This window comes from Pseudomonas sp. RL_5y_Pfl2_73, from assembly GCF_963970515.1.
Lineage (GTDB): Bacteria > Pseudomonadota > Gammaproteobacteria > Pseudomonadales > Pseudomonadaceae > Aquipseudomonas.
Genome location: NZ_CAXAPD010000011.1, coordinates 1 through 115,343, shown reverse-complemented (window position 1 = coordinate 115,343; position 115,343 = coordinate 1). Strand labels below are relative to the sequence as shown.

General features: G+C 59.5%; 105 protein-coding genes and 1 pseudogene (1 of these 106 running past the window's edge). 38 read left to right on the top strand and 68 right to left on the bottom strand.

Annotated features, from left to right (window positions below):
* The 27 genes from AACY42_RS13195 to rpmH form a co-directional block, all read right to left on the bottom strand.
* Positions 1–463, bottom strand: partial view of an HpcH/HpaI aldolase/citrate lyase family protein gene (locus AACY42_RS13195; RefSeq protein ID WP_339479849.1) — the start only. Its footprint begins 485 nt before the window's first position; 463 of the gene's 948 nt are visible here — the first part of the coding sequence; the start codon lies at positions 461–463; the stop codon falls past the left edge of the window.
* Complete coding sequence (locus AACY42_RS13190) at positions 463–1,554, bottom strand: cysteine protease StiP domain-containing protein (RefSeq protein ID WP_339479848.1); 1,092 nt, start codon at positions 1,552–1,554, stop codon at positions 463–465. The genes AACY42_RS13195 and AACY42_RS13190 overlap by 1 nt, the downstream gene beginning before the upstream one ends.
* Positions 1,547–2,305, bottom strand: a complete 759-nt coding sequence (locus tag AACY42_RS13185; protein ID WP_339479846.1) for a trehalose phosphatase — start codon at positions 2,303–2,305, stop codon at positions 1,547–1,549. The genes AACY42_RS13190 and AACY42_RS13185 overlap by 8 nt, the downstream gene beginning before the upstream one ends.
* A complete protein-coding gene (locus tag AACY42_RS13180) occupies positions 2,295–3,431 on the bottom strand; it encodes a phosphoribosyltransferase domain-containing protein (RefSeq protein ID WP_339479844.1) in 1,137 nt (378 codons plus the stop codon). The genes AACY42_RS13185 and AACY42_RS13180 overlap by 11 nt, the downstream gene beginning before the upstream one ends.
* 70 nt (positions 3,432–3,501) lie before the next feature.
* Positions 3,502–4,638, bottom strand: a complete 1,137-nt coding sequence (locus tag AACY42_RS13175; RefSeq protein ID WP_339479843.1) for a trypsin-like peptidase domain-containing protein — start codon at positions 4,636–4,638, stop codon at positions 3,502–3,504.
* Positions 4,639–4,706: 68 nt separating this feature from the next.
* Positions 4,707–5,705 carry an ATP-grasp domain-containing protein gene (locus AACY42_RS13170; RefSeq protein WP_339479841.1) on the bottom strand — a complete coding sequence of 333 codons (999 nt, stop codon included), beginning with the start codon at positions 5,703–5,705 and terminating at the stop codon, positions 4,707–4,709.
* 882 nt (positions 5,706–6,587) lie between these two features.
* Entirely contained in the window at positions 6,588–8,420 is a 1,833-nt protein-coding gene (gene glmS, locus AACY42_RS13165; protein ID WP_339479839.1) for a glutamine--fructose-6-phosphate transaminase (isomerizing), read from the bottom strand.
* Position 8,421: 1 nt separating this feature from the next.
* Complete coding sequence (locus AACY42_RS13160; RefSeq protein WP_339479838.1) at positions 8,422–9,198, bottom strand: DeoR/GlpR family DNA-binding transcription regulator; 777 nt, start codon at positions 9,196–9,198, stop codon at positions 8,422–8,424.
* A 206-nt stretch (positions 9,199–9,404) separates the two neighbouring features.
* Entirely contained in the window at positions 9,405–10,772 is a 1,368-nt protein-coding gene (gene glmU, locus AACY42_RS13155) for a bifunctional UDP-N-acetylglucosamine diphosphorylase/glucosamine-1-phosphate N-acetyltransferase GlmU (protein WP_339479836.1), read from the bottom strand.
* 115 nt (positions 10,773–10,887) lie between these two features.
* Positions 10,888–11,313, bottom strand: a complete 426-nt coding sequence (locus tag AACY42_RS13150) for a F0F1 ATP synthase subunit epsilon (protein WP_003207087.1) — start codon at positions 11,311–11,313, stop codon at positions 10,888–10,890.
* Between the two features lie 45 nt (positions 11,314–11,358).
* A complete protein-coding gene (atpD, locus tag AACY42_RS13145; protein ID WP_339479834.1) occupies positions 11,359–12,735 on the bottom strand; it encodes a F0F1 ATP synthase subunit beta in 1,377 nt (458 codons plus the stop codon).
* Positions 12,736–12,762: 27 nt separating this feature from the next.
* Complete coding sequence (atpG, locus tag AACY42_RS13140) at positions 12,763–13,623, bottom strand: F0F1 ATP synthase subunit gamma (protein WP_003207090.1); 861 nt, start codon at positions 13,621–13,623, stop codon at positions 12,763–12,765.
* A 50-nt stretch (positions 13,624–13,673) separates the two neighbouring features.
* Positions 13,674–15,218, bottom strand: a complete 1,545-nt coding sequence (atpA, locus tag AACY42_RS13135) for a F0F1 ATP synthase subunit alpha (RefSeq protein WP_339479832.1) — start codon at positions 15,216–15,218, stop codon at positions 13,674–13,676.
* Positions 15,219–15,239: 21 nt separating this feature from the next.
* Positions 15,240–15,776: a F0F1 ATP synthase subunit delta gene (locus tag AACY42_RS13130; protein WP_339479830.1), complete on the bottom strand. Its 537-nt coding sequence runs from the start codon at positions 15,774–15,776 to the stop codon at positions 15,240–15,242.
* A gap of 12 nt (positions 15,777–15,788) precedes the next feature.
* Positions 15,789–16,259, bottom strand: a complete 471-nt coding sequence (locus tag AACY42_RS13125; RefSeq protein ID WP_003187193.1) for a F0F1 ATP synthase subunit B — start codon at positions 16,257–16,259, stop codon at positions 15,789–15,791.
* A 58-nt stretch (positions 16,260–16,317) separates the two neighbouring features.
* The gene (atpE, locus tag AACY42_RS13120; RefSeq protein ID WP_003097235.1) at positions 16,318–16,575 is read right to left on the bottom strand and encodes a F0F1 ATP synthase subunit C; all 258 of its coding nucleotides are present in this window, start codon (positions 16,573–16,575) and stop codon (positions 16,318–16,320) included.
* Positions 16,576–16,706: 131 nt separating this feature from the next.
* A complete protein-coding gene (gene atpB, locus AACY42_RS13115; RefSeq protein ID WP_339479828.1) occupies positions 16,707–17,576 on the bottom strand; it encodes a F0F1 ATP synthase subunit A in 870 nt (289 codons plus the stop codon).
* 16 nt (positions 17,577–17,592) lie between these two features.
* A complete protein-coding gene (locus AACY42_RS13110) occupies positions 17,593–18,000 on the bottom strand; it encodes a F0F1 ATP synthase subunit I (protein ID WP_339479827.1) in 408 nt (135 codons plus the stop codon).
* Between the two features lie 148 nt (positions 18,001–18,148).
* Positions 18,149–19,021 carry a ParB/RepB/Spo0J family partition protein gene (locus AACY42_RS13105; RefSeq protein WP_003207098.1) on the bottom strand — a complete coding sequence of 291 codons (873 nt, stop codon included), beginning with the start codon at positions 19,019–19,021 and terminating at the stop codon, positions 18,149–18,151.
* 9 nt (positions 19,022–19,030) lie between these two features.
* Positions 19,031–19,828 carry a ParA family protein gene (locus tag AACY42_RS13100; protein WP_339479826.1) on the bottom strand — a complete coding sequence of 266 codons (798 nt, stop codon included), beginning with the start codon at positions 19,826–19,828 and terminating at the stop codon, positions 19,031–19,033.
* Positions 19,829–19,846: 18 nt separating this feature from the next.
* Positions 19,847–20,482, bottom strand: coding sequence for a 16S rRNA (guanine(527)-N(7))-methyltransferase RsmG (gene rsmG / locus AACY42_RS13095; protein WP_339479944.1), 636 nt, complete (start codon positions 20,480–20,482; stop codon positions 19,847–19,849).
* 5 nt (positions 20,483–20,487) lie between these two features.
* Complete coding sequence (mnmG, locus tag AACY42_RS13090) at positions 20,488–22,386, bottom strand: tRNA uridine-5-carboxymethylaminomethyl(34) synthesis enzyme MnmG (protein WP_339479825.1); 1,899 nt, start codon at positions 22,384–22,386, stop codon at positions 20,488–20,490.
* 565 nt (positions 22,387–22,951) lie between these two features.
* On the bottom strand, positions 22,952–24,322 hold the full coding sequence (gene mnmE, locus AACY42_RS13085) for a tRNA uridine-5-carboxymethylaminomethyl(34) synthesis GTPase MnmE (RefSeq protein ID WP_339479824.1): 1,371 nt from the start codon (positions 24,320–24,322) through the stop codon (positions 22,952–22,954).
* Between the two features lie 79 nt (positions 24,323–24,401).
* Positions 24,402–26,084 (bottom strand): membrane protein insertase YidC, encoded by a 1,683-nt coding sequence (gene yidC, locus AACY42_RS13080; RefSeq protein ID WP_339479823.1) that lies wholly within the window; start codon positions 26,082–26,084, stop codon positions 24,402–24,404.
* 2 nt (positions 26,085–26,086) lie between these two features.
* Positions 26,087–26,332 (bottom strand): membrane protein insertion efficiency factor YidD, encoded by a 246-nt coding sequence (yidD, locus tag AACY42_RS13075; RefSeq protein ID WP_010465488.1) that lies wholly within the window; start codon positions 26,330–26,332, stop codon positions 26,087–26,089.
* Positions 26,325–26,726 carry a ribonuclease P protein component gene (gene rnpA / locus AACY42_RS13070; protein WP_197685723.1) on the bottom strand — a complete coding sequence of 134 codons (402 nt, stop codon included), beginning with the start codon at positions 26,724–26,726 and terminating at the stop codon, positions 26,325–26,327. The genes yidD and rnpA overlap by 8 nt, the downstream gene beginning before the upstream one ends.
* A gap of 16 nt (positions 26,727–26,742) precedes the next feature.
* Positions 26,743–26,877 (bottom strand): 50S ribosomal protein L34, encoded by a 135-nt coding sequence (gene rpmH, locus AACY42_RS13065; RefSeq protein WP_003213577.1) that lies wholly within the window; start codon positions 26,875–26,877, stop codon positions 26,743–26,745.
* A 566-nt stretch (positions 26,878–27,443) separates the two neighbouring features.
* Between rpmH and dnaA the strand changes: the two genes are divergently transcribed.
* The 5 genes from dnaA to gabP all read left to right on the top strand — a co-directional run bounded on the left by dnaA (position 27,444) and on the right by gabP (position 35,500).
* Positions 27,444–28,970, top strand: a complete 1,527-nt coding sequence (dnaA, locus tag AACY42_RS13060) for a chromosomal replication initiator protein DnaA (protein WP_339479822.1) — start codon at positions 27,444–27,446, stop codon at positions 28,968–28,970.
* Positions 28,971–29,009: 39 nt separating this feature from the next.
* Positions 29,010–30,113, top strand: coding sequence for a DNA polymerase III subunit beta (gene dnaN, locus AACY42_RS13055; RefSeq protein WP_339479821.1), 1,104 nt, complete (start codon positions 29,010–29,012; stop codon positions 30,111–30,113).
* A 165-nt stretch (positions 30,114–30,278) separates the two neighbouring features.
* The gene (gene recF / locus AACY42_RS13050; RefSeq protein ID WP_003196148.1) at positions 30,279–31,382 is read left to right on the top strand and encodes a DNA replication/repair protein RecF; all 1,104 of its coding nucleotides are present in this window, start codon (positions 30,279–30,281) and stop codon (positions 31,380–31,382) included.
* A 5-nt stretch (positions 31,383–31,387) separates the two neighbouring features.
* On the top strand, positions 31,388–33,805 hold the full coding sequence (gene gyrB / locus AACY42_RS13045) for a DNA topoisomerase (ATP-hydrolyzing) subunit B (RefSeq protein WP_339479820.1): 2,418 nt from the start codon (positions 31,388–31,390) through the stop codon (positions 33,803–33,805).
* A gap of 300 nt (positions 33,806–34,105) precedes the next feature.
* The gene (gene gabP, locus AACY42_RS13040; RefSeq protein ID WP_339479819.1) at positions 34,106–35,500 is read left to right on the top strand and encodes a GABA permease; all 1,395 of its coding nucleotides are present in this window, start codon (positions 34,106–34,108) and stop codon (positions 35,498–35,500) included.
* A 62-nt stretch (positions 35,501–35,562) separates the two neighbouring features.
* Here gabP and AACY42_RS13035 read toward each other — a convergent pair whose 3' ends face one another.
* Positions 35,563–36,297: a response regulator transcription factor gene (locus AACY42_RS13035; RefSeq protein ID WP_339479818.1), complete on the bottom strand. Its 735-nt coding sequence runs from the start codon at positions 36,295–36,297 to the stop codon at positions 35,563–35,565.
* Between the two features lie 222 nt (positions 36,298–36,519).
* On the opposite strand from AACY42_RS13035, the gene AACY42_RS13030 reads away from it, so the two are divergent.
* A complete protein-coding gene (locus AACY42_RS13030) occupies positions 36,520–38,037 on the top strand; it encodes a sensor histidine kinase (protein ID WP_339479817.1) in 1,518 nt (505 codons plus the stop codon).
* 205 nt (positions 38,038–38,242) lie between these two features.
* On the top strand, positions 38,243–38,563 hold the full coding sequence (locus AACY42_RS28635; protein ID WP_445261539.1) for a phytanoyl-CoA dioxygenase family protein: 321 nt from the start codon (positions 38,243–38,245) through the stop codon (positions 38,561–38,563).
* A gap of 508 nt (positions 38,564–39,071) precedes the next feature.
* Here AACY42_RS28635 and AACY42_RS13025 read toward each other — a convergent pair.
* From AACY42_RS13025 to glyQ, 4 genes are all read right to left on the bottom strand, one after another.
* Positions 39,072–39,842, bottom strand: a complete 771-nt coding sequence (locus tag AACY42_RS13025; RefSeq protein ID WP_339479816.1) for a lysophospholipid acyltransferase family protein — start codon at positions 39,840–39,842, stop codon at positions 39,072–39,074.
* Between the two features lie 80 nt (positions 39,843–39,922).
* Positions 39,923–40,462 (bottom strand): D-glycero-beta-D-manno-heptose 1,7-bisphosphate 7-phosphatase, encoded by a 540-nt coding sequence (gene gmhB, locus AACY42_RS13020; RefSeq protein ID WP_339479942.1) that lies wholly within the window; start codon positions 40,460–40,462, stop codon positions 39,923–39,925.
* Positions 40,463–40,466: 4 nt separating this feature from the next.
* Positions 40,467–42,518 carry a glycine--tRNA ligase subunit beta gene (glyS, locus tag AACY42_RS13015; RefSeq protein ID WP_339479815.1) on the bottom strand — a complete coding sequence of 684 codons (2,052 nt, stop codon included), beginning with the start codon at positions 42,516–42,518 and terminating at the stop codon, positions 40,467–40,469.
* Positions 42,515–43,468, bottom strand: coding sequence for a glycine--tRNA ligase subunit alpha (gene glyQ, locus AACY42_RS13010; RefSeq protein WP_003177094.1), 954 nt, complete (start codon positions 43,466–43,468; stop codon positions 42,515–42,517). The genes glyS and glyQ overlap by 4 nt, the downstream gene beginning before the upstream one ends.
* Before the next feature lie 81 nt (positions 43,469–43,549).
* On the opposite strand from glyQ, the gene AACY42_RS13005 reads away from it, so the two are divergent.
* The 4 genes from AACY42_RS13005 (at position 43,550) to AACY42_RS12990 (ending at position 46,770) form a co-directional block, all read left to right on the top strand.
* On the top strand, positions 43,550–44,107 hold the full coding sequence (locus AACY42_RS13005; protein ID WP_339479814.1) for a DNA-3-methyladenine glycosylase I: 558 nt from the start codon (positions 43,550–43,552) through the stop codon (positions 44,105–44,107).
* Positions 44,108–44,150: 43 nt separating this feature from the next.
* Complete coding sequence (locus tag AACY42_RS13000; protein WP_339479813.1) at positions 44,151–45,038, top strand: lysophospholipid acyltransferase; 888 nt, start codon at positions 44,151–44,153, stop codon at positions 45,036–45,038.
* A 278-nt stretch (positions 45,039–45,316) separates the two neighbouring features.
* Entirely contained in the window at positions 45,317–46,372 is a 1,056-nt protein-coding gene (locus AACY42_RS12995; protein WP_339479812.1) for an NAD(P)/FAD-dependent oxidoreductase, read from the top strand.
* 44 nt (positions 46,373–46,416) lie between these two features.
* Positions 46,417–46,770 carry a VOC family protein gene (locus AACY42_RS12990; protein ID WP_339479810.1) on the top strand — a complete coding sequence of 118 codons (354 nt, stop codon included), beginning with the start codon at positions 46,417–46,419 and terminating at the stop codon, positions 46,768–46,770.
* Positions 46,771–47,233: 463 nt separating this feature from the next.
* On the opposite strand, the gene AACY42_RS12985 is transcribed toward AACY42_RS12990, so the two are convergent.
* Positions 47,234–48,358 (bottom strand): GGDEF domain-containing protein, encoded by a 1,125-nt coding sequence (locus tag AACY42_RS12985; RefSeq protein WP_339479940.1) that lies wholly within the window; start codon positions 48,356–48,358, stop codon positions 47,234–47,236.
* 349 nt (positions 48,359–48,707) lie between these two features.
* Positions 48,708–49,082 (bottom strand): lysozyme inhibitor LprI family protein, encoded by a 375-nt coding sequence (locus AACY42_RS12980; RefSeq protein WP_339479809.1) that lies wholly within the window; start codon positions 49,080–49,082, stop codon positions 48,708–48,710.
* A 1,513-nt stretch (positions 49,083–50,595) separates the two neighbouring features.
* Here AACY42_RS12980 and AACY42_RS12975 point away from each other — a divergent pair.
* Complete coding sequence (locus tag AACY42_RS12975; protein WP_339479807.1) at positions 50,596–50,955, top strand: DUF6124 family protein; 360 nt, start codon at positions 50,596–50,598, stop codon at positions 50,953–50,955.
* Positions 50,956–51,057: 102 nt separating this feature from the next.
* Here the strand turns inward: AACY42_RS12975 and AACY42_RS12970 are convergent, their stop codons facing one another.
* The 3 genes from AACY42_RS12970 to AACY42_RS12960 form a co-directional block, all read right to left on the bottom strand.
* Positions 51,058–51,831, bottom strand: coding sequence for a MetQ/NlpA family ABC transporter substrate-binding protein (locus AACY42_RS12970; protein WP_339479806.1), 774 nt, complete (start codon positions 51,829–51,831; stop codon positions 51,058–51,060).
* A 91-nt stretch (positions 51,832–51,922) separates the two neighbouring features.
* Positions 51,923–52,597: a methionine ABC transporter permease gene (locus AACY42_RS12965; protein ID WP_014335809.1), complete on the bottom strand. Its 675-nt coding sequence runs from the start codon at positions 52,595–52,597 to the stop codon at positions 51,923–51,925.
* Positions 52,597–53,604, bottom strand: coding sequence for a methionine ABC transporter ATP-binding protein (locus AACY42_RS12960; protein WP_339479805.1), 1,008 nt, complete (start codon positions 53,602–53,604; stop codon positions 52,597–52,599). Before AACY42_RS12960 ends, AACY42_RS12965 begins: the two co-directional genes overlap by 1 nt.
* Positions 53,605–53,825: 221 nt before the next feature.
* Here AACY42_RS12960 and katE point away from each other — a divergent pair, with 221 nt between their 5' ends.
* A complete protein-coding gene (gene katE, locus AACY42_RS12955) occupies positions 53,826–56,006 on the top strand; it encodes a catalase HPII (protein ID WP_339479939.1) in 2,181 nt (726 codons plus the stop codon).
* Positions 56,007–56,111: 105 nt separating this feature from the next.
* Here the strand turns inward: katE and AACY42_RS12950 are convergent, their stop codons facing one another.
* Genes AACY42_RS12950 through zur form a run of 4 tightly spaced genes read right to left on the bottom strand, consistent with a single transcriptional unit; the run spans position 56,112 to position 58,908 of the window.
* Entirely contained in the window at positions 56,112–56,825 is a 714-nt protein-coding gene (locus AACY42_RS12950) for a PA5502 family lipoprotein (protein ID WP_339479803.1), read from the bottom strand.
* 37 nt (positions 56,826–56,862) lie between these two features.
* Positions 56,863–57,651 (bottom strand): zinc ABC transporter permease subunit ZnuB, encoded by a 789-nt coding sequence (znuB, locus tag AACY42_RS12945; protein WP_339479802.1) that lies wholly within the window; start codon positions 57,649–57,651, stop codon positions 56,863–56,865.
* Entirely contained in the window at positions 57,644–58,426 is a 783-nt protein-coding gene (znuC, locus tag AACY42_RS12940; protein WP_018602784.1) for a zinc ABC transporter ATP-binding protein ZnuC, read from the bottom strand. Before znuC ends, znuB begins: the two co-directional genes overlap by 8 nt.
* Entirely contained in the window at positions 58,426–58,908 is a 483-nt protein-coding gene (gene zur, locus AACY42_RS12935; RefSeq protein ID WP_109752856.1) for a zinc uptake transcriptional repressor Zur, read from the bottom strand. The genes znuC and zur overlap by 1 nt, the downstream gene beginning before the upstream one ends.
* Before the next feature lie 66 nt (positions 58,909–58,974).
* On the opposite strand from zur, the gene znuA reads away from it, so the two are divergent.
* On the top strand, positions 58,975–59,904 hold the full coding sequence (gene znuA, locus AACY42_RS12930) for a zinc ABC transporter substrate-binding protein ZnuA (RefSeq protein ID WP_339479797.1): 930 nt from the start codon (positions 58,975–58,977) through the stop codon (positions 59,902–59,904).
* 149 nt (positions 59,905–60,053) lie between these two features.
* Here the strand turns inward: znuA and AACY42_RS12925 are convergent, their stop codons facing one another.
* Together AACY42_RS12925 and AACY42_RS12920 are read right to left on the bottom strand one after the other, a co-directional pair.
* On the bottom strand, positions 60,054–61,004 hold the full coding sequence (locus AACY42_RS12925; protein WP_339479795.1) for a homoserine kinase: 951 nt from the start codon (positions 61,002–61,004) through the stop codon (positions 60,054–60,056).
* A 59-nt stretch (positions 61,005–61,063) separates the two neighbouring features.
* Positions 61,064–61,351 (bottom strand): DUF2782 domain-containing protein, encoded by a 288-nt coding sequence (locus AACY42_RS12920; RefSeq protein ID WP_307573019.1) that lies wholly within the window; start codon positions 61,349–61,351, stop codon positions 61,064–61,066.
* Positions 61,352–61,425: 74 nt separating this feature from the next.
* Here AACY42_RS12920 and polA point away from each other — a divergent pair, with 74 nt between their 5' ends.
* Positions 61,426–64,194, top strand: coding sequence for a DNA polymerase I (polA, locus tag AACY42_RS12915; RefSeq protein WP_339479792.1), 2,769 nt, complete (start codon positions 61,426–61,428; stop codon positions 64,192–64,194).
* A gap of 417 nt (positions 64,195–64,611) precedes the next feature.
* On the opposite strand, the gene yihA is transcribed toward polA, so the two are convergent.
* A complete protein-coding gene (gene yihA / locus AACY42_RS12910) occupies positions 64,612–65,253 on the bottom strand; it encodes a ribosome biogenesis GTP-binding protein YihA/YsxC (protein ID WP_339479791.1) in 642 nt (213 codons plus the stop codon).
* Positions 65,254–65,444: 191 nt separating this feature from the next.
* On the opposite strand from yihA, the gene AACY42_RS12905 reads away from it, so the two are divergent.
* The 7 genes from AACY42_RS12905 to AACY42_RS12875 all read left to right on the top strand — a co-directional run bounded on the left by AACY42_RS12905 (position 65,445) and on the right by AACY42_RS12875 (position 72,793).
* Entirely contained in the window at positions 65,445–65,735 is a 291-nt protein-coding gene (locus AACY42_RS12905; RefSeq protein WP_057449291.1) for a c-type cytochrome, read from the top strand.
* A 46-nt stretch (positions 65,736–65,781) separates the two neighbouring features.
* Positions 65,782–66,393 carry a c-type cytochrome gene (locus AACY42_RS12900; RefSeq protein WP_339479788.1) on the top strand — a complete coding sequence of 204 codons (612 nt, stop codon included), beginning with the start codon at positions 65,782–65,784 and terminating at the stop codon, positions 66,391–66,393.
* Positions 66,394–66,591: 198 nt separating this feature from the next.
* Entirely contained in the window at positions 66,592–67,233 is a 642-nt protein-coding gene (locus AACY42_RS12895) for a thiol:disulfide interchange protein DsbA/DsbL (protein ID WP_339479786.1), read from the top strand.
* A gap of 15 nt (positions 67,234–67,248) precedes the next feature.
* Positions 67,249–68,127 carry an endonuclease/exonuclease/phosphatase family protein gene (locus AACY42_RS12890; protein ID WP_339479784.1) on the top strand — a complete coding sequence of 293 codons (879 nt, stop codon included), beginning with the start codon at positions 67,249–67,251 and terminating at the stop codon, positions 68,125–68,127.
* Complete coding sequence (locus AACY42_RS12885) at positions 68,124–70,220, top strand: GGDEF domain-containing protein (RefSeq protein WP_339479783.1); 2,097 nt, start codon at positions 68,124–68,126, stop codon at positions 70,218–70,220. Before AACY42_RS12890 ends, AACY42_RS12885 begins: the two co-directional genes overlap by 4 nt.
* 104 nt (positions 70,221–70,324) lie before the next feature.
* Positions 70,325–71,104, top strand: a complete 780-nt coding sequence (locus tag AACY42_RS12880) for an N-acetylmuramoyl-L-alanine amidase (RefSeq protein WP_339479782.1) — start codon at positions 70,325–70,327, stop codon at positions 71,102–71,104.
* 75 nt (positions 71,105–71,179) lie between these two features.
* The gene (locus AACY42_RS12875) at positions 71,180–72,793 is read left to right on the top strand and encodes an EAL domain-containing protein (RefSeq protein ID WP_339479938.1); all 1,614 of its coding nucleotides are present in this window, start codon (positions 71,180–71,182) and stop codon (positions 72,791–72,793) included.
* A 19-nt stretch (positions 72,794–72,812) separates the two neighbouring features.
* Here AACY42_RS12875 and AACY42_RS12870 read toward each other — a convergent pair whose 3' ends face one another.
* Both AACY42_RS12870 and algB read right to left on the bottom strand, forming a co-directional pair.
* On the bottom strand, positions 72,813–74,603 hold the full coding sequence (locus AACY42_RS12870) for an ATP-binding protein (protein WP_339479780.1): 1,791 nt from the start codon (positions 74,601–74,603) through the stop codon (positions 72,813–72,815).
* Between the two features lie 10 nt (positions 74,604–74,613).
* Entirely contained in the window at positions 74,614–75,960 is a 1,347-nt protein-coding gene (gene algB / locus AACY42_RS12865; RefSeq protein WP_339479778.1) for a sigma-54-dependent response regulator transcription factor AlgB, read from the bottom strand.
* A 438-nt stretch (positions 75,961–76,398) separates the two neighbouring features.
* On the opposite strand from algB, the gene AACY42_RS12860 reads away from it, so the two are divergent.
* From AACY42_RS12860 to AACY42_RS12840, 5 genes are all read left to right on the top strand, one after another.
* Entirely contained in the window at positions 76,399–76,719 is a 321-nt protein-coding gene (locus AACY42_RS12860; RefSeq protein ID WP_339479777.1) for a hypothetical protein, read from the top strand.
* A gap of 79 nt (positions 76,720–76,798) precedes the next feature.
* Entirely contained in the window at positions 76,799–76,963 is a 165-nt protein-coding gene (locus tag AACY42_RS12855) for a DUF1328 domain-containing protein (protein ID WP_003177151.1), read from the top strand.
* 2 nt (positions 76,964–76,965) lie between these two features.
* A complete protein-coding gene (locus AACY42_RS12850) occupies positions 76,966–77,406 on the top strand; it encodes an inhibitor of vertebrate lysozyme family protein (RefSeq protein ID WP_339479775.1) in 441 nt (146 codons plus the stop codon).
* 704 nt (positions 77,407–78,110) lie between these two features.
* Entirely contained in the window at positions 78,111–79,442 is a 1,332-nt protein-coding gene (gene gltP, locus AACY42_RS12845) for a glutamate/aspartate:proton symporter GltP (RefSeq protein ID WP_339479774.1), read from the top strand.
* 190 nt (positions 79,443–79,632) lie between these two features.
* Positions 79,633–80,862, top strand: a complete 1,230-nt coding sequence (locus tag AACY42_RS12840; protein ID WP_339479772.1) for a nucleoside recognition domain-containing protein — start codon at positions 79,633–79,635, stop codon at positions 80,860–80,862.
* 31 nt (positions 80,863–80,893) lie between these two features.
* Here AACY42_RS12840 and AACY42_RS12835 read toward each other — a convergent pair whose 3' ends face one another.
* The 10 genes and pseudogenes from AACY42_RS12835 to AACY42_RS12790 all read right to left on the bottom strand — a co-directional run bounded on the left by AACY42_RS12835 (position 80,894) and on the right by AACY42_RS12790 (position 91,125).
* Complete coding sequence (locus AACY42_RS12835; protein WP_339479770.1) at positions 80,894–81,529, bottom strand: ABC-type transport auxiliary lipoprotein family protein; 636 nt, start codon at positions 81,527–81,529, stop codon at positions 80,894–80,896.
* A complete protein-coding gene (locus AACY42_RS12830) occupies positions 81,526–82,464 on the bottom strand; it encodes an MlaD family protein (RefSeq protein ID WP_339479768.1) in 939 nt (312 codons plus the stop codon). Before AACY42_RS12830 ends, AACY42_RS12835 begins: the two co-directional genes overlap by 4 nt.
* A 1-nt stretch (position 82,465) precedes the next feature.
* A complete protein-coding gene (locus AACY42_RS12825; protein WP_339479766.1) occupies positions 82,466–83,269 on the bottom strand; it encodes an ABC transporter ATP-binding protein in 804 nt (267 codons plus the stop codon).
* Entirely contained in the window at positions 83,266–84,414 is a 1,149-nt protein-coding gene (locus AACY42_RS12820) for an ABC transporter permease (RefSeq protein WP_339479765.1), read from the bottom strand. Before AACY42_RS12820 ends, AACY42_RS12825 begins: the two co-directional genes overlap by 4 nt.
* 52 nt (positions 84,415–84,466) lie before the next feature.
* Positions 84,467–85,492: a DUF5924 family protein gene (locus AACY42_RS12815; protein ID WP_339479764.1), complete on the bottom strand. Its 1,026-nt coding sequence runs from the start codon at positions 85,490–85,492 to the stop codon at positions 84,467–84,469.
* 203 nt (positions 85,493–85,695) lie between these two features.
* Entirely contained in the window at positions 85,696–87,078 is a 1,383-nt protein-coding gene (locus tag AACY42_RS12810; RefSeq protein ID WP_339479763.1) for a M16 family metallopeptidase, read from the bottom strand.
* A 185-nt stretch (positions 87,079–87,263) separates the two neighbouring features.
* A complete protein-coding gene (locus tag AACY42_RS12805) occupies positions 87,264–88,922 on the bottom strand; it encodes a Na/Pi cotransporter family protein (RefSeq protein ID WP_339479762.1) in 1,659 nt (552 codons plus the stop codon).
* 343 nt (positions 88,923–89,265) lie between these two features.
* A complete protein-coding gene (locus AACY42_RS12800) occupies positions 89,266–90,033 on the bottom strand; it encodes a TerC family protein (protein WP_122567730.1) in 768 nt (255 codons plus the stop codon).
* A 61-nt stretch (positions 90,034–90,094) separates the two neighbouring features.
* Positions 90,095–90,670, bottom strand: a pseudogene (locus tag AACY42_RS12795) (citrate:proton symporter); the annotation flags it as partial.
* Between the two features lie 128 nt (positions 90,671–90,798).
* Positions 90,799–91,125 carry a DOPA 4,5-dioxygenase family protein gene (locus AACY42_RS12790; RefSeq protein ID WP_339479760.1) on the bottom strand — a complete coding sequence of 109 codons (327 nt, stop codon included), beginning with the start codon at positions 91,123–91,125 and terminating at the stop codon, positions 90,799–90,801.
* 85 nt (positions 91,126–91,210) lie between these two features.
* On the opposite strand from AACY42_RS12790, the gene AACY42_RS12785 reads away from it, so the two are divergent.
* A complete protein-coding gene (locus tag AACY42_RS12785) occupies positions 91,211–91,870 on the top strand; it encodes an NAD(P)-dependent oxidoreductase (RefSeq protein ID WP_339479758.1) in 660 nt (219 codons plus the stop codon).
* Positions 91,871–91,893: 23 nt separating this feature from the next.
* Here AACY42_RS12785 and AACY42_RS12780 read toward each other — a convergent pair whose 3' ends face one another.
* The gene (locus AACY42_RS12780) at positions 91,894–92,844 is read right to left on the bottom strand and encodes a choline sulfate utilization transcriptional regulator (RefSeq protein ID WP_339479757.1); all 951 of its coding nucleotides are present in this window, start codon (positions 92,842–92,844) and stop codon (positions 91,894–91,896) included.
* 114 nt (positions 92,845–92,958) lie between these two features.
* On the opposite strand from AACY42_RS12780, the gene betC reads away from it, so the two are divergent.
* The 3 genes from betC to AACY42_RS12765 all read left to right on the top strand — a co-directional run bounded on the left by betC (position 92,959) and on the right by AACY42_RS12765 (position 97,207).
* A complete protein-coding gene (gene betC / locus AACY42_RS12775) occupies positions 92,959–94,473 on the top strand; it encodes a choline-sulfatase (protein WP_339479756.1) in 1,515 nt (504 codons plus the stop codon).
* Between the two features lie 16 nt (positions 94,474–94,489).
* Positions 94,490–95,410, top strand: a complete 921-nt coding sequence (gene choX, locus AACY42_RS12770) for a choline ABC transporter substrate-binding protein (RefSeq protein WP_339479754.1) — start codon at positions 94,490–94,492, stop codon at positions 95,408–95,410.
* A gap of 228 nt (positions 95,411–95,638) precedes the next feature.
* On the top strand, positions 95,639–97,207 hold the full coding sequence (locus tag AACY42_RS12765; RefSeq protein WP_339479752.1) for a SulP family inorganic anion transporter: 1,569 nt from the start codon (positions 95,639–95,641) through the stop codon (positions 97,205–97,207).
* Between the two features lie 113 nt (positions 97,208–97,320).
* Here AACY42_RS12765 and aroE read toward each other — a convergent pair whose 3' ends face one another.
* Together aroE and hemF are read right to left on the bottom strand one after the other, a co-directional pair.
* Complete coding sequence (gene aroE / locus AACY42_RS12760; RefSeq protein ID WP_339479750.1) at positions 97,321–98,142, bottom strand: shikimate dehydrogenase; 822 nt, start codon at positions 98,140–98,142, stop codon at positions 97,321–97,323.
* A gap of 13 nt (positions 98,143–98,155) precedes the next feature.
* On the bottom strand, positions 98,156–99,070 hold the full coding sequence (gene hemF, locus AACY42_RS12755; RefSeq protein WP_339479749.1) for an oxygen-dependent coproporphyrinogen oxidase: 915 nt from the start codon (positions 99,068–99,070) through the stop codon (positions 98,156–98,158).
* Positions 99,071–99,233: 163 nt separating this feature from the next.
* Between hemF and AACY42_RS12750 the strand changes: the two genes are divergently transcribed.
* Entirely contained in the window at positions 99,234–100,211 is a 978-nt protein-coding gene (locus tag AACY42_RS12750; protein ID WP_339479748.1) for an NADPH:quinone reductase, read from the top strand.
* A gap of 113 nt (positions 100,212–100,324) precedes the next feature.
* Here AACY42_RS12750 and AACY42_RS12745 read toward each other — a convergent pair whose 3' ends face one another.
* A complete protein-coding gene (locus AACY42_RS12745) occupies positions 100,325–101,239 on the bottom strand; it encodes a LysR family transcriptional regulator (protein WP_339479746.1) in 915 nt (304 codons plus the stop codon).
* A 108-nt stretch (positions 101,240–101,347) separates the two neighbouring features.
* Between AACY42_RS12745 and AACY42_RS12740 the strand changes: the two genes are divergently transcribed.
* Entirely contained in the window at positions 101,348–102,112 is a 765-nt protein-coding gene (locus tag AACY42_RS12740) for a sulfite exporter TauE/SafE family protein (protein WP_339479744.1), read from the top strand.
* 192 nt (positions 102,113–102,304) lie between these two features.
* Here AACY42_RS12740 and AACY42_RS12735 read toward each other — a convergent pair whose 3' ends face one another.
* The 3 genes from AACY42_RS12735 to AACY42_RS12725 all read right to left on the bottom strand — a co-directional run bounded on the left by AACY42_RS12735 (position 102,305) and on the right by AACY42_RS12725 (position 105,124).
* Positions 102,305–102,862: an L-threonylcarbamoyladenylate synthase gene (locus AACY42_RS12735; protein ID WP_339479742.1), complete on the bottom strand. Its 558-nt coding sequence runs from the start codon at positions 102,860–102,862 to the stop codon at positions 102,305–102,307.
* Between the two features lie 60 nt (positions 102,863–102,922).
* Positions 102,923–104,017 carry a DNA-processing protein DprA gene (dprA, locus tag AACY42_RS12730; protein ID WP_339479741.1) on the bottom strand — a complete coding sequence of 365 codons (1,095 nt, stop codon included), beginning with the start codon at positions 104,015–104,017 and terminating at the stop codon, positions 102,923–102,925.
* Positions 104,018–104,098: 81 nt separating this feature from the next.
* Positions 104,099–105,124: a LysM peptidoglycan-binding domain-containing protein gene (locus tag AACY42_RS12725; RefSeq protein ID WP_339479739.1), complete on the bottom strand. Its 1,026-nt coding sequence runs from the start codon at positions 105,122–105,124 to the stop codon at positions 104,099–104,101.
* Between the two features lie 169 nt (positions 105,125–105,293).
* On the opposite strand from AACY42_RS12725, the gene def reads away from it, so the two are divergent.
* From def to AACY42_RS12700, 5 genes are all read left to right on the top strand, one after another.
* Positions 105,294–105,800 (top strand): peptide deformylase, encoded by a 507-nt coding sequence (gene def / locus AACY42_RS12720; RefSeq protein ID WP_030138961.1) that lies wholly within the window; start codon positions 105,294–105,296, stop codon positions 105,798–105,800.
* A 71-nt stretch (positions 105,801–105,871) separates the two neighbouring features.
* A complete protein-coding gene (gene fmt / locus AACY42_RS12715) occupies positions 105,872–106,831 on the top strand; it encodes a methionyl-tRNA formyltransferase (RefSeq protein ID WP_339479737.1) in 960 nt (319 codons plus the stop codon).
* Positions 106,828–108,138, top strand: coding sequence for a 16S rRNA (cytosine(967)-C(5))-methyltransferase RsmB (gene rsmB, locus AACY42_RS12710; RefSeq protein WP_339479735.1), 1,311 nt, complete (start codon positions 106,828–106,830; stop codon positions 108,136–108,138). The genes fmt and rsmB overlap by 4 nt, the downstream gene beginning before the upstream one ends.
* A 24-nt stretch (positions 108,139–108,162) precedes the next feature.
* Positions 108,163–109,536, top strand: coding sequence for a Trk system potassium transporter TrkA (gene trkA / locus AACY42_RS12705; protein ID WP_339479734.1), 1,374 nt, complete (start codon positions 108,163–108,165; stop codon positions 109,534–109,536).
* Positions 109,537–109,714: 178 nt separating this feature from the next.
* Positions 109,715–110,020 (top strand): tetratricopeptide repeat protein, encoded by a 306-nt coding sequence (locus AACY42_RS12700; protein ID WP_339479733.1) that lies wholly within the window; start codon positions 109,715–109,717, stop codon positions 110,018–110,020.
* Positions 110,021–110,032: 12 nt separating this feature from the next.
* Here AACY42_RS12700 and AACY42_RS12695 read toward each other — a convergent pair whose 3' ends face one another.
* The 5 genes from AACY42_RS12695 to AACY42_RS12675 form a co-directional block, all read right to left on the bottom strand.
* Positions 110,033–110,266, bottom strand: coding sequence for a hypothetical protein (locus tag AACY42_RS12695; RefSeq protein WP_339479732.1), 234 nt, complete (start codon positions 110,264–110,266; stop codon positions 110,033–110,035).
* Positions 110,267–110,532: 266 nt separating this feature from the next.
* Positions 110,533–110,763, bottom strand: a complete 231-nt coding sequence (locus tag AACY42_RS12690) for a hypothetical protein (protein ID WP_339479730.1) — start codon at positions 110,761–110,763, stop codon at positions 110,533–110,535.
* A gap of 466 nt (positions 110,764–111,229) precedes the next feature.
* On the bottom strand, positions 111,230–112,402 hold the full coding sequence (locus AACY42_RS12685) for a hypothetical protein (protein ID WP_339479729.1): 1,173 nt from the start codon (positions 112,400–112,402) through the stop codon (positions 111,230–111,232).
* 268 nt (positions 112,403–112,670) lie between these two features.
* On the bottom strand, positions 112,671–113,579 hold the full coding sequence (locus tag AACY42_RS12680; protein ID WP_339479727.1) for a DMT family transporter: 909 nt from the start codon (positions 113,577–113,579) through the stop codon (positions 112,671–112,673).
* 3 nt (positions 113,580–113,582) lie between these two features.
* Positions 113,583–114,557 carry an aKG-HExxH-type peptide beta-hydroxylase gene (locus AACY42_RS12675; RefSeq protein ID WP_339479726.1) on the bottom strand — a complete coding sequence of 325 codons (975 nt, stop codon included), beginning with the start codon at positions 114,555–114,557 and terminating at the stop codon, positions 113,583–113,585.
* Between the last annotated feature and the right edge of the window lie 786 nt (positions 114,558–115,343).

The window sequence follows — 115,343 nt, the reverse complement described above, 5'->3', positions numbered from 1 at the left end:
TGTCACCCAGTTCACGCTTGAGTGCATCACCCAACTCGACCATCGCGTTCGGGCTGTAGACCTCTTTCGTTTCGAGGGTGGGCATGAGTGCGAGGCCGGGATGAGTGACGGCCTGTTGCCATTTAATCAAGTTGACCAGCGTCAGCTTGGGCACCACAAATCCATCGATCCAACAGATCTCCGGCCAGTCATTCAGCACTGCCGCCATCGAAGAGTCTCGCGGTCGAACAAACACCAGCGGTCCATTGGCCGGGCGACCGTTTTCGCGACCAATACTGTGCAGGACATTACGCAGGTCTTTCAAGGCGTCAGCGATATCGCACTGGGCGACCGCGTCTTCCAGGCAAATCACCACGGAACGAAGTTCGGGGTACTTGCGGCCCATTATCACTTCGGTGATGTCTGCGCGTGTCGCCGGCATGTACAGCGTTGCGCCCAGTGCGAAAGGTGAGATGAGCTTCATCAACTCACGCTCTTGATAATGGTCACTGCGCGGTAGGGGCCCAGAGCATCACCGGCCTCCTCCACATCGACATGGGCCCGTTCGGTGAGGTGCATCAGCAACTGAACATCAATGTCAGCCCGATCACGTACCAGCACCTTGAACGGCACCCGACGCAGGACAGCTCGCGTGGCTTCAGCGATGCCCGGTTTGACGCGGTTCATGTTGGTGATCTGGAAACGCGATGCCAACTGGTCGACGGTGCCCTGCGCAAGTTGTTGCAGGGCGCTGGCTTGGGTCGAGGTCCATGGCTGGGCCGCGTCCACGTCGATGTCCTGGCGAATGGCTTCGATTCGATCAATGAAGTCGCGGGTAACGTCATGCGCCTCCAGGTGGCTATACATCACACAGCCGTGCAGCCCGCCGTTGGCAGGCCAGATACTGCGCGAGATCAACCCGGATACCGTCGCACCGAGGATGCCGGATGGAATGATCCAGTCATCCGACGACGCCGCCAACCAGGCGCGGCCGCAGGGATCAGCCAGCACCACCAGGCGCGGTGTCTCGGGGAAGCGTGAATCGCCAGCCAGACTGCGCTTGATCTCACCGGAAATGGCGCCTTTGCCTGTCCAGCCATCGACAAACACCACGTTCTCAGCACCATGACGGGCGATAATCGCCTCGAGGGCAACGGTGTCGATGCCCCGGTCACGGACGATACTGATCCCGTAGTGGCTGGTGTCTCGGCCTTTGTCGAGTAACGCCCGACGCAGCAGCACGCCCAACGGCAGGCCGGCCCGCACAAACGAGACGAGGGCAATGGTCGGGCCAGGGTAGAGATGATCAAGGGCCAGGGCGAGGGACTGCACGTCGGCGGCCATACGGCCCGCGTTCTGTGTCATTGCATGCTCATAAAGCGCCATATGCGTGGCTGAGGGCGCCGACTCGGTGCTGATCATTTCAGAATAATGCTTTTCTCTGGACTGGATCAGGCGCTCCTTCTCCAGCACATCCGTCGCGCTCATTTGCATGGGTTGCAAGAGAAAATGCACATCATCCGCTAGGTAACTGCCGCTGCCGACAGTGTCCAATGCCGTGAGCGCGTTATTCATGGATAACCCCCTGCACCGCACTCGCCAATTGACTGCGCGCCGGCGTGGACCAGAAATGACAGAGGTCCATGAAACCCAGGTCGGTAATGCTATCGCCGAAACCGAGCACAGGCCGCCCACCATTTAGCTGCCTATCAAGGGCGAGGTAATGCTCAACGGCTACACGCTTGGATAGCCCCTTGGGCAACAGCGCCAGGTTGTTGCCATTGGTATGCACGTGCATATCCTCAAGCAACCCGCGCGCTTTGATTTGCATCAAAATCGCTGCAAGGTCCGAGTCTCGGCCAGTGTTTTGCTTGATGACGACGTAGTGCTGCTGTTTGGCTTCCTCCACCACCCAGCCGCGCAGGGAAATGCCCCGCTCTTCGCCAAGTTGCAGGGCGGCGGCGCAGAGTTGCGGCAGCCGCAGCTGATAGTCCCGCAGCGTCTCAATCATAATGGCGTGCCAGTCGCTGTTGACACTGCGATCCGGATTGAGGATCACGGCACCGTGAGAGCAGATCGCCCCGCCGGGGAAGTCGAGTCGAACGCGACTGAACGCTTCAGCGCAGCGGGCAGTCACCGGCACCACATCGGTGCTCATCAAGAGCCATTCGACGAATTGCTTTTGCACCGTTGACATATAGCCACTCACGTTGCCTGACACGTCAAAGGATGCAGGGAAGCGCTCGGCTTCCTCCGGCATTTTGCGCGCCGTCTGGAACAACGTGTCATCCAGGTCCACCAAGGCCAGTGGGCGATTAACGCGCATCGACGATGACCTCCGCGCTCAACGCCTCGATCAGCGACGAAGGCACTGCCATCGCATCGGTTTCCGTGCAGATCAGCACACGGTCAAACTGGCCTGGTGCAACGTTATAGAGGAAGTTCACGATTCCAAGCCCATAGTTATCGGAAAATGACATGGCATGGTGAATCGAGTGCCCCAGAGCGATGGGCGAGCGCGTAGTCGAGCTGAAATGCACATCAGCGCCACCGCGCTCCAGGCGCTCGGCCAGCAGGAACGGCTTCCACACAAACTCACCCGTGCCTACCACCAACACCCGCTGTCCCGGCTCAATCACAATATCCGGGGCCAGGGTGTCTGCTACTGCACGGGTGCCGAGGCGACCCCAATCGTTCAGCGGATCAATTGGCCAATCGCCCGCCGCAACGGTGCCCAACTCAGGCATTTCGGGCAGCGGGGCTTGCAGATCCTCGATGAACTGATAGTCACCACGAATCAGGGAAACCTGAGCGGTTGAGTTGCCGATGCTGTTGGTCACAGCATCACCCGACCAATCCGTCAGCACGCACGTGACAACGCGCTCGATCTGCGACAGGCCGCTGTTGATCAATGCAGTGTGCAGATTGATAAACGTCTTGCCGGTTGAGGCCTCGTCATCCACCAGCACCAGAGAACGGGCGTTCAGCAGTGCGTCTCGCAGCTCAGGATCGACGGGCATATGAATCAGATGTGCGCTGGCGTGGCTGTGCTCTTCTTCAAAACGAGCGAAAATATCGCGGCCTACGGGGTGGCGCGTACTCACGATGTACAGCGTATCGGGGCGGGTGGTACTGAATGCGCGGTGTACGCCAGCGCCTAGACCAACGGCAGTTTCAGCCATGCCAATGACCAGCACGGGGCCAGGCAGGTCAGCAGGAATTTGCGCAGCCAGGCACTCATAGCTCGCTTGCATCACCGATGGCTTGACCGGGATATGCTTGCCTAATACCCGAGAGACAAATAGAAATGCGCGCTTGGGATTACGACGCTCGGCAAATCCAAACAGGGTTTCCGGAGAAATAGTGGATGCGGCAATGTTAACTTCGAGTAGCCCGCGCATCAGTAGCGCGCTCATCCTCGTCGGTCCGTGGTTCACTAAGTTAAGTTCCATAATTGTTTCCTGTGGCCGGTAGTAGTGAACCTAACGTACGCACCTAAAAATCCACTGCAAAAACGCTGATTCAATTTCGAGCTTCAATCTTCCATAGCGAGGGTTGTACGCGTCGGGCAATTTCCGAGGCGCTTATAGACGCCTTGAGCGGATCAAGCACTACCGACACATTGCACGCATCGAGAAAAGAAACAAGGAGATTGAGTTTCACCGCGAAGTTCATATTCTGAGCGTCGGGAACGGATGAAGTGACCATCCCCATTACACCCCCAGCAGCGTCGAACAGCGGGCTACCACTTGAGCCTGGCTGAATTGGCGCCGTGAACTGCAGCAGGCTCGAGTCATTGCGCAGGCCAAACAACGCGGAGACACCCCCTTGCGTAACATGCGCGCCCCCTCCTGCAACACCTGACATCGGGTAGCCTACGGCGACCACCGGATCACCCAGTGAACACCCTGAGGCACCGGAAAACCGTACCGGAGAAAGCGTTCCATGCTCAACGCGCAAGAGCGCAATGTCGTTGCGTGTATCGACCATCACCGGCTCCACCCGATGATGACCATTAAATGAGTTGATCCTTACCTCAGACATCCCCTCAATTACATGGGCGCAGGTCACTACCATCGATGGCGACACGGCGAACCCGGTACCGGTAGCACTGGAGGCCGATCCGTTACGGCCAGATTCGGGATCAGACCTACGGCTTTCGGGGTTGGCGTCGTCGATATCGAGGCCGATACGGCGGCCCAGTGCCGACAGTCCATAAGCTGACCCTTCGGCCAGCGCCCTGAATTTCCACTGCCCAGCTCTTAAGTAAAACTCCCCGATAATCATCGCGGTTTCACCTTGGCCACTGATGTCCAGGTGATACTTGATTGTGCCGTCAATAGTTAAACGCAACGCTCGTAAGGCACTGATTGGCCCAAGGTTCGAATAGATATAAACGACAACCAACACCCGGTCGCTTCCAGTCGGAAGTCTTGTGAAGTCAATGGAACAGGCAATTTGCTCAGGTTCCCCGCTCCACTCCATCCAATCTGTCTGGGGCGCATGGAAAAGGGCCGGTGTGCCTTTAGGGCTACGTTTTTCATCAACCGGAAGAAGAGCAATGGCCGCCGTCGATCCGAAGGCTGTCAGCTGATCGGATTCTAAGGTCCAGGCGGCTTTGCTTCCTGATAAAGCGGTGTTAGCGCCTGGCGCGAGCATGCACTCCCTCCCTGAGTAAAATCGTATTGACTGTACAAAAGTGTAACAACTTGAGAGGCAATTTAATATCAACCAGAGATAGTCACAGCGACGGTGATCGGTTTGACCCGCACACCGTCAATCCAGTCGCTGATAGGTACAGGGAAGCCCAGTCGACGGGTCGCAAAGATACCGGCGAGGTTGATGCCGGTTGCACGGGTGTAACCGATCCCTCCGGAGTAGCGCGCATTGATTTCAAGAAGATGAGGCTGGCCTGCGGCATCGTCGCGGGTTTGAACATTGACGATACCGTCACAGCCAAAATGCTCTGCGGCGCGCAAAGCTAAACGGGTAGCCGGGGTGTCACGTTCGAAAAACTGATGCACACCCTCCTTGCGACGACCGACAAATTCGATGACTTTTCCACCCTCGCACACCATATCTACAGAGCACTCGCTACCCATCATGTAGGGCATGACCAGCATCGGGGGTTGCTCTACAGCCTGCTTGTAAAGGCTCAGGTACGCATTGAAACTGACCTCGCGAGCGTCAGGATTAGCGAAGCAGCGGAAAGGATCGCAGTGTTCATTGAAGCGCCAGAATCCCTGCCCATAAATCCCGACCACCGGCTTGATGCACACCGCACCTTGGGCCGACAGTAGCTGATAGGCAGACACCAGCTCATCGGCATTGTTGACCGTGATAGCAGGTACACAGGCAAGGCCCGCGCGCTCGGCTTCGGCAGTAAACAGGCTTTTGTTATCGACGAGCTCAAACGTTCTAGGTGAGGTACCTCCGGTGACCAGTGCCAGCCCAGCATTTTCGAACTCATGTCGATGTGCCTCATAGGCTCCGCCCACGCGACCCGCTACGACGACTTTGACTGCATTGGCGCGGGCCGTTTTGATCACCCACAGAAGGCGCTCGTCACGATCCAAAGGCTCAACGAAGCTGTGGTCAGCCAGACGGGTGATTTCAGGGCGATCAGCGCGGTGGGAGGCAAAGATTTTAATGCCCACGGGTAAAGCTTCGCGGGCGCCCAGGATGATCTCACGCTGAGAAGCTTGCCCTTCAAGAAACCAGATCATCAGAATCCCTTGGTCAATTGTGTTGGAGAAGACTGGTCTGACATGAAGCACTGCCGATGAGCCGAGCACCAAACGGCACCGGATGGCATTCAAGGCGCAACTATTATGCCCAAGGTATCATCATGCGTTGCTATTAAATCTCTCGCACTGAAGATAAAAAAAATGTATCCAACTGTAACAAATTATCAGCACACGCTGAATAATAGACAGCAACACTTTTTAACCAAGCCCCCCTTGAACTCGAACTACCATGAGTTCCTCGCTGACAAAAACCTCAATCGACCAAACACCTTACACCTCCATGAGCAGATACATATGTAAATAAAGTCATGTGCTGTTGATGCTGCCCCCGGATTGACCTAATTGCCGACGCAAGACTGTCCCATCTCTAAAACTACAACAATCGAGCACAAACAATGATTCACGAGGAGTCAGACTGGGTCAGTAAAATCTCGGCAACTGGGTCAACTCGGCATCGGCGCCAACAGTTAGTGTCCTTGAACACACCAACAAGTGCATAACTGGTGTGTTCATGAAGTAAACGATTGAAGCCGTAGCATCCTGGCCAATTCAGAACTGACGCAATGATTTTTATCGTCAGCTTATCGATTTTGTACGGTAGGAGTTTTTTTAGCTTCGAGAAATCCGGATTTCCCAAATTGAGGTAAAGGATTCGCTGCATATACGAATGTAGCGATTCATCGCGCCGGATTCTCGGAGTCATATGCAGATCGGAGCGAGGCTGCTTCGTGCAGGCAATAGGGATTTTGGGCACGTCCGTAACAGGCGCTGATCAGAACAATCAGCAACCTGCGACAGATTTAATTCACCAGCGACAGTTTTAATTCTCTAAAACCACAATCCGTTACCCGCGCAGCATCCTTACTCAACCGTGACCGATTTCGCCAGGTTACGCGGCTGGTCCACATCGGTACCCTTGAGCACGGCGACGTAGTACGACAACAACTGCAATGGGATGGTGTAGAGAATCGGCGACAGGATGTCGTGGATGTGCGGCATGTGCACCACGTGGGTGCCTTCGCCGTTGGTCATGCCAGCCTTTTCGTCGGCAAAGACAATCAACTGGCCGCCACGGGCGCGCACTTCCTGCAGGTTGGACTTGAGCTTTTCCAGCAGCTCGTTGTTCGGCGCCACGGTGACCACCGGCATATCGTTATCCACAAGCGCCAGCGGGCCGTGCTTGAGTTCTCCGGCCGGGTAGGCCTCGGCGTGGATGTAGGAGATCTCTTTGAGCTTCAAGGCCCCTTCCATCGCCACCGGGAACTGCGCGCCACGGCCCAGGAACAGGGTGTGGTTTTTCTCAGCGAACAGCTCGGCGATTTTTTCCACAATAGCGTCCATGGCCAAGGCTTCGCCCAGCCGGGCGGGCAGGCGACGCAGTTCTTCCACCAGCTTGGCCTCGACGCCTTCACCCAGGGTGCCGCGGACCTGGCCCAGGGACAGCGTCAGCAACAGCAGACCCACCAGTTGCGTGGTGAACGCCTTGGTCGATGCCACGCCGATCTCACGACCGGCCTGGGTCAGCAGGGTCAGGTCAGACTCACGCACCAACGAGCTTATGCCCACGTTGCAGATCGCCAGGCTGGCGAGGAAACCCAGTTCCTTGGCATTGCGCAGGGCGGCCAGGGTGTCGGCGGTTTCGCCGGACTGGGAGATGGTGACGAACAGTGAATCGGGTTGCACCACGACTTTGCGATAGCGGAACTCGCTGGCCACTTCGACCTGGCAAGGAATACCGGCCAGCTCTTCCAGCCAGTAACGGGCGACCATACCGGCGTGATAGCTGGTGCCGCAGGCCACGATCTGCACGTTACGGACCTTGGCGAACAACTCGGCCGCTTGTGGACCGAACGCCTGGACCAACACTTGGCTCTGGCTCATGCGGCCTTCCAGGGTGCGTTGCACCACAGTCGGTTGTTCGTGGATTTCCTTGAGCATGTAGTGGCGGAACTCGCCCTTGTCGGCGACTTCAGCACCGTCGCGGTACTGGACGGTCTCACGTTCCACGCCTTTGCCGTCGAGGTCCCAGATCTGCACGCTGTCGCGGCGAATTTCGGCGATATCGCCTTCTTCCAGGTACATGAAGCGGTCGGTGACCTGGCGCAGCGCCAACTGATCAGACGCCAGGAAGTTTTCCCCCAGGCCCAGGCCGACGACCAATGGGCTGCCGCTGCGGGCCGCCACCAGTCGATCAGGTTGTTTCGAGCTGATGACCGCCAGGCCATAGGCACCGTGCAACTCCTTGACCGTGGCCTTGAGCGCGACGGTCAGGTCCATCAGGTCCTTGAGCTTGTGATTGAGCAAATGGGCGATGACTTCGGTGTCGGTGTCCGAGGTGAACACATAACCAAGCGCCTGGAGCTGTTCACGCAGGGCTTCGTGGTTTTCGATGATGCCGTTGTGCACCACCGCCAGATCGCCGGAGAAATGCGGGTGAGCATTACGCTCGCACGGCGCGCCATGGGTGGCCCAACGGGTGTGAGCGATGCCCAGGCGACCGAGCAGCGGTTCGGCTTGCAGCGCATTCTCCAACTCGCTGACCTTGCCCGGGCGACGCATGCGCTCAAGCTTCTGGTCGTTGGTGAACACCGCCACACCGGCGCTGTCGTAGCCGCGGTATTCCAGGCGCTTGAGGCCTTCAAGCAAGATTGCTGTGATGTTGCGTTCAGCAACGGCGCCGACAATTCCACACATGCTATTTCTCCTGGCTGACAGGCGCACAGATCACGGTGATGCCGCGGGCCTGAATCTGATCGCGGGCCTCTACGGGCAGGCGATCATCGGTAATGAGGGTATGGATGCTGCTCCACGGCAGCTCCAGGTTGGGGATCTTGCGGCCGATCTTGTCGGCCTCCACCATCACGATCACTTCGCGGGCAACCTCAGCCATCACACGGCTCAAGCCCAGTAATTCATTGAAGGTGGTGGTACCTCGAACCAGATCGATGCCGTCGGCGCCGATGAACAACTGGTCGAAGTCATAGGAACGCAGGACCTGCTCGGCCACCTGGCCCTGGAACGACTCGGAGTGCGGGTCCCAGGTGCCACCGGTCATCAACAGCACCGGCTCGTGCTCCAGTTCGCTCAAAGCATTGGCGACGTGCAGGGAGTTGGTCATCACCACCAGGCCCGGTTGTTGGCCGAGTTGCGGGATCATGGCGGCGGTGGTGCTACCACTGTCGATGATGATGCGCGCGTGCTCGCGGATCCGCTTCACGGCGGCCCGGGCAATGGCCAGTTTGTACTTGGAGACGCTTTGCCCGTTATCGGCCACCAACTCCTGCGGCATCGGCACCGCACCACCGTAGCGACGCAGCAGCAAACCATTGGTTTCCAGGGCCGCGAGGTCCTTGCGAATCGTAACTTCCGAGGTTTCGAAGCACTTGGCCAACTCATCCACACTGACCTCACCCTGCTCCTGGAGCAAGGCTAGGATGTTGTGACGGCGTTGTGGTGTGTTGCGTTTCGACATGGCGATATAAGTTTCGATTCGAAAGATAACGTAAGCAATCAAAACCTATTGAAGGGATGTCGTCAAGACGCCGGGAGAAAAATTCAGAAATCTGCTCACAAATGTGTGCGGGCTTGCTCGCGAATGGGCCAGATCAGGCAATACGGCTTTGCCTGACAGACCGCTTTCGCGAGCAAGCCCGCTCCCACAAGGGTCTGTGGATAACTTTACGGCTTCTTGATTTTTTCCGGTCGCTTCCAGCCGTCGATATTGCGCTGACGGGCGCGTCCGACTGCCAATTGGCCGTTATCCACATTCTGGGTGAGGGTCGAACCGGCCGCCGTGGTCGCGCCGCTGGAGATATCCACAGGTGCTACCAAGGAGTTGTTCGAGCCGATGAACACATCTTCACCCAACACGGTTTTCCACTTGTTGGCGCCATCGTAGTTACAGGTAATGGTCCCGGCACCGATGTTGGTGCGGGCGCCGACTTCAGCGTCACCGAGGTAGGTCAGGTGCCCAGCCTTGGCGCCTTCGCCCAGATGAGCGTTTTTCAGTTCAACGAAGTTACCCACATGGGCACGGGCTTCCAGCACCGAACCTGGGCGCAGGCGGGCAAACGGGCCGGCGTCGCTGCCTTCCCCCATGATCGCGCCGTCGAGATGGCTGTTGGCTTTGATCACCACGCCTTTGCGCAGGGTGCTGTCCTTGATCACGCAGTTCGGGCCGATGACCACGTCGTCTTCGATGACAACCTTGCCTTCGAGGATGACGTTGATGTCGATGACCACGTCGCGACCCACGCTGACTTCACCGCGCACGTCGAAACGGGCTGGATCGCGCAGGGTCACGCCTTGCGCCATCAGGCGGCGGGCGGCGCGCAATTGATAGTGGCGCTCCAGCTCGGCCAGTTGCCGGCGATCGTTGGCGCCCTGCACTTCCATGGCGTCCAGCGGCTGCTCGGTGGCGACCACCAGCCCGTCGCTGACCGCCATGGCAATCACGTCGGTCAGGTAGTACTCGCCCTGGGCGTTGTTGTTCGACAGACGACTCATCCAGTCACCCAGACGCTCGGCCGGTACGGCCAGAATCCCGGTATTGCCTTCAGTGATCGCGCGCTGGGCTTCGTTGGCGTCCTTCTGCTCGACGATGGCGGTTACTTGGCCGTCCACGTTACGCACGATGCGGCCATAACCGGTGGGGTCGTCCAGCTCGACGGTCAACAGGCCCAACTGTTGTGGCGCGACATGCTTGAGCAGGCGTTGCAAGGTGTCGACTTCGATCAGCGGCACATCGCCGTAGAGAATCAGCACCGTATCAGCCGTGATGAACGGCACGGCCTGGGCGACCGCATGACCGGTGCCCAGTTGTTTGTCCTGCAGGACGAAATTCAGGTCATCCGCCGCCAGGCGTTCGCGTACCGCATCGGCGCCGTGGCCGATCACCACGTGAATGCGCTGTGGATCAAGTTGCCGGGCGCTGTGGATAACATGGCCAAGCATGGAATTGCCGGCTACCGGGTGCAAGACCTTGGGCAGCGCCGAACGCATGCGGGTGCCTTGACCGGCCGCGAGGATAACGATTTCGAGAGACATGACTGGCTACCAATCCTGGGTGGTCAGCGGTTGCGACCAGATGATGAGTGTCGGGAAAAGAAAAAAGGGTAGCCGAGGCTACCCTTTTTAATCAATCGCACAGGAAGCAGACGGCCTAGCCGCCGAACTTCTTGCGGATCTGCTGGACGGTGCGCAGCTGAGCTGCGGCCTCGGCCAGACGTGCAGCAGCAGAACCGTAATCGAACTCCGCGCCTCGCTCGTGCAGGGCCTTCTCGGCAGCCTTGACGGCTTCCTGAGCGGAGGCTTCGTCCAGGTCGGCAGCACGTTGCACAGTGTCGGCAAGGACCTTGACCATGTTCGGCTGAACCTCGAGGAAACCACCGGAGATGTAATACACCTCGGCTTCCCCGCCCTGCTTGATCAAGCGGATCGGACCCGGTTTCAGATTAGTGATCAGCGGTGCGTGACCCAGAGCGATACCAAGATCACCCAGCTCACCATGCGCAATCACCATCTCGACCAGACCGGAGAAGATTTCCCCTTCCGCACTGACGATATCGCAATGGACTGTCATAGCCATCTGATTGCCTCAACCTAAATTAGCGCCCGTTGCCGGGCGCCGGGATTACAGTTTCTTGGCTTTCTCGATCGCTTCTTCGATGCCGCCGACCATGTAGAACGCTTGTTCTGGCAGGTGGTCGTAGTCACCGTTGAGGATGCCTTTGAAGCCAGCAATGGTGTCTTTCAGGGAAACGTATTTACCCGAGGCACCGGTGAAGACTTCAGCCACGAAGAACGGCTGCGACAAGAAGCGTTGGATCTTACGAGCGCGGGATACCAACTGCTTGTCGGTTTCCGACAGCTCGTCCATACCCAGGATCGCAATGATGTCCTTCAGCTCTTTGTAGCGCTGCAGTACGTACTGGACGCCGCGAGCGGTGTCGTAGTGCTCCTGGCCGATCACGTTCGGATCCAGCTGGCGCGAAGTCGAGTCCAGTGGGTCAACCGCTGGGTAGATACCCAGGGAAGCGATGTCACGGGACAGAACGACGGTGGCGTCCAAGTGGGCGAAGGTGGTCGCTGGCGACGGGTCGGTCAAGTCATCCGCAGGTACGTATACCGCTTGGATCGAAGTGATCGAACCTTCCTTGGTCGAAGTGATACGTTCTTGCAGAACGCCCATCTCTTCAGCCAGGGTCGGCTGGTAACCTACTGCCGAAGGCATACGGCCCAGCAGTGCGGATACTTCAGTACCGGCCAGGGTGTAACGGTAGATGTTGTCGACGAACAGCAGAACGTCGTTACCTTCGTCACGGAACTTCTCGGCCATGGTCAGGCCGGTCAGGGCTACGCGCAGACGGTTTCCCGGCGGCTCGTTCATCTGGCCATAGACCAGTGCCACTTTGTCCAGAACGTTGGAGTCCTTCATCTCGTGGTAGAAGTCGTTACCCTCACGAGTACGCTCACCCACACCGGCGAACACGGAATAACCGCTGTGCTCGATGGCGATGTTACGGATCAGTTCCATCATGTTTACGGTCTTGCCTACACCGGCACCACCGAACAGACCCACTTTACCGCCCTTGGCGAACGGGCAAACCAGGTCGATAACCTTGATACCGGTTTCCAGCAGGTCGTTGCCGCCCGCTTGTTCAGCGAAGGATGGCGCAGGACGGTGAATGCCCCAGCGCTCTTCGGTGTCGATCGGACCAGCTTCGTCGATCGGGTTACCCAGTACGTCCATGATCCGGCCCAGGGTCGCTTTACCGACCGGTACGGAGATGGCAGCGCCAGAGTCGATAACGTCCAGACCGCGCTTCAAGCCTTCGGTGGAACCCATCGCAATGGTACGAACGATGCCGTCGCCCAGCTGCTGCTGAACTTCCAGGGTAGTTTCCGCGCCTTGTACTTTCAGCGCGTTGTAGATGCTCGGTACGCTGTCGCGTGGAAATTCCACGTCGATAACGGCGCCGATGATTTGAACGATACGTCCGCTACTCATAGCTGGATCCTCTGAATATTTGAACCGTTAAACCGCGGCAGCGCCGCCGACGATTTCCGAGATCTCTTGGGTGATCGCAGCCTGACGCGCCTTGTTGTAGATCAGCTGCAAATCGCTGATCAAATCACCGGCGTTGTCGGTAGCGTTCTTCATCGCGATCATCCGCGCTGCTTGTTCAGCTGCGTTGTTCTCGACCACCGCCTGGTAGACCTGCGACTCCACGTAGCGGACCATCAAGCCGTCAAGCAGCTCCTTGGCATCCGGTTCGTAGAGATAGTCCCAGTGGTGCTTGAGTTCCTGTTCCGGGGTCGCCACCAGTGGAATCAATTGCTCCACGGTTGGCTGCTGCGTCATGGTGTTGATGAACTTGTTGGATACCACGGACAGGCGGTCAATCCGGCCTTCCAGGTAAGCATCCAGCATCACCTTGACGCTGCCGATCAGGTCATTGATCGACGGCTCTTCACCCAGGTGGCTGATAGCGGCGACGACGTTGCCGCCGAAGTTGCGGAAGAAAGCCGCACCCTTGCTACCAATCACGCACAGATCGATCTCGACGCCTTGTTCGCGGTTTACAGCCATGTCCTTGACCAGGGCCTTGAACAGGTTGGTGTTCAAGCCACCACACAGACCACGGTCACTGCTCACCACAACGTAACCGACGCGCTTGATAGCACGGTCGATCATGAACGGGTGGCGATATTCCGGGTTGGCGTTGGCCAGATGACCAATCACCTGGCGGATGCGCTCCGCATAAGGGCGGCTAGCAGCCATGCGCATTTGTGCCTTGCGCATTTTGCTGACCGCCACTTTTTCCATGGCGCTGGTAATTTTTTGCGTGCTTTTGATGCTCGCAATCTTACTGCGAATCTCTTTTGCGCCTGCCATGTAACACCTATCAGGTTAGCAAGCGGGAGCCTTGCGACTCCCGCTGCGGCTTACCAGGTTTGGGTGGCCTTGAACTTCTCGATACCGGCTTTCATGCCAGCGTCGATTTCGTCATTGAAGTCACCCTTCACGTTGATCTTGGCCAACAAGTCGGCGTGATCGCGGTTGAAGTAAGCAATCAGCGCTTGTTCAAAGCTGCCGACCTTGGCGATTTCAACGTCAGTCAGGAACCCACGCTCAGCGGCATACAGCGACAGCGCCATGTCAGCGATCGACATTGGTGCGTATTGCTTCTGCTTCATCAGCTCGGTAACGCGCTGACCATGCTCAAGTTGCTTACGGGTCGCTTCGTCCAGGTCAGAAGCGAACTGGGCGAATGCCGCCAGTTCACGATACTGGGCCAGGGCGGTACGGATACCACCGGACAGCTTCTTGATGATCTTGGTCTGAGCGGCACCACCCACACGGGATACCGAAACACCGGCGTTCACAGCAGGACGGATCCCGGAGTTGAACATGGCCGATTCCAGAAAGATCTGACCGTCGGTGATGGAAATCACGTTGGTCGGAACGAACGCGGAAACGTCGCCAGCCTGGGTTTCGATGATCGGCAGTGCGGTCAGGGAGCCGGTCTTGCCGGTCACTGCGCCGTTGGTGAACTTCTCTACGTATTCTTCCGAAACGCGGGATGCGCGCTCCAGCAGACGGGAGTGGAGATAGAACACGTCGCCTGGGTAAGCTTCACGGCCTGGTGGACGGCGCAGCAGCAGGGAGATCTGGCGGTAAGCCACTGCCTGCTTGGACAGATCGTCATAAACGATCAGCGCGTCTTCACCGCGGTCGCGGAAGTATTCGCCCATGGTGCAACCGGAGTACGGTGCCAGGAACTGCAGCGCAGGAGATTCCGAAGCACTGGCCGCCACGATGATCGTGTTGGCCAGGGCGCCGTTTTCTTCCAGCTTGCGAACCACGTTGGCGATGGTCGATTGCTTCTGACCGATGGCTACGTAGACGCAGAAAATGCCACTGTTCTTCTGGTTGATGATCGCGTCGATCGCCAGAGCGGTCTTACCGATCTGACGGTCACCGATGATCAGCTCACGCTGGCCACGGCCGACAGGGATCATGGCATCGACAGCCTTGTAGCCAGTCTGTACAGGCTGGTCTACCGACTTACGCCAGATCACGCCCGGAGCAACTTTCTCGACCGCGTCGGTCTCGGTGTTGCCCAGTGGACCTTTGCCGTCAACAGGGTTACCCAGTGCATCGACGACGCGACCCAGCAGTTCCTTACCAACCGGAACTTCGAGGATACGGCCAGTGCACTTGGCGCTCATGCCTTCAGCCAGAGACTGGTAAGCACCCAAGACAACGGCACCTACGGAGTCTTGCTCCAGGTTGAGGGCCATACCGTAGACGCCGCCCGGAAACTCGATCATCTCGCCGTACATGACGTCGGCCAGACCGTGAATCCGCACGATGCCGTCAGATACGCTGACGACAGTGCCTTCGTTACGGGCTTGGGAGGTCACATCGAGCTTGTCGATGCGGCCCTTGATAATTTCACTTATTTCGGAAGGATTGAGTTGCTGCATTGCTCTGCTGCCCCTTCAAACTCAAGATTTCAATGCTTCGGCAAGTTTCGCGATTTTGCCGCGAATCGAGCCATCGATAACCAGGTCGCCGGCGCGGATTACAACGCCCCCTATCAGGGACTTGTCTTCCTCGACTTGCAGGCGCACTTCCCGGTTGAGTCGTGCACTGAGAACCTTGGCGAGTTTGTCTTGCTGTTCTTGGTTCAATGCGAAAGCACTGGTCACGTCCACGTCTACCGACTTCTCTTGCTCGGCCTTGTACAGGTCGAAAAGAGTGGCGATCTCCGGCAGTAGCAGGAGACGGTCGTTTTCGGCAACGACGTGAATGAAGTTCTGTGCCTTGGTATCGAACTTGTCGCCGCACACGTCAATGAACGTGGCGGCCTTTTCTGCGCTCGTCAGTCGCGGGGCCTTGAGCACGCGCTGCATGGTGTCGTCTTGCGACACCGCTGCAGCCAGGCCGAGCATGGCTGACCAATTGGCCAGTTGCTGGTGGGCCTGAGCGTGCTCGAAGGCCGCCTTAGCGTAAGGTCGGGCCAACGTGGTCAGTTCTGCCATGATCGCCCTCGCTTAGATTTCAGCAGCCAGTTGGTTAACCAGCTCTGCGTGCGCGTTTTGATCGATTGTGGCACCCAGGATCTTCGAAGCACCGCCAACGGCCAGGGCACCCACTTGGGCACGCAGCGCGTCTTTGACACTGTTGAGTTCCTGTTCGATCTCGGCTTGAGCCTGAGCCTTCACACGGTCAGCTTCGACGCGAGCCTGTTCACGGGCTTCGTCGACAATCTGGGTACCGCGTTTCTTGGCTTGCTCGATGATTTCAGCTGCCTGAGCTTTCGCTTCGCGCAGTTGCTGACCCACTTTCTCATGGGCCAACTCCAGGTCGCGAGCCGCTCGGCTGGCAGCGTCCAGACCATCAGCGATCTTCTTTTGACGTTCGTGCAATGCCGCAATGACCGGAGGCCATACGAACTTCATGCAGAACAGTACAAAAATCAGGAACGCAACGGACTGGCCAATCAGGGTCGCATTAATGTTCACGCCAACACCTCGCAGTTACGTTGTCCATCACACCAATCTACTCGAGACATCCGAGTAATTAGCCAGCGATTTGACCAACGAACGGGTTCGCAAAGGTGAAGAACAGCGCGATACCAACACCGATCATGGTCACGGCGTCGAGCAGACCGGCCACGATGAACATTTTGACTTGCAGCATTGGAACCATTTCTGGCTGACGCGCTGCGCCTTCCAGGAACTTGCCGCCCAACAGGCCGAAACCAATTGCGGTACCCAGTGCGCCCAGGCCGATCAACAGTGCAACAGCGATAGCGGTTAGACCAACTACAGTTTCCATCTTTCCTCCCGACTTTTACGTCGTATGGTTTAGGTTTTTTAGATTAAAGCGGTAAAACAAATCGTTTCTCAGCCCGGTTCGGGCTCCTTCCCGTTTGACCGGGAAGGACATCAGACTAGTCGAGACTGGTCTTAATGGTTTTCTTCGTGCGCCATCGACAGGTAGACGATGGTCAGCATCATGAAGATGAACGCCTGCAGGGTGATGATCAGGATGTGGAACACAGCCCACGCCCATTGCAGGACTACACCCAGGCCGCTGAGCCACAGCAGGCCGCTGCCGAACATCACAGCGATCAGGATGAACACCAGTTCGCCGGCATACATGTTGCCGAACAGACGCAGTGCCAGAGAAATCGGTTTGGCGATCAGGGTCACGAATTCCAGCAGGAAGTTCACCGGGATCAGCAGGGCTTGAACGAGGATGTTCTTGCTGCCGAATGGGTGCAGGGTCAGTTCGCCGATGAAGCCGCCGAAGCCCTTGACCTTGATGCTATAGAAAATGATCAGTGCGAAGACCGAGAACGCCATGCCCAGGGTCGCGTTCGGGTCGGTGGTCGACACGGCGCGGAATGGGATGTGTTGGTCACCGGAGATCAGGATGGCCAGTTGAGGAATCCAGTCGACCGGTACCAGGTCGACGGCGTTCATCAGGAACACCCAGACGAAGATGGTCAGCGCCAGCGGTGCGATCACCGGGCTACGGCCATGGAAGCTGTCTTTCACGCTGCCATCGACGAATTCGACCAGTACTTCAACGAAGTTCTGCAGTGCACCAGGCTGACCGGAAGTCGCCTTCTTTGCCGCCATGCGGAAAAGAAGAACGAAGATCAGACCCAATGCGACCGACCAGCCGAGGGTATCGACGTGGAAAGCCCAGAAGCCCATTTCTTTGGCCTCTGCTGCGGAGTGGGCAAAGCCCCAGCCGCCGTTGGGTAGCTGACCGAAGGTCAGGTTCTGCAAGTGGTGCTGGATATAGCCCGAAGCGGTTGTCTCTGCCATGGTTGCCTCAAACGCCCTAAGGTCTCGAAAGTCTTGTTCTCATTAGCAGGGGAGCGAACCAGCTAACCAGTTGGGTCAGCACGAAGACGCTGAATACAGCCAGCGGCGCCAGTGGCTTCACACCTGCGAACGTCAATGCAAACAGCACTGCCGTCAAAATCAGTTTCCCCGCCTCGCCGGCGTAAAAAGACCGGACGATAGCCTGGGCTGCTCGGGCGCCGGAAAACCGAAAGGCCCTGTGAGCAAAGTAAACATTGGGAAGCAAGGCTATCAGGCCTCCGCAAAGCCCTGAGTATCCGGCGACGACTCCTTTCCATTGCCAGAGCGCCAGCGTGGCGATCAGTACGACGGTGAATTGAGCCATCAAAACCGGGAAAACTGCCAGACGATGGAACGGCAAGCGGTTTGGCGTGCGGGTTTCCATCGCTTTTGCTCTCCAATAGTCGGCCGCCATCATTCAATAACTTGGCATAATTTGTGCCGACAAAATGCGCGCAGAGTATAGGGGCGGTTCTGCCCCTATTCAACTGCCAGGTAGTGATTTCCGACTGCCCGCTACAAGAGCAATTGTTTCAGCGAATGTGCGCAAGGACACCTTGCAGCTCATCGAGGGAGTTGTAGCCAATCACCAATTGCCCCTTGCCCTTCTTTCCGTGGCGGATCTGCACCGCAGAGCCCAGGCGCTCGGCCAGGCGCTGTTCAAGACGAGCGATATCAGGATCGGTTTTGGGTGCTTCGACAGGCGCCGGTTTGCCGCTCAACCACTGGCGAACCAGTGCTTCGGTTTGGCGCACCGTCAGCCCGCGTGCGACAACATGTCGCGCCCCTTCAACCTGTTGATTTTCCGGCAAACCGAGCAAAGCCCGGGCATGACCCATTTCCAGGTCGCCATGGGACAGCATGGTCTTGATGACTTCCGGCAACGCAATCAGGCGCAGCAGGTTGGCCACGGTCACTCGGGACTTGCCCACCGCCTCGGCAACTTGTTGCTGGGTCAGCTGGAATTCCTGCTGCAAGCGCTGCAGGGCCACGGCTTCCTCGATCGGGTTGAGGTCTTCACGCTGGATGTTCTCGATCAGCGCCATGGCAATGGCCGTTTCATCCGGCACATCGCGGACCATTGCCGGGATGGTTTCCTGGCCGGCCTGCTGGCTGGCGCGCCAGCGACGTTCGCCGGCAATGATCTCGAAGCGGCCATTGGCGATCGGTCGGACCACGATCGGCTGCATCACGCCCTGGCTCTTGATCGACTGGGCCAATTCTTCCAGCGCCTGCGGATCCATGTCCCGGCGCGGCTGATATTTGCCGCGCTGGATCAGATCCAGCGGCAAATGCTGCAACTCACGCTGATCGACCTGGACGGCCTGTTCTTCCAGCGAGCTGACAGTGGGCCCGCTGAGCAGTGCATCCAGTCCACGTCCGAGACCTCGTTTCTTGACGGCCATGGGGTTTCCTTAAGTTGGCTGGGCTGCAGCGGTGCGTGGATTGCGGCGCTGACGGCGAACCATCTCGCCCGCCAGGGCCAGGTAAGCCAGCGCACCACGGGATTGTTTGTCGTAGGCCAGGGCCGGCATGCCGTAGCTCGGCGCTTCGGCCAAACGGATGTTACGCGGGATGACCGTGTCGTAGAGCTGCGCGCCGAAGTGTTCCTTGAGCTGGGCCGAAACATCGTTCATCAGGCTCAGGCGCGGGTCGTACATGGTCCGCAGCAGGCCTTCGACCTTAAGGTCCGGGTTCAGCAGTTCGGCGATGCGCTTGATGTTATCCACAAGGTCGCTCAACCCTTCCAATGCAAAGTATTCGCACTGCATGGGGATAATGACCCCATCGGCCGCCACCAGGGCGTTGAGGGTCAGCATCGACAGCGACGGTGGGCAGTCGATCAGGATGTAATCGTAGTTTTCCCGGATCGGCGCCAAGGCGCTACGCAGACGGCTTTCCTTCATCTGCATTTCCAGCAGCACCACTTCGGCCGCCGTCAGGTCACGGTTAGCCGGCAGCAGTTGATAACCGCCGTGTTCGGAGAAGTGCATGGCCTGGCCCAGATCGCATTCGCCGATCAGGACGTCGTAGATGGAGTTTTCCAGACCATGCTTATCCACACCGCTACCCATGGTGGCGTTGCCCTGTGGATCGAGATCGATCAACAGCACCCGGCGCTTGGTCGCGACCAGGGATGCTGCGAGGTTGATACAGGTGGTGGTCTTGCCCACACCACCCTTCTGGTTCGCTATCGCGAATACCTTAGCCATTCTTGCTTGTGTTCCCAATCATGCCGTGCGGCGCAGTATCAGCAGATGGCGTTGGCCTTGGCAACCGGGTACGGCCAAGGCGTGTTCGCTATCGAGGTGGAAGTCTGCCGGCAATGCTACCAGCTCATCGGCCGGATGAACGCCCTTCATTGCCAGCCAGCGCGTATCGGCGTCGCCCAGGTGGCGAGTCCAGTTGCTGAAGTTCTCCATGCTGCTGAATGCCCGGGAGATGACTCCGCTAAACGGCTCGGCAGGTTGGAACGCTTCGACGCGGCTGTGGATAACTTGCAGGTTATCCAATTTGAGTTCGAGTTTGACCTGGGTCAGGAAGCGGGTTTTCTTGCCGTTACTGTCCAGGCAGGTCACTTGCGAGTCGGGAAACAGGATCGCCAGCGGGATTCCCGGCATACCGCCGCCACTGCCGACATCCAGCCAGCGACCGTTTTCGATGAAGGACATGACGCTGAGGCTGTCGAGCAAGTGGCGCGAGACCATTTCGTCCGGATCGCGCACGGCGGTCAGGTTGTAGGCCTTGTTCCATTTGATCAACAACGCCAGATAACCCAGCAATTGCGCGTGCTGGGCTTCGGTCAGGTTGACGCCGAGCTGACGGGCACCTGTGGATAACTCTTCAGCGTGTTGCGAGGTGACCATCGAACTCAAGCGCTTTGCTCCAACTGGCGGCCGGCGCCGCGTTTTTTCAAATGAATCATCAACAGCGAAATCGCCGCCGGCGTAACGCCGGGAATGCGCGAAGCCTGGCCCAGGGTTTCTGGACGAGTCACACCGAGCTTGCTCTGGATTTCTTTCGACAACCCGGAAATGCCGGTGTAATCGATATCCACAGGCAGCTTGGTGTCTTCACTCGCGCGCAGACGGGCGATTTCGTCCTGTTGGCGGTCGATGTAACCGGCGTATTTGGTCTTGATCTCGACCTGTTCGGCCACTTGTGGATCTTCCGCGCCCTGGCCAGTCACTTCCACCAGCCCGGCATAATCGATTTCCGGACGGCTCAAGAGGTTCAGCAGGTTGTATTCGTGAGTCAGCGGCGTGCCGAATTTCGCCGCAATGGCATCGCCCTGCTCGGTACCGGGACGAACCCAGGTGCTTTTCAGGCGCTGCTCTTCCAGTTCGATACTCTCGCGTTTCTTGCAGAACGCAGCCCAGCGCACGTCATCCACCAACCCCAGTTCGCGCCCTTTCTCGGTCAAGCGCAGGTCGGCGTTGTCTTCACGCAGGATCAGGCGGTATTCGGCGCGAGATGTGAACATCCGATACGGTTCCTGGGTACCCAGAGTAATCAGGTCATCCACCAGCACACCGATGTACGCCTCATCGCGACGCGGGCACCAGCTGTCTTTGCCTTGGGCACGCAGTGCGGCGTTGGCACCGGCCAATAGCCCTTGGGCACCGGCCTCTTCGTAACCGGTGGTGCCGTTGATTTGCCCGGCGAAGAACAGACCGCCGATAGCTTTGGTTTCCAGGCTGTACTTCAGGTCGCGCGGGTCGAAATAGTCGTATTCGATGGCGTAGCCGGGGCGAACGATGTGGGCGTTTTCCATGCCGCGAATCGACTGCACGATCTGCAGTTGCACGTCGAACGGCAGACTTGTGGATATCCCGTTCGGATACAACTCATGGGTGGTCAAACCTTCGGGTTCGATGAACACCTGATGGCTTTCCTTGTCGGCAAAGCGATGGATCTTGTCTTCAATCGACGGGCAATAGCGCGGGCCGACACCTTCGATTTCACCGGCAGCGGAATACATCGGCGAACGATCGAGGTTCGCCGCGATGATTTCGTGGGTGCGGGCGTTGGTGTGGGTGATCCAGCAACTGACTTGCCGAGGATGCTGTTCCTTGTTGCCCATGAACGACATCACCGGGATCGGCGTATCGCCAGGCTGCTCGGTCATCACCGAGAAATCCACGGACTTGCCGTCGATGCGAGGTGGCGTACCGGTTTTCAGGCGCCCGACACGCAATGGCAACTCACGCAGACGGTGAGCCAGCGCAATCGACGGCGGATCACCGGCGCGACCGCCGGAAAAATTCTGCAAACCGATGTGGATAAGTCCGCCGAGGAAGGTCCCGGTGGTCAACACCACGGAATCGGCGAAGAACCGCAGACCCATTTGCGTGACGACCCCACGTACTTGGTCCTGCTCGACGATCAGGTCATCGGCCGCTTGTTGAAATATCCACAGGTTCGGCTGGTTTTCCAGGATTTCACGGACAGCGGCCTTGTACAGGACTCGGTCGGCCTGGGCGCGAGTAGCGCGCACGGCTGGGCCTTTGCGGCTGTTCAATACGCGAAACTGAATACCACCTTTATCGGTGGCCATGGCCATCGCGCCCCCAAGGGCATCGATCTCCTTGACCAGGTGGCTTTTGCCGATCCCACCAATGGCAGGGTTGCAACTCATGGCACCGAGGGTTTCCACGTTATGCGTCAGCAACAGGGTTTTTGCCCCCATGCGTGCTGATGCAAGTGCTGCCTCGGTACCGGCATGACCGCCGCCGATGACGATCACTTCAAAACGGGAAGGGAAATCCACCACGCACCTCGTGCCTGCTTAATTCAGGTAATTCGGAAATAGGTCTTGAGTCTGGCCAGAGCGTTTTTCGAGCCAGGTCGGCAAGTATAGGGACTTCCCCTTTCCTAAAGAACCCTTTGCACAAAATTTAACCAGCTGTGGAAAACTCGAGGTTAAAGAAATTAAAAAGAAAGAAGTTTATAAAACCTTTGTTTTTATGTTTATTTTTACTGAGCCACTTATCTGTGGGTAAAGTTACGCAGGCCTTTGTTTTCAATGTGTACAGAGATTCAAAACCCTGTGGTCATGTGGCAATGAGGGGCTTGGATAACCGGTGTAAGCCTGTGGATGAATGGGGCTGTTATCCACAGAGGCGGTTATCTCCAGATTTGAAGGGGGTTTATCAACCGACCTCAGTGGCAGTTATTCACAGGGCTTAATCCACAGAAAACCGCCGCAATGGACCGCCGAAGCGTCCACAGGCAAGCCGCCATCAAGGGCAATCGTTTCAAAAACAGAAAAGGAGAAACCGGGTTTGCGTTGGACTCGAGAGGCTTCGAGGACAAACCCGGTGTGAAAGGCGGGGTTATTTACCGATGCAGAAGCTGGAAAAGATCCGCCCCAACAGGTCATCGGAGCTGAAGGCGCCGGTAATTTCCCCAAGGGAATGTTGGGCTTGGCGAAGGTCTTCGGCCAACAACTCACCCGCCCCCGCCAAGGTCAGCTGCGCGCGACCGTGTTCCAGGGCAGCGCTGGCATGGCGCAAGGCTTCAAGATGTCGCCGGCGGGCGCTGAAGCTGCTTTCCGAGGTCTGCTCATAGCCCATGCAAGCCTTGAGGTGTTCACGCAGCAGTTCCAGGCCTTCACCTGCTGACTTCGCGCTCAGGCTGATGGTCACATGGCCGTCGTTGCTGACCTCAAGAACAATCGCTTCCCCGCTCAGGTCGGCCTTGTTGCGGATCAAGGTGACTTTTGCCGGATCCGGGCGGACTTCGAGGAATTCAGGCCACAAGGCAAATGGATCATCCGCTTCCGGTGCAGTGGCATCCACCACCAGCAGGACCCGATCGGCTTCACCGATGGCCTTGAGCGCCCGTTCAACGCCGATTTTTTCCACCTGGTCCTCGGTGTCGCGCAAACCTGCGGTATCCACTACGTGCAGTGGCATGCCATCGATGTGGATATGTTCACGCAGGATGTCCCGGGTGGTGCCGGCGATCTCGGTGACGATCGCCGCTTCGCGACCGGCGAGGGCATTCAACAGACTGGATTTGCCAGCATTCGGCCGCCCAGCAATCACCACGGTCATCCCATCGCGCAACAAGGCGCCCTGGCCAGCTTCGCGCAGTACTGTGGATAACTCATCGCGCACTTTATCCAGCAGACTCAACACATGCCCATCGGCAAGAAAATCGATTTCCTCTTCCGGGAAATCAATCGCGGCCTCGACGTAGATCCGTAGGCCGATCAATTGTTCGGTGAGGTTATGCACACGCAGGGAAAACGCGCCCTGCAAGGAACGCAAAGCGTTGCGTGCCGCTTGTGCAGAACTGGCTTCGATCAAATCGGCGATCGCCTCGGCCTGGGCCAGGTCGAGTTTGTCGTTGAGGAATGCCCGTTCACTGAATTCACCCGGTCGGGCCAGGCGACAGCCCAGTTCCAGGCAACGCTTGAGCAGCATGTCCAGCACGATAGGACCACCGTGCCCTTGCAGCTCCAGTACGTCTTCGCCGGTGAACGAATTCGGCCCCGGGAAATACAATGCCAGCCCCTCGTCGAGGATCTGCTGGTCAGCACTGAAAAACGGGCCGTAATGAGCAAACCGCGGCTTGAGTTCGCGACCGCTGATAGCCTTGGCCGCAACACTGGCCAAGGGCCCCGAAATACGGACGATGCCGACACCGCCGCGACCTTGGGCGGTGGCAACGGCGGCGATGGTTTCACGCGGTGCGCTCATAAACCGGTATCCAGACAAAAGTGACAGATAGCAAAACGCCCCACTAGGGGGCGTTTTGTGTGGTTATCCACAGAGCAAGTTACGCCTCGGCTTTTTTCGTAGCCGCTTCGATCTTACGCGTGATGTACCACTGCTGAGTGATGGACAGCACGTTGTTCACAACCCAGTACAGCACAAGACCTGCCGGGAACCACAGGAAGAAGAAGGTGAAGATGATTGGCATCATTTTCATGACCTTCGCCTGCATCGGATCCGGAGGCGTTGGGTTCAGCTGCTGCTGGATGAACATGGTCGCGCCCATGATGATCGGCAGGATGAAGAACGGATCCTTGATCGACAGGTCGGTAATCCACAGCATGAACGGTGCCTGGCGCATCTCCACGCTTTCCAGCAGAACCCAGTACAGCGCCAGGAATACAGGCATCTGCACAAGAATCGGCAAGCATCCACCCAGCGGATTGATCTTCTCTTTCTTGTACAGCTCCATCATGGCCTGGGACATTTTCTGCCGGTCATCGCCATGTTGCTCTTTCAGGGCGGCCAGTTTCGGCGCCACTGCGCGCATGCGCGCCATGGACTTGTAGCTGGCGGCCGACAACGGGAAGAAAATCCCCTTGATCAGCATGGTCAGGAAAATGATCGACCAGCCCCAGTTACCCACGATGCTGTGGATATGTTGCAGCAGCCAGAAGATCGGCTGGGCAATGAACCACAGGAAACCGTAATCCACGGTCAGTTCCAGACCTGGGGACAACTCTTTCAAGACGGCCTGGCTTTTTGGACCGGCATACAGAATGGCGCTGGTCTCGACTTTTGCACCTGGCGCAGCGGTCAATGCCGGACCGGTGTAACCGACGATGTAGTTGCCTTTGCTGTCTTTACGCGTCTGAACGAGGTTGCTTTCGCCCTTCTGTGGGATCCAGGCGGTTACAAAATAGTGCTGCAGCCAAGCCACCCAGCCACCTTGGACGGTTTCCTTGACCTGGCCCTTGTCCATGTCCTTCATGGACACTTTCTTGTAAGGCTCCGAACTTGTCCACAGGGCTGCGCCCAGGTAAGTCGCAGTGCCGGTGGCCGTGCTCGAAGACGGATCGGAGCTGGCGTCACGCTTGAGTTGCGCGAACATCGCACCGGACCAAGGCTGTGCGCTCTGGTTGTCGATCAAGTAAGAGACGGTTACGTCATACAAGCCACGTTTCAAGGTGAAACGCTTGATGTAGTTGACGCCATCCTTGCTGAACTTCAGGTCCACGACCAGTTGGTCCTGACCGTCAGCCAGTTGATAAGTCTTCTTCTCGGCGGAGTAGATCGGCCGACCGGCCGGGTTCGAATCCGGGCCGTTGGTACCGATCAGGCCACTTTGGGCCAGATAGGTGCGCTCGTTACCGTTGTCGAACAACTGGAACGGGATTTCCGGATGATCCTGGCGACGTGGATACAGCGGCAGCTTCAGCTGGGCGACATCACCACCTTGTGGATCGATTGCCAGCTCGAGCACGTCCGTCTTGATCTGGATGAGATCTTTGCTTGCGGCCACGGGGGCTTCGGCGGGAGCGCTGGTATCGCTTGCCGCGCGCGGGATGTCGTCATTGCTGGCAGCGTTGTTGCCAACTGGGACATCCGGCAGGCTCGGTGCGGTATTGCTGGCTGCAACATTCTGAGTCGGCAGGGCAGCCTGGCCATAGTCCTGGTTCCATTTAAGGACCATGACGTAGGACACGATTGCCAGGGCGACGATCAGGATCGTGCGTTTGATATCCATGATTACTCGGCCATCGAAGAAGAACGGGAGGTAGGGATAGGCGGAACCGGGTCATAACCGCCGGGATTCCACGGATGACAGCGACCTAAACGACGAAAGGTCAGCCAGCCACCGCGCAGTAGGCCATGATTTTCTATGGCTTCGTACGCGTAGCAGGAACAACTGGGGTAGAAGCGACAGTGACTGGCCATCAAAGGACTAATGGCATAGCGGTAAAACTGGATCGGAACGAGTGCCAGTTTACGCATCGGGACTGTCTACCCCTACAGTTTCGGTGTTGACTGCTGGTGCTGGCTTGTTGCGTGCCAGACGCTTCCAGAGCTTGCCGAAATGCTGAATCAATTCGGGGTTTTCTACGTCACCCAAACCTTTGCGCGCGACGATAACAATGTCCCACCCAACCAGTGAATCCTGGTTCAGGCGAAACGATTCGCGCATCAGACGTTTGAGGCGATTGCGCTGAACAGAGAGCTTGACGCTCTTCTTCCCGATAACCAGCCCTAGTCGGGGGTGATCGAGATCGTTACTGCGCGCAAGGAGCAGGAGATTTTTCCCCGGAACCTTGCCGGTAGGGGAGTCAAAGACTGCCTTGAAATGCCGGGGTGTAAGCAGACGCTTTTCCCGACTGAAGTCCTGACTCACCTCCAGTGCCGGATTATCAAACGGCCAGACGCGCACGACCTTTGGCGCGGCGACGCGACAGGACGGCACGACCGTTCTTGGTAGCCATGCGAGCACGGAAACCGTGAGTACGAGCGCGTTTGATAGTGCTTGGTTGGAAAGTACGTTTCATGTCGTGTTACCTGGTTCGTCCACAACGGGCCGGAATGGCCCCCGTTTTAAGAGACCGGGGATTCTAGAGAAAGCAAGCCTCTAGGTCAATTTCCAACCAGCGTTTCCTTTAAATAGATATCCGGGTGCTTCGGCGGATTCATCCCATAGCGCTAGATATAGAAATAAAGAAGGGAATTATTTAAAGCTTTTCTGTAAAGCTTATAAAAGCAAGGCAACCACCTGTCTGTGGATAACCATGCGCAAGCCTTGTAATCCGCCATGTACAGAGAATGACAACTAGGCGGGAAAGCAGTGGTCAGCCTGTGCTGCGCTGTCGGATAAGCTGTGCGTGGAATGCGATGTTATCCACAGGCTGGTTATCCACCGACTTTTGCCCCCACTTGTGCAACGACCTCAGGCCCGGTTATCCACAGAGCTTATCCACTGACCGCCCGTCGTCTTTCTCGCGGTTAACGCATTGATAAATCATGGGCGATCAGCAAGCTGCATGTGGATAAGTGGGCGTCTGCTCGCTACAATGGCCGCTTGTTTTTGCCTCACCGGCTTTCAACTTAGGGGATGTCCGTGTCAGTGGAACTTTGGCAGCAGTGCGTAGAGCTTTTGCGCGATGAGTTGCCTGCCCAACAATTCAACACTTGGATCCGTCCTCTACAGGTCGAAGCCGAAGGCGACGAGTTGCGTGTCTATGCACCGAACCGTTTCGTTCTCGACTGGGTCAACGAAAAGTACCTGGGCCGGGTCATGGAACTGCTCGACGAGCATGGCAATGGCATGGCGCCTGCGTTGTCCTTATTAATAGGTAGCAAGCGCAGCTCGGCACCGCGTGCCGCTCCCAACGCGCCGCTGGCCGCCGCAGCGTCACAGGCCCAGCAGGCCGCCCCGGCACCGGTTAACAACCACGCTGCCCCGGCACCCGCACCTGCCCCGAGCAAACGCAATGCACAAAAGGTCGCCGAGGTCAGCGAAGAGCCCTCCCGGGACAGCTTCGACCCGATGGCCGGTGCCAGCTCCCAGCAGGCTCCGGTGCGTGCCGAACAGCGCACCGTCCAGGTCGAAGGCGCGCTTAAGCACACCAGCTATCTGAACCGGACCTTTACCTTCGAAAATTTCGTCGAAGGTAAATCCAACCAACTGGCTCGCGCGGCGGCCTGGCAGGTCGCGGACAACCCCAAGCACGGCTATAACCCGCTCTTCCTTTATGGCGGCGTAGGCTTGGGTAAGACCCACTTGATGCATGCGGTGGGCAACCATCTATTAAAGAAGAACCCGAATGCCAAGGTCGTGTACCTGCATTCCGAGCGTTTCGTGGCCGACATGGTCAAGGCGCTGCAGTTGAACGCGATCAACGAGTTCAAGCGTTTCTACCGTTCGGTGGACGCCCTGCTGATCGACGATATTCAGTTCTTCGCCCGCAAGGAACGTTCCCAGGAAGAGTTTTTCCACACCTTCAACGCGTTGCTTGAAGGCGGACAGCAGGTCATTCTCACCAGTGACCGCTACCCGAAAGAGATCGAAGGTCTGGAAGAACGCCTCAAGTCGCGTTTCGGCTGGGGCTTGACGGTGGCCGTCGAGCCGCCCGAGCTGGAAACCCGGGTCGCGATCCTGATGAAGAAAGCCGACCAGGCCAAGGTCGAGCTGCCTCACGACGCCGCGTTCTTCATCGCCCAGCGTATCCGCTCCAACGTGCGTGAGCTCGAAGGTGCCCTCAAGCGGGTGATCGCTCACTCGCACTTCATGGGCCGCGACATCACCATCGAGTTGATTCGCGAATCCTTGAAGGACCTGTTGGCGCTTCAGGATAAATTGGTTTCTGTGGATAACATTCAGCGAACGGTTGCGGAATACTACAAAATCAAGATTTCCGACCTGCTGTCCAAGCGCCGTTCGCGTTCGGTGGCACGTCCGCGTCAGGTGGCCATGGCCCTGTCCAAGGAGCTGACCAACCACAGCCTGCCGGAAATCGGCGATGTGTTTGGCGGACGCGACCACACCACCGTGCTGCACGCCTGCCGCAAGATCAACGAACTTAAGGAATCCGACGCGGACATCCGCGAGGACTACAAGAACCTGCTGCGTACACTGACCACTTGATGACCACCAGCGCAGCTTATTAAGGCAAGGGACTAGACCATGCATTTCACCATTCAACGCGAAGCCCTGTTGAAACCCCTGCAACTGGTCGCAGGCGTCGTCGAACGCCGCCAGACCTTGCCGGTACTTTCCAACGTGCTGCTGGTTGTCGAAGGCCAGCAATTGTCGCTGACCGGTACCGACCTGGAAGTCGAGCTGGTCGGTCGTGTGCAACTTGAAGAACCGGCGGATCCGGGTTCCATCACCGTGCCGGCGCGCAAGCTGATGGACATCTGCAAGAGCCTGCCCAACGACGCGCTGATCGACATCAAGGTCGATGAGCAGAAGCTCGTGGTCAAGGCCGGGCGCAGCCGCTTCACTTTGTCCACACTGCCAGCCAACGATTTCCCGACCGTGGAAGAAGGTCCGGGGTCGCTGACCTGCAGCCTGGACCAGAGCAAATTGCGTCGCCTGATCGAACGCACCAGTTTCGCCATGGCCCAGCAGGACGTGCGTTATTACCTCAACGGCATGCTCCTTGAAGTGTCTGCCGGTGTCATCCGCGCCGTCGCCACCGATGGGCATCGTCTGGCCATGTGTTCGATGCAGGCCGATATCGGTCAGCCGGATCGCCACCAGGTGATTGTTCCGCGCAAAGGTATCCTGGAGATGGCCCGCCTGCTGACCGAACCGGACGGCAACGTCAGCATCGTGCTGGGACAGCACCACATCCGCGCCACCACCGGCGAGTTCACCTTCACGTCGAAGCTGGTAGACGGCAAATTCCCTGACTACGAGCGCGTGCTGCCAAAAGGCGGCGACAAGCTGGTCCTGGGTGATCGCCAGGCATTGCGCGAAGCTTTCAGCCGTACCGCGATTCTCTCCAACGAGAAGTACCGTGGCATCCGCCTGCAACTGGCCAATGGTCAGTTGAAGATCCAGGCGAACAACCCGGAGCAGGAAGAAGCGGAAGAAGAAGTCGGCGTTGAGTACAACGGCGGCTCTCTGGAAATTGGCTTCAACGTCAGCTACCTGCTCGACGTGCTGGGCGTGATGACCACCGAACAAGTGCGTCTGATCCTGTCTGACTCCAACAGCAGTGCACTGGTGCAAGAGTCCGATAACGACGATTCGGCGTACGTTGTCATGCCGATGCGTCTGTAATTATGTGGCCTGTGTGGCTAATTCGCGCACTCAACTTCGGCGCCGGAACTTGCCAGACTGCGTTGCCATTCCTCGCCGTAGCGGGCTACGGCTCGTCATGGCGCCTTGGCTGGCAAGCCCTGGCACTCGAATTTGAGTACTCGAATTAACCGTACAGGCCACTAGATGTCCTTAAGTCGCGTCTCGGTCACCGCGGTGCGCAATCTGCATCCGGTGACCTTCTCCCCTTCCCCCCGCATCAATATCCTTTACGGCGCCAACGGCAGCGGCAAAACCAGCGTCCTGGAAGCCGTGCACCTGCTGGGGCTTGCCCGTTCGTTTCGCAGCACCCGCCTGTTACCGGTTATCCAGTACGATCAGCTGGCGTGCACGGTGTTTGGGCAGGTGGAGCTGGCAGAAGGCGGCCATAGTGCCCTGGGGATATCGCGGGACCGGCAAGGCGAGTTCCAGATCCGCATCGATGGGCAGAACGCCCGCAGCGCAGCGCAACTGGCCGAGATCCTGCCATTGCAGTTGATCAACCCGGACAGTTTCCGTCTGTTGGAGGGCGCACCGAAGATTCGCCGGCAATTTCTCGACTGGGGCGTGTTCCACGTGGAACCGCGTTTCATGACGACTTGGCAACGCCTGCAGAAGGCGCTGCGCCAGCGAAACTCTTGGCTGCGACATGGTACACTTGACGCCGTTTCGCAAGCGGTTTGGGACAGGGAACTGTGCCAGGCCAGCGCTGAAATCGATGAATACCGCCGCGCTTACATCAAAGCCCTGAAACCAGTCTTCGAGCAGACCTTGAGCGAGCTGGTTGAGCTTGAGGGCCTGACGCTCAGCTATTACCGAGGCTGGGACAAGGACCGGGAACTGAGCACCGTGTTGGCTGGCTCTCTGCAACGGGACCAGCAGATGGGCCATACCCAGGCCGGACCACAACGTGCTGACTTGCGTCTCAGATTGGGCGCACATAATGCCGCGGACATCTTGTCCCGGGGGCAGCAGAAGTTGGTGGTGTGTGCCTTGCGCATAGCCCAGGGGCATCTGGTCAGCCAGGCCCGCCGCGGTCAGTGTATTTATCTGGTGGATGACTTGCCGTCCGAGCTGGACGAAGCCCACCGCCGCGCGCTATGCCGCTTGCTGGAAGACTTACGCTGCCAGGTGTTCATCACCTGTGTAGACCACGAATTATTGAGGGAAGGCTGGCAGACGGAAACGCCAGTCGCTCTGTTCCACGTGGAACAGGGCCGTATCACCCAGACCCACGACCATCGGGAGTGAAGGCATTGAGCGAAGAAAATACGTACGACTCAACGAGCATTAAAGTGCTGAAAGGCCTGGATGCCGTACGCAAACGTCCCGGTATGTACATTGGTGACACCGACGATGGTAGCGGCCTGCACCACATGGTGTTCGAGGTGGTCGACAACTCCATCGACGAAGCCCTCGCCGGCCATTGCGACGACATCAGCATCATCATCCACCCGGATGAGTCCATCACCGTTCGCGACAACGGCCGTGGCATCCCGGTGGACGTGCATAAAGAGGAAGGCGTTTCCGCCGCCGAGGTCATCATGACCGTCCTCCATGCTGGCGGTAAGTTCGACGACAACTCCTACAAGGTCTCCGGCGGTCTGCACGGCGTGGGTGTTTCGGTGGTGAACGCGCTGTCCGAAGAACTGGTCCTGACCGTTCGCCGCAGCGGCAAGATATGGGAACAGACCTACATCCACGGTGTGCCCCAGGCCCCGATGGCGATCGTTGGCGATAGCGAGACCACCGGTACGCAGATCCACTTCAAGGCTTCGAGCGAAACCTTCAAGAACATCCACTTCAGCTGGGACATCCTGGCCAAGCGGATTCGTGAGCTGTCCTTCCTCAACTCCGGTGTTGGCATCGTCCTCAAGGACGAGCGCAGCGGCAAGGAAGAGCTGTTCAAATACGAAGGTGGCCTGCGTGCGTTCGTTGAGTACCTGAACACCAACAAGACCCCGGTCAACCAGGTGTTCCATTTCAACATCCAGCGAGAAGATGGCATCGGCGTGGAAATCGCCCTGCAGTGGAACGACAGCTTCAACGAGAACCTGTTGTGCTTCACCAACAACATTCCGCAGCGCGACGGCGGTACTCACCTGGTGGGCTTCCGTTCGGCGCTGACCCGCAACCTGAACAACTACATCGAACAGGAAGGCTTGGCGAAGAAGCATAAAGTCGCCACCACCGGTGACGATGCCCGTGAAGGCCTGACCGCGATCATCTCGGTGAAAGTGCCGGATCCGAAGTTCAGCTCCCAGACCAAGGACAAGCTGGTCTCTTCCGAAGTGAAGACCGCGGTCGAACAGGAGATGGGCAAGTACTTCTCCGACTTCTTGCTGGAGAACCCGAACGAAGCCAAGCTGGTGGTCGGCAAGATGATCGACGCCGCCCGTGCCCGTGAAGCTGCGCGCAAGGCCCGTGAGATGACTCGCCGCAAAGGTGCGCTGGACATCGCTGGCCTGCCGGGCAAACTGGCTGACTGCCAGGAAAAGGACCCAGCCCTGTCCGAGCTGTACCTGGTGGAAGGTGACTCTGCTGGCGGTTCCGCCAAGCAGGGCCGTAACCGTCGCACCCAGGCCATCCTGCCGCTCAAGGGTAAGATCCTGAACGTCGAGAAGGCGCGCTTCGACAAGATGATTTCCTCCCAGGAAGTCGGCACCTTGATTACGGCGTTGGGCTGCGGTATTGGCCGCGAAGAGTACAACATCGACAAGCTGCGCTATCACAACATCATCATCATGACCGATGCTGACGTCGACGGTTCGCACATCCGTACCCTGCTGTTGACGTTCTTCTTCCGTCAGTTGCCGGAACTGATCGAGCGCGGCTACATCTACATCGCCCAGCCGCCGCTGTACAAGGTCAAGAAAGGCAAGCAAGAGCAATACATCAAAGACGACGACGCCATGGAAGAGTACATGACGCAGTCGGCCCTGGAAGACGCGAGCCTGCACCTGAACGAAGACGCCCCAGGCATTTCCGGTGAAGCCCTTGAGCGCCTGGTCAACGACTTCCGCCTGGTCATGAAGACCCTCAAGCGTCTGTCGCGCCTGTACCCACAGGAACTGACCGAGCACTTCATCTACCTGCCGGCGGTCAGCCTGGAGCAATTGTCCGATCACGCGGCGATGCAGGATTGGCTGGCCCAGTACGAAGTACGCCTGCGCACGGTCGAGAAATCCGGCCTGGTCTACAAAGCCAGCCTGCGTGAAGACCGTGAGCGTAACGTCTGGTTGCCGGAGGTCGAGCTGATCTCCCACGGCCTGTCGAACTACGTCACCTTCAACCGCGACTTCTTCGGCAGCAACGACTACAAGACAGTCGTATCCCTGGGTGCGCAACTGAGCACGTTGCTGGACGAAGGTGCGTACATCCAACGCGGTGAGCGCAAGAAGTCCGTGACCGAGTTCAAGGAAGCCCTTGAATGGCTGATGGCCGAAAGCACCAAGCGCCACACCATCCAGCGATACAAAGGTCTGGGTGAGATGAACCCGGATCAGCTGTGGGAAACCACCATGGACCCAGGTTCGCGTCGGATGCTGAAAGTCACCATCGAAGACGCCATTGGCGCGGACCAGATCTTCAACACCCTGATGGGTGATGCGGTCGAGCCTCGTCGTGACTTCATCGAGAGCAATGCGTTGGCGGTATCCAACCTGGATTTCTGATCCCTTCAGCAGCACCGCTCCAAAAAAGCCAACGCTTATGCGTTGGCTTTTTTTTACGTTTTAAAAACGTGTACCGTTTTCAGGCTTGTGGACAAAAAGTGGGGGTAGCTCAGTAACACATTGGCACAAAGCCTTCATTCTCAATGGGTTATGAATGGTGTGGAAGCCCCGCATAACGGAGCCTTAGATTTTCTGGCGCAGAATTTGCGTGTTAAATAAACTACACATCGTTTCTTTAATTTGACAGGAAGCGGTGGGTACGAGGTGGCACGAATCAATCCAATACCAAGGATAGTCTCAATGAGCGGTACGCAAACTTCCAATCATCTGGAGCAAGGGCTCAAACCCCGGCATGTAACGATGCTATCCATCGCCGGCGTCATCGGCGCTGGCCTTTTCGTTGGCTCCGGCCACGCTATCGCCGCGGCCGGTCCGGCCGTGCTGCTGGCCTATGCCGCCGCGGGTGCCCTGGTGGTGCTGGTGATGCGGATGCTGGGTGAAATGGCGGTGGCATCGCCGGACACCGGTTCCTTCTCGACATATGCTGACCATGCGATCGGTCATTGGGCCGGTTTCACCATCGGCTGGCTCTACTGGTGGTTCTGGGTCCTGGTGATTCCGTTGGAGGCCAACGCCGCCGCGACGATCCTGCATGCCTGGTTTCCGAACGTGGCGATCTGGGCCTTCACCTTGGTCATCACCCTACTGCTGACGGTCACCAACCTGTTCAGCGTGAAGAACTACGGGGAATTCGAGTTCTGGTTCGCCTTGGTCAAGGTGGTGGCGATCATCGGCTTCATTGGTCTGGGTGTGATGGCGATATTCGGTTTGCTGCCCACCAGCCAGGTCAGCGGTGTTTCGCACCTGTTCGACACCCAGGGCTTTCTGCCCAACGGTATGGGCGCGGTGTTGGGGGCAATCCTGACCACCATGTTTTCGTTCATGGGCACCGAGATCGTGACCATCGCGGCGGCCGAATCGAAGAACCCTGGCCAGCAGATTGCCAAGGCGACCAACTCGGTCATCTGGCGGATTGGCTTGTTCTATCTCGTGTCCATCTTCATCGTCGTCGCCCTGGTGCCCTGGAACGATCCGCTCCTGGCCAGCGTCGGTTCCTACCAGACCGTACTGGAACGAATGGGCATCCCCAATGCCAAACTGATCGTCGATATCGTCGTCCTGGTGGCGGTCACCAGCTGTCTGAACTCGGCGCTGTATACGGCTTCGCGGATGATGTTCTCGTTGGGCAAGCGCGGTGATGCACCGGCCGTTTCCCAGCGCACCAACAAGAGCGGTACACCTCACTGGGCGGTGATGCTGTCGACCGGGGCTGCCTTCCTGGCGGTATTCGCCAACTACGTGGCGCCGGCTGCTGTGTTTGATTTCCTGTTGGCCAGCTCCGGCGCCATTGCGTTGCTGGTGTACCTGGTCATCGCGATTTCGCAGCTGCGCATGCGCAAACAACGCATGGCCCGTGGTGAAAAAGTTGCCTTCAGCATGTGGTTGTTCCCCGGCCTGACCTACGCGGTGATCGTCTTCATTGTGGGAGCCTTGACCATCATGCTGTTCCAGGAAGCTCACCGTGTGGAAATCCTCGCGACCGGTTTGCTCAGCCTACTGGTCGTCGCGTCCGGATTGCTGGTGCAGCGCCGTCGGATCGCCAAGGCAGGAAAAGAGCTACAGATGGCCAGGTGAGACGATCACCCAGGGTTCATCCCCAACGAAAAAGGCCAACGTTTATGCGTTGGCCTTTTTTGCTAACTCGCGACAGACGCTTCGCTCCCCGCTGCCACACTTTCCAACCGATACCCATACCCATAAATCGTCAACAATTGCCAACCCCGGTCTGCCGTCAGACCGAGCTTGTTGCGCAGGCGGTAGATGTGGGTGTCGAGCGGGCGGGACGAGGTCATTTCCTCGTGAGTCCAGAAGCGTTCGTAGAAATACTCCCGAGACAGCGGCCGGCCCAGATTGGCGAACAGGCAGCGGGCCAAGCGGTATTCCCGCTCGGTCAGGCTGATGGGAATGCCGGCGCGGGTGATGGTCAGCTCGGCGTCGTCGAACGCCAGGTCATTGAACACCAGCACGTCGCTGGCGGGGGCGCGTTGCAGGTTGTGACGGCGCAGCACGGCGGTGACCCGGGCCTTGAGCTCGTTGGGCCGGAAGGGTTTGCTCACATAGTCGTCAGCACCGGCGTTGAGGGCCTGAACGATGTCGTGCTCGCCGTCGCGGCTGGTCAGCATGATGGCGGCCGGTGGCGAATCCATATGCTCGCGGGTCCAGCGCAGCAGCGAAAGCCCGCTGATGTCCGGCAGTTGCCAGTCTAGGACCAACAGGTCGAAGGTTTCCCGGCGCAGTTGTCGCAACAAGTCCTCGCCTCGCTCAAAGCTGTGCAGGGTCCAGGCTTGCTCGCCCCTGCCAGGGATTTGTTGCAGGGTCTGTTCTACCCGGCGTAGCTCAGCCGGTTCATCGTCCAGTATGGCGACACGCATGGAATGCGATTCCTTGATCTCGAGAGTAACGGACATCTTCAGGTGGCAATGAAAGGCCGCCAGTGGCTGACTTGATGTCATTGACCTATCGCTGGCTGAGACAATACCGGCTCGCGGCACAGAGGGAAAGGTAGCAGCGCGCCACCCAACGAGTCCGTTATAGTCGTGGGCTTTGCAGGCCTGTGAAGAAATCCCCAGTCCTTGAGTTTGGCCAGGAGGCCTATGAGTATTCAGCGTCGGCGTGAAAGTCGTGAGCCAACCCAAGTCCAGCGGTTGTTTCGTCAGTTGGTGCGGGAATGGTTGTGGATAAGTCTGTTGCTGTTGCCGTTGACGGCCTTGTTGTCGTTGAGCAGCCAAACAACCGGCAACCGTTCGGGCGCCGCATTGTTGTCGATGGGCCTGGTGGGGTGTGTATTGGGCTTGCTGCTGTTGCGCCCGCGCTTGGCCTTATGGACGACGGTGGGCGGCATGAGCTTGGCCCTGTTGATCAGCGCCGTGGTGGGCGCGCGGGGTTGGTGGTGGTCGCCCATGGCGAGTGTGCTGGGCATCATGTTTGGCTACCTGATCTGGAATTGGCGGCGCCTGAGCGTGGTATTGGCCTATTTCGGCTGGGAGCTGGCCCGCCTGGACGCAGAGCCCAAGGTCTTCCCGGAACGTCGCCGCGCCTCCTACGCCGGCAGCGACCGCTTGCAGGGTCAGATCATGGCCCTGGAACAGGCCATGAGTCGCACCCGCGACACCCGGCGCTTCATTGCCGATGGCCTGGAATACCTGCCGGTGGCAACCATGATCAGCGATCCCCAAGGCATGCTGTTGCTCGGCAATCGCAAGGCGCGCGAGTTGTTCGGCCACGGTCTGGCGGGCGGCGACGTGCTGGAGCATCTCGGGCAATTGGGCTATCCAGGGTTGGAGCATGGGGTGCATCACCGGTTATCCACATTGCCCTTGGTGGAGTTTCGCGACATTCGCGAGCGCAGCTTGCGCCTGGAACGGGCGGCGTTATTGCCGGTTGATGGCGATGCGCCGATTGGCTGGTTGTTGAGCCTCACCGACCTGAGCGCCGAACGTGAGGCTGAAGAGCAGCGCAGCGTCATGCTGCGTTTCCTTTCCCATGACTTGCGCGCTCCGCACTCGGCGATCCTTGCCCTGCTCGATGTGCAGCGATACCAGGGAGGTGGGGATAATCCGCTGTTCGACCAGATCGAGCGCCAGGTACGTCGCGCCCTGGACCTGACCGAGGGCTTCGTGCAATTGGCCAAGGCCGAATCCGAGGCGTATCAATTCCAGCCGACGCTGTTCGCCATGTTGGTGCTGGACGTGCTCGACCAGGCGCTGCCCATCGCCCAGGCAAAGCGCATCCAGTTGGTTCATGAAATAGAAGATGAAGAGGCGATGGTGAGGGCGGATCAACCGTTGCTGACCCGTGCACTGTTCAATCTGCTGGAAAATGCCATCAAGTACAGCGCGCCCGACACCTGCATATCGCTGCAGGTTCATTGCACCTCGGGCGGGTTGATCTGCAATGTTGCTGACCAGGGCAAGGGCATCAGCGACGAAGAACTGCCGGACCTGTTCAGTCAGTACCGACGGTTTTCCTCGGCTCACGGGGTCGATGGAATTGGCTTGGGATTATCGATGGTCAAGGCCGTGGTGGATCGGCATGGTGGGCAAATCGAATGTCTGAGCGCATTAGGTGAAGGCACGACGTTCAGTTTGCGCTTTCCGTTGCTGGAAGATTAAAAGAAATCTGCCAGGCGGATTTGTTTCTGGCGCAGCCCAACCGCGACATGAGCGTCTCAGCACGCTGATTCGGATTACCTATACAGTTACGTGCCTTTCAGTCGGGCTTGCTTAACATGTTCATGCTCGAGGTTAGTGTCGGCCACGAATCTAGCGTCGTCCAATCGATGCCTTTTTCTAGTTCAAATCGGCAGACAGACCCGAGATGGGTGCCACGCGTATCGTACCCGGCAGTCACCGAGCGGGACGCAGCGTAGAATTTGAGATCGCGGAAAGCTTCCCAGCAGAGATGGAAAAGGGATCGGTGCTTATCTATGACGGAAAGGTTTACCACGGTGGCGGAGCCAATCGCTCCGACCGAGTCAGGTCGGCAATTAACCTGACTTATGCGCTCGGCTGGCTTCGGCAAGAGGAGAATCAGTTTTTGTCTTGCCCGCTGGAGATTGCTCGTACGCTGCCAGACGAATTGCTGCGTCTTATGGGCTATCAGTGCTGGGCTATGTCCATGGGTTCGAGGATCCGATGACGGTATTGGGGCGCAGCCAACCTGGAAAAATCGTGGGCGCGGAGGTTAATGCTGAGGGCTGAACAGACCGAGGGTCGTAGGTCGTTCCTGCGGGAAGAAAAATTCGATCAAGATCATTTATGAAGCGGGCACGGACCTACCGGCGCTTAACCAAAGTTGTTTTCTAAGCATTGCCTAGTCGCAGCTGGGTTGGAGCTCATCAACCAGACATGAGATTTTGTCTAGCGACAGAGCCGCGAGCAGGACGACGGAAATCCAGGCCACCATGGTAATCGGAAAACCTTAACCTACATTTTTCGGACTCTGCTTGCAGCCCAAAAAATATTGCAGCCTACGGCGGCTCCCACAAAAGCGTGGAGCTGCCGAAGGCTGCGATTTTTTGCCGCTATAAAAACTTATGCACCTAGGAACGGGTTTTATGTGTTTATGAAATATGTATTAAAAACATAGAGATAAAGCACAAAAGCAACGGATTTCGAAAAAACCGTACACAGGTTATCCACAAATCTCAAACAGCGAGCTGGTCGATGGTGGCCGGTGTCGGAGGCAGCGAACCCATCTCCCGTTGCGTTTGTTCATTCCAGGCTTGTACGCGGTCATTGAGCTCGGCGATGGCACGGGGGCCAGTGCCTTCAGCATACATCGGCGCGCCAATCACCACGGTGATGACGCCTGGTTTTCTGATCCAGCCCGCCTTGGGCCAGAATTTGCCGGCATTGTGTGCAATCGGCAGCACCGGCAGTTCGGCATTCACCGCCAATGCCGAACCGCTGCGGGAGAATTTGCCGACGGTTCCAAAAGGAACACGGGTGCCCTCGGGGAAGATCAGCACCCAAACGTTATCCTTGAGCAGTTCGTCGCCCTTCTTCGCGACCTGTTTGAGGGCCACCTTGGGATTGTCGCGATCGATGGCGATCGGGCGCAGCATGGCCATGGCCCAGCCAAAGAACGGCACGAACAGCAGTTCACGCTTGAGGACCTGGCTCAACGGTTCGAAATAGGCCGAGAGAAAGAATGTCTCCCAGGTGCTCTGGTGGTTGGACTGGATCACACAGGGCCGGTCAGGCACGTTCTCGGCGCCCTTCACTTCATAGCGGATGCCCAGGAACACCTTGCTCAACCACAGTGCACAACGGCACCAGTACACATTGATGAAGCGGTAGCGCGCCTTGAACGACAAGAAAGGCGCGATGAAAAAACTCAGGGAGCACCAGAGCAAGGAGCTGGTGCCCAACAGCAGGTAAAAGAGAAAGGCTCTGATGGCCTGCAATATCGACATAGCGGCATTTACCGTTGCGGGCTATGCCCGCCTGTTCAAGCGCTTCCCGAACAATCCTTGATCAGGTTGTCTTGGGCGCTCTAATTGTGGATAAGTTCAGCGGCAATCGCCGCCAAGTCGTCAAAAATCAAGGTGCCCACCGGTAGGGTCTTGCCCAGAGTCTTTTCGCCTTTCCCGGTCTTTACCAAAACTGGCTGACAATCGACGGCATTGGCCGCCTCCAGGTCACTGAGGCTGTCACCGACGAACCACACACCTGCCAAGGCCACATCGTAGTGAGCGGCAATGGTTTTCAACATCCCCGGCTTGGGCTTGCGGCAATCACAGCCGTCGTCCGGCCCGTGCGGGCAATAGACGATCAAGCCGACCTCCCCGCCCTGCTCCGCCACCAGGGCGCGCAAGCGCTCATGCATGGCGTCGAGGACGGCGAGGTCATAATAACCGCGGGCAATGCCCGACTGGTTGGTGGCAACGGCCACCGTCCAGCCGGCCTTGCTCAACTGCGCGATGGCTTCGATCGATCCGGGCAGCGGCAACCACTCCTCCACCGATTTGATGTAAGCGTCGGAGTCGTGATTGATCACCCCGTCCCGATCGAGAATCAGCAGTTTCAACAGCAGCTCCTCAACCCAGCACGGAAATATCGGCGATATTGAGGAATAGGCTGCGCAGGCGGGTCAGCAATGCATAACGGTTTCTGCGAACGTCTTCGTTGTCCGCATTCACCATCACGGCTTCAAAGAACGCATCGACCGGCTCGCGCAGTGCCGCCAGGCGCGCCAGTGCCTCGGCATAATCGCGTTTTTCCATGAGCGGTTGCACCGACGCATAGGCCTGTTGAATCGCCGAGTTGAGCGAAAACTCGGCGGCATTATCAAAGTAACGTGCTTCAACGGCTTTGACTGAAGGCTCAGCCTTGCTCAGCAGGTTCGACACACGTTTGTTCACCGACGCCAGCGCTGCTGCTTCCGGCAATTTGCGGAACGCCTGCACCGCTTGTACGCGTTGGTCGAAGTCCAGGGCCGAACCCGGTTTCAGAGCACGCACCGACAGGTAGGTCGCGACCTCGACACCTTCGTCTTCATAACGCGCACGCAGGCGATCGAAGATGAACTCCAGCACCGCCTCGGCCAGGCCGGCAGCCTTCACCTTGCTGCCGAACGCGTTGACGGCGAACGCCACGGCGTCGTTCAGGTCCAGGTCCAACTGCTTGTCGATCAGGATCCGCAACACGCCCAGTGCGGCACGACGCAAGGCATAAGGGTCTTTGCTGCCGGTGGGCAGCATGCCGATACCGAAAATGCCGACCAGGGTGTCGAGCTTGTCAGCGATCGCCACGGCCGCACCGGTCAGGGTGGTCGGCAGCTCAGCGCCAGCACCACGCGGCATGTACTGCTCGTTCAGTGCCAGGGCCACGTCTTGCGGCTCACCATCGTTGAGGGCGTAGTAGTAACCGGCGACGCCTTGCATCTCCGGGAACTCACCGACCATTTCGGTGGACAGGTCGCACTTGGACAGGATGCCAGCACGGGCCGCGCGCTGGGCATCGCCGCCGATACGCGGGGCGATGAACGCCGCCAGTTTCGAAACGCGCTCGGCCTTGTCATAGACGCTGCCGAGTTTTTCCTGGAACACCACGTTGCGCAGGCGCTCGTTGAAGCTTTCCAGGGGCTGTTTCTTGTCTTGCTTGAAGAAGAACTCGGCGTCGGTCAGGCGCGGGCGAACGACTTTTTCGTTACCGGCGATGATCTGCTGCGGATCCTTGCTTTCGATGTTGGCAACCGTGATGAAGCGCGGCAGCAACTTGCCTTCGGCGTCCAGCAGGCAGAAGTACTTCTGGTTGTCCTGCATGGTGGTGATCAGCGCTTCCTGCGGCACTTCAAGGAAACGTTCCTCGAACGAGCACACCAGCGGCACCGGCCATTCCACCAACGCGGTCACTTCATCCAGCAGGTTGACCGGCACGATGGCGGTGCCTTCCTGCAGGGTGGCCAGCTCTTCGGTGCGCTTGCTGATCAACTCGCGGCGCTCGTTAGCGTCGGCCAGCACGTAGGCGGCACGCAGGTCGGCCAGGTAGTTGGCCGGCGAGGTGATGCGCACGCTCTGTGGATGATGGAAGCGGTGACCGCGGGAATCGCGACCGGCCTTCTGGGCCAGGATCGTGCAATCGATGACCTGGTCACCGAGCAACATCACCAGCCATTGGGTCGGGCGCACAAACTCTTCCTTGCGCGCGGCCCAGCGCATGCGCTTGGGGATCGGCAAGTCATTGAGAGAGTCTTCGACGATGGTTGGCAACAGGCTGGCGGTCGGCTTGCCCTTGATGCTCTGGCTGTAGCGCAGCTTCGCGCCGCTCTGGTCGATTTCGCTCAAGTCCACGCCGCACTTCTTGGCGAAGCCCAGGGCAGCTTGGGTCGGGTTGCCGTCGGCATCGAACGCGGCCTGGCGTGGCGGGCCGTCGAGGTTGATGCTGCGGTCTGGCTGCTGGGTCGCCAGGGCGGTGATCAGCACGGCCAGGCGGCGCGGCGCGGCGTACACCTGTTTGGCTTCGTAGCTCAGGCCGGCGGCTTGCAGGCCTTTGTCGATACCGGCCAGGAACGCATCGGCCAGGGTGTTCAGGGCTTTGGGTGGCAGTTCTTCGGTGCCCAGTTCAACCAGAAAATCTTGAGCACTCATTGTGCAGCCTCCAGCTTAGCCAACACTTCATCACGCAGGTCCGGGGTCGCCATCGGGAAGCCCAGCTTGGCACGGGCCAGCAGGTAGGCTTGCGCAACGGAACGCGCCAGGGTGCGTACACGCAGGATGTATTGCTGGCGCGCGGTCACGGAAATCGCCCGACGTGCATCCAGCAGGTTGAAGGTATGGGACGCCTTCAACACCATTTCATAGCTCGGCAATGGCAGCGGCTGGTCCAGCTCGATCAGGCGCTTGGCTTCGCTTTCGTAGAAATCGAACAGCTCGAACAGCTTCTCGACGTTGGCGTGTTCGAAGTTGTAGGTCGACTGTTCCACTTCGTTCTGGTGGAACACGTCGCCGTAGGTCACTTTGCCGAACGGGCCATCGGCCCATACCAGGTCGTAGACCGAGTCCACACCCTGCAGGTACATGGCCAGGCGTTCCAGGCCGTAGGTGATCTCGCCGGTGACCGGGTAGCACTCGATGCCACCTGCTTGCTGGAAGTAGGTGAACTGGGTCACTTCCATGCCGTTGAGCCAGACTTCCCAGCCCAGGCCCCAGGCGCCCAGGGTTGGCGATTCCCAGTTGTCTTCGACGAAACGAATGTCGTGCACCAGCGGGTCGAGGCCCACATGCTTGAGCGAGCCCAGGTACAGCTCCTGGAAGTTTTCCGGGTTCGGCTTCAAAACGACCTGGAACTGGTAGTAGTGCTGCAGACGGTTCGGGTTTTCGCCGTAGCGGCCGTCAGTCGGGCGGCGGCTGGGCTGCACATAAGCGGCGTTCCAGGTTTCCGGGCCGATGGCACGCAGAAACGTGGCAGTGTGGAAAGTGCCGGCACCTACTTCCATATCGTAGGGCTGAAGTACCACGCAACCTTGCTCGGCCCAGTATTGCTGGAGGGCGAGGATCAAGTCTTGGAAGGTACGCACGGCTGGCGTAGGCTGGCTCACGAAATTCACCTGTTTCTTGGGCTGCGATTTAAAGAGCGGGAGTATACCCGATTCGTTCGTGCGCACGCCCCCTGGAGCCTTATGCCACGCTGCTTTTGGTGTTCTGACGATCCGTTGTACATGGCTTATCACGATCAGGAGTGGGGCACGCCGCTGCGCGATGCGCAGGGTTTGTTCGAGTTGCTTTTGCTCGAAGGGTTCCAGGCCGGTTTGTCCTGGATCACCGTTTTGCGCAAACGCGAGCGCTACCGGGAGGTGCTGTACGGCTTCGATGTGCAGCGGGTGGCGCAGATGAGCGACGCCGAAATCGATGAGCTGATGCTCGACCCCGGCATCATCCGCAACCGCCTCAAGCTCAAGGCGGCCCGCCGCAACGCCCAGGCCTGGCTGGCGTTGGAAGACCCGGTGGCGTTTCTCTGGTCGTTCGTGGGCGACAAACCCATCATCAACCATTTCAAGGACCGCCTCGACGTGCCGGCCATCACGCCCGAGGCACTGGCGATGAGCAAAGGCTTGAAAAAAGCCGGGTTCACCTTTGTCGGACCGACCATTTGCTACGCCTTGATGCAAGCCTCGGGCATGGTCATGGACCACACCCAAGATTGCGACCGCTACGCCGCGTTGGTAAACGGCGGTTAGAATAGCCGGCTCGCAACACGGCCCATACATTCAGGAGTGACCTGTGGATAAGTTGAAAGGCGCCTTGCTGGTCGGCGCTCTGCGGTTGTTTGCGCTGCTGCCCTGGCGAGCGGTGCAGGCGGTGGGCTCGGCCATTGGCTGGTTCATGTGGAAATTTCCCAACCGTTCCCGCGACGTGGTGCGGATCAACCTCGCCAAGTGTTTTCCCGAGATGGCCCCGGCCGAGCGCGAACGCCTGGTGGGCCAGAGCCTCAAGGACATCGGCAAGTCCCTGACCGAAAGCGCCTGCGCCTGGATCTGGCCGGCCCAGCGCTCCATTGAACTGGTGCGCGAAGTCGAAGGCCTGGAGGTGCTGAAACAAGCCCTGGCCTCGGGCAAAGGTGTGGTGGGCATCACCAGCCACCTGGGCAACTGGGAAGTGCTCAACCACTTCTATTGCAGCCAGTGCAAACCGATCATTTTCTACCGTCCGCCCAAGCTCAAGGCGGTGGATGAATTGCTGCGCAAGCAGCGCGTGCAACTGGGCAACAAAGTCGCGGCATCCACCAAGGAAGGCATCCTCAGCGTCATCAAGGAAGTGCGCAAAGGCGGCCAGGTGGGCATCCCCGCCGACCCGGAACCGGCCGAATCCGCCGGCATCTTCGTGCCCTTCTTCGCCACCCAGGCCCTGACCAGCAAGTTCGTGCCGAACATGCTCGCTGGCGGCAAAGCCGTCGGCGTCTTCCTCCACGCCCTGCGCCTGCCGGACGGTTCGGGCTACAAAGTCATCCTCGAAGCCGCCCCGGAGGCCATGTACAGCACCGACACTGAAACGTCCTGCGCCGCCATGAGCCAAGTGGTGGAACGCTACGTGCGGGCCTACCCGAGCCAGTACATGTGGAGCATGAAACGCTTCAAGAAACGCCCGCCGGGCGAGGCACGGTGGTACTGAAGGCCTGCTGCTTGGGTGTGGTGAATGCTTGATCGTGAACACCCAAGAACCCCTGTGGGAGCCGAGCTCAGCTCCCACAGTTTTTTCGGATTTGTTCACAGACATCGCATCCATCCCCAATCCCTGTGGGAGCGAGCTTGCTCGCGATAGCGCCCTGACAGCCGCAGCCTAACCAACTGACCCGACCCTCCAGTGGCGGGGGAGCTTGCTCCCGCTGGGCTGCGCAGCAGCCCCAACCGAGCTAACGTATTCCCCCAGGCAAACCCAACGGAGACCGAATGGATAACGATCCAGGCAAACGCGTCATCGTAATCGGTGCCGGCATCGTAGGCGCATCCCTGGCCTACCATCTGGCGATCAAAGGCGCGAATGTCACCGTGGTCGAGGCCGAAGGCATCGCGTCAGGCGTGACCGGCAGCTCATTCGCCTGGATCAACACCTCCCATGGCGAACCCGACCCCATTGCGCCATTGCGCGGTGCTGCCATCCAGGAATACCGCCAACTCGAAACACATCTGCCCGGCCTGAAGATCCAATGGACTGGCGCCCTATCTTACGACCCGAGTTCAAAAGCGTCGGTAAGCCGAATATCCCAATCACAGATCCGTGAGCTTGAGCCAAACCTCAAGAACCCTCCTCAACAGGCTTCGTATGCAGCCGATGAAGGAGCACTGGACGCCGTAGCAGCAACCCATGCGTTGATCGCCGGTGCTCAAGCGAATGGCGCGAAAGTGCTCACTCAAACGCCGGTTCTCGGCTTTAAAACCCAGGGTTCCAGCATGCGGGGCGTTGAAACCGCCGCGGGCGTCATCGAAGCCGATATCGTCGTATTGGCAGCCGGTACAGGCATCACGAAGCTGACCAACCTGCTTGACGTCCGCCTGCCCATAGAAGCCTCCCCGGCAATTTTCATCCGCTACAACTCGCCACCCAACCTGGTACGCACCCTCATCTCCAGCCCTGAAATGGAAGTGAGGCAAACCCCGGAGGGTGCGTTGCTGGCGGCCGAAGACTACCTGGGCGACGCCTTGGAAAACCAACCATCGGAGATCGCGCAGCGCACCGCCAACGCCATCAAAAGCGAACTCCACGGCGTTGTCTCCCTGGATCTGCAATCGGCTCGTGTCGGATACAGGCCCATGCCTGCCGATGACCTCCCTATCATTGGTTATCTTGCGCAGGTTGGCGGCGTATACGTGTGCGTCATGCACCCCGGCGTAACCCTGGCGGCGATTGTGGGTCGTCTTGCCAGCGAAGAAATCCTCAGCGACAAGGCTTGCTCCGCCCTCAACCCCTGTCGTCCGGATCGATTTTTCCAAGCTCGGGAGGGGTAAATGGCCTAAGCTCGCTTACTCCCAAATCAGCCAAGGAAGCGTCAATGGGCATTCAAGATAAAGACCGTCAGATCGATAACATCGAGTTCAATGTCAGCGACATCGCCCGCAGCAAAGCCTTCTATGCAAGCGTATTCGGCTGGAGTTTCGTCGACTATGGCCCGACCTATACCGAATTCAGCGACGGTCGCCTAACCGGTGGCTTCACGACCGGCGAAACGGTGCGCCCGGGCGGCCCGTTGATCATCTTGTACGCGGATGACCTTGAGGCTACCCAACTCAGGCTCCAGGCCACAGGAGCGACCATCAGCCGTGAAGTGTTCGCGTTCCCGGGTGGCCGACGTTTCCACTTTATCGACCCGGATGGCTATGAGCTGGCGGTGTGGTCGGCTTCTTGATGGTTGATTGATCACGAGGCGCAAAGCCTCAATCGTGTCCATGATTAAAGGCCTGCGATATCGGCGACGTTGGGATGGCAAAGTCATCCCTAGATCCGTCGGATTGCCGTCCAGTCAGAAATATCGCACTTGCTCTGGCATCCAGCGCGCGGCGCGCGTCGAGGAAGTCGCCAACATGATCATCTATTAGCCTGAACCCCAATTCTATTGTGAGTTTTCCCTGAAGGCTTCCAGGCGCACTCCAAAGCCATTGCTTGCAGCTCAGTACCAAGCAGAAGCCCGCCGTCTGGCTGGCTGCGCGACCACTATTGAGCGCCAATTCTTGTCGGTAAGCCTCGCCAAAGGTAAGGAGCTTGAGCCCGTTGGCCGAATGGCTGGTGCCCGAACCTGATTTTCTGCTGATACAAAAAAACCGCCGAATTGGCGGTTTTTTTTGGTTTCGCGCTGGGCAAAGCCAACCCGACTAAGCAACAGCCACTCGATTACGCCCCAACGCCTTCGCCCGATACAGGGCTTTATCCGCATCGTTCATCAAGCTGTGAAGATCCTTATTGCAGGCTTTCGTCGACGCGACGCCGAGGCTGGCTGATATGCAGTGAACAGGCTCGATCATCAAACCCGCAATCGTATCGACGAGCTGTTCTGCAATCTGGGTAGCGACTTCGATGGAGGTATCCGGAAGCAGAATGGCGAACTCTTCGCCACCTAGCCGCCCGTGAATATCCGTTGCCCGAAACGACGAACTGATGACTCCTCCCATCTGGCGCAAAACCTGATCCCCGACCTGATGGCCGTAGGTGTCGTTGATGTGCTTGAAGTGGTCCATGTCCAACATGACCGCGCACAACCCCAACTGGTTGCTTTGACATTCGTCGTAGAGCTGCTGGGCATGCTCGAAAAAAGCCCGTCGACTCTTCAGGCCGGTCAGTTCATCGGTTTGAGCGGCGCGGGTTGAAATACTGTTTGCCTGTTCCATTTCACGGGTGAGTCGAAAGGCGATCTCCAGTGCCTGGGACATTTTGTGCGTGGCGCGGGCCGCAAATGCCGCGAACACCAAAATCGAAAGTGCCATGCCGACTTGAATCGGGGACGGCTGAAACAGCAGCCATATCGTGCACGGCAACAACACCACGCCAATGGAGACCAGTGTCATATCGCGGTAAGCCGAGTAGCAGGAGACCGCGCTGACGGACATGCCGACCGTAAAGAGCATGACCAACGCCTGTGACAACAGATCGTCCGCCGGCATGAGAACGAACGCCCCGCCGCCCCAGATGCTGGCGGATAGCACCAGCGTGACCCAGTATTTGCGCTCCCAATGTTCAGGTGTGCGCTGACGTTCGTCGCTGCGAAAATAGGCAACGAACATCGCGATACGCAATAGCGTCGATGCGCTCAGGATGGCCAGCCACCAAAAAATAGCGCTGTGCTCAAACCGATCCCAACACAGCCAACTCAGTATGATGGCCGCAAGGTAACTGCCCAAAACCGCAGAAACGGATTGGCGAAACAGTTGCTGCAAGCGGTCGGTGCGCACTTGCTCGGCTATTACAAAATCCTGGCCATTGCGCAATCTTGGGCCATGCATTTGAACCACCTGGTTATGACGCAACAAAAAACGATTGTGGCACCCTGCTATCAGCGTAAACAACTGAATTACTGTGACGAGGGGATTTAGCGAAGCGTCGCTGGGATCTTCATCTCGCTTTTGCAACTCCCGTGCCTGAAGAGTGCGTGGCGCTGCGAGCCTGGCACTCCAGGATGCAAGCGGGCATGAAAAAAGGGGCAAGTGCGAATTGAGTTCGTTGCTGGCGAATCGGGTGTTGGATAGCGTTGAGCCGCGATAGCGGGTGAGCCCGGCCAAGAAAAACCCGACGCTTTACGTCGGGTTTTTTGGGGGGGACGACTGCAAGCCCGACGTGCTGATTGTTTACGGGTTACTCGACTTGCGACAGCTTAGCGTCGTCGCAACCGGCAGCACGGCACTCGCGCTCGATAGCTTTGAGTATGACGATACGCGCCTCGGTCTTCTCGTTGGCGCAGTTCAGGTAAAGCAGACCATTGTTGGAACAGGCGTTGTCGCGAATTTTGATCCACTGGATTTGAGCGGTTTTCACCTTTTTCTTTTGATCCGGGTTCAGCGCACTCATCGTCTTCTTGTATTGATCATTGATGTCCTGATCCGACTGAACCATTTTCAGCGACGCGCAATAGGTTTTGTCATAGGCGTTTCTAGGGTTATCGCAACTCATCGCAGATGCCGATGCTGATGCCATTGCCAGCAATGCCCCAACCAACAAAGACTTGATCACTTACTTCTCTCCCTGAATGCCCTCTACTCATTAGAGGACGCGGCGGGGAATTTATCATGCGGGTTGTAGAACAATGAAGCAGATCCTAGGGTTCATTCGGCCCGAACAATGGGCAAATGTTGATAGGGGGTGGGAGTGATTGCTGTGGTGGTCGTTCCCGCCGAGTCTTCGACGCTGCGCTGTCGCGCAGCAAACAATTATTCGGCCTCAGATAGGAGGTGCGCGCAGGACAGAGGCCGCAGTTATCACTGGCGTGTTCGCACCCGAGAGGGAGAGCGGCCCACACGGTATCGGCGTGGAGTCGTTGTTGGCATAGCATGCTGTGACCACGTATAGGAGAGTGAACCCTTTCGCCACTGTGTAGCCTGCGCCTTGGAATCTATTTAGAAGATCAGATACCTGAGTTTTTGAATAGGAGCTTGCGCACGAAGTCAGTCTGACGGTTGGCCAGGATTATGGCCGAGTACATATCCATCGCTGCGGTAACGGCCACTTAGGGTTCCGCCCTGACGGCGGGTCACTTTTGGAAGAGCGCCAAAAGTAACCAAAAGCGCTTTGCCCCACCACTTGGTGCCTCGCTTAGGCTCGGCATGCCCGAACGAAGGCATTGCTCCGTGGGCCCACTGCGCAATACCTGCGTTCGGCCATCGTGGTTAACGGGGCGCCGAGATCAACGTCCGTCGCGAGGCGGCCTCATAGCCGACCTGGCTCTTCCGGTCGTACTCCGGTCCAATTGTGGGAGCGAGCCTGCTCGCGAAGGCGGTCTGATAGTTGGCCATAGATTCTGGGCAACCACATTTTCAGTGGAAATTGAACATTCTCGCTACCGTGCAGCCTTGACCTGGAATTTGTTATAGAAAATCAAGTGCTTGCGTTTTTGATCGTTCCCACGCTCTGCGTGGGAATGCATCCCGTGACGCTCTGCGTCACCTTCCAGAAGCGGAACGCGGAGCGTCCCTGGCGACATTCCCACGCAGGAGCGTGGGAACGATCGACATGTATTTCCAGCCTTAAAAATCACATGGTTGCAATTTGTTCCATGAGAGCTTGCTCCCGCTGGGCAGCAAAGCAGCCCCCCACCCTCCCCGAAAAATGCCTACAGACTAAGCCGCATCATCCACTTCAAACCCTAACCGAAAACCCGTCTAGCCCCAATTTACGGGCCAAAATAAGCCCTGTTTATTCCGCTGGCGTGATCCTTCCCTCAAGCTACACATCCTTGCGCCATTGCCTACAACTACGCCAGAATCCGCCCGCTTGTGCGCCTTGTCCCTGGGTTCTATCGTTTCCCTGCCACTGCCCATCAGTGGTCGGGTTTAGTAGCCCGAGGTATTTAGTAAGGTGCAAAGCTCTATCAGTCAGGTATCTCCATGCCTGTATTTGATGGCGGTTGTGCGCAGGGCGCTCTCGGGCGCGCCGGCTTGCTAAGTCCCCGGTCTACTAACCTGCGTACAGCTGCCACCCCTTGTTTAGTAGCTAGAGGGTTGCGGCTTCACCTATAGGACTTAAGCACATGATTAAACCTACACCGAATCCGCCAGAGGCGGACCAAGCTTCCCCGCGAACCAAATCCAAAGCCAAGAAACACGACGAAGCCACCAATCGCGCCTTGGATTACTACCTGCTACCAAAACCGGAAAAGTCCGAAGATGGGTCCCAACCGGGCCAGCTCTTCACCGTCGCAAAAAACGCCGACAACGAATCCCTCCTCGCCAACCTAAGCGAAACCCTGGCGGCAGCCGACGCGATGGTCAGCAACCTGGCTTTCGACCTGGAAGGTCCGCGTCGTCACATCCTTCTCGGCATCCAGCAATTGATCGAATTGAGTTCATTGCTGGCGAATCGGGTGTTGGATAACGTTGATCCGCGTTAGCCCGTGATCTTGCGGACCTTTCCGTGACGCCGCACATTTCCGAGCATAAAAAAACGGGCCTGCATTCCCACGCAGCCCCGTTTTTTTCACCACCCGATCAGATCAAAACGCCGGCAAAACCGCGCCTTTGTACTTCTCAAGAATAAAAGCCTTCACTTCCGGGCTGTGCAACGCAGCCACCAGCTTCTTCATCGCCGCACTGTCCTTGTCGTCCGGACGGGCCACCAGGATGTTCACATAAGGCGAGTCGTTACCTTCGATCACCAGCGCATCCTTGGAAGGATCAAGCTTGGCTTCCAGCGCATAGTTGGTATTGATCAACGCCAGGTCCACCTGAGTCAGCACCCGCGGAATGGTCGCTGCTTCCAGTTCACGGAATTTCAGATCCTTCGGGTTCTCGGTGATGTCCTTGACGGTCGACAGGATGTTGTTCGAATCCTTCAACTTGATCACCCCAGCCTTAGCCAGCAGCAACAGCGCACGGCCACCGTTGGTGGCGTCGTTCGGGATCACCACGTTGGCGCCGCCCGGCAGTTCTGTCAGTGCCTTGTACTTGCTGGAGTACGCGCCCAGTGGTTCCAGGTGCACACCGGCCACGCTCACCAGGTGCGTGCGCTTGGCTTTGTTGAACTCATCCAGGTACGGCTGGTGCTGGAAGAAGTTGGCGTCCAGGCGCTTTTCCGCAACTTGTACGTTCGGCTGGATGTAGTCGGTGAAGACTTTGACCTTGAGGTCCACGCCTTCTTTGGCCAATGCCGGTTTGACGAATTCGAGGATTTCCGCGTGCGGGACCGGGCTGGCCGCGACGGTCAGGGTGTCGGCGGCGTGGGCGGAAAACGCTGCGGCGGCAGCGAAGGCAACCAGTAGTTTCTTCATTCAGCTAACTCCTTTTGAGTGCCCGCTTGCGGCGCCTGCTCTTGGCGCCTGCCAGCGAATGGCCGGCTCATGGTTTATTGGCCGCGAGGCCTTATTTTCTAGAAAAATGCACAACCAACTTGTCGCCCACGGTTTGCAGGACCTGCACCAGCACCAGCAGCAACACCACCGTGACCACCATAACGTCGGTCTGGAAACGCTGGTAGCCGAAGCGGATTGCCAGGTCGCCCAAACCACCGGCGCCGACCACACCGGCCATGGCCGTGTAGGACACCAGCGTAATCGCTGTCACTGTAATCGCTGCAAAAATGCCCGGACGGGCTTCTGGCAGCAAGGCGTTGACGATGATCTGCCGCGTGGTCGCGCCCATGGCCTGGGTGGCTTCGATGATGCCGCGGTCGACTTCGCGCAGGGCGGTTTCCACCAAGCGAGCGAAGAACGGTGTGGCGCCGACCACCAGTGGTGGAATCGCGCCGGCCACGCCCAGGGAGGTGCCGGTGATCAATACCGTGAACGGGATCATCACGATCAACAGGATGATGAACGGCAGCGAACGCAGGATGTTCACGATCAGCGACAGCAGCGCATAAACGCCCCGGGCTTCGAGTAACTGGCGCGGGCTGCACAAAAACAGCAGCACGCCCAGCGGCAGGCCGAGCAGCACGGTGAACAACAGCGAACCGAACAGCATCAGGAAGGTGTCGCCCGTCGCCAGCCAGATTTCCAGCCAGTCGATGTTGGAGAAAAACGAATTCAACAGTTCCATTAGCGCAGCACCTCCATGTGGACATCGGCCGCGGTGAAGTGGGCGAACGCGGCCTCCATGTCACCGCCGGTGATGGCGAGGGTCAGTTGCCCGTAGGGGGTGTCTTTGATGCGGTCGATACGGCCGGCCAGGATGCTGTAGTCCACGCCGGTTTCCCGGGCGACGGTGCCGAGCAATGGCGCGTAGGTCGCGTCGCCCTGGAACGTCAGACGCACGATGCGCCCGGGAACGTGAGCGAAGTCGTCGCGCTGTTCGCTTTCGTCGATCTGCTCGTCTTCCTGGACGAAACGCTTGGTGGTGGGGTGCTTGGGGTGCAGGAACACCTGGGCCACCGGGCCTTGCTCGACGATCACGCCGGCGTCCATCACGGCCACTTGATCGCAGACGCGGCGGATCACGTCCATTTCATGGGTGATCAGCACGATGGTCAGCTTCAGTTCGCGATTGATTTCCGCCAATAGTTGCAGCACCGAGGCGGTGGTCTGGGGGTCGAGGGCGCTGGTGGCCTCGTCGCACAGCAGGATCTTGGGTTTGGTCGCCAGGGCGCGGGCGATACCGACGCGCTGCTTCTGGCCGCCGGACAGTTGCGCCGGGTATTTGCGGGCGTGGTCGGACAAGCCCACCCGCGCCAGCAACTCGGCGACGCGCTGGTCGATTTCGCTGCGGGACAATTCGCCGGCCAGCGTAAGCGGCAGCGCCACGTTGTCGGCCACGGTCTTGGACGCCAGCAGGTTGAAGTGCTGGAAAATCATCCCGACTTGCTGGCGCAAGCGCCGCAGGCCGCTGGCGTCGAGGGCGGTGACTTCCTCGCCGTCGACGATGATCTTGCCGCCAGTGGAATCTTCCAGGCGATTGATCAGGCGCAGCAGGGTACTTTTTCCCGCACCGGAATGGCCAATCAGGCCGAAGACCTGACCGTTCTCAATCGTCAGACTGGTCGGATGCAGGGCGGGGATATCCCTACCGGCGACTCGGTAGGTTTTATGGACATCTTGAAACTCAATCACGTAGCGAACCTTGTGGGGCGCGTTGGAAAAGGATCAGCGGTTAGCCGGGCGCGCATTTTAGCCTGTCCGTATAGAGGTTCTTAGCATTTATTTGCGATCAGACCTGTCATTTGGCAATAACGCGATCAATGGCCATAAAAAAGGAACACGGCCAAACAGCATCGGTCACTCATTAAGTCACTCGAAATGCCCGGGTCATACACCTGCGGCATCGAACTCAGATTCCTGGCCACGGCGAGGAACGCAAAGAGGAGTCATGCCTGATGAGTACCCAAAAGCCCACGGTCAACAAGAGCCATCTGGCCGGTACCGACACGCTGGATCGCGGCAACACCAACGCCAAGCTCGAGAACCTGGAACAGTTTCGTTGCGACGCCACCGAACAGGCGTTGCGCACCAACCAGGGGGTGAAGATCGCCGATAACCAGAACACCCTGCGCGCCGGCCCCCGCGGCCCTTCGCTGCTGGAAGACTTCATCATGCGTGAAAAAATCACGCACTTTGACCATGAGCGTATCCCGGAGCGCATCGTCCACGCCCGCGGGACTGGCGCCCATGGTTATTTTCAGAGCTACGATGCGCATTCGGCATTGACCAAGGCCGGTTTCCTACAAGATCCAAGCAAGAAAACTCCGGTGTTCGTGCGTTTTTCCACTGTGCAAGGCCCACGCGGCTCCGGCGACACCGTGCGGGACGTGCGTGGCTTTGCGGTGAAGTTCTTCACCGATGAAGGCAACTTCGACCTGGTGGGCAACAACATGCCGGTATTTTTCATTCAGGACGCGGTGAAATTTCCGGACTTTGTCCACGCGGTAAAACCCGAGCCCCATAACGAAATTCCTACGGGCGGCTCGGCCCACGACACGTTCTGGGATTTCGTCTCGCTGGTGCCGGAGTCGGCCCACATGGTGATCTGGGCGATGTCTGACCGGGCCATTCCAAAAAGCCTACGTGCGATGCAGGGTTTTGGTGTGCACACCTTCCGCATGATCAACGCCGAAGGCAAAAGCAGCTTCGTCAAATTCCACTGGCGCCCTACCGTCGGCACCTGCTCGTTGGTATGGGACGAAGCCCAGAAACTGGCGGGTAAAGATACGGACTACCACCGTCGCGATCTCTGGGAATCGATCGAGATGGGGGACTACCCGGAATGGGAATTTGGCGTACAAGTCGTCGCCGAGGAAGACGAGCATCAATTCGACTTCGACCTGCTCGACCCGACCAAGATCATTCCTGAAGAGCTGGTGCCCATCACGCCCCTGGGCAAGATGGTGCTGAACCGCAACCCGGACAATTTCTTCGCCGAAGTCGAGCAAGTTGCGTTCTGCCCCGGGCACATCGTGCCGGGCATCGACTTTTCCAATGACCCGTTGCTGCAAGGGCGGCTGTTTTCCTACACCGATACGCAGATCAGCCGACTCGGTGGGCCGAATTTTCATGAGCTGCCGATCAACCGGGCGCTCACGCCGGTACACAACGGCCAGCGCGATGCGATGCACCGCACCACCATCGACAAAGGGCGTGCGTCCTACGAGCCGAACTCCATCGACAGCGGCTGGCCGAAGGAAGCCCCGCCTGGCCCGGAGGACGGCGGCTTTGAAAGTTATCCAGAGCGCATCGACGCCTTCAAGATCCGCCAACGCAGCGATTCGTTCGGTGATCATTTTTCCCAGGCGCGGTTGTTCTACAAGAGCATGAGCCCTCATGAGCAGGAGCACATCATCGCCGCCTACAGCTTCGAGCTGGGCAAGGTGGAGCGGGAGTTCATCCGGGCGCGGCAGGTCAATGAGATCCTCGCCAACATCGACTTGGAGCTGGCCGGGCGAGTCGCCAAGAACATGGGGCTGCCGGCACCCACCGCCGGTACTGTCGATGTGCCAACGCCCTCGCTGGAGCAATCCCCGGCCTTGAGCCAGGCGAACCTGCTATCCGGCGATATCAAGACGCGGAAAGTGGCGGTGTTGGTGGCTAACGGTGTCGATGGGGCGATCATTGATGCGCTCAAGAAGGCCCTGAAGGCCGAGGGCGCCCACGCCAAAGTGTTGGGGCCGACCTCCGCACCGGTGACCACGGCCGATGGGAAAACGCTGGGGGTGGATGCGTCCATGGAAGGCTTGCCGTCGATTGCCTTTGACGCGGTGTTCGTGCCCGGTGGCGCGGAGTCGATCAAGGCCTTGAGTCGCGACGGCGTGGCGTTGCATTACGTGCTGGAGGCCTATAAGCATCTGAAAGCCATTGGGCTTCATGGTGAAGCCCGGCAGTTGTTGGTGGAGTTGAAGCTGGAGGTGGATGCGGGGTTGATCGAAGATGCGGATGCGAGCGGTTTTTCGCGGTTTTTTGCGGCGATTGCTCAGCATCGGGTTTGGGCGCGGGAGGCTAAGGCCAAGGCGGTTCCGGCCTAAGGAGATTTGTTGTCTGGTAGGGCACTATCGCGAGCAGGCTGGCTCCCACAGGGTTAGGTATCGATCACTAAACCGCATGTGGGAGCGAGTTTGCTCGCGATGCTTTTAAGGCTTACGCGGTGTCAGCACCATCTGCGCCGGCACACTGCGCAGAATCTGCTTCTGCAGCTTCAAATCAAACCCCGGGTCGAGTTTCTTGACCCGCTTGCTCAGCAACGTCGCCAACCAAGGATAATCATCAGTACGCGGCGCCTGGATGCTGACGTCACACTGATAATTCACCACGTCGGCGGCGATGGCATCCAGTTGTCGACGCATTTGCTGTATATCGGCGAGGTTTAGCGCAACCGTGGTGCTGGGTGCGCTGGGGTCGATCACTTTGGCGACCGGTTTGGCTTCGGCGGCCTTGAGGTCGGCCTCGGCTTTATCCAGGTCGGCCTTGCGGGCTTCGGCAATGGCGCTATTGACCTCGCCGGTGAGGGCTGGGGCCTTGGGCATCAGCGCTCGGGCCCGGCTCAGGGCGGCGGCGGCGGCGTTGACGTCACCTTTTTGCAGATCGATCTGGCTGCGGCGCAAATACGCCTCGGCCAGTTGCCGCTGGTAGGGTTCCAGCGACCGATCTGCGGGCGACTGGGCTTGCAAGGCGGCCAGCTGGTTTTCGGCGGTGGCCAGTTCATTGCTGGCCAGGCTTTGCTCGAACTGCGCGATGGCCGGGCCCCGCGTATCGAGGGCCTGGGTGACCGGCGGTGTACTCTGGCAGGCGCCCAGCAGCAGGGAAAATGCGACAAGGAGCAGATAACGGGAGGTGAACGGCTTCATTCCTGCGACTCTCTATTTGCGCAAAAAGCGAGCAAGTCTACACCCCTCGACGAGGCAGGACAAAACTCAGCAGAAACAGCGCGGCGGCGCTGACCACGATCGACGGGCCGGCCGGGGTGTCTTTGAACCAGGAAAGTGCCAGTCCACCACACACCGCGAGCATACCCAGCAGGCTCGCGCCCAAGGCCATTTGCTCAGGGGAGCGAGCGTGACGCTGTGCCGCAGCCGCCGGGATGATCAGCAATGAAGTAATCAGCAACACCCCGACGATTTTCATCGCCACGGCGATGACCACCGCAATCAGTAGCATCAGCGCCAGGCGCAAACCCAGCACGGGCAGGCCTTCGACCCGGGCCAGTTCCTCGTGCACGGTGACGGCCAGCAAGGGGCGCCAGAGTGCCACCAGCAACAGCAGCACCGCCGCGCTACCGCCAAGGATCCACGACAGGTCAGTCGGACTGATCGCTAACAGGTCGCCGAACAGATAGGCCATCAGGTCAATCCGCACGTCATGCATGAAGCTTAGTACCACCAGCCCGAGGGATAGGGTGCTCGGTGCCAAAATGCCCAACAGCGTGTCGGACGCCAGCGGTTGGCGGTGTTGCAAAGTCACCAGCACCAGGGCCAGCAACAGGCAACCAACGGTCACCGCCACCGCCGGGCTGACGTCCAGCAAAAAACCCAAGGCCACGCCGAGCAACGCCGCGTGGGATAAGGTATCGCCGAAATAGGCCATGCGCCGCCAGACCACGAACGAACCCAGGGGACCGGCTACTAGGGCGAGTGCCAAGCCTGCGAGCAGGGCGTACAACAGAAAATCAGCCATGCTTGCAGCCATCTCCATGAACATGATTGGAAGCAGAAGGGGCGCTGACCACCGAACCATGCAGATCATGGGCGTGGTCATGGTGGTGGTGATAAATCGCCAGGCTTTGCGCGTTTTTGCCGAACAACTCGACGAAGGCCGGATCGCCGCTGACTTGCTCGGGATGCCCGGAACAGCAGACATGGCGGTTGAGGCAGACCACCTGGTCGGTGGTGCTCATCACCAGGTGCAAATCGTGGGACACCATCAGCACGCCGCAGCCGTGGCGGTCGCGCAGGCGCGTGATCAGACTGTACAGCTCGGCCTGGCCCGCCACATCGACCCCTTGCACCGGCTCGTCGAGCACCAGCAGTTCAGGCTCGCGCAGCAGGGCGCGGGCCAGCAATACGCGCTGCATCTCGCCACCGGAGACACTTTGCACCGGGCTGTCGATCACCTGTTCGGCACCGACTTCTTTGAGCGCGGCCAAGGCGCGGGCGCGGTCCACACCTGGCACCAGACGCAGGAAGCGCAGCACCGACAGTGGCAGCGTGGGATCTACGTGGAGTTTTTGCGGCATGTAACCGACGCGCAACCTGGGCTTGCGCCAGACGCTGCCGCTGTCGGGCTTGAGTAAGCCCAGCACGGCGCGCACCAGGGTGGTCTTGCCGGCGCCGTTGGGGCCGATCAAGGTCACGATCTGCCCCGGTTCGACGCTGAGGTGGATGTTGTCCAGCACGCTCTGCCCGGCGAACGTCACGGCCACCTGTTCGAGGCGGATCAACGCATTGCTCATCAGGCCCCCTGGCAGCCGGAGCAGAGACCGACCACCTCGACGGTTTGGGTGTCGACCACGAAGCCGACCTCCTTGGCGCTGGCGATGATGGCATCGCTGATGGATTTCTGTTCCAGCTCGATGGCAGCGTGGCATTCGCGGCAGATCAGGAACTGGCCTTGGTGGGCGTGCTCCGGATGGTTGCAGCCGACGAAGGCGTTCAACGATGAAATGCGATGGACCAGGCCGTTTTCCAAGAGGAAGTCCAGCGCTCGGTAGACCGTCGGCGGCGCGGCGCGGCGGCCGTCCTGTTCGCTGAGCACCGCGAGGATGTCGTAGGCGCCCAGTGGCTTGTGGCTTTGCCAGACCAATTCCAGCACGCGCCGACGCAAGGCGGTCAGGCGCAACCCTTGGCGCGCGCAGATGGCGTCGGCCTCGGACAGCGCGCTGTGCACGCAGTGGGAGTGATCGTGGGGACGACTGGCAAGGGGTGTAATAGGCATGGGCAGCGACGAGTTTAGTGAGAGACGTTATTATGTTACCCGTTCTCGCCTCTACGAGTGGCCATCGTGTCTCGATTTTTCTCGCTCTTTGTCGCTTTTGTCGCAAGTTTTCTGCTGATTGGCTCGGCCCAGGCCGACGTCAAGGTGCTCACCAGCATCAAGCCGCTGCAACTGATTGCCGCCGCCATACAGGACGGCGTGGCCGTTCCGCAAGTATTGCTGCCGCCAGGGGCTTCGCCGCATCACTATGCGTTGCGGCCATCGGATGTACGCAAGGTGCAGTCGGTGGACCTGCTGTATTGGATCGGCCCCGATATGGAAGGCTTTTTGCCGCGTGTGCTCAACGGTCGTACGCAGCCTTCCGTGGCGGTGCAGGATTTGCCCGGGCTCAAGTTGCGTCATTTCGCCCAGGACAGCGCGTCCCATGAGGATGATGAGCATGACGGCGATGAACACGATCACGACCATCGCCCCGGCACCGTGGATGCCCACCTGTGGCTCTCGCCGCTCAATGCGCGGGTGATTGCGGCCAAAATGGCGGCGGACCTGAGCGCGGCGGATCCGGCCAACGCGGCGCGCTATCAAAGCAACCTCAAGGGCTTCAACCAGCGTCTCGATGCCTTGGATACGCGCCTCAAGGCGCGTCTGGCCGGGATCGCGGGCAAGCCGTACTTCGTGTTCCACGAAGCGTTCGACTATTTCGAAGACAACTACGGCCTCAAGCACGCCGGGGTGTTCGCCGTGGCTGCCGAAGTCCAGCCCGGTGCCCGGCATGTGGCGGCAATGCGCACGCGCTTGCAGGCTGTGGGCAAGACCTGCGTCTTCAGCGAACCGCCCCTGCGTCCGCGCCTGGCCGAAACCCTGGTGGCCGGGTTGCCGGTGAAGCTGGCGGAGCTCGATGCACTGGGCGGCTATACCCCGGCGACGGCGCAGGGGTATGAGCAGTTGCTGGAGACGTTGGGGAATGAGTTGGCGGGGTGCCTGGAGTCGTTGTAACTCCACCGCAAACGGTGGGAGCAAAGCTTGCTCGCGACATAGGCGACTCGATTTCTGGAAAATCTCATCGCCTTCATCGCGGGGCAAGCCTTGCTGCCACAGGACGAGTCGCTTACTGCTGTGGGAGCAGGACTTGCCCGCGATGCTGTTTACAGGGCGAAAGGCAACACAGCATGGACTGTCTGCCGCTGCGCCAAACGCTGCTGGAACTCCATCGGGTCGTGGATCAACACATCCTGCCCGGCAAACGATTCAGCAGCGATCAACCGCGACAGCCAGAACCGCACGCACGCCACGCGTAGCATGGTGGGCCACAGTTGCGCCTCTGCGGCGGTAAACGGTCGTAGCGCCGCATAAGCGCCCAGCAACGCTCGCGCCCTGGCGCCATCGAGCACGCCGTCGTCGCCCGAGCACCAGTCATTCAAGGCAATGGCCACGTCATACAGCATCGGCCCGGAGCAGGCGTTGTAGAAGTCGATCAGCCCGGTCAGGTGCGTGCCTTCGAACATCGCATTGTCGCGGAACAGATCGGCATGGATGTTGGCGCGCGGTAGCGCCAGGATGCCGATTTTCTGCAACGAGATCTCATTCAGCGCCGCCTCAAGCAGCCGACGCGGCTCGGCGTCGAGGTGCGAGAGCAGCTTGGTGCCCTCCTCCTGCATCCAGTCCAGGCCGCGATCGGTCTTGCGTTTGATCATGTTGCCTTGGGTCGCCAGGTGCAGATGCGCCAGCAACTCGCCGACCTGGGCGCAGTGCTGGGTGTTGGCCTGCTTGATGTGCTTGCCGGCCAGGCGCGGTTGCAACAGCGCCGGCTTGCCCGCCAGTTCCCGCAGCGCGACGCCGTCGGTGGTGCGCAAGGCGTAAGGCACCGGCAAGTTGGCGTCATGCAGCACGTCCAGCAGTTCGATGAAGAACGGCATTTCCTGCACCGGGCCACGCTCGACCAAGGTCAGGACGAATTCGCCCTGCTCCAGGCTGATAAAGAAATTGGTGTTTTCGCTGCCGGCGGCGATCCCCTGGAAATCAAGCAGGCGGCCAAGCCCGTAAGGGGCGAGAAAGGTTTCCAGCTCGGGCCGAGCCAAGGGGGTGAACACAGACATGGTTAAAACTGCCAGTACGGGCGCCCTTCAGTGGGCGCCGGTTAAAGTGCAGAGCGGTATTACCACTCAAAGATTTTCCACGACGGAATCAGCATATCCGGCTGGTCCGAGCGGATAAAGTTTGCATCAGTGCCGTCGGCACGCACCAGGAAATAAGGCTTGCCGTGCTTGGGCGTGACCTTGATCGCGTACAGAAAGCCGTTTTGCCGATACTCCTGAATGGTTCTGTCACCTTCGGTGCGGATGGTGACGTCCGGGTCCGCCGAGGGTGCGTCGTCCGCCGCCATGACGGCTAACGGGGTGATTGCAAACAAGCCAGCCAGTAACAGGCGATTGAGTGTACGCATGATAACCTTGTCCCTTTGTCGTCAACGGTCCCGCTATTCTAGCCCCGGACCCGCCGAAAAGGTTGATCCTGCTCATGAGCCAAGCCCCCCTCGTCCTGGTGGACGGTTCTTCTTATCTGTACCGCGCCTTTCATGCGCTGCCACCGCTGACCACGTCCAAAGGCCTGCCGACCGGTGCGGTCAAGGGCGTGCTGAACATGCTCAAGAGCCTGCGCAAGCAGTATCCAGAGAGTCCGTTCGCCGTGGTCTTCGACGCCAAGGGTGGGACTTTTCGCGATGAGCTGTACGCCGAATACAAGGCCAACCGCCCGAGCATGCCCGACGACATGCGCGTGCAGATCGAGCCGCTGCATGCCAGCGTCAAGGCCCTGGGCTTCCCGCTGCTGTGCGTGGACAACGTCGAAGCCGATGACGTGATCGGCACCCTGGCCCGCAGCAGCGCGGCGGCCGACCGTCCGGTGGTGATCTCCACCGGCGACAAGGACATGGCGCAATTGGTCGACGGGCACATTACCTTGGTCAATACCATGACCGGTAGCGCCCTGGACGTGGCTGGCGTGAAGGAGAAGTTTGGCGTCGCTCCCGAGCAGATCATCGATTACCTGGCATTGATGGGCGATTCGTCCGACAACATCCCAGGCGTTCCGGGGATCGGACCGAAGACCGCTTCCGGCCTGCTGGTAGGCGTCAATGGCGGCCTGACCGAGCTGTATGCGCAACTGGACATCGTCGCCACCTTGCCGATCCGTGGCGCCAAGACCCTGGCCGCCAAGCTCGAAGCGCACAAGGAAATGGCGTTGCTTTCCTACGAACTGGCGACCATCAAGATCGACGTACCGTTGGATGTCGGCCTCGATGACTTGCAAATGGGCCAACCGGATCACGAGAAACTCGCCGAGCTGTACACGCTGTTGGAGTTCAAAAGCTGGTTCGAAGACAACCAGCGGGACGCCAAGCGTGCCGGCCAGGAGATCGTCGAAGTTGCCGAAGAACAGTCCGATGCTGCCGAGGCCAAGTACGAGGTCATCCTTGATCAGGCGCGCTTCGAGGCGTGGCTGACGAAACTGGACAAAGCGCCGCTGTTTGCCTTCGTCGCCGAAACCAACGGCGGCGATGCCCAGCATTCGCAACTCGTCGGCTTGTCGTTCGCCGTGGCGCCTTTCGAGGCGGCCTACATCCCGCTGACCCATTCCTACATGGGCGTGCCGGAGCAACTGGACCGCGACACGGTGCTCAAGGCGCTCAAGCCGCTGCTGGAAAACCCGAACAAGCTCAAGCTTGGCCAGCACGCCAAGTTTGAAACCAACATACTGGCCAACTGCGCTATTGGTGGCGATCAGAACAACGGCATCCTGGTCCAGGGCATCGCTTTCGACACCATGCTTGAATCCTATGTGCTGGACTCCACCGCGACCCGCCACGACATGGACAGCCTGGCGCTCAAGTACCTGGGCCAAAGCAAGACCGATTTCCAGGACATCGCGGGTAAAGGGGTCAAGCAGTTGACCTTCGACCAGATCTCCCTGGAATTGGCTGGTCCTTACGCCGCCGAAGACGCCGACGTGGCCTTCCGCCTGCACCAGGCCCTGCAGGAAAAGCTGGCTGCCACGCCAAGCCTGGGCACGGTGCTCAACGACATCGAAATGCCGCTGATGCCGGTCCTGGCGCGCATCGAGCGCCAGGGGGCGTTGGTCGATGCCAACCTGCTGGGCGTACAGAGTGTCGAGTTGGGCGAGAAATTGGTGGCGCTGGAACGTGAGGCGTTTGCTATCGCTGGCGAGGAATTCAACCTGGGCTCGCCGAAGCAATTGGGTGTGATCCTGTACGAAAAACTCGGCTTGCCGGTGCTCAGCAAAACCGCCAAGGGCCAGGCGTCCACCGCCGAAGCGGTGCTCGCCGAGCTGGCGGAGCAGGATTACCCGCTGCCCAAAGTGCTGATGCAGTACCGCTCGCTGAGCAAGCTTAAGAGCACTTACACCGATCGCCTGCCGGAACAAATCAACAGCCGCACCGGTCGCGTCCATACCAATTATCAACAGGCCGTCGCCGCGACCGGGCGTCTGTCGTCCATTGACCCGAACCTGCAGAACATTCCGATCCGCACGGCCGAAGGCCGACGCATCCGCCAGGCTTTCATCGCGCCGAAAGGCTACAAGCTGTTGGCAGCGGACTACTCGCAGATCGAACTGCGGATCATGGCGCACCTGGCCAAGGACGAAGGCCTGCTTTACGCGTTTCGCCATAACCTGGATGTGCACCGGGCCACCGCTGCCGAGGTTTTCGGCGTCGAGCTGGAGGCCGTCACCCAGGACCAGCGCCGCAGCGCCAAGGCGATCAACTTCGGCTTGATCTACGGCATGAGCGCGTTCGGCCTGGCCAAGCAGATCGGCGTCGACCGCAAGCAGTCCCAGGCTTACATCGACCGCTACTTCGCCCGCTACCCGGGTGTGCTGGCGTACATGGAACGCACCCGCGCCCAGGCGGCCGAGCAAGGTTTTGTCGAAACCATTTTCGGTCGCCGGCTGTACCTGCCGGACATCAACGCGAAAAACCCGGCCCTGCGCAAAGGCGCCGAGCGCACCGCCATCAACGCGCCGATGCAGGGCACGGCGGCCGACATCATCAAGAAAGCCATGGTCGCCGTGGACCGCTGGCTGACAGCGTCCGGGCTGGATGCGAAGGTCATCCTGCAGGTACACGACGAACTGGTGCTGGAAGTGCGTGAAGACCTGGTGGACCAGGTGCGCGAGGAAATCCGCCAGCACATGAGCGCCGCTGCCACACTGGACGTGCCGCTGCTGGTGGAAGTGGGCGTGGGCAATAACTGGGACGAGGCACACTGATTCCGAGGGAGCTTGCTCCCGCTGGCCTGTGCCCAAGGAGCTGCCGAAGGCTGCGATCTTTTAATCTTGATCCTTCACTTGAGATTCAAGCGTCAGGGGAAAGATCGCAGCCTCGTTGCACTCGACAGCTCCTACGGAGCCACTTGTCAGCCCAACCCACGCCACATGGAGTCACCGAAAACCCAGGCGCGGCGTCATTAGCTCTGAAGATTCCTACGGCTATTTCCAAAAATAATCTGAACTAAACCCATGAATTGCCACTCAGAGATGTTGAATGGCTGGTGAAGCCCTTCAATGCTCCTATGTTGTGTTAAGTGTTGGCAGATATCTGGACCCCGCCCTAGCGGTCCGGAACTTGGACCCCGAACTTCCCCCTCCCCATAAGAAGTCCGGGGTTTTTTTTGCCTGCGATTTGGCTTATTCGGCTTCTTCGCTGCCCTTGTCCGCCAATTCCATCCAGTCGGCCAGCACCGTATAGGCTTCTTCCAGGCCCATGCGCTTGGGCGCCGAGAACAGCTGGATGGTGATTGCGTCGCCCCAGCCTTTACGAATTTGCGACTGCACTTTAAGCAAAGTGTTTTTGGCCGCGCCGTAGGTGAGCTTGTCGGCCTTGGTCAACAGGATGTGCATCGGCATGCCGCTGGCGACCGCCCAATCGAGCATCAACAGGTCGAAGTCGGTCATCGGATGGCGAATATCCATCATCAGGATCAGGCCTTTCAAACTCTCGCGGCTGCCCAGGTAGGCTTCCAGATGGCGCTGCCAGTGTTGCTTGAGTGGGATCGGTACCTTGGCGTAACCGTAGCCGGGCAGGTCGACCAAACGCCGTTCATCGTCTAGTTTGAAGAAGTTCAAGAGCTGCGTGCGACCCGGGGTTTTCGAGGTGCGTGCCAGGCTCGCATGGGTCAAGGTGTTCAGCGCGCTGGATTTGCCGGCATTGGAACGCCCGGCAAAAGCCACTTCGAAGCCTTCGTCGTCTGGGCATTGATCGACTTTGGCGGCGCTGAGCATGAAGGTGGACTGTTGGCACAGGCCAAGGATGGGGTTCTTCAGTTGCATGGGATTTCCGATGTGGGCGGCGTCGGGAATGGACGCGGCAAGCTGTGTCGTTTCCGTTTCAGTGACGCCAGTATATAATGCCGCAGATTTTGTGTGCGCTTTGTCCCAGCGTAGGATGAAGCTCACGGGAGCGACCGACCGAAATTGCGCGTTAGAACGCAGCTCGTTCCCAACCCTGAAAAGGTCGTTTTATGACGAAATGGCTGCTAGCTGCCGGTGTCTTGATGCCGCTTTACAGCGCTCAGGCTACACAGGATCCGGAAGCTGTGTACAACCGTGTTTGTGGTGCCTGTCATTCCGGCCAACTCCCCATGGCGCCCCGCAAGGGCGATCAGGAAGCTTGGACGCCGAGGTTGGCGCAAGGTATGGAGACGCTGGTGCAACACGTGACCCAGGGTTTCAAGGCGATGCCGCCGCGTGGTTTGTGCATGGACTGCAGTGCCGAGGATTACCGAGCCATCATCCAGTGGATGAGCGAGTGAACCCGGCCCATAACTCTTTAACCCTTAGCCGTAGTTGGATTAGCTGATGAACAAACTGATCGTGAGTCTGCTGTTGACCTTGGGGATATCCGGCGTAGCCCACGCCGCTGGCGATGCCGCTGCCGGTCAGGCGAAAGCGGCTGTATGCGGGGCCTGCCACGGCCCGGATGGCAATAGCATGGCGCCCAACTTTCCGAAACTGGCGGGCCAGGGCGAACGTTACCTGAACAAGCAACTGCACGACATCAAGTCCGGCAAGCGCACGGTGCTGGAAATGACCGGTCTGCTGACCAACCTGAGCGATCAGGACCTGGCGGACATTTCTGCGTATTTCGCCAGCCAGAAGGGCAGTGTCGGCGCCGCCGATCCGAAGCTTGTGGCCCGTGGTGAAGCGCTCTTTCGCGGTGGCAACCTGGAAAAAGGGCTTGCAGCCTGCACCGGTTGCCATTCGCCTGACGGTAAAGGCAACGCGGCAGCCGGCTTCCCGCACTTGGGCGGTCAGCATGCCCAGTATGTCGGCAAGCAACTGACCGACTTCCGCAAAGAAGAAGGTGGCCGGACCAACGATGGCGATACCAAGCCGATGCAAAGCATTGCGAAAAAGCTGAGCGACGAAGATATCGCCGCGGTATCCAGCTACATCCAGGGCCTGCACTGAGGCCTTTGGCTGGTGTTGCGAGGGGCGTACATCCCTTGCAACGTTAACGCTCGATTAATCTGTCGATGCGAGCATCAAAAGGGTGGCTTTGGCCGCCCTTTTTTGTGGCCGCTGCCGTTACACTAGAGAACTTGAACCCGCCACAGTCTGTCTTAGAAGCAGGTCTCGCGAGGTCCCCTCATTGTCCAGGAGTAAAGCATGCGTAATCTGATCATCAGCGCCGCGCTCGTCGCCGCCAGCCTGTTTGGCGTAACTGCCCAAGCGGCTGAAAAGCCCGCCGCACCCTATGTCGAATTGTCCAACCCCGTTCCCGTGGCGGCGCCTGGCAAGATCGAAGTCGTGGAATTGTTCTGGTACGGCTGCCCGCATTGCTACGCTTTTGAGCCGGTTATCAACCCATGGGCCGAGAAACTGCCTTCGGACGTTAACTTCGTGCGCATCCCCGCGATGTTCGGCGGCCCATGGGACGCCCACGGCCAGATGTTCCTGACCCTCGAAGCCATGGGCGTTGAGCACCAGGTTCACGCCGCGGTATTCAACGCGATCCAGAAAGAAGGCAAGAAGCTGGTCAAGAAAGAAGAGATGGCGGATTTCCTCGCCACCCAGGGCGTCGATAAGGACAAGTTCCTCGCCACGTTCGACTCCTTTGCCATCCAGGGCCAGATCAAGAAGGCCCGCGAACTGGCGAAGAAATACGAAATCACAGGCGTGCCGACCATGATCGTCAACGGCAAATACCGCTTTGACATCGGCTCCGCCGGTGGCGCAAATGAAGCGCTGCAACTGGCCGACCAACTGATCGCCAAAGAGCGAGCGGCCACCAAGGCTGCCGCCAACTAAGCGCGGCCCACGCCCATGGCCCGCTGGAACACCGAACGCATCGTTGGCCTGCATGAACCGCGGGTCAATGAGCATCATGTCCTCTCCACGGGCCTGCCTGGCGATAGCCGCTTGCGGCTGCTCAGCTTCAATATCCAGGTGGGTATCAGCACCGAGCGCTACCGGCATTACCTGACTCGCGGCTGGCAACATTTGCTGCCGCACACCGGGCGTGCCGGTAATCTGCAGAAAATCGGCGACCTGCTCAAGGACTTCGACCTGGTGGCCCTGCAAGAGGCCGACGGCGGAAGCTTGAGGTCCGGCTACGTCAATCAGGTGGAACACCTGGCCCAGTTGGGCGCCTTTCCCTACTGGTACCAGCAACTCAATCGCAACCTCGGACGTCTTGGCCAGCACAGCAATGGTGTGTTGAGTCGTTTGCGTCCGTGGGCGATCGAAGACCATCCGTTACCGGGGCCCAAGGGGCGCGGGGCGATCCTCGCGCGTTTCGGCGAAGGTCCCGAGGCGCTGGTCGTGGTCATGATGCACCTGGCGCTCGGGGCGCGTACCCGGACGATGCAGCTGGCGTACATTCGCGAGCTGATCGGTGGCTACAAGCACCAGGTGCTGATGGGCGACATGAACACCCATGCCACCGATTTGCTGCAGACTTCGCCTCTGCGCGATCTCGGTCTGCTCGCTCCCCAACTGGAAGCGACATTCCCCAGCTGGCGCCCCCAGCGCTGCCTGGACCATATTTTGTTGAGCCCGACCCTGACCCTCGAACGTGTCGAGGTGCTGGCCCAACCCATTTCCGATCACCTGCCGGTCGCGGTAGAAATTCGTTTGCCGGGTTCGCTCACGGCCGATGCATTCCCCGTGCTGAGTACTGCCCCTCGCGGATCCGATGAATGAGCGACGACGCCGAACGCTGGAGAGAGAAGTACCTCAAGAGTATCGAGCAGCAGGAAAAGCTCGAGCGCCGTTGGGCGGCTCGCCTCGACTTGCTGCGTCGTGGCCTGGTGCGTAGCACCCTGGCCGCCGAGGGATCTGACCGGGCGGTCGATCAATGCATGAAAGAGATGCGCGAGGTGGTGCGCACCGATGACATGGATGCCGGCCTCGCTGCCCTGCTACCGCGCCTGGAGAAAGCCGTACTCGAATCCGAGCAGCGTCGCGAGACCCGGGTCGAGCAGACGAGCTCCGCGCTGATCGCCCTGGTTGCCCAGTTGCAGAGCCTGCCGCTGCCGAAAGAGGTCAGCCGGCCGTTGAAGAAGTTTGCCAGGCAACTGGAAGATCGGGCCGGCCAGGCCCGGGAAATTCCGCTGCTGCTCAGCGAATTGAGCGGTCTGCAAGGCAAGGCACTCAGTGCCCTGGACGCACCTGTCGAACCGAGTCGTCCCGGCCTGCTGCAACGGCTGTTTGGTGTCCAAGACCACGAGGACGCGACGCCCCAGCCCCGCGAGCCAGCCCAGGCCAGCGTGGTACCTGCCTCGGAAATGGCCCTGTCTGTAGCCGCGGAGCCGGCAACGGCCGCAGAATCCGTCGCACCAGCACCAGCACCAGCACCAGCACCAGCACCAGCACCAGCACCAGCACCAGCACCAGCACCGCAGCCATCGGTGGCGGAGCAAGTGCCAGCGTTGGAGACGACGCCCGAACCGATTGCCCTGATTGCGCCGCAGATCGAGAGCGCTCCAGTGCCCGCTCCAACACCTGCAGCCGAAGTGGTTCAGCCCGCCAGTGAACCGGACGACGAAGCAACCGAGCCCGCGCCGACGCCGGTCGCCGATGAGCGTCCGGTTGCGGCGTCCACACTCGAGAATCCCGATGAGCTGATGCCCGAGGAGCCCACCCAGGTCCTGCCCGCCCCCTCGCAGCCTCCTGCGGAGCTCGACGAGCCCCTGGAAGGCGCCGATGTGGCTGACGCCCAGTACGCCCTGCCCGATTCGCCAGAGCCGTCCTACAGCTCGGTCGCCAAGCATATCGAAGACACGCTGTTGGGCCTTTTGGGCGACCTGGCCTTGCCCGAGCGTCATCGACCACAAGCTGAAGCCCTGTGTGAGCGTCTGCGAAATGGTTTGAACTGGTACGAATTACTGCCGATCCTCGATGATCTGGCTGTGCTGATGCTGGCCATCACAGACACCGGCCAGCATGAATTCGAAGCGTATCTGCAGCGCCTCAACGATCGGCTCGAGTCATTCCAGAGCAGCCTGCAGGCCGCCAGTGAAGACCAAGCCGAAAACCTGTCGGCCTCTAGGGAAATGGACACCCAGATTCGTGAACAGGTGGACGGGCTGCAAAGCAGCGTGAAGGACGCCGATGACCTGGAAGGCCTCAAGCAAGTGCTCGAAAATCACCTCGAAGGCTTGCTCGGTACGATGGACCACCACCGCCAGCAACGTGATCAACGCGAGCAGGAGGTCTCGGCTCGCCTGAAAAGCCTGGCCGATCGCGTTGCGCTGATGGAGCAGGATGCCCAGGTCGTGCGGGAAAATCTCGAGGAACAGCGGCAAAAAGCGCTGATTGATCCGCTCACCGGGCTGCCCAACCGCGCCGCCTGGTCCGAGCGTCTGGAGCATGAAGTCGCCCAGTGGCACAAACGCGGTAACAGCTTGCTGCTGGCCATGCTCGATCTCGATCATTTCAAGCGCATCAATGACAACTACGGCCATCTGGCCGGTGACCGGGTGCTGAAACTCATCGCCTCGGTCCTGCGTAAACGCCTGCGTGGCAGCGATTTCATTGCGCGTTTTGGTGGCGAGGAGTTTGTTCTGCTGGTGCCCAATACCTCCCTGGCTGCCGGCGCCAAGCTGGTCGAGGCGCTGCGCCTGGCCATTGAAGCCTGTCCGTTTCATTTCAAGGGCGAACCGGTGACGGTAACGGTATCCATTGGCCTGACCGCCTTCAAAGCGGGTGAACACAGCGATATGGTGCTTAAAAGAGCCGATCAGGCGCTTTATCGGGCAAAAAATGCCGGTCGCAACCATGTGGAACTGGGCTAAGGGGCTAATTGTTCCAATTTGTTTAATATCACCGCGCGCACCGGATCATCGCGAGGCGATACGTTACACTGTTGCATTACTCACAGTGCGTATTGCCTTCCGCCATGAAATTTTTCTCGCTCATTGTTTCTTTATTTATCCTGGCCGGCTGCACCAGCGGCCCGCGGCTCGACACCCGTCACCCCTCCGTCAACCATGACAACCGCATCCAATTCGTGGTGGTGCATTACACCTCGGCTTCCCTCGAGCGTTCACTGGCCCTTTTGACCCATGGCGAAGTCAGTGCCCATTACCTGATCGGCGACGATAAAGGCGCGACTATCTACAAGCTGGTGGATGAAAGCCGACGTGCCTGGCACGCCGGGGACAGCGAGTGGGAAGGCCGGACCTGGCTCAATTCCAGTTCCATCGGCATCGAAATCGTCAATCCGGGTTTTGTCGACACGCCCACCGGGCGCCTCTGGTATCCCTACAGCGAAGCCCAGGTCCAGGCCTTGATCGTATTGCTCAAGGACATCATCGAGCGTAACGGGATTAACCCGCGCAGCATCATCGGTCACAGCGACATCGCCCCCCTGCGCAAACTCGATCCGGGGCCGCTGTTCCCTTGGAAGCGCCTGGCACAAGCCGGTTTGGGGGTCTGGCCAGATGAACAGGCCGTTGCCCGCCAGCAAGCCGTCTTCGCGCCACAGTTGCCGCCTGCCAGTTGGTTCCAGGCCGAGCTGGCCCGCCTGGGTTACCCGACGCCTCAGACCGGCGAGTGGGACGTGGCCACCCACCATGTGCTGGCCGCCTTCCAAATGCACTACCGACCGACCCGCTTTGATGGCACGCCGGACGCGCAAAGCGCGGCGATTCTGCAGGTGCTCAACCAGACAAAATAATGACGCCCGTCTGACGGATCGGACCAAATCCAAATCAGAAGCTATAACTCATTGGTAACTTTCGGATTACCAATGATGACGGCTGCCCGCGAAACCCTACACAGCTGGCTCCATCGCCCCCTTTTCCTGGCGATGATGGCAACTGCACTCAGTACCGTCCTGCTGCTGGCGGGGAGTCTGTTCGTGGTCGTGCAGCAGATTCAGCAGCGTGAAAGCGATCAGATGAATGCCCAGGGCGAGCGCTTTCTGCAGCGCCTGGAACAACTTTTCGGGCAACTGCGTGAAAGCCTCGACGACTTGCAAAACCAGCCGTTGCGCGGATGCGACGATGACATGATCGCGACATTGCAACAGGTCAGCTTCAACTACCGTTTCGTCTACGAGGCGGTGTATATCGATGGCCGCGGCGCCTGCTCCAATCGTCCACGCCAGAGCGGGTTGTCAGTGACCCGCCCGCCCGATATCCGCGGGCCAACCTACAATTACTGGCTCAACAGCACCACCGAGCCCGACGAAGACCGCGCAGCATTGATGCTGGGCCGCGGCAACTTTCGGGTGGCCACGTCCCGCGGGCATTTGACCGATGTGGTCGATTTACCACCGGGCAGCAGCCTGCTGGTCGTCCTGGATAACGGTAAACGGGCCATTCCCGTACTCGGGACTGACCAATACTGGCCGCCGGTCGAGCCTTGGCCACCGAAAAGCCACAATGCCTTGCAAGTGACGCAGAACCGGTTGATCTACCGGATGCCGACCGACAGCCCGGTGTATCAACTGGTGCTGATCGCCCAGCGCAACGGTTTTCAGGTTCCGGCCAATACCTGGTGGGTGTTGCCCATCAGCCTGATGCTGGGCCTGGGGATTGGTTTCCAGGTGTTTCTGCTGGCGCGCCAGCGCCAGTCCATGGACGCCGAACTGCACGGCGCCATCCGGCGTGGTGAATTGCAGGTGCTTTACCAGCCGATTTTCGACCTGAGCAGCCGTAACTGCGTCGGGGCTGAGGCCTTGCTGCGCTGGCGACGACCGGACGGCACCCTAACCAGCCCGGACTTGTTTATCCCGATGGCCGAGAACACCGGACAGATCCGCCAGATCACTGATTTCGTGCTGCAGCGGCTGTTCGATCAATTGGGCCAGCTGTTGCGGGCCAATCCGCAGCTGTATATCTCGGTGAACCTAGCGGCCTGCGATGTAATGGTGCCGCGTATTGGCGAAGTGATCGCCCGCCTGCTGGCGCTGCATCGCGTGTCGGCGCACCAGATTGCCTTCGAAGTGACCGAGCGTGGGCTGGTCGATGCGTTGGTCGCCCGGGACAACCTGCAATCGCTGCGCGACGTCGGGCATCAGGTGTTGATCGACGATTTCGGCACCGGCTATTGCAGCCTGGCCTACCTGCAAACCCTGCCGGTGGACTGCTTGAAAATCGACAAGGCCTTTATCGACGCCTTGGGCCACGATGCCGCCAGCAGCGGCGTGGCCCCACACATCATTCGCATGGCCCATGCGTTGGAACTCAAGGTGATAGCCGAAGGCATCGAGCATGAAGCCCAGGCGTGCTATTTGAGCAGCGAAGGGGTGAGGTTTGGCCAGGGCTGGCTGTTCGCCCATGCCCTCAGCGCGGTGCAGCTCATCGAACTGATTACCCGTGGCCGACGCCTGCGTGGACGCCGCCTCGATGACGAAGCCTGAGCCTCCTCAGGCCATGAGCTCAGACCGCCAGCGCCATGTAGAACTGTGTGCCCTGCCCCGGCCTTGAATAAACGCCCATGCGCCCGCCGTGGAGCTGGACGATCTCCTTGCACAGCGCCAGGCCGAGGCCAGCCCCACCCTTTTTGCGTCCGACCTGGACGAAAGGTTCGAAGATTCGTCCCTGCTGGCCGTAGGCAATGCCTTCACCGTTGTCTTCGACACTGACGATCACCCGCTCGCCATGACGCCGTGCCTGCAAGCGGATCTGCCCCTCTTCGGCGGTGTGGCGCAGGGCGTTATCGATCAGGTTATCGAGCACGCGATCCAGTTGCGCAGCGTCGGCATGCAATCGCGGGAGCGGGCCCTGGATCGCCACGAGCAGCTCGATATCCTTGGTTTGGGCCTGCTCGGCGAACCGCAGCCGGGCCGCTTCCAATAGATCGTCGATGGAACAAGGCGCCAGGGTCAGCTTCTGCAGGCCGTTCTGGTAGCGAGAGAAGTTCAGCAGGTCATTGATGAGCTGCATCAGTCGCTGCATTTCTTCCGTGACGGTGTTGAGCAGGTCGGCCTCGCGCGACTCCTCTGGAAAATGCAGGCGCTCCTGTAGCAGGCCGAACGCCATGTGCATGCCCGTCACGGGCGTGCGCAGCTCATGGGAAGCACGCAAGACGAACTCGCTGCGCACCCGTTCGAAGGCGCGTTGTTCGGTCACGTCATGCAGCACCATGACCGCGCCGAGAATATGGCCCTGGGTATGGCTGACCGGGGTGAGGCTGTAGGTGAGCACCCGCGACTCGCCCTCCACCTCGATGCTCAGGTCTTCCGGCGCGCGCTCCAGGGTTCCACCGCGCAGGACCAGGTGCAGTTCTTCATCCAGCTCAAGGCGCCCCAGCGCCTCGCCCAGTCCTTGGCCCAGGCGCGCCTCATCCCAGCCCAATTGACGCTGGGCCACCGGGTTGAGGTGCTCCAGCCGGCCTTGGCGGTCGATCATCAGCAAGCCGTCGTCGATGCTGTCGAGCACCGCTTGCAAGCGTTGTTGGCCGGCGAGCAGCTCATCGACATTGGTGGCCTGATGCTCACGCAGGGCCTGGGCCATGACCCCGAAACGATGGGTCAGGAGATTCAACTCAGCGGCCGAGGAAACGGGTAGCGTGACCTCGAAATTGCCTTGGCCGATGTCGTCCGCCGCGGCGGCCAGTGCCTCGATCGGCGCACCGAAACGCCGGGCAATACCATGGGCCGTGATAAACCCGATGATCAGCACCGCAAACCCCACCAGCGCCAGTAGCCCGGAAATCCACATCGCGTGTTCACGGGCGCGGTTCTGGGTTTCACTGATGTTGGTCAAGGCCTGGCGATAACCCTCGATCAGACCAATGCGCAGCACGTTGAATTTTTCGGTGAGGTCCTTGATGCCCGTGAGCGGGCTCGGTTGCTGGCGAGAGGCGGTGAAGGCCTCAAGAAACTCCATGTAGTCGGACTTGGCCCTCCTGAAGCTGGCTGGCGCATCGTCCAGCCCGCGTTCGTGGGCGATACCCTCGTCGATCAGCGCCAGGTATTGCTGCTTGGATGCCTCCAGCGCAGCCAGGTCAGGCTTGTCGTCGAGCATGATCATCAACTGATCGCCGAGGGTCTGGCGCAGCTTGAGGCCAAGGTCCAGCAGAATGAAGTTGTCGCGTACCGATTGTTCCTGGGTATCGGCCATCTGCATCACGCTGACCAGGCCAAGCACCAATCCCAGCAAGGCCACGGTGATCAGGGCCGAGATGCTGAGAAACAGTCGTGTGCGCAGCTTCATCGCCAGTTTCATAAGGTGTCGCTCACAGGTTGTACTGCTTGCGTTTGCGGTACAGCGTGGAGGCATCGATACCCAAGGTCTTGGCTGCCTGGTCGAGGGTGTCGGCCGTGGCCAGCACCGCGCCGATATGGGCTTTTTCCAATTCGTCGAGGCTCAGTGCGGCACCGATGCGCGGCGCATTGTTGACCGGTTGCTCGGCCATGCCCAAATGACTGATTTCGACTTTTTCCTGAGGGCAGATAATGCTGGCGCGCTCGACCACGTTGCGCAGTTCCCGGATGTTGCCCGGCCAGCGATAGCCTAGCAGCGCTTCGCGCGCTTCGTCGCTGAAGCCCCGGGCCGGGCGCGCGTACTCCTTGACGAAGCGGGCCAGGAAGCGGTCGGCCAGGGTCAGGATATCTTCGACGCGTTCTCGCAACGGCGGCAGGTGCAGGGTGATGACGTTCAGGCGATACAGCAGGTCTTCGCGAAAACGCCCGTCGCGCACCATGTCTTCGAGGTTGAGGTTGGTCGCTGCGAGAATCCGCACATCGGCGCGGCGGGTGACCGGGTCCCCTACCCGCTCGTATTCCTTATCCTGGATAAAGCGCAACAACTTTGGTTGCAACGTCAGCGGAAAATCGCCGATCTCGTCGAGAAAAAGCGTTCCGCCGTCCGCTTGGTTGACGCGTCCCAGGGTACTTTCGCTGGCGCCGGTGAAGGCCCCGCGGCTATGGCCGAACAATTCGCTTTCCATCAACTCAGCGGTCAGCGACGGGCAATTGATGGTGACGCAGGACTTTTTCGCGCGCTTGCTCCAGCCGTGGATCGCCTGGGCCAACTCGCCCTTGCCGGTGCCGGATTCACCGAGGATCAGGATGTTGGCATCGGTGCTGGCGACCTGGCGGGCGGTTTCCAGGACGACTTTCATCGCCGGGCTGTGGGAGTCGAGGCCGTCCTTGGGTTTGCGCACCTCCCCTTCAAGGGCTTCGAGCCTTGCCGACAGTTGGCGTACTTCCAATTGCTTGGCGGTCGCCAGGCGCAATTGATCAGGGCTGCAAGGCTTGACCAGATAATCGGCCGCCCCGGCCTGAATCGCATCGACCGCCGTATCGACCGCCGAGTGAGCGGTGACGATGACCACGCGCATCCAGGGAGCCTGGATACGCATTTGCGCCAGGACATCCAGACCGTTGTCCTCCCCCAGGCGCAGGTCGAGAAAACACAGGTCGAACACCTGGCGTTGCAGCAGTGCATCGGCCTGGGTGGCGCTGTTGGCGGTGGCGACGCTATAGCCCTCATCTTCCAGGCAGTATCGGAACGTACGCAGGATGGCGGACTCGTCGTCTACCAGGAGAATGCGGCCTTGGTGCTCAGTGGCGGATTCCATTTTTCCTACGCTCCTTTAATGAATGATGTTGGTTAGTGTCAGAAAAATCGGGCAAGTTGCATGGTCGATTCTGAAGGGATATTACCTACCGAGAATGGCCCTGTTGACGTCTGACTCCTAAAAGACTGATTTGAGTTCTTTTTTTTATGATTCGTCTGCTTCGGACGGTTCGCATCGCTCATTCTGACAGCGGTGTCTGACAGGCAATTCAAAAACAATCTAACGTCTTTTCTCCTTCATTCGTGCAATACGCACGACTCGCGGCTGGGTCATCGTGCAGGATGCGCTCTCGATACCTTGTATTTAATAATCAACTAATTGATTTTAAAGGTTTTTTCCTGTTGAAAAATCCTGGCACGCAGACTGCAAAGCTCTGGTCAACGTGGCGTTGGCGCGCCTCAATCAGATCACCACACCCGGGTGGGGAGGAATTCCAGGATGAATCTTCAAAGTGTCGCCCAATTTGGCGCCGCTCAATTTAAAAGTGCCGCCCAGTTGCGGCGATCTTCCCTGCACATCCAGCAAGGCCTGTGGGCTGTCCTGGCGCTGCTGGTTACTCTCGTAACGGGCCAGCAATGGTTGCTCTGGCATGAAAGCCAACGACCCGAAGCGCCGCAGGTGTCGATTCACCGTGCCTCGCAAACCCATTTCAGCGCCGTCAGCAGCCTCAAAGAAGCGTCCGCTTCAATGCGCATGATGGATGTTGACCAGGCTCAGCCATTGACTGCCATGCCGCGTGAAGAGCGCTGGGTGTTTTAACCCGATGAGCCGGTCGTCCATGCGCCGGAACCATCACCGCAAGACCTTCACTAAATAGAGAAGCGTAAGGAGAATTACCATGTTGAGCTGGGCAATTACCTTCCTGATCATTGCCATCATCGCTGCCGTACTGGGCTTCGGTGGTATCGCAGGCACCGCCACGGGCATCGCCAAGATTCTCTTTGTCGTGTTTCTGGTGATGTTCATCGCGTCCTTCTTCTTTGGCCGTCGTGGCCGAGGCTGACCATGGGCGTTTCATTCAAAGGACTGGCCGCCGCCCTGTTGCTGGGCGGCAGTGCCATGGCAGTGGCTGCCAATGACGGGCAGATGCGCGTCAACCAGTTGCTGGAGGCCGACCCGCAATACCGCGAGACCTGGCAGCACGTCGTACAAAAAGAAGAACGCCTGCCCGAATGGGTGATGAACCTGTCGGGCGATTCGGATCAGATGCATGCTGTCGTGGAAGATGGCGACAAGTATCTGGTGGGGCCGCTGTGTGAAAGCCAGGCAACGTGTCGCAGCAAGCACCTGATCGTTGCCTTCAGTTTCGACAAGGACGAGGCCTATGCCATGTTGGTGCAAGTCCCCGCCGGGCTGCCCGCCGACTACCGTTTCCTCGGCAAGCCCGATGAAGGTATGCAGAAACTGTTAATGGAACCACTCAAGAAAGACCCCAACAGGTACTGATTTTGAAAAATGAGAAAAGCAGCCCTGCTTTTCTCTGCTGCACAGCCCGAGGAGGGCCGGTGCATGACCAGGGGGCCGGGACGTTCTGACCGATGAGGGTCGGAGTGACCTACGGGCACAAGGGGTGCCTGCGAAAGGGCCGGGTCAGGTAAAAGCTGCGACGCAGGTTCGCGAAGCCCTCACGGCTTGGCGAACTTGCCTCGCGCTTCGTGGCGTAAGAGGCTTGCGCCAGAGCGGTTGCCTGAGTGGGCGCCGTAGGCCGCTCGGCGATGCGGCATTTTGTCTCCTCCCACCTATTTATTCCCCTTTCCCTGACCGTATATCGGAGAATGCCGACGCAATTTCTCCCGGGGGGCGCGTCTCGATTCGCGGCCGTTACAACGGTTCCCCACGCTTGCGAGAGAAAGCCCAGCTACGCTGAAATGGCCGGCTCGCGGCACTTATGCCTGCATAAATGGCGTATTCGAACCGCTTGGAAGGCGGGTTTCGTTTGAAAAATCTCATGCCGATTCGGCATAGGGTAGGCGTTTACGGCATTAGACGAGTCCCCCTTGCATCGCAATAGTTGCGCCTTTTTTCGCCTGCCAGTAAGCGCGCTCACGCGCTCGGGGTGACCTTATACGGGGGCAGGGGCGCGAGTGTTTTTCGTCATCGACGATCTGTTCGCGCCACTGTCCGAGTCCAACTGAAGTAAGGGTAATGATATGAAGAAGGCACGACTAAGCCTCGCCTGGCAGATCCTCATCGGTCTGGTGCTCGGGATTGCATTGGGCGCGCTGCTCAACCATTTCAGTGCCGAGAAGGCCTGGTGGATCAGCAACGTGCTGCAACCGGCGGGCGATATCTTTATCCGTCTGATCAAGATGATCGTGATCCCGATCGTGATTTCCTCGCTGATCGTCGGCATTGCCGGGGTCGGTGATGCCAAGAAGCTCGGGCGCATCGGCCTCAAGACCATCCTTTACTTCGAAGTCGTCACCACCATCGCCATTGTCGTTGGCCTGCTGCTGGCCAACTTCTTCCAGCCGGGCACCGGCATCGACATGAGCACCCTGGGTACGGTGGATATTTCCAAGTACCAGGCCACGGCCGCGGAAGTCCAGCATGAACATGCGTTCGTCCAGACCATCCTCAACCTCATCCCGTCGAACATCTTCGCCGCCGTTGCGCGTGGCGAGATGCTGCCGATCATTTTCTTCTCCGTATTGTTCGGTCTGGGTCTGTCCAGCCTGCAATCGGACCTGCGCGAGCCGCTGGTGAAAATGTTCCAGGGCGTGTCGGAAAGCATGTTCAAGGTCACCCACATGATCATGCAATACGCCCCCATCGGTGTGTTCGCCCTGATCGCGGTGACGGTCGCCAACTTCGGCTTCGCGTCGCTGCTGCCGCTGGCGAAACTGGTGCTCCTGGTTTACGTCGCCATCGCCTTCTTCGCCTTCGTGGTGTTGGGCCTGATCGCTCGCCTGTTCGGTTTCTCGGTGCTCAAGCTGATGCGCATCTTCAAGGATGAGTTGGTGCTGGCCTATTCCACCGCCAGTTCCGAAACCGTGCTGCCGCGCGTGATCGAGAAAATGGAAGCCTACGGCGCGCCGAAAGCCATCTGCAGCTTCGTGGTGCCCACCGGTTATTCGTTCAACCTCGACGGTTCGACCCTGTACCAGAGCATCGCGGCGATTTTCATCGCCCAGCTGTACGGCATCGACCTGTCCATCAGCCAGCAATTGCTGCTGGTACTGACCCTGATGGTCACCTCCAAAGGCATCGCCGGCGTGCCGGGCGTGTCCTTCGTGGTGCTGCTGGCCACCTTGGGCAGTGTCGGCATTCCGCTGGAAGGTTTGGCCTTCATTGCCGGTGTCGACCGCATCATGGACATGGCCCGTACCGCGCTGAACGTCATCGGCAACGCCCTGGCCGTGCTGGTCATCGCCCGCTGGGAAGGCATGTACGACGATGCCAAGGGCCAGCGCTACTGGAACTCCTTGCCGCACTGGCGCAGCAAAGAGCCGCTGCCGGTGGGGGAAACTTCCAGTAATTGATGCCTGCCTTGAGGCCGCCATCGCGAGCAGGCTCGCTCCCACAATGACGAGTGTTCCTTGTGGGAGCGAGCCTGCTCGCGATGGTGGCGGCACATTCAACATCAAGCCAAGCAAACCCCGGAGAAATCCGGGGTTTGTCGTTTCTGCCAGCCCCGCTATCATTCGCGGCATCTTCCGGGGGATTTGACCGATGCTCAATGGCCTGTGGCTTGGCTTCTTTATCGTGGCAGCCGTATCGGCGCTGGTGCAGTGGTTGATCGGCGGCAACGCCGGGATCTTTGCGGCCATGGTGGAAAGCATTTTCGCCATGGCCAAGTTGTCGGTGGAGGTGATGGTCCTGCTGTTCGGCACCTTGACCCTGTGGCTGGGCTTCCTGCGCATCGCTGAGAAGGCCGGCATCGTCGACTGGCTGGCCAAGGTCCTCGGCCCACTGTTCCTGCGGTTGATGCCGCAAGTGCCTGCCGGCCACCCGGCCATCGGCCTGATTACCCTCAACTTCGCCGCCAACGGCCTGGGACTGGACAACGCGGCCACCCCCATCGGCCTCAAGGCCATGCGCGCCCTGCAAGACCTCAACCCCAGCCCGACGATCGCCAGCAATGCGCAGATCCTGTTCCTGGTACTCAACGCCTCGTCGCTGACGCTGCTGCCGGTAACGATCTTCATGTACCGCGCGCAGCAAGGCGCGCCAGACCCGACCCTGGTGTTCCTGCCGATCCTGCTCGCCACCAGCGCTTCGACCCTGGTGGGGCTGCTGTCGGTGGCGTTCATGCAGCGCCTGCGGTTGTGGGACCCGGTGGTGCTGGCTTACCTGATCCCGGGTGCGCTGGCGCTGGGCGGTTTCATGGCGCTGCTGGCGACGCTCTCGGCCACGGCGCTGGCGGGGTTGTCATCGATCCTGGGCAACCTGACGCTGTTCGGCTTGATCATTGTGTTCCTGGTGGTGGGCGCCCTGCGCAAGGTCAAGGTGTATGAAGCCTTCGTCGAAGGCGCCAAGGAGGGCTTCGACGTCGCCAAGACGTTGCTGCCATACCTGGTAGCGATGCTGTGCGCGGTGGGCGTGCTGCGGGCTTCGGGGGCGCTGGATTTCGGCCTGGACGGCATCCGGCATCTGGTGCAGTGGGCCGGCTGGGACACGCGCTTCGTCGATGCCTTGCCGACCGCGATGGTCAAGCCGTTCTCCGGCAGCGCCGCCCGGGCGATGCTGATCGAGACCATGAAGACTTCCGGCGTCGACAGCTTCCCGGCCATGGTGGCGGCGACCGTCCAGGGCAGCACCGAGACCACGTTTTACGTGCTGGCGGTCTATTTCGGCGCCGTGGGCATCCAGCGGGCGCGCCATGCCGTGGGGTGTGCGCTGCTGGCCGAATTCTCCGGGGTCGTGGCGGCGATTGGCGTTTGCTACTGGTTCTTCGGCTGAACCCCAATCCTTGGCTTCAGATGGCGCGTCTTCAGTAAGGCGAAGGCGTTGCGAAACGCTGGCCTTGCTCCAATGTCCAGGTCACCACCTCGGCCGTCAGCCGGTCACCGGCCCGGCCAAAGCCGTCCACCACCGCCGGCACTTTTACATCGCTCAATGACTGGCGCACTTCAAAACGGCGACTGGCCAGGATGCGCTGGTCGAACCCGCGCACCAGCAGCGCGTCCAGGCGAATCACCACGCTGGCCGCAGTGCCCTGGTATTCGGTTTGGAACGCCTGCAATTGCCCGCCCAGCTCCAGGTCTGCTTGCAGATTGCTGTCGGCGACGCTCAACAACCTGACGCGTCCATCCTGGGCGAAGCCATCGAGCAGGCGATTGCGTAACAACACCGGGGCGGGGTCGCTCCAGCGCGAGGCAGCGTAACTACTGAACAGATTGCCCTGGGGGATCACCGCGATTTTCGGGCTGTTGAGCACCTCGCTGGCCTGGGGGCTGGCCAGGCGCAGCGACCAGCTCACCGTCGTGCCCGCAGATGCCGGGACCTGGGTGGCGGGTAAGCGATACACATCCGAAGGTTCGGTCTTGGGCAAAATCGAGCACCCGCCCACCAGGACAAATCCTGCCAGCAAGAGAAAAGGGCGGATAAACCGGTTGGACGGCTTCATGGCGTGAACTCCTTGTCCTTGTCATTGCCCAGCAAATAGCCACTGGGGTTGGCATCCAGGCGCCGGGAGATCCCCCGCAAGGCACTCAGGGTTTCGCGCAGCTCACGCACGGCTGGGCCCAGGGCATTGAGGCCTTGCATGCCGTTATTCAACGAATCGCGGTTATCGCTCAACAGTTTGTCGAGGGTCGCGGTGCTGCGAGCCAGGGACTGCATGGCTTGGCCGGCGTTGCTGAACGCCTGTTGGCCCTGGTCGTTAAGCAAACCATTGGCGTTGCGCATCAACGCGGTGGTCTGTTCCAGCGTGGCGCTGGCCTGTTTGCCGATGGACGCCAGTTGCTGCATGGCCTGGCGAATATCGCCGCGCTGCTCGGCAATGACCCCGGTGGTTTGCTCCAGATGCTCGAGGGTCTTGCCCAGGCTTTGGACGTTGTCCGAGGAAAACACTTCATTGGCGTTGTGCAGCAGCAGGTTGATGCTGGTCATCAAGTCATCGCTGTTGTTGAGCAGGCGGGCGATAGGCGAGGGCGCGGCGATGATCACCGGCGGTTCGCCGTCGCGTCCCTTCAGCGCCGGGCTTTGGGGCGTGCCGCCACTGAGCTGGATAATCGAGGTACCGGTGATGCCGGTCAGTGCCAGCTTGGCCTGGGTGTCTTGCTTGATGGGCGTTTCCCCGCTCAAGCGCACCCGCGCCAGCACCCGGCGCGGATCGTTCGGGTCCAGGCGCAGGTTGACGACGTCACCGACCTTGATCCCGCTGTACTCCACCGAACTGCCCCGGGACAACCCGCTGACCGCCTCGTTGAACACCACTTCGTAATCCTTGAACTCGCTGTCCACGCTGGACTTGGCCAGCCATAGGCCAAACAGCAGGGCGCCGGCCACCACAATGACGGTGAACAGACCGATCAGCACATGATGGGCTCGGGTTTCCATGTCAAACCTCGTTCGATTGTGTAGCGGCCGACAACGCCGCGCGGCCGCGAGGGCCATGGAAGTATTCGTGAATCCAGGCATCATCGGTTTCCGACACCTTGTCGATGACATCGGCCACTCGTACTTTTTTCTGCGCCAGCACCGCCACCCGGTCGGTGATGGTGTAGAGGGTGTCCAGGTCATGGGTGACCAGGAACACGCTCAAGCCCAGGGCATCGCGCAGTGTCAGGATCAACTGGTCGAACGCCGCCGCACCGATGGGGTCGAGGCCGGCGGTGGGTTCGTCGAGAAACAGGATGTCCGGGTCCAGGGCCAGTGCACGGGCCAGGGCGGCGCGCTTGATCATGCCGCCGGACAGCGAGGCGGGGTACTTGTCTGCGGCCGAGAGTGGCAGGCCGGCCAACGCGAGTTTCACCGCCGCCAAGTGCTCGGCGTCGGCCCGGCTGAGCCCGGCGTGTTCGATCAGCGGCAGGGCGACGTTCTCTGTCACGGTCAGTGACGAAAACAGCGCGCCTTTCTGGAACAACACGCCAAAGCGCCGTTCCACCCGCGAACGTTGTTCCGGGGGCAGGCTCGGCAAGTCCTCGCCGAACACCCGCACGGAACCCGCGCTGGGCCGGTTCAGGCCGACGATGCTGCGCAGCAGCACCGATTTGCCGCTGCCGGAGCCGCCGACCACGGCGAGAATCTCGCCCTTGTACACGTCCAGGTCGAGGTTTTCATGCACGCTCTGGCGGCCAAAGCGATTGCACAGGCCCCGCACTTGAATCACCGCCTCGGTGGGCGGCCGTAAGGGTTGGCTCACCAGTTCATCTCCATGAAAAACAGCGCGGCCACGGCATCGAGCACGATCACCACGAAAATCGACTGGACCACGCTGGACGTGGTGTGAGCCCCGACCGATTCGGCACTGCCACTGACCTTGAAACCTTCCAGGCAACCCACGGCGGCGATCAGGAAGGCAAAGATCGGCGCCTTGACCATCCCCACCAGAAAATGCTGAACGCCAATGTCTGACTGCAACAGCGTCAGGAACATGGCCGGTGAAATACCCAGCGACAAAGCGCAGACCACGCCGCCGCCGATAATGCCCGAAAGCATGGCCAGGAAGGTCAGCATCGGCAGCGCCACCAACAGCGCCAGCACCCGTGGAATCACCAGCAACTCGACCGGATCAAGGCCAAGGGTGCGGATCGCGTCGATTTCTTCATTGGCCTTCATCGAGCCGATCTGCGCGGTGAACGCGCTGGCGGTGCGGCCCGCCATGAGGATGGCCGTGAGCAACACGCCGAATTCGCGCAGGAACGAGAACGCCACCAGGTCCACGGTAAAGATGCTGGCGCCGAAATCGGCCAGCACCGTCGCGCCGAGGAACGCCACCACCGCGCCCACCAGAAACGTCAGCAGGGCGACGATGGGGGCCGCGTCCAGGCCGGTCTGTTCGATATGTACGACCATCGCTGTCATGCGCCAGCGCCTGGGGCGAAACAGGTTGCGGGCCAGGGTTTCCAGGATCAGACCAACAAAACCCAGCAGTTGCAGGGTGTCTTGCCAGACTCTGTCCACGGCGCGGCCGATCCGTGTCAGCAGCTGTGTCATCACGCTGACCTGCGGCTCTTTCACCGGCACACAGAAGTCCGTCAGCGAACAATAGACCGTCTGCAGCAGCGCCCGCTCGGCGGCTGGCAAGCGGCAATCGGGGTGCTCGGCGGTCTTGCCCAGCCGTTCCGACCCCAGCAGCTCCACCAGCAACGAAGCCCCAGCGGTGTCGAGGGCGCCGAGGCCGTTGAGGTCGATCAGCGTGTCCTCGCCGTATTGGCCGCGCAAGGATTCGCTCAAGCGCTTGAGCTGCGCGTAATGGGCCAGCGTCCAGTCACCGCTGACCCATAACTGCGCCGGAGAGCGAGACGTGTCCAGCCGGGCAGTGCCCGTGTGGGATCCGGGGGTCATAAGCTCCATGCTCGTTCGACTTGAACAGCGCTACCTAATAGCACGACCGCCGTCATTTTGCCTCGGGTGTGGCGGCGCGCACAGAGAAACGCAGCACGCCGATCACCTGGCCATTTTCCGTCAGCACCCGTACTTGCCATTTGCCCGTCGGGTCTTGCGGGAAGTTCTGCTTGTGGGTCCAGGCGCGATAACCGTCCTTGCGCCCGCCGTGGATGTCCAGGGCGATGCGGTCGACTTCTTTGCCGTTGAACTGCCAGACGTGATAAATCCGCTCATCCAGTCCTCGCGGCGCGTTGATGGCGGTGTAGGCATACAGGCCGTTGCCGCGGATCTGGGCCGCACTGACCTCCTTGAGGCTGGCGCCCGGCGTGCGGTCCTCCAGTTGGGTGCTGATCGCCACTTCGGTCATCCACAGCGTGGCCGGCGGTACCCAGGAGCGCAGCACCCAGCCAGTGGCGCCAATCCCCAGGGTGATGCACAGGATCGCCAGGGCGTTGCGCACGGTGCGGATCGGGAAGATCGAGGCCAGGCTGGGAAACGACAGCAGCATGGCAATGCCCAGCGCCAGCTTGAAGCTCTGGTCGGTGGTCAGGTGCAGGATCACCGGCAACGCCGTGAGCAGGGCGGCGAACAGCGTCAGCGTGTGCAACGCCAGGAACGCCCAGCGCCGAGGCGCCAGCCATTTGTAGTACAGCGGGTCGATGATCGAAATCAGCGCCGCGATCGTCAGCAGGCCGGTGAAAATCAGCTGGCTGCTGTTCCAAGTGGTGGTGATGAAGAAAAACGGCAGGACGAAAAACAGGCTTTCCTGGTGAATCATCTGCGTGGCGTAGCGCAACAGCGGCTGGGGGATTTCTCGTTTGAAAATCCGCGCGAACAGCCGGGTCATGCTGTTCTCGACCATCAACCAGAGCCAGCTCACCAGCATCACGATGGCAATCCAGGTCGCCAGGCCCTGCTGGCGGTCCACCAGCATGAAGCTGCCGACCCCGGAGATGAACCCGCCGAGGGCAATGACCCCTGGATAGCGCTTCATCAGTTCAAGGATGCGCTGGATGTAGAGAGTCAGGTTTTGCATTCGGTGGTTTCACAGTAAGTCGTAGGAAACATCCCTGGCAGAGTATCGCCAGGACGTCGATGTGACGAGTGTTCTTGTGGCGAGGGCATTTAGCAAAACTTGGCATCTCCCTGTAGGCGCTGCCGAAGGCTGCGATCTGTTGATCTTGATCTTTCACTTGGGATTCAAGCGCCAGGGGAAAGATCGCAGCCTCGTTGCGCTCGTCAGCTCCTACGTCGCCGGCGTACTTGCCACATCACCATTGCGAGCAACAGCAACCCCAGCAAACCTGCCACCCCCCAGACGAGCTCATCGTCACTGAGCAACGGCTTCTCGATGCGCAGGTAACCCGGGTCCTTGAGCAGTTCGCGCAGGGCCACGTTGGCCTGTTCCAGGCTCACCTCTTGCAGGCGCAGGGCCGGGTTGGCGAAACGGCCGTCTTCATAATCGCCCAGGGCGCCCCAGTAGTAATCGGCCATTGCGCTGTTGCCTTGAACCGCCCAGGACTGATGGGCAATGGCCGCGCGTTTGATGCGCACGAAGCTGGCGGGGTCCAGGCCATCCTTGAGCAATTTTTTGCGCAGTTCTTCCAGCGCCTGTTCGGCTTGGGGCAAGTTTTCGCGTGACAGGTCCGCGTTCAGGCTGAAGAAGCCAACGCCGCCGAACACCTCGCGCTCGGTCCACGGTCCGTAGGACAAGCCACGGGCCAGGCGCAATTGGCGATAGAGCGCCCAGTCCAGATAATCCTTGAGCAGTGCGAAGGTTTCGTCATGCTGCTCGTCCAGCACCGGCTCCGGAAACAGCCAATGAAGCTTGGCGCTGTTGCCGACCAGGCCATGGATCAGGTTGCGCTTGGTGACCGCCTTGTAGCGGATCTGTGGCAGCGCCTCGTGTGGGCTGGGCTCCACCGGCTCGAGTTCGCCAAAGGCGCGTTCCAGGTAGGCCGGCAACAGTCGGTCGAGGTCGCCAACCACGATCAGTGTCATGTTGTTCGGTGCATACCAGTCCTTGCGCACTTGTTCGAGGCGGGCGAGGGTATGGCGCTCGACCTCGGCCCGTTCCGCGCAGCGCAGGCCCAACTCAACCGCCAGTTGATTGCTGGCCTTGTGACCTAGGTCCTGATGATCGAGCCAGCGTTGCAGATGGGTGTAGTGGCCACCGTCCTCGCGTTCCACCACGCGCTTGGCCGCCTCCAGGGCTTTTTCATCGATACGGGTGCGGGTCAGCAGCGCCAGCAGCAGGTCCAGGACCTTGCGTTGATTGCGCGCTGGCGCCTCGATGACGAACGTGGTGTCGGCGTTGCTTGTGAAGGCATTCCACTCGCCACCCAAGGCCTGCATGCGCTCCTCCAGGCCGCCTTCACCACTCTCATCGACGCCGCTGAACAGCAGGTGTTCGAGCAGGTGCGGCAGTTCCTTGTCAGCGCAACTGAAGTCGTCCAGGCCCACGCCGACCACCAAGCGGATCGCCACATGCCCGCGCTCGGTGCCGGGTTTGAGCATCAGTTGCAGGCCGTTGGGCAACGTATAGCCTTCGACCTGGAACCGGTCCAGGGCGACCACGGGCAGTGAGCCGAGCAAAAGAACGGCGAGCAACAGACAACGCATAAAGGCTTCCTGGCGGCTGAGTGGCGGTCCATGGTGCCGGGCAGGCCGTCATCGGCGGCTCGCCGCCCGGAGTCAGCTCGCTCCCCCATCGAATCTATGCGGTGTTCATGACAGTGGGAGCAGGCGGGCCGGCGAACGGTTTCAGGCCCGAGCCTTTGTTACTGACTGACCAATGCGCCAGTCGTTCACGGCGAATGGGTAATGTCGCTAATTTCATCCACCGCCAGCGCGCCGATCTCGGCCGTCTCCAGGACCACATAAGCACTGCCGCAAAACAGCGAATTGAGCCGCCTCATGTCGGCGATCAGCTCCAAGTGAAGGGAACTGGTCTCCAGGCTTTGCACGACCTTGCGCTGTAGACGGCTGACATGGGCGTGGGCCATGCGCCGTTCCTGCGCCCGAAAGCGACGTTTCTCACGCAGCAACTGCCGGGCGCTTTCCCGGTCGGCACTGAGAAAAACCGACAGTCCCAGCCGCAGGTTGGCGATCAAGTGGCTGTGCAGCCCCGCCAATTCCTGCAGGCCAACCTCGGAAAAGGAGCGACGTTGCGAGGTCTTCTGTTGCTGGACCTTGCGCAACATGCGCTCGATCAGGTCGCTGGCCAGTTTCAGGTTGATCGCCAGCTCGATGATTTCCGCCCAGCGGCGGCTGTCCTGTTCACTGAGGTCCTCACGGGGCATTTGCGCCATGTACAACTTGATTGCGCTGCACAACGCTTCGACGTCGTCATTCATGCGCCGTACGTCCTGGGTCACCGCCGTTTGCGTACCCCGCAGCACGTCCAGCATGGCTTCGAGCATGCTTTCGATCAGGTCGCCAATGCGCAAGGTTTCCCGGGCCGCGTTCGCCAGTGCCAGGCTCGGGGTGGCGAGGGCGGTGGGGTCCAGATGTCGCGGTTTGGCCGTGCCATTGGTGTCCGGACGTTCCGGCAGCAGCCAGGCACAGAGCCGCGCCATGGGGGCGACGCTGGGCAGCAGCACCAGGCAACGCACGGTGTTGTAGAGCAGATGGAAACCAATCACCGTTTCCTGGGCGCTGAAATCCAGGCCGTCGAGCCAGCCCACCAGCGGGTCGAGCACTGGAATGATCAACAACAGCCCGATCAGCTTGTACAGCAGGCTGCCCAGCGCCACCTGGCGCCCGGCGGTGTTCTGCATGCTGGTGCTGAGGAACGCCAGTACCCCGCTGCCAATGTTGGCGCCGATCACCAGGCCGATGGCCACTGGCAGGCTGATCACCGCGGCGCCGGCCAGGGTCGCGGTCAACAGCACGGCCGCCAGGCTGGAATAGGAGATCATCGCGAATAACGCACCGACCAAGGCGTCGAGCAGAATGTCGCCAGTGAGCGAGGCGAAGATCACTTTCACGCCCTGGGCATGGGTGATGGGCGCCGCGGCTTCGACGATCAACTGCAAGGCCAGGATGATCAGACCGAGGCCGATGCCGACCCGGCCCATCTGCCCGGCGCGGGTCTGTTTGCGCGACAGGAAAAAAATGACCCCGAGGAAAATCAGCAGCGGCGACAGCCACGATAGGTCGAGGGTCAGCACCCGCGCCATCAGCGCGGTGCCGACATCGGCGCCGAGCATCGTCGCCAGGGCCGGGGTCAGCGCCATCAGGCCCTGGCCGACGAACGAGGTGACGAGCATGGCCGTGGCGTTGCTGCTCTGGACCATGGCCGTGACCATGATGCCGGCGATAAACGCCAGCCAGCGCCGGGACATGTTCTGGCCGATGACATGGCGCAGGTTCGAGCCATAGACCCGCAAAATGCCGGTGCGCACGATGTGCGTGCCCCAGATCAGCAGAGCCACGGCGGAGAGCAAATTCAGCAGGGTCAGCATGAGAAGCCCCCTGTTAGCGTCCCAAAGGAACAAATAGACGATGCCACATTCTTCTTTCTTGTACTTAAGCTGTAGTTGGCGAACGGTTCGGGCGCCAGCATTGCACAGCTAAAGAATCGTTTGAAACAAAACTGTCATGAAAATAAATTCCTCGAAAACACCTCAAACCCTGTGGGAGCGAACCTGCTCGCGATGGCGGCAGCACATCCAACACCACCGGTTCAGACAGACCGCTTTCGCGAGCAGGCTCTCACAGTTGCTCAAGCAAGCGGATCGAGCGGGCGATTTTCTGCCGGCATGAAAAAGGGGCTCCAAGAGCCCCTTCATTCATTGCCCTATACCGTTACTGACCCGGCATATCCTTGCGCAGTTTCACCGGATCCTGCTGCTTGCGCTTGCGCGCCATGGCAGTGCGCATCTTGATGTTGAACGCTTCCACCGCCAGGGAGAACGCCATGGCGAAATAGACGTAGCCTTTTGGCACATGCACGTCCAGCGACTCGGCGATCAGCACGGTACCGACCACCAGCAGGAACGACAGCGCCAGCATCTTCAGCGACGGGTGCTTGTCGATGAACGCGCTGATAGTGCCCGCCGCCAGCATCATCACCAGCACCGCCACGATAATCGCCGCCACCATGACCGGTACATGGGAGACCATGCCCACGGCGGTGATGACCGAATCCAGGGAGAACACGATGTCGATGATCGCGATCTGGACGATGGTGTAGATGAAGCTGCCGCCCTTGCCCGTAGGCGTCTCGCCGGTTTCGTCTTCGCCTTCCAGCGCGTGGTACATCTCCTGGGAGCTTTTCCACAGCAGGAACAGGCCACCGAAGAACAGGATCAGGTCACGACCGGAGATGCCCTGGCCGAACACTTCGAACAAATCGGCAGTCAGGCGCATGACCCAGGTGATGGACAGCAGCAACAGGATCCGCGTGACCATGGCCAGCGCCAGGCCGAAGATCCGGGTGCGCGCCTGCATGTGCTTGGGCATGCGGCTGACCAGGATCGAGATCATGATGATGTTGTCGATGCCCAGGACAATTTCCAGGGCGGTCAGGGTGAAGAAGGCAACCCAGATTTCCGGATTGGTCAGCCATTCCATGTGAGTTCCTTTGAGCGAGTATTAGGCCGCGCCGCTGATGGCGACGCAACGGGCATTGCTTTTATAGAGTGCTGAATAGCGGAAAAATCCCCATCAGCAATGCGGCGAACATTATGCAGAGGCAAACCAGTATTGCCCACTTCAGGGTGAAGCGCTGGTGGTCGCCGAACTCGATTCCGGCCAACGCTACCAGCAGGTAGGTCGACGGAACCAGTGGGCTTAACAGGTGGACAGGCTGGTCGACGATGGAAGCACGGGCCATTTCAACGGCGGTGACGCCGTAATGGCTGGCTGCCTCGGCGAGAACCGGTAACACCCCGTAATAAAATGCATCGTTAGACATGAAGAACGTGAACGGCATGCTCACCAGCGCGGTAATCACGGCCAGGTACGGGCCGAGGAACTCCGGGATGACCGCCAGCAGGCTCTTGGACATGGCGTCGACCATGCCGGTGCCGGACAGGATGCCGGTAAAGATACCGGCCGCGAAAATCAGCCTGACCACCGCCAACACGCTGCCGGCGTGGGCCGCGACGCGGTCTTTCTGCTGTTGCAGGCACGGGTAGTTGACGATCATCGCGATGCTGAAGGCCACCATGAACAGCACTGGCAGCGGCAACAGGCCGGCGATCAGCGAGCACTCTGGTTAAAACCATGGGGTTTAACCCAGGTTCCGTCAGCGTCATCAATGATGACAACGCGCGTGAGCTGAAGCTGATTATCTGAGCGATCCAGCGCCAAAAGCCGATAGCGCATGAACTGGACTCAGAACCCCGAAAGATCCAACGGCCGCACCGCGCCCATCCAGATCGCATGGTCGGTGTGATCGGCCAGGTTATCGCCAGTCTCCGGGTGCATGAAAATCACCAGGCCTTTGCGATTGAGCGCCAACCATGGCAAGACTACGCCGATGTACTGCGGCTCGAACGCCAGTTGACAGCTCCAGTCCGGATGCGGGCCGACCGGGCGTTGGTGGACGCGGCCCATTTTCAGCGGGAACAGTTGCGCCGCTTCCTCGCACAGGGCCCGCGCCTGGTCGAGGGTATGGGCGTCGAAATACACGTGGGCGTGATAGCCCTTGATCCGCTGCATCTGTCACTCCTTGATAAAGAGGCCGAACCCTCACCGTTTTTCGCGGGTCAGAGGCCTTATACGCGGAAAAAAAGGAAAACCAGCCATGAAAAATGCCGAAACCTCGGTCATCAAAGTGGTGCTTTATGGTGCCATGAGCAGCCTTGGCAGTGCATTGATGGCTGAAATGCTGCGCCGCCAGCACGAGGTCATCGCCATTCTCGACGATCTTACCGCCCTGGCGCCGCGCCCGGGCCTGCGGACCAAGACCGGTGATCTTTTCGATCCCGAGCGGGTCAAGCAAAGTGTTGCCGGTGCCAGCGCCGTGGTGTGTCTGCTGAACGCGCCGGGGTTGCCGATGAACAGCGAACAAGTGGAACGCACATGGATGCCGGGCCCTGTGGAGCAGGTGTTGGCCGTGGACGCACTGATCGCTGGCATGCAGGCGGTGGATATTGCGCGGCTGTTCCTGGTCGGCGACTTTGCGACGCTCGACGAGGAGCCGGCGGATGACGATTTGCAACGCCATGGCGCCGAAGAAGTGCTCGATGCCCTGAAGAACAGCACCTTGCAGTGGACCTTGATCAACGCACCCTATGCCGCGCCAGGCTTGGGCATCGAACATTTCAGCCAGGTCAGTACCAGCCTCGAACCCGGTCTGGCCGAATCCTTGGAGCGGCTTAATCGAGTGGCGGTTGGCATTGCCGATGAGCTGCGCTTGAATCTGCATGTGGGCCAGCACGTCAGTTTCGTCGCGGCCATGTAGACGCTGCCCAAGGTGTGGTTCTTTCAAACCGCAATAGAAGGCAACGGCAGCCCGGTCAGTGATTCAGCGCTATTGGCCTGTTCTTCCATCAGCCAATCGACGAATTGCCTGATCAATGCGCCACGGCGTTTACGCTGGGGCAAGACCACGTAATACCCCAGCCGCGACGGCACCGCTTCAGCGATCGGGCGACATAGCAGGCCCTGCGCCAATAAGTTATCCACAAGGTGACGCCAGCCGATGGCAACACCCTGGCCGCCAATCGCCGCCTGGATGAGCAGTGTGTAGTTGTCGAAGCGCAACTGCCCTGGGGCCGGCGGCGAAGTGATGCCCAGCTCGCGAAATACGCCACTCCAGTCGAACCAACTGTTGCTGTTGTCCGCTCGCAGGTGCAGTAACGGAAGTTCCGCCAAGGCCTGGACCGGCAAGGGCCTGGGGTGTTCCTTGAGCAACAGCGGGCTGCACACCGGAAAGACTTCCTCGCTGAACAGCCAGCGACTTTCGCCTTGCTTGAAGCGACCGTCGCCGAACAATACGGCAACGTCGATATCGGAGCGCAGCATGTTGTGGTTGCGTTCGCTGGTCACCAGGCTCACGTCCACCTGCGGGTTGGCCGCGTGAAAGCGATGCAGGCGCGGCATCAGCCAATAGGCGGCGAACGCGAAATCCGTGGCGACTTGCAGCACCTCATGCTGATGCTGGGCGGTGATCGCGCTCAGCCCGGCATCGATGCTCTGCAAGCCGGCCTGTACCTGCTCGAACAGGATCGTCCCGGCCTCGGTCAGTTCGATGCCGCGATAGATGCGGTCGAACAACCGCGTACCCAGTTGCTCTTCCAGGCGCTTGATCTGCTGGCTGATGGCCGGTTGCGTGGTGCCCAGCTCAATCGCCGCCGCGGTGAAACTGTGTTGGCGCGCCGCGGCTTCAAAGGCGCGAAACAGTTCCAGCGACAGGTTACCCAGAGCGTCATACATAAGCTGTGCTTATCCTAGTCATTGTCCTGTATGGGCTTTACCCAAAAACCTTGGGGCTACATGCTCAATCGCAGCAATATCGCATAACTATCTACTATGGAATGCCGCGAATACATGAAGCGCAAGAACATTCTTTTCATCATGGCCGATCAAATGGCCGCGCCAATGTTGCCGATCTACGGTCCTTCGCCGATCAAGCTGCCGAACCTGTCGCGCCTGGCCGCCGAGGGCGTGGTGTTCGATGCCGCCTATTGCAACAGCCCGCTCTGCGCGCCGTCGCGTTTTACCTTGGTGAGCGGTCAGTTGCCGAGCAAGATCGGTGCGTACGACAACGCGGCGGATTTCCCGGCGGACGTGCCGACTTACGCCCATTACCTGCGCCGCCTTGGTTACCGCACGGCGCTGTCCGGCAAGATGCACTTTTGCGGGCCGGACCAGTTGCACGGCTACGAAGAGCGCCTGACCAGCGACATTTACCCGGCCGACTACGGCTGGGCGGTGAACTGGGACGAGCCGGACGTGCGGCCGAGTTGGTATCACAACATGTCGTCGGTGTTGCAGGCCGGGCCATGTGTGCGCACCAACCAGCTGGATTTCGATGAAGAAGTGGTTTTCAAGGCCCAGCAGTACCTGTTCGATCACATCCGCGAGGACGGCGACCAGCCGTTTTGCCTCACGGTATCGATGACGCACCCACACGACCCGTACACGATTCCCAACGCGTTCTGGGATTTGTATGACGACAACGACATCCCTTTGCCGCAAACCCCGGCGCAAACGGCGCTCGATCCACATTCCCAGCGGCTGCTGAAGGTCTATGACCTGTGGGACAAGCCAATGCCTGTGGATAAGATTCGTGACGCCCGCCGTGCCTATTTCGGCGCATGCAGCTACATTGACAGCAATGTCGGCAAGCTGCTGCAGACCTTGGAAGACACCGGTCTACTGGACGACACGATCATCGTGTTCTCCGGCGATCACGGGGACATGCTCGGTGAAAAGGGCCTCTGGTACAAAATGCACTGGTTCGAAATGGCTGCCCGCGTCCCGTTGCTGATCAGTGCGCCGGGGCAGTTCGCCAGCGGCCGGGTGAGCGCGGCCGTGTCCACCGCCGACTTGCTGCCGACCCTGGTGGAGCTGGCCGGCGGCACGCTGGAACCGGGCATGCCGCTGGATGGCCGTTCGCTGCTGCCGCACCTGCAAGGGCAGGGCGGGCATGATGAAGTCTTCGGTGAATACATGGCCGAAGGCACCATCAGTCCCTTGATGATGATCCGTCGCGGCCCGTGGAAATTCATCTACAGCGAAGATGACCCGTGCCTGCTGTTCGACGTACGCAACGATCCCCAGGAACTGGAAAATCTCAGCCAATCCCCTGAGCATCAGCCCCTGTTCGCCGAATTTCTGGCCGAGGCGCGTGCCAAGTGGGACATCCCGACGATTCATCAACAGGTGCTCGCCAGCCAGCGGCGCCGCCGCTTCGTCGCCCAGGCGCTGGCCCTGGGTAAACTCAAGAGCTGGGATCACCAGCCGCTGGTGGACGCCAGCCAGCAGTACATGCGTAACCACATCGACCTCGACGATCTGGAGCGCAAAGCCCGTTATCCACAACCCTGCCAAAACCAATAACGTAAGGGGCATGCACATGCAAAAGTTATCCACAGTACTGACCGCCGGACTGTTGGCGTTGAGCAGTGTTTCGGCCTGGGCCGAGCAAAGCTGCGAAACCGTGAAGATGGCCGACCCGGGCTGGAGCGATATCGCCGCCACCAATGCCATCACCGGTTTCCTGCTGGACGGGATGGGCTACAAGGCCAAGGTCGACACCCTCGCGGTGCCGATTACCTTCGGTGGCCTCAAGGACGGCCAGATGGATGTGTTCCTGGGTAACTGGATGCCGGCGCAGCAGGGTTTCTATGACAAGTTCGTGGCCAATGGCGACGTCACGCAACTGGCCAAGAACCTGGACGGCACTGAATTCACCCTGGCGGTTCCGGACTATGTCTGGGATGCCGGTGTGCATAACTTTGCCGACCTGAACAAATTCGCCGACAAGTTCGGCAAGAAGATCTACGGCATCGGCTCCGGCGCCCCGGCCAACCTCTCCCTGAAAGAAATCATCAAGACCAATGACTTCGACATGGGCGAGTGGAAATTGGTGGAATCCAGCGAGCAGGCGATGTTGGCGGAGGTCTCCCGGGCGGTGAAGAAACAGAAATTCGTGACCTTCCTTGGCTGGACACCGCACCCGATGAACGTGCAACTGAAAATGCACTACCTCAAGGGTGGCGAGAAATACTTCGGCGACACGGGCAGTGTCTACACCCTGACCCGCAAGGGTTATGCACAGGACTGCCCGAACGTGGGCAAGCTGTTGACCAACCTGAGTTTCACCCAGGACATGGAAAACAGCATCATGGCCGAGGTGGTGAACAACAAGGTCAGCAACGCCGATGCGGCCAAGGCTTGGATCAAGGCCAACCCGGCGGTCCTGGATAAATGGCTGGACGGTGTGAAGACCCTCGATGGCAAGGATGCGCTGGCGGCGGTGAAGGCCAAGCTCTAGGCATAATGGCGAGTGGCTCTTGTGGCGAGGGAGCTTGCTCCCGCTGGGCTCAGTAGGAGCTGTGTAGGAGCTGTCGAGTGCAACGAGGCTGCGATCTTTCCCAGGCACTTGAAGATCAAAAGATCGCAGCCTTCGGCAGCTCCTGCAGTGAAGCCCAGCGGGAGCAAGCTCCCTCGCCACATGGGTTCACCTGATACTCTTGCGCCAACCCCCCATCCTTGAGGCCCCATGGCAATCCCCACGCGCCGTTCACTCTTGCCTTTCCTGAGCTGGCTGCCCCGGCAGACCCGCGCCAGTGTCGGCCGTGACCTGATCGTCGGCCTGAGCGGCGCGATTCTCGCGTTGCCGCAGTCCATTGCCTACGCCCTGATTGCCGGGTTACCACCGGAATACGGCTTGTATGCGGCGATCGTGCCGGTGCTGATCGCCTGCCTGTGGGGTTCGTCGTGGCACCTGATTTGCGGGCCCACGGCGGCGATTTCCATCGTCTTGTACGCCACCGTCAGTCCGCTGGCCGTGCCTGCCAGCCAGGACTACATCACCTTGATCCTGCTGCTGACAGTGTTGGCGGGTGTTTTCCAATGGTTGCTGGGGTTGCTGCGTTTCGGTGCGCTGGTGAATTTCGTCTCGCACTCGGTGGTGCTGGGTTTCACCCTGGGCGCGGCGGTGGTCATTGCCCTGGGGCAGTTGCCGAACCTGCTGGGCCTCGACTTGCCGAACGAAGCCACGGCGCTGAGGGGGCTGCTGATGTTGGTCGAGCACATCGGGGCTGTGGATAAGCCGTCGCTGCTGCTGGGGTTGGGGACCCTGGTCCTGGGCGTGGTGCTCAAGCGCTTGCTGCCGCGCTGGCCGAGCCTGTTGATAACGTTAGTCATCAGCAGCCTGGTGGTCTGGTTGTGGCCGGTGATGTTCGGGCATGTGGCGCTGGTCAGCGCCTTTGCCGGGCGCCTGCCACCGCTCTCGCTGTTGCCATTGGACCTGGAACTGATCCTGCGCCTGCTACCCGGGGCTGTTGCGGTGGGCATGCTTGGGCTGGTCACCAGCCTGTCCATCGCCCGCTCGCTGTCGGTACGTTCCGGGCAATTGCTCGATGCGAATCAGGAGGTGAGGGCGCAGGGGCTTTCCAACATCGTTGGCGGATTTTTCTCCGGATCATTGTCGGCCGGTTCCTTTACCCGTTCCGGCCTCAGCTATGAAGCCGGGGCCTGCTCGCCCCTGGCCGGGGTGTTCTCGGCCTTGTGGGTGGCGTTGTTTGCGGTCGCTGGGGCGAGACTGATCGCGCACATACCGATTCCGGCCATGGCCGGCAGTATTTTGCTGATCGCCTGGGGGCTGGTGGATCATCGCGGTCTCCGGGCGTTGTACCGCGTGAGCCGCGCCGAATTCGTGGTGATGAGCCTGACCTGCCTGGCCACGTTGCTGCTGGAGCTGCAAACTGCTATCTACGCCGGCGTACTGGCCTCGCTGTTCTTTTACCTCAAGCGCACTTCACAGCCGCGGGTGCAGCATTTTCGCGAAGGGGAGGCGGAGATCCTGCGGGTCGGCGGCTCGATCTTTTTCGGCGCCAGCCATTACCTGCAAGCGCGCCTGCAACGGTTGCAGGCGCAGCGGGTGGTCATCGATGCCCAGCAGATCAACTTCATCGATTATTCCGGGGTGGAAATGCTCCACCAGGAAGCCCGGCGCCTGCGCAGCCAGGGGCGCAGCCTGACCTTGCGCATGGCCCGACCGCAGGTGGTGGAGGAGTTGATGAAGCTGGAGGGGGCGCAGAAGTGCCCGATTCACTTCGAGGACTGAACTGATTCAACCCTGTAGGAGTTGCCGAAGGCTGCGATCTTTTGATTTTGATCCTTTCACTTGTGGCTCAATTGCCTGGGACAAGATCGCAGCCTCGTTGCACTCGACAGCTCCTACAGCGCCAACTGGCGGCGCAGTTCGGCCAGTACTGGCGCGGTGTCGGGGCGTATCCCGCGCCACAGGTAGAACGCTTCGCTCGCCTGTTCGGCGAGCATGCCCAGGCCATCCATTGCCACCGCCGCGCCGTGTTCATTGGCCCAACGGCAGAATGAGGTCGGTTCCTTGCCATACATCATGTCGTAGCAAACCGTCTTGCCGGGCTCGATCAAGCAGGTGGCAATCGGCGGTACATCCCCCGACAGGCTCGCGGAGGTGGCGTTGATGATCAGGTCCACCGGCTCTTGCAGCCAGTCGAAGCCGCTGGCTGAGACCGGGCCCAGGTCGGCGAACAACTCGGCCAGCAATTCGGCTTTTTCCACCGTGCGATTGGCGATGATCACCGAGGCCGGCACTTCGGCCAGTAGCGGTTCCAGGGCGCCACGCACTGCGCCACCGGCCCCCAGCAACAGGATGCGCTTGCCCCGGAGGCTGAAGCCGGCATTGACGGTCAGGTCCCGGACCAGCCCGGCGCCGTCGGTGTTGTCACCCAACAGACGACCGTCGGCCAGTTTGCTCAACGTATTGACCGCCCCGGCCCGCTGGGCCCGCTCGGTCAGGGTATCGGCCAGGCGGAAGGCGTCTTCCTTGAAGGGCACTGTGACGTTCGCCCCACGCCCCTCGCGGAAAAATGCCTGGGCGCAACCGGCGAAATCCTCCAGCGGTGCCAGCAGCGTGCTGTAGTCCAGGGTTTGCCCGGTCTGCTCGGCAAACAGGCGATGGATCAACGGCGACTTGCTGTGGCCGATCGGGTTACCCATTACAACGTAGCGGTCCATGAAAAATCCCCGTTCAGGCCTTCGCCAGCCAATCGCGATCTTGCAGGAAGTACTCGGTCAGCCGCGCTTCTTCGCTGCCCGGCTCGGCTTTCCAGTCGTAGCCCCAGCGCACTTGCGGTGGCAGGGACATCAGGATCGATTCGGTACGCCCGCCCGATTGCAGCCCGAACAGGGTGCCGCGGTCGTAGACCAGGTTGAACTCCACGTAGCGCCCACGGCGAAATTCCTGGAATTCCCGCTGTTTGGCGGTGAACGCGTCGTGCTTGCGGCGGCGCACGATCGGCAGGTAGGCATCGATGTAGGCGTCGCCGATGGCGCGGATGAAGGCGAAGCAGGTGTCGAAATTCCACGCGTTCAGGTCGTCGAAAAACAGGCCGCCGATGCCCCGGGGCTCGTTGCGATGCTTGAGATGGAAGTAGCTGTCGCACCAGGCCTTGTAGCGCGGGTACACCTCGGGGCCGAACGGCGCGCAGGCCTGCTCGGCGACACGGTGCCAATGGACGCAGTCTTCCTCGACGCCGTAGTAAGGCGTCAGGTCGAAGCCGCCGCCAAACCACCAGACCGGCTCTTCGCCTTCCTTTTCGGCGATGAAGAAACGCACGTTGGCGTGGGAGGTCGGCACGTGCGGGTTGTGCGGGTGGATCACCAACGACACGCCCAAGGCTTCGAAGCCGCGCCCGGCCAGTTCTGGCCGATGGGCGCTGGCCGAGGGGGGCAGACCGCTGCCGAAGACGTGGGAAAAGTTGACGCCGCCCTTTTCGATCACCGTGCCGTTTTCGATCACCCGCGTGCGACCGCCACCACCGGCCGGCCGGGTCCAGGCATCTTCGATGAAGCGAGTGCCGCCGTCTTCGGCTTCCAGGGCGGTGCAGATACGGTCTTGCAGGTCGAGCAGGTAGGCTTTCACGGCCTCGGTGCGAGTGGACATGACATCACCTTGATCAGGGCTACGCTACGCGGCGTATAGCGGGCCGGTGGCAAATGGGCGCACAGGATACCACCGCACTTGCCCACACCACAGTTGACGACGGTCAAGCTTAGGAGTCCGATAGCAGGCTTGGTAAAAGTCCTGCGACAAGGAGAAAGTGAAGATGGCCAAACGTATCCAGTTCAGTTCCCACGGCGGTCCCGAAGTGCTCGAGTACGCCGATTACTCGCCTGCCGAGCCGGGCCCGCAGCAGGTGCGCGTCAGTAACAAAGCGATCGGCCTGAATTTCATCGACACCTACTACCGCAGCGGCCTTTATCCGCCACCGGCGTTGCCATCAGGCCTGGGTGCCGAAGGCGCGGGTGTGGTCGAGGCGATCGGCTCGCACGTCACGCGGTTCAAGGTCGGCGACCGGGTGGCGTACGGCAGCGGCCCGCTGGGGGCCTACAGCGATGTGCATGTGTTGCCCGAGGCCAACCTGGTGCATTTGCCCGAATCCATCAGTTTTGAACAGGCGGCGGGCGTGATGCTCAAGGGCCTGACCGTGCAGTACCTGTTGCGCCAGACCTATGAACTCAAGGGCGGCGAAACCATCCTGTTCCACGCCGCCGCCGGTGGCGTGGGTTCCCTGGCTTGCCAGTGGGCCAAGGCCTTGGGCGTGAAGCTGATCGGCACCGTCAGTTCGCCGGAAAAAGCCGCCATCGCCAAATCCCACGGTGCTTGGGAAACCATCGACTACAGCAAGGAAAACGTCGCCCAGCGGGTGCTGGAACTGACTGACGGCAAGAAGGTGCCTGTGGTGTACGACGGGGTGGGCAAGGACACCTGGCTGACCTCCCTGGACAGCGTCGCCCCCCGTGGCCTAGTGGTGAGCTTCGGCAATGCCTCGGGTGCGGTGGAGGGTGTGAACCTGGGAGTTCTCGCGGCCAAGGGCTCGCTGTACGTCACCCGCCCGACCCTGGCGACTTACGCCAACAACGCCGAAAACCTGCAGCGCATGGCCGATGAACTGTTTGCAATGATCGCCAGCGGTAAGCTCTCCGTCGACATCAACCAGCGTTATCCACTGGCGCAAGCGGCCAAGGCTCAGGCCGAGCTGTCGGCGCGGCGGACGACGGGGTCGACCGTGCTCCTGCCTTGAATGACCGCGTGTTTTTGATGGCCTCATCGCGGGCAAGCCTTGCTCCCACAGAGTAAAACCTGTGGGACCAAATTTCCTGGCGTTCTGGCAGATTTTTCGTACAAAACCCAGGTTCAGGAGCGGCTGACGCTGTCACCGTAGGCACGGATCATGTCCAGCAGGTTCTTGACCCGCAACGGCAGGTTGCCGGCGGGATAGACCGCATGCATGCGCGGGTCTTCACCCGTGCTGGAGGTCAGCTTGTATTCGGGGAACACCCTCGTCAGGCGCCCCGACGCCACTTCCGGCTCCGCCATCCAGTCGGCCAGGCGGGCAATCCCGGCGCCGGCCAGCGCAGCCTGGAACACCGCCGCGCCGGAACTGAAGCGAAACTTGGGGTGCACGCGAAAGCTGCCGGCGTGGCCCGGCCCACGAAAATTCCATTCTTTGAGGATCCGTGGCGCCGTGTGCAGGATCAATGCGTGCTGTTCCAGCGCCTCGATGGACGCCGGCAGCCCGCGTCGCTCCAGGTAGTCAGGGCTGGCGTAGAGGTAGCGCGAATAGCTCCACAGCGGGTAGCCGATCAGGTCGCTGGATTGTGGAAAGGCGCCGCGAATTGAAAAGTCCAGCTTGCCCTTGACCGGATCGACCGCCGCATCGGTGAAGATCACATCCACACTGACATCGGGATAACGCTGGCTGTACTGGGTGATCAATCCGGGGACCACCGTGTGGGCCAAGGACTGCGGAGCACAAAAGCGGATCCAGCCAGTGGCCAGGCCGCTGAGCCCGGCCAAGTCCTCGTCCGCTTCACGTTGCAGATCGAGCATTCTGTGGGCGTGGGGCAGTAGCCGCTCGCCGGCCTCGGTCAGCGTCACGGCATTGGCCGAGCGATTGAACAACTTGACCCCGCTGCGTTCTTCCAGCCCTTGAATGGCGCGGGTCAGCGAGCTGGGGGAGCGCCCCAGGCTGCGGGCTGCGACGACAAAACTGCGCTTGCGGGCCACCGTCGCAAAGGCTTCAAGATCAGCCAACATATCCAGTGCCATCGGCCACCTCGTTGCACTTTTCGCAATATGACATTGCAACACAAAAAAGGCCCTTCCGTTAGCCTTCCGCTCTCGACCCCCACCCCGTTATCGCCAGAGCCTGATTCAATGTTCGATATCGTCCTGCTATGTGTCTTTGCCTTCGCCGCCGGCCTGATCGATGCGGCCGTCGGCGGCGGCGGCCTGATCCAGATTCCGGCACTGTTCAATGTGCTGCCCAGCGCCCAACCCGCCGCCCTGCTCGGCACCAACAAGGTCGCGGCGGCCTGCGGCACGGCCTTTGCTGCGCGCTCGTTCGTGCGCAAGGTGGTGATCGACTGGAGCCTGGTGGTTCCTGCCGCCGGCGCGGCTTTTGTCATGGCCTTCGCTGGCGCGGCGACGGTATCGATCGTGCCGCAGGCACTGATGCGCCCGGCGGTATTGGTGCTGATCGTGCTGATGGCGATCTACACCTTCTGGAAAAAGGACTTTGGCAGCCTGCACAAGCCCATGCGCATCGGCACCAAGGAGAAGCTGCTGGCGGTACTGGTCGGTGGCGCCATCGGTTTCTACGACGGTTTGTTCGGGCCGGGCACCGGCAGCTTCCTGATCTTCCTGTTCATTCGCTGCTTCGCCTTCGACTTCTTGCACGCCTCGGCGTCAGCCAAGCTGGTGAACATCGCCACCAATGTCGCGGCGCTGCTGTTCTTTATCCCGACCGGCAACGTGCTCTACCTGGTGGCGCTGCCGATGGCGCTGTTCAATATCCTCGGCGCGCTGACCGGCACCTGGCTGGCGGTGCGCAAGGGAGTGCCCTTTGTCCGTGGGCTGTTCCTGGTGCTGCTGGTGATCCTGATCAGCAAGCTGTCCTATGACCTGGCCCTCCCAGGCTGATCCACCGCAGGCGGCGAACCGTTCGAACGGCAATGCGAAGCCCCCTTCGAGCCGCGGGTCAGCCGCGATGTCGAACAGTCGGTCGGCCAACTGAAGGAACCGGTGCGCCAGTACCTGGAAAATTGTATCGCCAGCCTGCAAGAGCCTGACCTGTGGGAGCAAGGCTTGCCCGCGATGAACGATGACGCGGTATCAGTCCGGCCGAACGACCTTGCCGCTCGCCAGGTCGCGAATCACGCTGGGGTTCTTGCGCCCGCCCAGGTTGCCGCCCAGCACCAGGTCGATCTGCCCGCGAAAATACTGCTCGACGCGAATCCGCGTGCGCGCCGCCGGGCGCCCTTGGGGGTTGGCCGAGGTGGACACCAGCGGCCCGACCAACGAGCATAAGTCGCGCACGGTGGGATGGTCGCTGACCCGCAGCGCGACCGTGTCGTGCACCCCGGTGATCCATTCCGGTAGCAGGTCCTGGTGCGGCACCAGCCAGGTATTGGGCCCCGGCCATGTGCTGGCCATGCGGTCCATCCAGGTTTCGGGGAAGTCTTCGAACAGAAAGTCGAACTGGTGGATGTTGTCAGCCACCAGGATCAGGCCTTTGTCGGGCAGTCGCGACTTGATCGCCAGCAGGCGTTCCACCGCCTCCTCGTTCCACGGGTCACAACCCAGGCCCCAGACCGCTTCGGTTGGATAGGCAATCACCGCCCCGGCGCGAATTTCTCGCGCGGCTTGTTGCACACGCCAACTGTTGACCATGAAGATTCTCCCGCAACGCAAATAAGGCTGTGGGCAGTTTACCGATCTTCCCCATAAAACCTAGCGCGCAAACCAGCGTCCGCTGTCACAGGTCGCGCGTCCTTCCATCTCCAGTTCGGTCAACGCCGCCAGCACTTTGGGCAAGCCCCAGCCACTGGCGTCGGCCAGCGCCTCACTGCTCAGCGGCGCGGCATGCAGCAGGCGCAGCAGCGGATGGGTCACGGGTACGGGCTCCGAGGCCAGCGGTAACTGTTGCCAACCACGCAGCGCTTCGAGGATGTGCTCGACGGTTTCCACCAGCGCCGCACCGTCGCGGATCAGTTGATGGCAGCCTCGGGCACCAGGGTGATGGATCGATCCAGGAATGGCGTACACCTCGCGGCCTTGTTCCGCCGCCAGTCGGGCGGTGATCAGCGAACCGCTGGCGACACTGGCTTCGACCACCAGTACCCCCAGGGACAAACCACTGATGATCCGGTTGCGGCGCGGAAAGTTGCTGGCGTGGGGCGGCGCGTCCAACGGGAACTCCGACAACACCGCGCTGCCCTGGGCAATCATCGCCTCCGCCAGCCGCCGATTGCGCTGTGGATAAAAATTTTCCAGGCCGGTGCCCAGCACGCCGACGGTGCGTCCGCCAACATCCAGCGCCGCTTGATGGGCCGCCGCATCGATGCCCAGGGCCAGGCCGCTGGTGATGACAAAACCGGCCCCGGCCAGGCTGCGGGAAAACGCCGCCGCGGTGTCCATGCCGGGGCGTGATGCCCGGCGACTGCCGACCATCGCCAGCTGGGGTTTTTCCAGGATCGAGGTGTCGCCAGCGACGAACAGCAGCGGCGGCGCGCCGCTGATCTGCGCCAGCAGCGCCGGGTAGTCGGGTTGGTCCCACATCAGTAAATGCTGGCCCGAACGCTCCAGCCAGGCCAATGCATGGGCGGCGCCGTCACGCACATCCGGGTTGCGCCGCGCCTCGGCACAGGCCAACGGCAAGCCCAACGCGCGCCAGGCGCTGGCCGGTGCACTGATGGCCTTGGAGGCCGAACCGAAGGCCTCCATCAGGGTCATGAAACGTTTGGGTCCCAGCTCCGGCAAGCGGTGAAGGCGTAGTCGGGCCTCCAGTTCCGCAGGGGAAACCGGCGCAGGTTCAGGCAGTGGCATGTGATCAATCCTTGATCGTTATGAGCCCCGTTCAAACGGGAGAAAGCTGTGGATAACTCTGTTGGTAACTTGTGAGACCCGTTATGGATTACGAACCTTGTCGAGCACCGCCAACGAGCGCGATGCATACAGCACCAGGCCATAGCTGAGCTTGTCGTAGGTGCGAAAAACCATCAGCAGACCGGCCCGTTCATCGGGGATTTTCACCCGCTCGCCCGTGATACGGTCGCGTACGGTTTCACCGGTCTTCATCACCGCCAGCACATTGCCTTCGGCCAGCCCGTCGCGCCGGCCCTTGTTCAGGGTGACCACGTCCAGCGCGCCGATCTGGGTCACGCCTCGCGGCACGTCCAGGATCAACCCGTGGATGTCCGATTTCGGCGCACTGGGCATGAAGGTCGAGTTGATCGAGCGCTCTTCGCCGCTGAACAGGCGATCACCCAGGCGCACTTCCTGGGTGGTGCGTTGCAGGACCAGGGTGGTGACGTCGCCCTCGGTGGCGACCACCTCGCCGCCGCCGATGTCATCGGCGTTGATGCCCAAGAATTCCTGGGTCTCGGGGTCGGTGTAGACCTTGCCCTGGCGGAAGATGCCGTACGCCGTCTGGTTCGTATCGAACGAGCCACGGGCAAAGACCCGATCCCCCATGCCGCTGAGCACTCGCTCGGCATTGCCGGCGACGATGTAGGGGGCCTTGTTGAAATCCTCAGGCGTGTCGACGATGCGGTTGCTCAGCAGGAAGCTGTTGATCGATTGCAGCGCAATGCTCGGGATGGCGTCGGCCACTGGCGAACTGCGAATGCGCGGCGACAGCTTGATGGTACCGCGCGAAGTGCCGCGATTGAGGGTCAGGCGCGGCTGGCCGTTGACGTAGACCAGCGACAGGGTGTCGCCCGGATAGATCAGGTTGGGGTTTTCGACCTGCGGGTTGGCCTGCCACAGCTCCGGCCATTTCCACGGCTCGCGCAGGTACTTGCCGGAAATGTCCCACAGTGTGTCCCCCGTCACCACCGTGTATTGCTGGGGAAAACCTTCCCGAAGTTGCACTTGCCCGTGCGCGATACCGGCCGAGGCCAGGAGCAGCAGGGCGAGTAGTGATTTCCTCATGCGGTGAATCCCTTTATTATGTGCGTTCGCGTAAAACGCCAGAGCCCCCGTGGCTCGCTGCTTAAGGAGCTATTCTCCACAAGCGCAACGTTTTACAACGGTAGCCTGCATCCCAAGACACGCCAGGCCAGCCACCCGACTTTACCTCACACGTGCATTTATCAAGCTTATGGCCATTTTGAACATTCTCGAATTTCCAGACCCGCGCCTGCGCACTATCGCCAAACCAGTGGCCGTAGTGGACGACGAAGTGCGTCAGTTGGTCGACGACATGTTTGAAACAATGTATGAAGCGCCAGGCATCGGCCTCGCCGCGACCCAGGTCAACGTGCACAAGCGTATCGTCGTCATGGACCTCTCCGAAGACCGCAGCGAGCCGCGAGTGTTCATCAACCCCGAGTTCGAAACCCTGACCGACGAGATGGACCAATACCAAGAAGGCTGCCTTTCGGTGCCAGGCTTCTACGAAAACGTCGACCGCCCACAGAAGGTCAAGATCAAGGCCCTGGACCGTGACGGCCAGCCTTATGAACTGATCGCCGAAGGCTTGCTGGCCGTGTGCATCCAGCACGAGTGTGACCACCTCAACGGCAAGCTGTTCGTGGATTACCTGTCTAACCTCAAGCGTGACCGGATCAAGAAAAAACTGGAAAAGATCCATCGCCAGAACGCTTGATGCCCCCCTTCAAAGGCTTGCCGCGGCAAGCCTTTTTCTTTTTGCGACTGCTTTGTAATTGAGAGCTACCCATGACTGAGCCACTGCGCATCGTCTTTGCCGGCACTCCCGAATTTGCCGCCGAACACCTCAAGGCCCTGCTGGCCAGCCCCTACGAAATCGTCGCGGTCTACACCCAGCCGGACCGACCGGCCGGTCGCGGGCAAAAACTGATGCCCAGCCCGGTCAAGCAGTTGGCCCTGGAGCACGGCATCGAGGTGTTGCAGCCGCCGACCCTGCGCGATGCGCAAGCCCAGGCCGAACTGGCGGCGTTGAAGCCGGACTTGATGGTGGTGGTCGCCTACGGCCTGATCCTGCCCCAAGTGGTGCTGGATATCCCGCGCCTGGGTTGCATCAACAGCCACGCCTCGCTGCTGCCGCGCTGGCGCGGTGCCGCGCCGATCCAGCGTGCCGTGGAAGCGGGCGATGCCGAGAGCGGCGTGACCGTGATGCGCATGGAAGCCGGCCTGGACACCGGGCCGATGCTGCTCAAGGTCAGCACCCCCATCAGCGCCGAAGATACCGGTGGCAGCCTGCACGACCGCCTCGCGCTCATTGGCCCGCCGGCCGTGGTCCAGGCCATTGCCGGCCTGGCCGCGAGCAGGCTGGAGGGCGAGGTGCAGGATGACAGCCTCGCCACCTACGCACACAAACTGAACAAGGACGAAGCCCGTATCGACTGGCGTCGTCCGGCCGTTGAGCTGGAACGCCTGGTGCGCGCCTTCAACCCTTGGCCGATCTGCCACAGCACCTTGAACGGCGAAGCCCTGAAAGTGCTAGCGGCCAGTTACGCCGAAGGGAAGGGCGCACCGGGTGAGATCCTCAGCGCCAGCAAGGATGGCCTGGTCGTGGCCTGCGGTGAACAGGCGTTGTGCCTGACGCGCCTGCAACTGCCCGGTGGCAAGGCACTCAATTTCAGCGACCTGTTCAACAGCCGCCGTGAGAAATTTGCCGTCGGCACCGTCCTCGGCCAAGCGGCGGACGCCTCATGAACCCGCGTCTGGCCGCCGCCAAGGCACTTGCCGCCGTCCTCAGCGGCAAAGCCTCCCTCAACAGTTCCTTGCCGACCCAACTGGACAAGGTTGAAGACCGTGATCGCGGTTTCACCCAAGACCTGGCGTTCGGCACCGCCCGTTGGCAGCCGCGGCTGTCGGCCCTGGCGGCCAAGCTGTTGCAGAAGCCATTCAAGGCCGCCGATGCCGACGTCGAAGCGTTGTTGCTGGTGGGGCTTTATCAACTGCTCTACACCCGCGTCCCGGCCCACGCCGCCATCGGCGAAACCGTGGGCTGTGCCGACAAGCTGAAAAAGCCTTGGGCCAAGGCCCTGATCAATGCCGTGTTGCGCCGTGCCCAGCGGGAAAGCGAAGCCCTGTTGGCCGAACTGGAGCGCGACCCGGTGGTGCGCACGGCGCACCCACGCTGGTTGCAAAAATCCCTCAAGGCGTTCTGGCCCGAGCAGTGGGAAGCCATCTGCGCCGCCAACAATGCCCACCCGCCGATGATCCTGCGGGTCAACCGTCGCCACCATACCCGCGATGCCTACCTGGCGTTGCTGGGTGAGGCGGGCATCCCGGCCATCCCGTGCCACTACAGTCGCGACGGCATCGTGCTGGAAACCCCGGGCGATGTGCGCGCCTTGCCGGGCTTTGCCGAGGGCTGGATCAGCGTCCAGGACGAAGCCGCCCAACTGGCCGCCGACCTGCTGGAGCTGGCGCCTGGCCAACGGGTGCTGGACGCCTGCTGCGCACCGGGTGGCAAGACCTGTCACATCCTCGAGGCCGAGCCGAAGCTGGCCGGCGTGGTGGCCGTGGACCTGGAAGCCAAGCGCCTGGTGCGGGTGAAGGAGAACCTCGAACGCCTGGGCCTGGAGGCCGAGCTGATCGCCGCCGATGGCCGCGACACGGCAACCTGGTGGGACGGCAAGCCGTTCCAGCGCATCCTCCTCGACGCCCCGTGCTCGGCCACCGGCGTGATCCGCCGCCATCCGGACATCAAGCTCACCCGCCAGCCGGACGACATTGCGGCATTGGCCGTGTTGCAGGGCGAACTGCTTGATGCCTTGTGGCCGACCCTGGAAGTCGGTGGCATGCTGCTCTACGCCACTTGTTCGACGTTGCCGACCGAGAACACCGACGTGATCGACGCCTTTCTCGCCCGCACCCCAGGGGCGCGGGAACTGGACATTGCCAGCCAAGCCGGCCTGAAACAGCCCCATGGCCGCCAGTTGCTGGCCCAGGAGGGCGGACACGATGGGTTCTATTACGCCAAGCTGATCAAGATCGCCGCCGCACGCGGTTAAGACCGATTCGATAGGAGTGACTGGATGAAAATCATCATCCTCGGCGCAGGACAAGTCGGCGGTTCGCTGGCGGAACATCTGGCCAGCGAAGCCAACGACATCACCGTGGTCGACACCGACGGCGAACGCCTGCGCGACTTGGGCGACCGCCTCGACATCCGCACCGTGCAAGGTCGCGGGTCGTTGCCAACGGTGCTGCGCCAGGCCGGCGCCGACGATGCCGACATGCTCGTGGCCGTGACCAACAGCGACGAAACCAACATGGTCGCCTGCCAGGTCGCCCACACGCTGTTTCATACCCCAACCAAGATCGCCCGGGTGCGCGAAGCGTCCTACCTGACCCGCGCCGACCTGTTCGACAACGAAGCGATTCCGGTGGATGTGCTGATCAGCCCCGAGCAGGTGGTGACCAACTACATCAAGCGCCTGATCGAGCACCCTGGTGCCTTGCAGGTGATCGACTTTGCCGAAGGCAAGGCGCAACTGGTGGCGGTCAGGGCCTACTACGGCGGGCCGCTGGTGGGCCAGCAACTGCGCCAGTTGCGCGAGCACATGCCGAACGTGGAGACCCGGGTGGCGGCGATTTTCCGCCGTGACCGGCCGATCCTGCCCCAGGGCGACACGGTGATCGAAGCCGACGACGAAGTCTTCTTCATCGCCGCCAAAGCAAATATTCGCGCGGTCATGAGCGAAATGCGCCGTCTGGACGAGAACTACAAGCGCATCGTCATCGCTGGCGGCGGGCAGATCGGCGAGCGCCTGGCCGAAGCCATCGAAAGCCGTTACCAGGTCAAGATCATCGAGATGAACCCGGCGCGCTGCCGCTACCTCTCCGACACCCTCGACAGCACCGTGGTGCTGCAGGGCAGTGCCTCGGACCGCGACCTGTTGCTGGAAGAAAACATCGCCGATGCCGACATCTTCCTGGCCCTGACCAACGACGACGAAGCCAACATCATGTCGTCGCTATTGGCCAAGCGCCTGGGGGCGAAGAAGGTCATGACGATCATCAACAACCCGGCCTACGTCGACCTGATCCAGGGCGGCGACATCGACATCGCCATCAGCCCGCAACTGGCAACCATCGGCACCTTGCTGGCCCACGTGCGGCGCGGCGACATCGTCAGCGTGCACTCCCTGCGCCGAGGCGCGGCCGAGGCCATCGAGGCGATTGCCCATGGCGATGCCAAGTCCAGCAAAGTGATCGGCAAGGCCATCCGCGACATCGGCCTGCCGCCGGGCACCACCATCGGCGCGATCATCCGAGACGAACAAGTGCTGATCGCCCACGACGACACCGCCATCCAGACCGGCGACCATGTGATCCTGTTCCTGGTGGACAAAAAGCACATTCGCGATGTCGAGAAGCTGTTCCATGTGGGGTTGAGTTTCTTCTGATCCTGGATGTGCAGTGACAGGAGGGGCCTCATCGCGAGCAGGCTCGCTCCCACAAGGGGTCGCTGTCGTTCACAAAAATTGTGATCGACTGAGATCCACTGTGGGAGCGAGCCTGCTCGCGATAGCTATCTCACATTCAACAGATCAATCACTGACATAACCCCAAAGGACCCACCCCATGCTCGACTCCCTGGAAAAAATGCTCGCCAAGGGTGTGGACAACGCCCTGCTACGCTTCGGCCTAGGCAAAGGCTACCTCGACCTAGGCGAATTCCCCCGCGCCGCCGAACACCTCCAACGCTGCGTCGAATTCGACCCCAAGTACTCAGCAGCCTGGAAACTACTGGGCAAGGCCCACCAAGGCCAAGGCAACCTACCGGCAGCCCGCCAAGCCTGGGAACAAGGCCTTGAAGCCGCCCGCGCCCATGGCGACAAACAGGCCGAAAAAGAAATGACCGTGTTTCTCAAAAAACTGGATCGATAGGAGCGGCCTCCATCACTTTTCGTACAGCCTTCGACTGGAGATCATCCCCGATCCCGCCGCTATTGCTGCAATCGCAAAGAGCCCAACATCAATGCTGCCAATGAATGACGGCAACACAAATATCACCAAAAAACCCAAGCAAACCAGGGCTATCCCCAGTCGCACCCTGAGCACGTAGCGTCTCACACAAACATGCAGCAGCAGGATCCCCAAACCGGCCAGTACATACTGACTATTGAGACTCATAGCTTATGTTTCCTCGGGATTGAATGATGATGGACGAAGTTGAGCGCTGTGGCCCGATACCACCGCTGACTTGAGCACCCAGGCTGACGATTACATCGCCAGTGTGATAGGTCGGTAACAGGTCCTTGGCCCACTTTCGGCCTAAGTAGCCTGCTGCTGGTGCGACAGCTTTACCAATGCCTGGCACTTGACCAGCCACCCCCGTAAAAATCCCAGTGGCAATGGTGAGAAGATCCGTGCGTTGCTCATTGAGCCAATCCCCCTGGCTACGAGTCAGGGGGATTGGAAATTCCGACGTTCATGACACAAGGCAGATCCCTGGCGAGCATCTTGTCATAGAGCTCCACCAGCAATCGGGTGACTTCAAAGTTGGCCGCTTTCGCCTCGCGAAAATACAGCGTTCTGAGCCCGCCTCTGTCTGCGGGCATGACGGTGAAACGGCTTACGCAGAAAGTGATCCCGTGATGGGGGGTGAACTGATACTTATCGAACTCCATTCTTCAGTCCTTGATGAATTCGCAAGGCTCTGAGTTTTATTCAGATATGGCGATTTACATAAAGGACAATTCCGGTTTGGGCGGGTTGTTTGTCACTTAAAGTTTCCGCAAGGGCGTTCGATTCGGTTGTCCTACAGATAATTCTCAAGAGCCTCGCCAAGTGGCGGCGGCATAGAAATGATTTGAATCCACTACGCTCGGTGCGCGTATGTCTGCAATCAAATCCTGCCGCACCTACCAGGCGGGCGACGTACTGGTCAGCATCGAGGCGCAGGTCAACGGCGGCGTTGGCCCACAACGCACCTCTCGACACTGATCACCAAGACCTGACTGGAAACACACATGCCCGAAATTACCCAAATGATCATTGCCCTGGCGCTGTCCTTTCTGCTCGATCGGTTTCTCAAGCCGTATCTGCTGCGCAAGTGGCCCAATCGGGGGCTATGTTGCCCCCGGATAAGGACTATCAGGCACCTGCTGTTACCGGGCTCGTGTGTCCTTGGGCAAAGCGAGTCGCCGATGTCTGCAGCAATAGAACAATGGACAAGGTAATCATCAGAAACGGTATCAGCCACGCGCTCTCGATCAATGCCAACTGCAGGCTGAGGATTAACAGCAAGACCGGTGTTGCGAGGGCATTCGCCCGGCTAACACACGCACCAACGGCAGCCTCGCTGTAGCGGTAGGCAATGGCTGCTCGGATATGCACCCGCGCACCGCCAAAGGCCATGCCAAGGATCAGCAGGCTCAGCGCCTTGAGCACCAGGGTATCTGGCACCATAAACCATACCGCTGCGGAAATGATGGCCAGCCCGATCAGCCCCGAGAGAAATACCGATAGATTGCGACCGGTATTACTCAGAATGATCAGCACTCCCACCAACGCCATCCCCATGCCAAACACTGCATCCAGCACACCAAGCTCAAATAGCGCCCAGCCATGGCTCGACACATACACGGGAAGCATGAAATTGAAGGCACCGAGGATTGGCCAGATCAGTACCATGGGCACAAACAGGGTGAGTGGAAGCTTGGCTGGCGCAACTGTCTCGCTAGCCTCTTGTGCCACCACCGAGTGACCATGGCGGATGTAACAAATCGCTGATACCAGCAGGAATCCAGCGCCCAGAAAAATGAAGAACCCCATACCCGGCAGGATCGGCATCAAGCCGGCTGCCAACAACGGACCAATCATCAGGGCCGCTTGACCGGTTGCAGTGGTTGCACCACTGATTCGTCTGACAGAGGCTTCATCCATACCACGCTGAACCTGGGTGAACCACATATCCAAGCTGGCTTCGAGCAGCATGAAAACCAGCCAGACAAAGAGGTTGGCGGCTAGTAGAGCGATGGTGATGTCTCGGCTTGCCCCTACCACCAGGCTGAGACCGGCCAGACAAAACGTAAACCAGCTGCTCATTTTTCGTCCGTTCATTCGCGCCGACAGCTGCTTGATGATCACCGGCGTGATGAAGGCCGGAATGAAGGAGCAAAAAATCGCCAATGCCAAAGGTAAATAACCACCTTCGTTCTGGTTGAGGATGGTCCACGTCAGGGAGACCACCAATGCCCCGGAACATAGGCGGTAAGCCGTTGAGCAGACTAAAAAAATAGCTAATTCTTTTGAAAAATTTTTCATGGAAACTTCCCTATCGTAAGCGTTTCGGCATGACGGAAGTGAAAACTACCGCTTGGGCCGTGATAAGTGCAGGCCGTACCGTTTTTGTGCACGCTCAAACCCCATGTTTAAGACGCTTTGAAAGTTAAAGTTTGCAACTAAATCAACGGGCAAAAAGCGCGCTCCAAAATGACTAGCGAAACGCACTTTTTTTGGGCGGTTTGGCCGAGACGGCATTGAAGTGGTGCATGCGTTCCTGCGGCAAATTTTAAACCTGAGCAAGGTCGTGTCATCTTTGTATGGCGGTCTTGTTAGATAACTGCTCAATGCTGTGTCGTAGGTTGAACAACATCACGCCGCAGAAAACCAAGCCTATCGATAGAATGACTGTCCCATTTATCGGGTAGCTAAAGAACAAGTAGGAAATGATGATGGCGAAAAACGGAACCAGCAAGCCAATGGGGGCCACGGTGGATCCGGAATATTTTCTGATGTTGTAGTTCCATATCCAGTACCCCAGCAGAGTCGTCACGTAAGACTGTGAGATCAGCGACACTATGACTTTGTAGTTTATCGCATCCTTCAGGCTATAGAATGACTCGGCACCCTCAAAGTACAAGGCAAGAACAAATAGAACTGGAAGGCTAAATAAGAAGCTCCAAACCATAAAGGGTAGCAGGTCTTCAGGCTTGTATTTTTGAATAATGAAAGTACACATGCTAAAGCAAAAAGCTGCGAGCAAGCAGATAGCAACGCCCAACGGACCTGAACCCTGATTGTTCTTGATTAGCATCAAGAAAAGGCCAGAGAGTGATATCGCGAGGGCGATAATGCTGATGTTGGAAGCTCTTTCCTTAAAGGCAATCAGGCCAATGATAAATGTCATGAATGCGCTGAGCTGAATGATGAGGGATACAGTGCCGGGAGAGGTGCCTGTATAGATGGCAATGTTGGCGCACCCCCATATTCCGCCACCAAACAATATTCCATAGGCGGCGAGTACATAAGCTGGAATTTTAGGTCTTGGCATGAAAAATACAAACGGGAAGACGCAAAGCGAAAACCTGATGAATGTCATCACGAAGGGTTTGATTTGTTCAAGCCCTACTTTAATTAAGGCGAAGTTCCCCCCCCAGATCAGCGCCACTAGCAATAAAAATGCGTAATCATGTGGGGCGATTTTTTTAAAACTGTTCATTGCTCAGAATCCACTTTTCAGCATGTCATCATAAACATTGCGAAAAGGTGATATTTTGGTCATTTCCTCCAAGCACTCATCGAAAATCTGTTGTCCCATGGGCGTCAACACACCGTCCCGCTTGATCTGAGCTGCGGTCGCGAAAAATCTCTTCTCAGCCGCCCGCCCTTTCTCAAGCGCTTCCTCTGCCAGTTTTCCAGGCGCTATTTTTCCCAAACCAGACATTGCCAGTGCAATTCTAGCCAGTACGAAAAGTGCGTGAAATATACCGAGCATGGGACGGGCGTCAGGCCTGAATGGCGCTGTGTATAATTCACTCTCTGGATTCAAAACAAACTTATCATCTGTGCTTTTTAAAAACAGTCTTAAATGGGCGGCCTCATGGACTACCTGTTGTGCGTAATAGATGGGGCTATGGACTTCATCGGCCCATATCAAAATCAGCCCTAATAAATTGTAACTGCTGGCCGATCTGACATGGTATTCATCGCCAGGCCCCGTCAAGACTATTTCATCTATTAGGATCTCAGCTTCATTGTAGAGGTCTATCGATTGGGCCTTGAGAAGTTCTATTCCTGCGATTAATTTTGCTTTCTCGATTTCAGCAACATCAGCGCCGATGAAACCAATGCTGATTTTGCCAGACGCCTCTTCTCGTACTTCATCGGCAACCAAGTCAATTTCTTCTTTTCGGTTGTTTTCAGAGAAGCCAGAAACCCTGAATCCTTCTGATCCATGCCTTTCGTTTTGCTTGGCTTCTTGAAAAAAATGTAAGCCTGAATCTGCATCGTTGGCTTGCAAGCTCTTGATGCACTTATTGTAGAATGCGAAAGACTTCCAAGACAGCTTGGTCACAGAGTCGGATTTTTGATAGTCATCATTAAACACACTCGCCAAGTAGCTCATCGACTCTTTGTATTGATTGAGCAATGTGTAGGCATCTTGGCGATACTCTTCATTTGTGATTAAGATGCTCAATTGATTTCTCCTTGAAAGCAGGCTCTCCATAAAAAGAAGGACCGCCATAGCGATATGGCAGTCCTTCTAATAAATCACCGTCGAAATTTATTCGCCGATAGATTTGTTTACGCTCGACAGCGCAACCATTGCAGTCAGGCTCAGTGCGGATTGAGATACGATCAGTTTGGACATATCGAGTTTCATAAAAAGCTCCATTTTTTTGAAAGATTATGCCGTTCGCATTTCATTGCAAGGCAAAGCGAAACTAACATAATCATTTTGATAAATGACACTGTTATTTTTTGCGTTATATACTCATTTGCTATATTGGATCCAACTTTTAGGAATATAGATTGTCGCTTGGCCGCCGAAAGGTGTAAGCAGAATTCCTTACGTTGAGGATCGCTTTGCGTCGGGCATGAACTCATGCAAAACAGCTTTTTTGTGGCGAGGGAGCTTGCTCCCGCTTGAGTGCGAAAGCACTCATAAAAAAGCCCACCTCGTTTTCAATACCAGTCCGCCAAACCGACTTATCCCACTAAAAATAAATGCGTCCACTTTTTTACATCCCAATGCCCAGCAGATCTGGGCGAGACAACACCTCAAGACGGGGCGTTTGCCACATTAAGGATGGTCTGAAATAGCCGGATATTCTCCGGCTATCGAGCCGTCAGTACTTTTCAAAAAACGACCCGCGTCGAAATTTGATCCATTTTCTTCATTTTTCAGCCCTTCCGGGCGCAGCAAGGCGCTTCGCAGCGCCCATTTGCTGTATTACACGCGCACCTCTCCTGTGCCCGCCAA

Coding starts and splice junctions, on each gene's coding strand:
- AACY42_RS12920 (WP_307573019.1), bottom strand. CDS start 61,351: ATGCGTACACTCAATCGCCTGTTACTGGCTGGCTTGTTTGCAATCACC.
- rsmG (WP_339479944.1), bottom strand. CDS start 20,482: ATGGTCACCTCGCAACACGCTGAAGAGTTATCCACAGGTGCCCGTCAG.
- aroE (WP_339479750.1), bottom strand. CDS start 98,142: ATGGACCGCTACGTTGTAATGGGTAACCCGATCGGCCACAGCAAGTCG.
- AACY42_RS12895 (WP_339479786.1), top strand. CDS start 66,592: ATGCGTAATCTGATCATCAGCGCCGCGCTCGTCGCCGCCAGCCTGTTT.
- betC (WP_339479756.1), top strand. CDS start 92,959: ATGAAGCGCAAGAACATTCTTTTCATCATGGCCGATCAAATGGCCGCG.
- AACY42_RS12965 (WP_014335809.1), bottom strand. CDS start 52,597: ATGGAACTGTTGAATTCGTTTTTCTCCAACATCGACTGGCTGGAAATC.
- AACY42_RS12970 (WP_339479806.1), bottom strand. CDS start 51,831: ATGAAGAAACTACTGGTTGCCTTCGCTGCCGCCGCAGCGTTTTCCGCC.
- AACY42_RS12925 (WP_339479795.1), bottom strand. CDS start 61,004: ATGTCTGTGTTCACCCCCTTGGCTCGGCCCGAGCTGGAAACCTTTCTC.
- AACY42_RS12975 (WP_339479807.1), top strand. CDS start 50,596: ATGATTAAACCTACACCGAATCCGCCAGAGGCGGACCAAGCTTCCCCG.
- znuC (WP_018602784.1), bottom strand. CDS start 58,426: ATGAGCAATGCGTTGATCCGCCTCGAACAGGTGGCCGTGACGTTCGCC.
- AACY42_RS12800 (WP_122567730.1), bottom strand. CDS start 90,033: ATGGAATGGCTGACCAATCCGGAAATCTGGGTTGCCTTCTTCACCCTG.
- dnaN (WP_339479821.1), top strand. CDS start 29,010: ATGCATTTCACCATTCAACGCGAAGCCCTGTTGAAACCCCTGCAACTG.
- AACY42_RS28635 (WP_445261539.1), top strand. CDS start 38,243: ATGGGTGCCACGCGTATCGTACCCGGCAGTCACCGAGCGGGACGCAGC.
- AACY42_RS12950 (WP_339479803.1), bottom strand. CDS start 56,825: ATGAAGCCGTTCACCTCCCGTTATCTGCTCCTTGTCGCATTTTCCCTG.
- AACY42_RS12985 (WP_339479940.1), bottom strand. CDS start 48,358: ATGCATGGCCCAAGATTGCGCAATGGCCAGGATTTTGTAATAGCCGAG.
- AACY42_RS12790 (WP_339479760.1), bottom strand. CDS start 91,125: ATGCAGCGGATCAAGGGCTATCACGCCCACGTGTATTTCGACGCCCAT.
- AACY42_RS13025 (WP_339479816.1), bottom strand. CDS start 39,842: ATGTCGATATTGCAGGCCATCAGAGCCTTTCTCTTTTACCTGCTGTTG.
- AACY42_RS12740 (WP_339479744.1), top strand. CDS start 101,348: ATGTTCGATATCGTCCTGCTATGTGTCTTTGCCTTCGCCGCCGGCCTG.
- AACY42_RS12785 (WP_339479758.1), top strand. CDS start 91,211: ATGAAAAATGCCGAAACCTCGGTCATCAAAGTGGTGCTTTATGGTGCC.
- AACY42_RS12875 (WP_339479938.1), top strand. CDS start 71,180: ATGACGGCTGCCCGCGAAACCCTACACAGCTGGCTCCATCGCCCCCTT.
- AACY42_RS12780 (WP_339479757.1), bottom strand. CDS start 92,844: ATGTATGACGCTCTGGGTAACCTGTCGCTGGAACTGTTTCGCGCCTTT.
- AACY42_RS12750 (WP_339479748.1), top strand. CDS start 99,234: ATGGCCAAACGTATCCAGTTCAGTTCCCACGGCGGTCCCGAAGTGCTC.
- atpA (WP_339479832.1), bottom strand. CDS start 15,218: ATGCAGCAACTCAATCCTTCCGAAATAAGTGAAATTATCAAGGGCCGC.
- AACY42_RS12850 (WP_339479775.1), top strand. CDS start 76,966: ATGGGCGTTTCATTCAAAGGACTGGCCGCCGCCCTGTTGCTGGGCGGC.
- AACY42_RS12880 (WP_339479782.1), top strand. CDS start 70,325: ATGAAATTTTTCTCGCTCATTGTTTCTTTATTTATCCTGGCCGGCTGC.
- dprA (WP_339479741.1), bottom strand. CDS start 104,017: ATGCCACTGCCTGAACCTGCGCCGGTTTCCCCTGCGGAACTGGAGGCC.
- yidD (WP_010465488.1), bottom strand. CDS start 26,332: ATGCGTAAACTGGCACTCGTTCCGATCCAGTTTTACCGCTATGCCATT.
- polA (WP_339479792.1), top strand. CDS start 61,426: ATGAGCCAAGCCCCCCTCGTCCTGGTGGACGGTTCTTCTTATCTGTAC.
- AACY42_RS13160 (WP_339479838.1), bottom strand. CDS start 9,198: ATGTCGAAACGCAACACACCACAACGCCGTCACAACATCCTAGCCTTG.
- AACY42_RS12695 (WP_339479732.1), bottom strand. CDS start 110,266: ATGAGTCTCAATAGTCAGTATGTACTGGCCGGTTTGGGGATCCTGCTG.
- AACY42_RS12890 (WP_339479784.1), top strand. CDS start 67,249: ATGGCCCGCTGGAACACCGAACGCATCGTTGGCCTGCATGAACCGCGG.
- atpB (WP_339479828.1), bottom strand. CDS start 17,576: ATGGCAGAGACAACCGCTTCGGGCTATATCCAGCACCACTTGCAGAAC.
- glyS (WP_339479815.1), bottom strand. CDS start 42,518: ATGAGTGCTCAAGATTTTCTGGTTGAACTGGGCACCGAAGAACTGCCA.
- AACY42_RS12690 (WP_339479730.1), bottom strand. CDS start 110,763: ATGGAGTTCGATAAGTATCAGTTCACCCCCCATCACGGGATCACTTTC.
- AACY42_RS13130 (WP_339479830.1), bottom strand. CDS start 15,776: ATGGCAGAACTGACCACGTTGGCCCGACCTTACGCTAAGGCGGCCTTC.
- rsmB (WP_339479735.1), top strand. CDS start 106,828: ATGAACCCGCGTCTGGCCGCCGCCAAGGCACTTGCCGCCGTCCTCAGC.
- AACY42_RS13035 (WP_339479818.1), bottom strand. CDS start 36,297: ATGCGTGTCGCCATACTGGACGATGAACCGGCTGAGCTACGCCGGGTA.
- fmt (WP_339479737.1), top strand. CDS start 105,872: ATGACTGAGCCACTGCGCATCGTCTTTGCCGGCACTCCCGAATTTGCC.
- gltP (WP_339479774.1), top strand. CDS start 78,111: ATGAAGAAGGCACGACTAAGCCTCGCCTGGCAGATCCTCATCGGTCTG.
- AACY42_RS12900 (WP_339479788.1), top strand. CDS start 65,782: ATGAACAAACTGATCGTGAGTCTGCTGTTGACCTTGGGGATATCCGGC.
- AACY42_RS12725 (WP_339479739.1), bottom strand. CDS start 105,124: ATGAGGAAATCACTACTCGCCCTGCTGCTCCTGGCCTCGGCCGGTATC.
- glmU (WP_339479836.1), bottom strand. CDS start 10,772: ATGTCTCTCGAAATCGTTATCCTCGCGGCCGGTCAAGGCACCCGCATG.
- AACY42_RS12830 (WP_339479768.1), bottom strand. CDS start 82,464: ATGGAAACCCGAGCCCATCATGTGCTGATCGGTCTGTTCACCGTCATT.
- AACY42_RS13180 (WP_339479844.1), bottom strand. CDS start 3,431: ATGGAACTTAACTTAGTGAACCACGGACCGACGAGGATGAGCGCGCTA.
- AACY42_RS13005 (WP_339479814.1), top strand. CDS start 43,550: ATGCCACGCTGCTTTTGGTGTTCTGACGATCCGTTGTACATGGCTTAT.
- AACY42_RS12765 (WP_339479752.1), top strand. CDS start 95,639: ATGGCAATCCCCACGCGCCGTTCACTCTTGCCTTTCCTGAGCTGGCTG.
- AACY42_RS12835 (WP_339479770.1), bottom strand. CDS start 81,529: ATGAAGCCGTCCAACCGGTTTATCCGCCCTTTTCTCTTGCTGGCAGGA.
- yidC (WP_339479823.1), bottom strand. CDS start 26,084: ATGGATATCAAACGCACGATCCTGATCGTCGCCCTGGCAATCGTGTCC.
- AACY42_RS13110 (WP_339479827.1), bottom strand. CDS start 18,000: ATGGAAACCCGCACGCCAAACCGCTTGCCGTTCCATCGTCTGGCAGTT.
- AACY42_RS12990 (WP_339479810.1), top strand. CDS start 46,417: ATGGGCATTCAAGATAAAGACCGTCAGATCGATAACATCGAGTTCAAT.
- trkA (WP_339479734.1), top strand. CDS start 108,163: ATGAAAATCATCATCCTCGGCGCAGGACAAGTCGGCGGTTCGCTGGCG.
- AACY42_RS12840 (WP_339479772.1), top strand. CDS start 79,633: ATGCTCAATGGCCTGTGGCTTGGCTTCTTTATCGTGGCAGCCGTATCG.
- AACY42_RS12735 (WP_339479742.1), bottom strand. CDS start 102,862: ATGGTCAACAGTTGGCGTGTGCAACAAGCCGCGCGAGAAATTCGCGCC.
- AACY42_RS12870 (WP_339479780.1), bottom strand. CDS start 74,603: ATGAAACTGGCGATGAAGCTGCGCACACGACTGTTTCTCAGCATCTCG.
- AACY42_RS13150 (WP_003207087.1), bottom strand. CDS start 11,313: ATGGCTATGACAGTCCATTGCGATATCGTCAGTGCGGAAGGGGAAATC.
- AACY42_RS13170 (WP_339479841.1), bottom strand. CDS start 5,705: ATGATCTGGTTTCTTGAAGGGCAAGCTTCTCAGCGTGAGATCATCCTG.
- AACY42_RS12685 (WP_339479729.1), bottom strand. CDS start 112,402: ATGAAAAATTTTTCAAAAGAATTAGCTATTTTTTTAGTCTGCTCAACG.
- algB (WP_339479778.1), bottom strand. CDS start 75,960: ATGGAATCCGCCACTGAGCACCAAGGCCGCATTCTCCTGGTAGACGAC.
- AACY42_RS12680 (WP_339479727.1), bottom strand. CDS start 113,579: ATGAACAGTTTTAAAAAAATCGCCCCACATGATTACGCATTTTTATTG.
- AACY42_RS13030 (WP_339479817.1), top strand. CDS start 36,520: ATGAGTATTCAGCGTCGGCGTGAAAGTCGTGAGCCAACCCAAGTCCAG.
- AACY42_RS12820 (WP_339479765.1), bottom strand. CDS start 84,414: ATGACCCCCGGATCCCACACGGGCACTGCCCGGCTGGACACGTCTCGC.
- AACY42_RS12745 (WP_339479746.1), bottom strand. CDS start 101,239: ATGGCACTGGATATGTTGGCTGATCTTGAAGCCTTTGCGACGGTGGCC.
- AACY42_RS13105 (WP_003207098.1), bottom strand. CDS start 19,021: ATGGCCGTCAAGAAACGAGGTCTCGGACGTGGACTGGATGCACTGCTC.
- AACY42_RS13185 (WP_339479846.1), bottom strand. CDS start 2,305: ATGCGCGTTAATCGCCCACTGGCCTTGGTGGACCTGGATGACACGTTG.
- glmS (WP_339479839.1), bottom strand. CDS start 8,420: ATGTGTGGAATTGTCGGCGCCGTTGCTGAACGCAACATCACAGCAATC.
- AACY42_RS12815 (WP_339479764.1), bottom strand. CDS start 85,492: ATGCAAAACCTGACTCTCTACATCCAGCGCATCCTTGAACTGATGAAG.
- zur (WP_109752856.1), bottom strand. CDS start 58,908: ATGCCTATTACACCCCTTGCCAGTCGTCCCCACGATCACTCCCACTGC.
- choX (WP_339479754.1), top strand. CDS start 94,490: ATGCAAAAGTTATCCACAGTACTGACCGCCGGACTGTTGGCGTTGAGC.
- AACY42_RS12885 (WP_339479783.1), top strand. CDS start 68,124: ATGAGCGACGACGCCGAACGCTGGAGAGAGAAGTACCTCAAGAGTATC.
- AACY42_RS13175 (WP_339479843.1), bottom strand. CDS start 4,638: ATGCTCGCGCCAGGCGCTAACACCGCTTTATCAGGAAGCAAAGCCGCC.
- def (WP_030138961.1), top strand. CDS start 105,294: ATGGCCATTTTGAACATTCTCGAATTTCCAGACCCGCGCCTGCGCACT.
- atpD (WP_339479834.1), bottom strand. CDS start 12,735: ATGAGTAGCGGACGTATCGTTCAAATCATCGGCGCCGTTATCGACGTG.
- hemF (WP_339479749.1), bottom strand. CDS start 99,070: ATGTCCACTCGCACCGAGGCCGTGAAAGCCTACCTGCTCGACCTGCAA.
- AACY42_RS12905 (WP_057449291.1), top strand. CDS start 65,445: ATGACGAAATGGCTGCTAGCTGCCGGTGTCTTGATGCCGCTTTACAGC.
- AACY42_RS12700 (WP_339479733.1), top strand. CDS start 109,715: ATGCTCGACTCCCTGGAAAAAATGCTCGCCAAGGGTGTGGACAACGCC.
- recF (WP_003196148.1), top strand. CDS start 30,279: ATGTCCTTAAGTCGCGTCTCGGTCACCGCGGTGCGCAATCTGCATCCG.
- AACY42_RS12855 (WP_003177151.1), top strand. CDS start 76,799: ATGTTGAGCTGGGCAATTACCTTCCTGATCATTGCCATCATCGCTGCC.
- gabP (WP_339479819.1), top strand. CDS start 34,106: ATGAGCGGTACGCAAACTTCCAATCATCTGGAGCAAGGGCTCAAACCC.
- atpG (WP_003207090.1), bottom strand. CDS start 13,623: ATGGCAGGCGCAAAAGAGATTCGCAGTAAGATTGCGAGCATCAAAAGC.
- AACY42_RS12860 (WP_339479777.1), top strand. CDS start 76,399: ATGAATCTTCAAAGTGTCGCCCAATTTGGCGCCGCTCAATTTAAAAGT.
- AACY42_RS12805 (WP_339479762.1), bottom strand. CDS start 88,922: ATGCTGACCCTGCTGAATTTGCTCTCCGCCGTGGCTCTGCTGATCTGG.
- mnmE (WP_339479824.1), bottom strand. CDS start 24,322: ATGAGCGCACCGCGTGAAACCATCGCCGCCGTTGCCACCGCCCAAGGT.
- AACY42_RS13100 (WP_339479826.1), bottom strand. CDS start 19,828: ATGGCTAAGGTATTCGCGATAGCGAACCAGAAGGGTGGTGTGGGCAAG.
- AACY42_RS12810 (WP_339479763.1), bottom strand. CDS start 87,078: ATGCGTTGTCTGTTGCTCGCCGTTCTTTTGCTCGGCTCACTGCCCGTG.
- znuB (WP_339479802.1), bottom strand. CDS start 57,651: ATGGCTGATTTTCTGTTGTACGCCCTGCTCGCAGGCTTGGCACTCGCC.
- atpE (WP_003097235.1), bottom strand. CDS start 16,575: ATGGAAACTGTAGTTGGTCTAACCGCTATCGCTGTTGCACTGTTGATC.
- AACY42_RS12995 (WP_339479812.1), top strand. CDS start 45,317: ATGGATAACGATCCAGGCAAACGCGTCATCGTAATCGGTGCCGGCATC.
- AACY42_RS13190 (WP_339479848.1), bottom strand. CDS start 1,554: ATGAATAACGCGCTCACGGCATTGGACACTGTCGGCAGCGGCAGTTAC.
- yihA (WP_339479791.1), bottom strand. CDS start 65,253: ATGCAACTGAAGAACCCCATCCTTGGCCTGTGCCAACAGTCCACCTTC.
- rpmH (WP_003213577.1), bottom strand. CDS start 26,877: ATGAAACGTACTTTCCAACCAAGCACTATCAAACGCGCTCGTACTCAC.